At 62.1% G+C, this 113816-nt stretch carries 103 protein-coding genes, 5 tRNA genes and 1 other RNA gene (2 of these 109 cut by a window edge); 48 read left to right on the top strand and 61 right to left on the bottom strand.

Annotation, left to right across the window (positions count from 1 at the left end; genetic code table 11):
• On the bottom strand, positions 1-1155 hold the 5' portion of the coding sequence (gene aspS / locus L1K66_RS08645) for an aspartate--tRNA ligase (protein WP_252257502.1). It extends 639 nt beyond the left edge of the window; the window shows 1155 of its 1794 coding nt (coding positions 1-1155); it begins with the start codon at positions 1153-1155; its stop codon lies beyond the left edge, outside the window.
• A 191-nt stretch (positions 1156-1346) separates the two neighbouring features.
• Here aspS and rnd point away from each other — a divergent pair, with 191 nt between their 5' ends.
• The 5 genes from rnd (at position 1347) to L1K66_RS08620 (ending at position 10333) form a co-directional block, all read left to right on the top strand.
• Complete coding sequence (rnd, locus tag L1K66_RS08640; RefSeq protein WP_252257501.1) at positions 1347-2549, top strand: ribonuclease D; 1203 nt, start codon at positions 1347-1349, stop codon at positions 2547-2549.
• A 9-nt stretch (positions 2550-2558) separates the two neighbouring features.
• Complete coding sequence (locus L1K66_RS08635) at positions 2559-3455, top strand: LysR substrate-binding domain-containing protein (RefSeq protein ID WP_252257500.1); 897 nt, start codon at positions 2559-2561, stop codon at positions 3453-3455.
• Between the two features lie 200 nt (positions 3456-3655).
• Complete coding sequence (locus L1K66_RS08630) at positions 3656-5266, top strand: BCCT family transporter (RefSeq protein WP_252257499.1); 1611 nt, start codon at positions 3656-3658, stop codon at positions 5264-5266.
• Positions 5267-5624: 358 nt separating this feature from the next.
• A complete protein-coding gene (locus L1K66_RS08625) occupies positions 5625-8294 on the top strand; it encodes a TonB-dependent receptor (RefSeq protein WP_252257498.1) in 2670 nt (889 codons plus the stop codon).
• Positions 8295-8368: 74 nt separating this feature from the next.
• On the top strand, positions 8369-10333 hold the full coding sequence (locus L1K66_RS08620; RefSeq protein WP_252257497.1) for a tetratricopeptide repeat-containing sulfotransferase family protein: 1965 nt from the start codon (positions 8369-8371) through the stop codon (positions 10331-10333).
• A gap of 8 nt (positions 10334-10341) precedes the next feature.
• Here the strand turns inward: L1K66_RS08620 and pgsA are convergent, their stop codons facing one another.
• Positions 10342-10950 carry a CDP-diacylglycerol--glycerol-3-phosphate 3-phosphatidyltransferase gene (pgsA, locus tag L1K66_RS08615; protein ID WP_252257496.1) on the bottom strand — a complete coding sequence of 203 codons (609 nt, stop codon included), beginning with the start codon at positions 10948-10950 and terminating at the stop codon, positions 10342-10344.
• A gap of 155 nt (positions 10951-11105) precedes the next feature.
• On the opposite strand from pgsA, the gene L1K66_RS08610 reads away from it, so the two are divergent.
• Entirely contained in the window at positions 11106-12521 is a 1416-nt protein-coding gene (locus tag L1K66_RS08610; RefSeq protein ID WP_252257495.1) for an MFS transporter, read from the top strand.
• Positions 12522-12530: 9 nt separating this feature from the next.
• On the opposite strand, the gene L1K66_RS08605 is transcribed toward L1K66_RS08610, so the two are convergent.
• Positions 12531-12782 (bottom strand): hypothetical protein, encoded by a 252-nt coding sequence (locus L1K66_RS08605; protein WP_051699660.1) that lies wholly within the window; start codon positions 12780-12782, stop codon positions 12531-12533.
• 133 nt (positions 12783-12915) lie between these two features.
• On the opposite strand from L1K66_RS08605, the gene L1K66_RS08600 reads away from it, so the two are divergent.
• Positions 12916-14607: a thiamine pyrophosphate-binding protein gene (locus L1K66_RS08600; protein ID WP_252257494.1), complete on the top strand. Its 1692-nt coding sequence runs from the start codon at positions 12916-12918 to the stop codon at positions 14605-14607.
• A gap of 29 nt (positions 14608-14636) precedes the next feature.
• Here the strand turns inward: L1K66_RS08600 and L1K66_RS08595 are convergent, their stop codons facing one another.
• Entirely contained in the window at positions 14637-15047 is a 411-nt protein-coding gene (locus L1K66_RS08595) for an EVE domain-containing protein (RefSeq protein WP_252257493.1), read from the bottom strand.
• Between the two features lie 194 nt (positions 15048-15241).
• On the opposite strand from L1K66_RS08595, the gene L1K66_RS08590 reads away from it, so the two are divergent.
• The 6 genes from L1K66_RS08590 to L1K66_RS08565 are packed head-to-tail and all read left to right on the top strand — an operon-like array spanning position 15242 to position 21874.
• The gene (locus L1K66_RS08590; protein WP_252257492.1) at positions 15242-16903 is read left to right on the top strand and encodes a putative bifunctional diguanylate cyclase/phosphodiesterase; all 1662 of its coding nucleotides are present in this window, start codon (positions 15242-15244) and stop codon (positions 16901-16903) included.
• Positions 16904-16958: 55 nt separating this feature from the next.
• Positions 16959-17780: a diaminopimelate epimerase gene (dapF, locus tag L1K66_RS08585; protein WP_252260471.1), complete on the top strand. Its 822-nt coding sequence runs from the start codon at positions 16959-16961 to the stop codon at positions 17778-17780.
• Positions 17762-18967: a MiaB/RimO family radical SAM methylthiotransferase gene (locus L1K66_RS08580; RefSeq protein ID WP_252257491.1), complete on the top strand. Its 1206-nt coding sequence runs from the start codon at positions 17762-17764 to the stop codon at positions 18965-18967. Before dapF ends, L1K66_RS08580 begins: the two co-directional genes overlap by 19 nt.
• Positions 18964-19878: a signal recognition particle-docking protein FtsY gene (ftsY, locus tag L1K66_RS08575; protein ID WP_034953024.1), complete on the top strand. Its 915-nt coding sequence runs from the start codon at positions 18964-18966 to the stop codon at positions 19876-19878. The genes L1K66_RS08580 and ftsY overlap by 4 nt, the downstream gene beginning before the upstream one ends.
• Positions 19878-20528: an inner membrane-spanning protein YciB gene (locus tag L1K66_RS08570; protein ID WP_252257490.1), complete on the top strand. Its 651-nt coding sequence runs from the start codon at positions 19878-19880 to the stop codon at positions 20526-20528. The genes ftsY and L1K66_RS08570 overlap by 1 nt, the downstream gene beginning before the upstream one ends.
• Positions 20528-21874 (top strand): M24 family metallopeptidase, encoded by a 1347-nt coding sequence (locus L1K66_RS08565; protein WP_252257489.1) that lies wholly within the window; start codon positions 20528-20530, stop codon positions 21872-21874. Before L1K66_RS08570 ends, L1K66_RS08565 begins: the two co-directional genes overlap by 1 nt.
• Before the next feature lie 4 nt (positions 21875-21878).
• On the opposite strand, the gene L1K66_RS08560 is transcribed toward L1K66_RS08565, so the two are convergent.
• From L1K66_RS08560 to L1K66_RS08515, 10 genes are all read right to left on the bottom strand, one after another.
• Positions 21879-23804, bottom strand: coding sequence for a potassium transporter Kup (locus tag L1K66_RS08560; RefSeq protein ID WP_407931991.1), 1926 nt, complete (start codon positions 23802-23804; stop codon positions 21879-21881).
• A 98-nt stretch (positions 23805-23902) separates the two neighbouring features.
• Positions 23903-24544 (bottom strand): tetratricopeptide repeat protein, encoded by a 642-nt coding sequence (locus L1K66_RS08555; RefSeq protein WP_034953013.1) that lies wholly within the window; start codon positions 24542-24544, stop codon positions 23903-23905.
• Complete coding sequence (locus tag L1K66_RS08550) at positions 24544-24969, bottom strand: cytochrome c-type biogenesis protein (protein ID WP_252257487.1); 426 nt, start codon at positions 24967-24969, stop codon at positions 24544-24546. Before L1K66_RS08550 ends, L1K66_RS08555 begins: the two co-directional genes overlap by 1 nt.
• Positions 24966-25490: a DsbE family thiol:disulfide interchange protein gene (locus L1K66_RS08545; protein WP_252257486.1), complete on the bottom strand. Its 525-nt coding sequence runs from the start codon at positions 25488-25490 to the stop codon at positions 24966-24968. The genes L1K66_RS08550 and L1K66_RS08545 overlap by 4 nt, the downstream gene beginning before the upstream one ends.
• Positions 25490-27487, bottom strand: coding sequence for a heme lyase CcmF/NrfE family subunit (locus L1K66_RS08540; RefSeq protein ID WP_252257485.1), 1998 nt, complete (start codon positions 27485-27487; stop codon positions 25490-25492). The genes L1K66_RS08545 and L1K66_RS08540 overlap by 1 nt, the downstream gene beginning before the upstream one ends.
• A gap of 18 nt (positions 27488-27505) precedes the next feature.
• Positions 27506-27967 (bottom strand): cytochrome c maturation protein CcmE, encoded by a 462-nt coding sequence (ccmE, locus tag L1K66_RS08535; RefSeq protein WP_252260470.1) that lies wholly within the window; start codon positions 27965-27967, stop codon positions 27506-27508.
• A gap of 8 nt (positions 27968-27975) precedes the next feature.
• Positions 27976-28116, bottom strand: coding sequence for a heme exporter protein CcmD (gene ccmD, locus L1K66_RS08530; protein ID WP_084155593.1), 141 nt, complete (start codon positions 28114-28116; stop codon positions 27976-27978).
• Positions 28116-28874, bottom strand: coding sequence for a heme ABC transporter permease CcmC (ccmC, locus tag L1K66_RS08525; protein ID WP_252257484.1), 759 nt, complete (start codon positions 28872-28874; stop codon positions 28116-28118). The genes ccmD and ccmC overlap by 1 nt, the downstream gene beginning before the upstream one ends.
• Before the next feature lie 118 nt (positions 28875-28992).
• Complete coding sequence (locus L1K66_RS08520; RefSeq protein ID WP_252257483.1) at positions 28993-30060, bottom strand: Leu/Phe/Val dehydrogenase; 1068 nt, start codon at positions 30058-30060, stop codon at positions 28993-28995.
• A 54-nt stretch (positions 30061-30114) separates the two neighbouring features.
• A tRNA-His gene (locus tag L1K66_RS08515) sits at positions 30115-30191 on the bottom strand.
• Between the two features lie 239 nt (positions 30192-30430).
• Between L1K66_RS08515 and L1K66_RS08510 the strand changes: the two genes are divergently transcribed.
• Together L1K66_RS08510 and L1K66_RS08505 are read left to right on the top strand one after the other, a co-directional pair.
• Positions 30431-31066, top strand: coding sequence for a prolyl hydroxylase family protein (locus L1K66_RS08510; RefSeq protein WP_252257482.1), 636 nt, complete (start codon positions 30431-30433; stop codon positions 31064-31066).
• 182 nt (positions 31067-31248) lie between these two features.
• Positions 31249-31803, top strand: a complete 555-nt coding sequence (locus tag L1K66_RS08505) for an MOSC domain-containing protein (protein ID WP_252257481.1) — start codon at positions 31249-31251, stop codon at positions 31801-31803.
• Between the two features lie 82 nt (positions 31804-31885).
• On the opposite strand, the gene rpmE is transcribed toward L1K66_RS08505, so the two are convergent.
• The 10 genes from rpmE to pyrH form a co-directional block, all read right to left on the bottom strand.
• Positions 31886-32110, bottom strand: coding sequence for a 50S ribosomal protein L31 (gene rpmE / locus L1K66_RS08500; RefSeq protein ID WP_034952995.1), 225 nt, complete (start codon positions 32108-32110; stop codon positions 31886-31888).
• A 316-nt stretch (positions 32111-32426) separates the two neighbouring features.
• Entirely contained in the window at positions 32427-32903 is a 477-nt protein-coding gene (gene fabZ, locus L1K66_RS08495; RefSeq protein ID WP_051699655.1) for a 3-hydroxyacyl-ACP dehydratase FabZ, read from the bottom strand.
• 21 nt (positions 32904-32924) lie between these two features.
• The gene (locus tag L1K66_RS08490) at positions 32925-33614 is read right to left on the bottom strand and encodes an OmpH family outer membrane protein (protein WP_034952993.1); all 690 of its coding nucleotides are present in this window, start codon (positions 33612-33614) and stop codon (positions 32925-32927) included.
• Positions 33614-36331, bottom strand: a complete 2718-nt coding sequence (gene bamA / locus L1K66_RS08485; RefSeq protein WP_407931937.1) for an outer membrane protein assembly factor BamA — start codon at positions 36329-36331, stop codon at positions 33614-33616. Before bamA ends, L1K66_RS08490 begins: the two co-directional genes overlap by 1 nt.
• Positions 36332-36557: 226 nt before the next feature.
• Positions 36558-37679, bottom strand: a complete 1122-nt coding sequence (gene rseP / locus L1K66_RS08480; RefSeq protein ID WP_252257480.1) for an RIP metalloprotease RseP — start codon at positions 37677-37679, stop codon at positions 36558-36560.
• Entirely contained in the window at positions 37672-38835 is a 1164-nt protein-coding gene (gene dxr, locus L1K66_RS08475) for a 1-deoxy-D-xylulose-5-phosphate reductoisomerase (RefSeq protein ID WP_252257479.1), read from the bottom strand. Before dxr ends, rseP begins: the two co-directional genes overlap by 8 nt.
• A gap of 2 nt (positions 38836-38837) precedes the next feature.
• Entirely contained in the window at positions 38838-39584 is a 747-nt protein-coding gene (locus L1K66_RS08470) for a phosphatidate cytidylyltransferase (protein WP_252257478.1), read from the bottom strand.
• Complete coding sequence (gene uppS / locus L1K66_RS08465; RefSeq protein ID WP_252257477.1) at positions 39571-40278, bottom strand: polyprenyl diphosphate synthase; 708 nt, start codon at positions 40276-40278, stop codon at positions 39571-39573. Before uppS ends, L1K66_RS08470 begins: the two co-directional genes overlap by 14 nt.
• A gap of 28 nt (positions 40279-40306) precedes the next feature.
• Positions 40307-40864, bottom strand: coding sequence for a ribosome recycling factor (gene frr / locus L1K66_RS08460; protein ID WP_252257476.1), 558 nt, complete (start codon positions 40862-40864; stop codon positions 40307-40309).
• Between the two features lie 6 nt (positions 40865-40870).
• Positions 40871-41590 (bottom strand): UMP kinase, encoded by a 720-nt coding sequence (gene pyrH, locus L1K66_RS08455; RefSeq protein ID WP_034952982.1) that lies wholly within the window; start codon positions 41588-41590, stop codon positions 40871-40873.
• 94 nt (positions 41591-41684) lie between these two features.
• Here pyrH and L1K66_RS08450 point away from each other — a divergent pair, with 94 nt between their 5' ends.
• From L1K66_RS08450 to L1K66_RS08440, 3 genes are all read left to right on the top strand, one after another.
• The gene (locus L1K66_RS08450) at positions 41685-42752 is read left to right on the top strand and encodes an MBL fold metallo-hydrolase (protein ID WP_252257475.1); all 1068 of its coding nucleotides are present in this window, start codon (positions 41685-41687) and stop codon (positions 42750-42752) included.
• A gap of 240 nt (positions 42753-42992) precedes the next feature.
• The gene (locus tag L1K66_RS08445) at positions 42993-43856 is read left to right on the top strand and encodes a metallophosphoesterase (RefSeq protein ID WP_252257474.1); all 864 of its coding nucleotides are present in this window, start codon (positions 42993-42995) and stop codon (positions 43854-43856) included.
• Positions 43857-43936: 80 nt separating this feature from the next.
• A complete protein-coding gene (locus tag L1K66_RS08440) occupies positions 43937-45163 on the top strand; it encodes an aspartyl protease family protein (RefSeq protein WP_252257473.1) in 1227 nt (408 codons plus the stop codon).
• A 60-nt stretch (positions 45164-45223) separates the two neighbouring features.
• Here L1K66_RS08440 and tsf read toward each other — a convergent pair whose 3' ends face one another.
• Positions 45224-46150 carry a translation elongation factor Ts gene (gene tsf / locus L1K66_RS08435; protein WP_252257472.1) on the bottom strand — a complete coding sequence of 309 codons (927 nt, stop codon included), beginning with the start codon at positions 46148-46150 and terminating at the stop codon, positions 45224-45226.
• Between the two features lie 120 nt (positions 46151-46270).
• Complete coding sequence (rpsB, locus tag L1K66_RS08430; RefSeq protein ID WP_034952974.1) at positions 46271-47056, bottom strand: 30S ribosomal protein S2; 786 nt, start codon at positions 47054-47056, stop codon at positions 46271-46273.
• A gap of 288 nt (positions 47057-47344) precedes the next feature.
• Between rpsB and L1K66_RS08425 the strand changes: the two genes are divergently transcribed.
• On the top strand, positions 47345-47602 hold the full coding sequence (locus tag L1K66_RS08425; RefSeq protein ID WP_252257471.1) for a hypothetical protein: 258 nt from the start codon (positions 47345-47347) through the stop codon (positions 47600-47602).
• Here L1K66_RS08425 and L1K66_RS08420 read toward each other — a convergent pair.
• Positions 47583-48437, bottom strand: coding sequence for a CDP-alcohol phosphatidyltransferase family protein (locus L1K66_RS08420; RefSeq protein ID WP_407931936.1), 855 nt, complete (start codon positions 48435-48437; stop codon positions 47583-47585). The genes L1K66_RS08425 and L1K66_RS08420 overlap by 20 nt on opposite strands.
• Before the next feature lie 43 nt (positions 48438-48480).
• Positions 48481-49233, bottom strand: a complete 753-nt coding sequence (locus tag L1K66_RS08415) for a phosphatidylserine decarboxylase (protein ID WP_252257470.1) — start codon at positions 49231-49233, stop codon at positions 48481-48483.
• A 140-nt stretch (positions 49234-49373) separates the two neighbouring features.
• On the opposite strand from L1K66_RS08415, the gene L1K66_RS08410 reads away from it, so the two are divergent.
• Complete coding sequence (locus L1K66_RS08410) at positions 49374-50486, top strand: phosphatase PAP2 family protein (RefSeq protein WP_252257469.1); 1113 nt, start codon at positions 49374-49376, stop codon at positions 50484-50486.
• Here L1K66_RS08410 and L1K66_RS08405 read toward each other — a convergent pair.
• Together L1K66_RS08405 and L1K66_RS08400 are read right to left on the bottom strand one after the other, a co-directional pair.
• Positions 50447-51613, bottom strand: a complete 1167-nt coding sequence (locus tag L1K66_RS08405) for a beta-ketoacyl-ACP synthase III (RefSeq protein ID WP_252257468.1) — start codon at positions 51611-51613, stop codon at positions 50447-50449. The genes L1K66_RS08410 and L1K66_RS08405 overlap by 40 nt on opposite strands.
• An 80-nt stretch (positions 51614-51693) precedes the next feature.
• Positions 51694-51779: transfer RNA gene (locus tag L1K66_RS08400), tRNA-Tyr, on the bottom strand.
• A gap of 155 nt (positions 51780-51934) precedes the next feature.
• On the opposite strand from L1K66_RS08400, the gene L1K66_RS08395 reads away from it, so the two are divergent.
• Positions 51935-52732, top strand: a complete 798-nt coding sequence (locus L1K66_RS08395; RefSeq protein WP_252257467.1) for a TrmH family RNA methyltransferase — start codon at positions 51935-51937, stop codon at positions 52730-52732.
• 22 nt (positions 52733-52754) lie between these two features.
• Positions 52755-53633, top strand: coding sequence for a hypothetical protein (locus L1K66_RS08390; protein WP_252257466.1), 879 nt, complete (start codon positions 52755-52757; stop codon positions 53631-53633).
• A 103-nt stretch (positions 53634-53736) separates the two neighbouring features.
• Here the strand turns inward: L1K66_RS08390 and L1K66_RS08385 are convergent, their stop codons facing one another.
• The 4 genes from L1K66_RS08385 to L1K66_RS08370 all read right to left on the bottom strand — a co-directional run bounded on the left by L1K66_RS08385 (position 53737) and on the right by L1K66_RS08370 (position 58955).
• Complete coding sequence (locus L1K66_RS08385; protein WP_034952933.1) at positions 53737-54009, bottom strand: HU family DNA-binding protein; 273 nt, start codon at positions 54007-54009, stop codon at positions 53737-53739.
• 256 nt (positions 54010-54265) lie between these two features.
• The gene (gene lon, locus L1K66_RS08380) at positions 54266-56674 is read right to left on the bottom strand and encodes an endopeptidase La (protein ID WP_252257465.1); all 2409 of its coding nucleotides are present in this window, start codon (positions 56672-56674) and stop codon (positions 54266-54268) included.
• Between the two features lie 110 nt (positions 56675-56784).
• Positions 56785-57126: a YbaB/EbfC family nucleoid-associated protein gene (locus L1K66_RS08375; protein WP_034953353.1), complete on the bottom strand. Its 342-nt coding sequence runs from the start codon at positions 57124-57126 to the stop codon at positions 56785-56787.
• Between the two features lie 17 nt (positions 57127-57143).
• Positions 57144-58955, bottom strand: a complete 1812-nt coding sequence (locus L1K66_RS08370; RefSeq protein WP_252257464.1) for a DNA polymerase III subunit gamma/tau — start codon at positions 58953-58955, stop codon at positions 57144-57146.
• Between the two features lie 102 nt (positions 58956-59057).
• Between L1K66_RS08370 and L1K66_RS08365 the strand changes: the two genes are divergently transcribed.
• Positions 59058-60164 (top strand): hypothetical protein, encoded by a 1107-nt coding sequence (locus L1K66_RS08365; RefSeq protein WP_252257463.1) that lies wholly within the window; start codon positions 59058-59060, stop codon positions 60162-60164.
• Between the two features lie 7 nt (positions 60165-60171).
• Here L1K66_RS08365 and ffs read toward each other — a convergent pair.
• Positions 60172-60266: signal recognition particle sRNA small type (ffs, locus tag L1K66_RS08360), an RNA gene on the bottom strand.
• 151 nt (positions 60267-60417) lie between these two features.
• On the opposite strand from ffs, the gene L1K66_RS08355 reads away from it, so the two are divergent.
• On the top strand, positions 60418-61011 hold the full coding sequence (locus tag L1K66_RS08355) for a hypothetical protein (RefSeq protein ID WP_252257462.1): 594 nt from the start codon (positions 60418-60420) through the stop codon (positions 61009-61011).
• An 18-nt stretch (positions 61012-61029) separates the two neighbouring features.
• Here L1K66_RS08355 and L1K66_RS08350 read toward each other — a convergent pair whose 3' ends face one another.
• From L1K66_RS08350 to L1K66_RS08340, 3 genes are read right to left on the bottom strand one after another with little or no spacing between them, the layout of a single operon-like run.
• Positions 61030-61308, bottom strand: a complete 279-nt coding sequence (locus L1K66_RS08350; protein WP_252257461.1) for an ETC complex I subunit — start codon at positions 61306-61308, stop codon at positions 61030-61032.
• Between the two features lie 39 nt (positions 61309-61347).
• The gene (hrpB, locus tag L1K66_RS08345; protein WP_252257460.1) at positions 61348-63774 is read right to left on the bottom strand and encodes an ATP-dependent helicase HrpB; all 2427 of its coding nucleotides are present in this window, start codon (positions 63772-63774) and stop codon (positions 61348-61350) included.
• A gap of 19 nt (positions 63775-63793) precedes the next feature.
• Positions 63794-64804: a polyprenyl synthetase family protein gene (locus L1K66_RS08340; protein ID WP_034952920.1), complete on the bottom strand. Its 1011-nt coding sequence runs from the start codon at positions 64802-64804 to the stop codon at positions 63794-63796.
• 67 nt (positions 64805-64871) lie between these two features.
• Here L1K66_RS08340 and L1K66_RS08335 point away from each other — a divergent pair, with 67 nt between their 5' ends.
• Positions 64872-65192, top strand: a complete 321-nt coding sequence (locus L1K66_RS08335; RefSeq protein WP_034952918.1) for a chorismate mutase — start codon at positions 64872-64874, stop codon at positions 65190-65192.
• A 7-nt stretch (positions 65193-65199) separates the two neighbouring features.
• Here L1K66_RS08335 and L1K66_RS08330 read toward each other — a convergent pair whose 3' ends face one another.
• The 5 genes from L1K66_RS08330 to L1K66_RS08310 all read right to left on the bottom strand — a co-directional run bounded on the left by L1K66_RS08330 (position 65200) and on the right by L1K66_RS08310 (position 69220).
• A complete protein-coding gene (locus L1K66_RS08330) occupies positions 65200-65694 on the bottom strand; it encodes a hypothetical protein (RefSeq protein ID WP_252257459.1) in 495 nt (164 codons plus the stop codon).
• 108 nt (positions 65695-65802) lie between these two features.
• The gene (locus L1K66_RS08325) at positions 65803-67131 is read right to left on the bottom strand and encodes a sensor histidine kinase (RefSeq protein ID WP_252257458.1); all 1329 of its coding nucleotides are present in this window, start codon (positions 67129-67131) and stop codon (positions 65803-65805) included.
• Positions 67132-67249: 118 nt separating this feature from the next.
• Positions 67250-67927: a response regulator transcription factor gene (locus tag L1K66_RS08320; protein ID WP_034952914.1), complete on the bottom strand. Its 678-nt coding sequence runs from the start codon at positions 67925-67927 to the stop codon at positions 67250-67252.
• A gap of 133 nt (positions 67928-68060) precedes the next feature.
• Positions 68061-68396: a PepSY domain-containing protein gene (locus tag L1K66_RS08315; protein WP_252260467.1), complete on the bottom strand. Its 336-nt coding sequence runs from the start codon at positions 68394-68396 to the stop codon at positions 68061-68063.
• Between the two features lie 74 nt (positions 68397-68470).
• Positions 68471-69220: an SIMPL domain-containing protein gene (locus tag L1K66_RS08310; protein ID WP_252257457.1), complete on the bottom strand. Its 750-nt coding sequence runs from the start codon at positions 69218-69220 to the stop codon at positions 68471-68473.
• Between the two features lie 99 nt (positions 69221-69319).
• Here L1K66_RS08310 and L1K66_RS08305 point away from each other — a divergent pair, with 99 nt between their 5' ends.
• Complete coding sequence (locus tag L1K66_RS08305) at positions 69320-71125, top strand: ABC-F family ATP-binding cassette domain-containing protein (protein ID WP_252257456.1); 1806 nt, start codon at positions 69320-69322, stop codon at positions 71123-71125.
• A 193-nt stretch (positions 71126-71318) separates the two neighbouring features.
• Here L1K66_RS08305 and L1K66_RS08300 read toward each other — a convergent pair whose 3' ends face one another.
• The 4 genes from L1K66_RS08300 to L1K66_RS08285 form a co-directional block, all read right to left on the bottom strand.
• Entirely contained in the window at positions 71319-71867 is a 549-nt protein-coding gene (locus L1K66_RS08300; protein WP_252257455.1) for a DUF4199 domain-containing protein, read from the bottom strand.
• A 140-nt stretch (positions 71868-72007) separates the two neighbouring features.
• Positions 72008-72433: a helix-turn-helix transcriptional regulator gene (locus tag L1K66_RS08295; RefSeq protein ID WP_252257454.1), complete on the bottom strand. Its 426-nt coding sequence runs from the start codon at positions 72431-72433 to the stop codon at positions 72008-72010.
• A 56-nt stretch (positions 72434-72489) separates the two neighbouring features.
• Positions 72490-72783, bottom strand: a complete 294-nt coding sequence (locus L1K66_RS08290; RefSeq protein WP_252257453.1) for a hypothetical protein — start codon at positions 72781-72783, stop codon at positions 72490-72492.
• Positions 72784-72797: 14 nt separating this feature from the next.
• Entirely contained in the window at positions 72798-73268 is a 471-nt protein-coding gene (locus L1K66_RS08285) for a DUF6456 domain-containing protein (RefSeq protein ID WP_252257452.1), read from the bottom strand.
• 130 nt (positions 73269-73398) lie between these two features.
• Between L1K66_RS08285 and L1K66_RS08280 the strand changes: the two genes are divergently transcribed.
• The gene (locus L1K66_RS08280) at positions 73399-73980 is read left to right on the top strand and encodes a helix-turn-helix domain-containing protein (protein WP_034952903.1); all 582 of its coding nucleotides are present in this window, start codon (positions 73399-73401) and stop codon (positions 73978-73980) included.
• A gap of 99 nt (positions 73981-74079) precedes the next feature.
• Complete coding sequence (locus L1K66_RS08275) at positions 74080-75261, top strand: glycosyltransferase (RefSeq protein ID WP_252257451.1); 1182 nt, start codon at positions 74080-74082, stop codon at positions 75259-75261.
• A 25-nt stretch (positions 75262-75286) separates the two neighbouring features.
• Here the strand turns inward: L1K66_RS08275 and secF are convergent, their stop codons facing one another.
• From secF to yajC, 3 genes are all read right to left on the bottom strand, one after another.
• On the bottom strand, positions 75287-76267 hold the full coding sequence (gene secF / locus L1K66_RS08270; protein WP_252257450.1) for a protein translocase subunit SecF: 981 nt from the start codon (positions 76265-76267) through the stop codon (positions 75287-75289).
• A gap of 16 nt (positions 76268-76283) precedes the next feature.
• A complete protein-coding gene (gene secD / locus L1K66_RS08265; RefSeq protein WP_252257449.1) occupies positions 76284-77912 on the bottom strand; it encodes a protein translocase subunit SecD in 1629 nt (542 codons plus the stop codon).
• 74 nt (positions 77913-77986) lie between these two features.
• Positions 77987-78313, bottom strand: coding sequence for a preprotein translocase subunit YajC (yajC, locus tag L1K66_RS08260; RefSeq protein WP_034952893.1), 327 nt, complete (start codon positions 78311-78313; stop codon positions 77987-77989).
• Between the two features lie 238 nt (positions 78314-78551).
• Between yajC and L1K66_RS08255 the strand changes: the two genes are divergently transcribed.
• From L1K66_RS08255 to L1K66_RS08240, 4 genes are all read left to right on the top strand, one after another.
• Positions 78552-78628: transfer RNA gene (locus tag L1K66_RS08255), tRNA-Pro, on the top strand.
• A gap of 171 nt (positions 78629-78799) precedes the next feature.
• Positions 78800-80914, top strand: a complete 2115-nt coding sequence (locus tag L1K66_RS08250) for a TonB-dependent receptor plug domain-containing protein (protein ID WP_252257448.1) — start codon at positions 78800-78802, stop codon at positions 80912-80914.
• Between the two features lie 37 nt (positions 80915-80951).
• The gene (locus L1K66_RS08245; protein WP_252257447.1) at positions 80952-81836 is read left to right on the top strand and encodes an HpcH/HpaI aldolase/citrate lyase family protein; all 885 of its coding nucleotides are present in this window, start codon (positions 80952-80954) and stop codon (positions 81834-81836) included.
• Between the two features lie 62 nt (positions 81837-81898).
• Entirely contained in the window at positions 81899-82354 is a 456-nt protein-coding gene (locus L1K66_RS08240; RefSeq protein WP_252257446.1) for a holin family protein, read from the top strand.
• 52 nt (positions 82355-82406) lie between these two features.
• On the opposite strand, the gene L1K66_RS08235 is transcribed toward L1K66_RS08240, so the two are convergent.
• From L1K66_RS08235 to L1K66_RS08225, 3 genes are all read right to left on the bottom strand, one after another.
• Positions 82407-84527 carry a TonB-dependent receptor gene (locus L1K66_RS08235; protein ID WP_252257445.1) on the bottom strand — a complete coding sequence of 707 codons (2121 nt, stop codon included), beginning with the start codon at positions 84525-84527 and terminating at the stop codon, positions 82407-82409.
• A gap of 76 nt (positions 84528-84603) precedes the next feature.
• On the bottom strand, positions 84604-85062 hold the full coding sequence (locus L1K66_RS08230) for a DUF2946 family protein (protein WP_252257444.1): 459 nt from the start codon (positions 85060-85062) through the stop codon (positions 84604-84606).
• Between the two features lie 96 nt (positions 85063-85158).
• The gene (locus tag L1K66_RS08225) at positions 85159-85476 is read right to left on the bottom strand and encodes a TraR/DksA family transcriptional regulator (RefSeq protein WP_252257443.1); all 318 of its coding nucleotides are present in this window, start codon (positions 85474-85476) and stop codon (positions 85159-85161) included.
• A gap of 129 nt (positions 85477-85605) precedes the next feature.
• Between L1K66_RS08225 and L1K66_RS08220 the strand changes: the two genes are divergently transcribed.
• The 4 genes from L1K66_RS08220 to L1K66_RS08205 all read left to right on the top strand — a co-directional run bounded on the left by L1K66_RS08220 (position 85606) and on the right by L1K66_RS08205 (position 89533).
• Positions 85606-86058, top strand: a complete 453-nt coding sequence (locus L1K66_RS08220; RefSeq protein WP_252257442.1) for a type II 3-dehydroquinate dehydratase — start codon at positions 85606-85608, stop codon at positions 86056-86058.
• 103 nt (positions 86059-86161) lie between these two features.
• On the top strand, positions 86162-86650 hold the full coding sequence (gene accB, locus L1K66_RS08215) for an acetyl-CoA carboxylase biotin carboxyl carrier protein (protein WP_252257441.1): 489 nt from the start codon (positions 86162-86164) through the stop codon (positions 86648-86650).
• Between the two features lie 9 nt (positions 86651-86659).
• Positions 86660-88009 carry an acetyl-CoA carboxylase biotin carboxylase subunit gene (accC, locus tag L1K66_RS08210; protein ID WP_252257440.1) on the top strand — a complete coding sequence of 450 codons (1350 nt, stop codon included), beginning with the start codon at positions 86660-86662 and terminating at the stop codon, positions 88007-88009.
• A 231-nt stretch (positions 88010-88240) separates the two neighbouring features.
• The gene (locus L1K66_RS08205) at positions 88241-89533 is read left to right on the top strand and encodes an NAD(P)/FAD-dependent oxidoreductase (protein ID WP_252260466.1); all 1293 of its coding nucleotides are present in this window, start codon (positions 88241-88243) and stop codon (positions 89531-89533) included.
• Positions 89534-89551: 18 nt separating this feature from the next.
• Here the strand turns inward: L1K66_RS08205 and L1K66_RS08200 are convergent, their stop codons facing one another.
• Positions 89552-90013: an Lrp/AsnC family transcriptional regulator gene (locus L1K66_RS08200; RefSeq protein ID WP_034952874.1), complete on the bottom strand. Its 462-nt coding sequence runs from the start codon at positions 90011-90013 to the stop codon at positions 89552-89554.
• A 286-nt stretch (positions 90014-90299) separates the two neighbouring features.
• On the opposite strand from L1K66_RS08200, the gene L1K66_RS08195 reads away from it, so the two are divergent.
• The 6 genes from L1K66_RS08195 to L1K66_RS08170 all read left to right on the top strand — a co-directional run bounded on the left by L1K66_RS08195 (position 90300) and on the right by L1K66_RS08170 (position 96301).
• Positions 90300-92099, top strand: coding sequence for a histidine kinase dimerization/phospho-acceptor domain-containing protein (locus L1K66_RS08195; RefSeq protein ID WP_252257439.1), 1800 nt, complete (start codon positions 90300-90302; stop codon positions 92097-92099).
• 119 nt (positions 92100-92218) lie between these two features.
• Positions 92219-93205, top strand: a complete 987-nt coding sequence (locus L1K66_RS08190) for a polysaccharide deacetylase family protein (protein WP_252257438.1) — start codon at positions 92219-92221, stop codon at positions 93203-93205.
• Positions 93206-93289: 84 nt separating this feature from the next.
• Positions 93290-93365: transfer RNA gene (locus tag L1K66_RS08185), tRNA-Ile, on the top strand.
• 50 nt (positions 93366-93415) lie between these two features.
• Positions 93416-93492: transfer RNA gene (locus L1K66_RS08180), tRNA-Pro, on the top strand.
• A gap of 174 nt (positions 93493-93666) precedes the next feature.
• Positions 93667-95124 (top strand): DUF1800 domain-containing protein, encoded by a 1458-nt coding sequence (locus L1K66_RS08175; RefSeq protein ID WP_252257437.1) that lies wholly within the window; start codon positions 93667-93669, stop codon positions 95122-95124.
• A 4-nt stretch (positions 95125-95128) separates the two neighbouring features.
• Positions 95129-96301 carry a DUF1501 domain-containing protein gene (locus L1K66_RS08170; RefSeq protein ID WP_252257436.1) on the top strand — a complete coding sequence of 391 codons (1173 nt, stop codon included), beginning with the start codon at positions 95129-95131 and terminating at the stop codon, positions 96299-96301.
• Here the strand turns inward: L1K66_RS08170 and L1K66_RS08165 are convergent, their stop codons facing one another.
• The 3 genes from L1K66_RS08165 to L1K66_RS08155 all read right to left on the bottom strand — a co-directional run bounded on the left by L1K66_RS08165 (position 96302) and on the right by L1K66_RS08155 (position 101812).
• Positions 96302-97741 (bottom strand): M28 family peptidase, encoded by a 1440-nt coding sequence (locus tag L1K66_RS08165; protein ID WP_252257435.1) that lies wholly within the window; start codon positions 97739-97741, stop codon positions 96302-96304.
• A gap of 80 nt (positions 97742-97821) precedes the next feature.
• Positions 97822-100548, bottom strand: coding sequence for a CHAT domain-containing protein (locus L1K66_RS08160; protein ID WP_252257434.1), 2727 nt, complete (start codon positions 100546-100548; stop codon positions 97822-97824).
• Positions 100445-101812: a GGDEF domain-containing protein gene (locus tag L1K66_RS08155; RefSeq protein ID WP_252257433.1), complete on the bottom strand. Its 1368-nt coding sequence runs from the start codon at positions 101810-101812 to the stop codon at positions 100445-100447. Before L1K66_RS08155 ends, L1K66_RS08160 begins: the two co-directional genes overlap by 104 nt.
• Positions 101813-102013: 201 nt before the next feature.
• Here L1K66_RS08155 and ettA point away from each other — a divergent pair, with 201 nt between their 5' ends.
• A complete protein-coding gene (gene ettA, locus L1K66_RS08150; RefSeq protein ID WP_252257432.1) occupies positions 102014-103693 on the top strand; it encodes an energy-dependent translational throttle protein EttA in 1680 nt (559 codons plus the stop codon).
• 42 nt (positions 103694-103735) lie between these two features.
• Here the strand turns inward: ettA and L1K66_RS08145 are convergent, their stop codons facing one another.
• Together L1K66_RS08145 and L1K66_RS08140 are read right to left on the bottom strand one after the other, a co-directional pair.
• A complete protein-coding gene (locus L1K66_RS08145) occupies positions 103736-104485 on the bottom strand; it encodes an SDR family oxidoreductase (RefSeq protein ID WP_252257431.1) in 750 nt (249 codons plus the stop codon).
• On the bottom strand, positions 104475-104672 hold the full coding sequence (locus L1K66_RS08140; RefSeq protein ID WP_034952859.1) for a 2-hydroxymuconate tautomerase: 198 nt from the start codon (positions 104670-104672) through the stop codon (positions 104475-104477). The genes L1K66_RS08145 and L1K66_RS08140 overlap by 11 nt, the downstream gene beginning before the upstream one ends.
• 150 nt (positions 104673-104822) lie before the next feature.
• Here L1K66_RS08140 and L1K66_RS08135 point away from each other — a divergent pair, with 150 nt between their 5' ends.
• Positions 104823-105515, top strand: coding sequence for a GGDEF domain-containing protein (locus L1K66_RS08135; protein ID WP_252257430.1), 693 nt, complete (start codon positions 104823-104825; stop codon positions 105513-105515).
• On the opposite strand, the gene L1K66_RS08130 is transcribed toward L1K66_RS08135, so the two are convergent.
• Positions 105512-106093 carry a pyridoxamine 5'-phosphate oxidase family protein gene (locus L1K66_RS08130; protein ID WP_252260440.1) on the bottom strand — a complete coding sequence of 194 codons (582 nt, stop codon included), beginning with the start codon at positions 106091-106093 and terminating at the stop codon, positions 105512-105514. The two genes, L1K66_RS08135 and L1K66_RS08130, sit on opposite strands and share 4 nt — an antisense overlap.
• 178 nt (positions 106094-106271) lie before the next feature.
• On the opposite strand from L1K66_RS08130, the gene L1K66_RS08125 reads away from it, so the two are divergent.
• On the top strand, positions 106272-107384 hold the full coding sequence (locus L1K66_RS08125; RefSeq protein ID WP_252260439.1) for an RcnB family protein: 1113 nt from the start codon (positions 106272-106274) through the stop codon (positions 107382-107384).
• 89 nt (positions 107385-107473) lie between these two features.
• On the top strand, positions 107474-108142 hold the full coding sequence (locus L1K66_RS08120) for a prolyl hydroxylase family protein (RefSeq protein ID WP_252260438.1): 669 nt from the start codon (positions 107474-107476) through the stop codon (positions 108140-108142).
• A 46-nt stretch (positions 108143-108188) separates the two neighbouring features.
• Here L1K66_RS08120 and L1K66_RS08115 read toward each other — a convergent pair whose 3' ends face one another.
• On the bottom strand, positions 108189-109865 hold the full coding sequence (locus L1K66_RS08115) for a lysine--tRNA ligase (protein WP_252260437.1): 1677 nt from the start codon (positions 109863-109865) through the stop codon (positions 108189-108191).
• Positions 109866-110537: 672 nt separating this feature from the next.
• Here L1K66_RS08115 and L1K66_RS08110 point away from each other — a divergent pair.
• Together L1K66_RS08110 and L1K66_RS08105 are read left to right on the top strand one after the other, a co-directional pair.
• Positions 110538-113192: an ATP-dependent DNA helicase gene (locus L1K66_RS08110; RefSeq protein WP_252260465.1), complete on the top strand. Its 2655-nt coding sequence runs from the start codon at positions 110538-110540 to the stop codon at positions 113190-113192.
• Positions 113189-113816: the 5' portion of a hypothetical protein gene (locus L1K66_RS08105; RefSeq protein WP_252260436.1), read on the top strand. Its footprint extends 23 nt past the window's final position; only the first 628 of its 651 coding nucleotides appear in the window; it begins with the start codon at positions 113189-113191; its stop codon lies beyond the right edge, outside the window. Before L1K66_RS08110 ends, L1K66_RS08105 begins: the two co-directional genes overlap by 4 nt.

The following is a 113816-nucleotide window of genomic DNA, read 5'->3' as shown; positions in this document are numbered from 1 at the left end:
CTCGTTGTACAGCTCTTCCATCCGCTCCGGCCCGTGGTTCTTGGCGATCGGGCCACCGAATTCGCCGCCCTTGCGGGTGACATAGCCAAGGCCCGCGAACCCTTCACCGCGCGCCCAGTTGTTCATGTCGTCGAAGAACTTGCGGCTCTTGTCCGCCGTGTTCGGGGCCGGAACAACGCGAACGACGCCGCCGCTGCCGACGATCTTTTCAAACAGGCCAAAGCCGCTCTGTTCGAAGTGGCTGGTGACATCGCTGATGATCAACGGGTTGCGCAGGTCCGGCTTGTCGGTGCCGTATTTCAGCATCGCTTCGGCATAGGGAATGCGCGGGAAGCTGCCCGAAGGCGTCACTGATTTGCCGCCCGAAAATTCCTCGAAGCACCCGGCCAGCACGGGTTCGAGCGCCTGAAACACGTCTTCCTGGGTGACGAAGCTCATTTCAAAATCGAGCTGGTAGAATTCAAGGCTGCGATCGGCGCGCAAGTCTTCGTCGCGGAAGCACGGCGCGATCTGGAAATAGCGATCAAAACCCGACACCATCAGCATCTGCTTGAACATCTGGGGCGCCTGCGGGAGCGCGTAGAAGGTGTTGGGATGCATACGGCTGGGCACGAGGAAGTCGCGCGCGCCTTCGGGGCTGGAAGCGGTAAGGATCGGGGTCTGGAATTCGGTGAAGCCCTGATCGGTCATGCGACGGCGCAGCGATGTGATCACCTTTGAGCGAAGCATGATATTGCGATGCATGACTTCGCGGCGAAGATCGAGGAAGCGATACTTCAGCCGGATGTGTTCGGGATATTCTTCCCCGCTGGCGACAGGCATCGGCAGCTCTTCGGCTGCGCTTTGCACGGTGATCGCGCGGGCGAAAATCTCGATCTCGCCGGTCGGCAAATCCTTGTTCACGGTCGAAGCGGTGCGGGCCTTCACCTCACCGTCGATCGTCACGACCGACTCGGCACGCAGCTTTTCGAGCACCGGAAGCGCCGGCGAATCTTCGTCTGCAACGATCTGGGTAATGCCGTAATGATCGCGCAGATCGACAAACAGCACCCCGCCGTGATCGCGTTTGCGGTGCATCCATCCAGAAAGACGGACGGTTTCCCCGACATTTTTGGCCGAAAGCTGTGCGCAAGTGTGGGTACGATAGGCGTGCATCTAAACTCTTGTCCTGTTCGAAGGTATGGCGCTATTGGCGCGCCAGCATTTCGCGGCGGTTCGATCCCCGCGTTTTCTGCGCGCGCTAACAGGGCATGACCTGCACTTTGTCAAGTCGCGCACCTCTCACAAGACCGGCCTCCTGCATAGGGGGCGAGAGCGGCACTCCGCTCAAAACGACAAGAAGAACGATGAAGATACATGATCTGATCACCACCACGGATGCTCTGGCCGACCTGTGCGAGCGTCTTTCCCAATCCGAATTCGTTGCCGTCGACACCGAATTCATGCGCGAAAACACCTATTGGCCGGAACTGTGCCTGGTGCAGATAGCCAACACCGAAGAAGCCGCCGCGATCGATCCGCTGGCTCCCGGTATCGACCTTGCTCCACTGCTCGAGCTGATGTGCAACAATGAAGACGTGCTCAAGGTCTTCCACGCGGGCGGACAGGATGTCGAGATCATCGTCAACCTGACGGGCAAGACCCCGCATCCGGTGTTCGACACGCAAATCGCGATGATGGCGATCAGCCAGTCCGAACAGATCGGCTATGCAAACCTTGTTGATCACTGGCTCAACATTCAGATCGACAAGGGCGCGCGTTTTACCGACTGGAGCCGCCGCCCCCTGACCGATCGCCAGATCGAATACGCGATTGGCGACGTGACCCATTTGTCCAAGATATTCCCCAAGATCCTGAAAAAGCTGATCAAGACAGGACGCGGCGATTGGCTGGATGCGGAAATGGAAAAGCTCGCCGATCCTGCGAACTATCTCGTCGATCCTGAAACCTCTTGGAAGCGCATCCGCCAGCCGGGGCGAAATCCGCAGGTCCTTGGTCGGCTCAAGGCGCTGGCCGCATGGCGCGAAGGCGAAGCGCAGCACAAGAACATTCCGCGTGGCCGGATCATGCGCGACGAAACGCTGGCCGACATCGCCAGCCATCCGCCGAAAAAACAGGGCGATCTTGCCAAGGTGCGCGGGCTTTCTGCCGCGTGGAAAGACAACGACATCGGCAAACGGCTGATGAAGGTGATTGCCGAGGCTGACCCGCTTTCGCAGGAAGAAATGCCCGAAAAGATCAAACGCGGCGCGCCGCTGGGCAAGGAAGGCGCGCTCGTGGCGGATCTGCTCAAGCTGCTGCTCAAGATCCGCGCCCGGGAAATCGACGTTGCCGCGCGGCTGCTGACCCGCGCCGACGAAATGGAAGCGCTTGCCGCAGGGGTGCGCGATCTGCCGGTGCTGCAAGGCTGGCGCTATGACATTTTCGGCAAGGACGCGCTTGAACTGGTCGAAGGCAAGCTCGCCTTCGCGGTCAAGGGCGGCAAGCTGACGATGACCCATATCGACGACATGCAAGCCAGCATGGAAGAAGCGCTGGCGGCGGAGTAGAAGCGAGGCGTGTCCACTTACCTGCCCACCATCAAGCAGTTGCAATATCTCGTCTCGCTGCACGAACACGGCCATTTTGGCAGGGCAGCGGATGCCAGCTTCGTTTCGCAATCGACGCTGTCGGCGGGGATACGCGAGTTGGAGTCGCTGCTCGGTGTGACCCTCGTGGAGCGGTCGCGCCGTGTGGTTCGGTTTACGTCGCTGGGTGAGCAGGTCGTGGCAAAAGCCAACCGCCTGCTGCGCGAAGCGGAGGAACTGGCCGATCTGGTTCAGGCCGCCGGGAAGCCGCTCTCCGGGCAACTCCGCATGAGCGTCATCCCGACCATCGCCCCCTTCATGCTGCCGCGCATTCTTCCGCGGCTCAAGAATGAGCGCCCCGACCTGCAATTGATGCTGCGCGAAGAAACCAGCCAGGACGCCGTGGAGTCGCTCCAGCACGGCCGGGTCGATTGCGTATTGCTCGCCCTCCCCTTCGACACCGGAGAGGTAGAGGTCGAGCATATCTCTGATGATCGTTTGTTCGTGGCGTTTCCGAAGGATGACCCGCGCGATCCCCCCGCGACAATCCCGCCGGACATGATCGATCAGGGGCGGTTGCTGTTGCTAGAAGACGGCCACTGCCTGCGCGATCATGCGCTGGCCGCCTGCAACCGCAGCGAACTGCGCGATTCCGCCAGCATGATCGGCACCAGCCTGCACACTCTGGTGCAATTGGTGGACAACGATCTGGGCCTGACGATGCTGCCCGAAATGGCTTTGAACGCCGGAATATTGAACGGAACCGAAGTCGTCGCCCGCCCGGTCGACAGCCCCACGGCAAAGCGGGAAATAGTGCTGGTGTGGCGCAAGAATTCCCCGCGTGAAGCGGATTTCCGGCTGTTGGCCGAAGAACTGCGGGCAGGCTGATCAGACCACAAATTTGCATCGACGGCTCAAATCCGTATGTAACCGACCCGTTGCGACGTTCTGCGAAACAGACATAAACGGGAAGACCGATCTTAAATCCGGAAACGAATGAGCCTGCGGACCTGCCCATAGATCCGCCGATTGTCGAGCTGCCGATCGAAACCCATGACAGCGGTTTCTACGATGGTTTCAGTCGAGAAGTGACGATACCCGGCAAGATCATCGTTTCGCTGATCATCATGTGGGCGATTTTCTTTCCTGTCCGTGCGATGCAGGCTCTGCAAATTGCCAATTCGACGATCATTTCATCTTTCAGCGGGTGGTATGTCTATCTTGTCGCCGCGCTGATCATGGTCTGTTTCGCGCTGGCGCTGATCCCGCAGACGGGGACTTTGCGCATCGGCGCGCCGGGCGAAAAGCCTGAATTCTCACGCTTCTCATGGTTTTCGATGCTGTTCGGCGCGGGTATCGGGATCGGGATGCTGACCTATTCGACCGGCGAGCCGCTGGCCCATTTCGTCAGCAATCCCGACATCATCCGCGGCACTGTCGAAAGCGCTTCACCCGAAGCAGTCCGTTCGGCATTCATGTGGACGTTTTTGCATTGGGGCTTTGGCGCATGGTGCACCTATGCGCTTGTTGGCCTTGCGATCGGCTATGTCGCGCACCGGCGCGGTTTGCCGCTGACCATCCGTTCGAGCCTCGCCCCCCTGTTCGGCAAAGTCTTGTCGGGACTGCCGGGGCATATTGTCGATGTGGTCGCCGTGGTGGCCACCATACTCGGTGTGGCGGTAACAATGGGGCTTGGAGTCCAGCAATTCGTCGCCGGGCTTCACCGGGTGGGTATGGGCGATTGGCTGATGGTCGCGGATGCGACTGGAGTGCAGACAGCCTCGGCCGCGGCGATTGTGCTGGCCTTGCTTGTTTTGGTGGGCGCATCGACGCTCAGCGCGCTTTCGGGTGTCGGCAAAGGCATCAAATGGCTGTCGAACATCAACATGGCGCTCTCAATCGGCTTACTTGCCCTTTTCGCCGTCTTCGGATCGGGCCTTTACGGCTTGAAACTGCTGGGCGTGGGAATCTGGGATTACTTCGTGAGCCTGCCAGCCAATTCGCTGACGCTGTTTTCGAGTGACGGCTCCGACGTGGGTGAAGCGCTGGTGCAATGGCAACTGGACTGGTCGGTGTTCTACTGGGCCTGGTGGATCGCATTCGCGCCCTTCGTCGGCATGTTTATCGCACGGATATCGCGAGGACGAACTATCCGGGAGTATGTTCTGGGTGTAGCACTCGTCCCCGCACTAATGTGTTTCCTGTGGATGGGTCTCGCTGGAGGGACCGCGATCGATCTGGAGCTGAGCGGCGCGGCTCAGGGCGAAATCCTTTCAACGGGAATATCTTCCCAGCTTTATGCAACCATCGGCGTACTGCTCAGCCCCGATGTGGCGCTGATCGTGTCCGGCTTGGTGGTGTTGCTGCTGATGACTTACCTGATCACGTCGGTCGATAGCGCGATCCTGATCGTCAATACGATCAACGGCGCGGGCGAAGACGAAGGCGGTCGCCGCTACCACATCCTTTTCTGGGGCTTTGCCTTGGCATTCGTTGTCGGCTCGATGCTAATCCTTGGCGGGATCGAGGCAATCCGCATCACCATGATCATAGGGGCCTTGCCCTTCTCGCTTGTCGTCCTGCTGATGTGCATTTCCATCATCAAGGCGGTGGTGTTCGATCTGATCCGCAAGAAGCACGGTGTGCCGACCACTGCAGAAGCCTGTCAGGAATGGGCTGAAGCCCGGAGTGAAGGCTGAAGACTTGGCTCGACATTTGAGTTTCTCAAATATTCATGACCCTAGACTTCACATTTCTTGAATATTTTCCGACAAACTTGGCATTTTTTGAATAACAATAAAATATAGAATTTCTATATTTGAATTTCATAAACCTGCATTTGAATATTTTCTTCGAATTATTTTTCTGTTGTTATTTTGCAACATGATATTTTGACTCCAATAAGACTCCAGACTCCACTGTGGTCACCTTATTGATCCCTTGCTATCCGGCCCTACGCGCGAGCGATCTTTAGCTGCATTGCTCGCCTCTATTGGGACTTACGCTGGTGCTTCTCTGCGCCGCGGGCCCGCAATCCGGCTCAAAAGGGGCAATTACATGTCGAAATATATAAGCGGGGCGTCGATCGGCGCACTCGCAGTCGCAATCGCATCACCTGTTTATGCGCAAACCACCCAACCGGCTCAGCAACAAACCGAAAGCACGCAGCGTCAAGGCGGCGTTCGCACCATCGTCGTCACGGCGCAGCGCAAGAGCGAAGATCTGCAGGACGTGCCGGTTTCGGTCAGCGCGATCGGCGCCGAGGAGCTTGACCAACTCAACATCGATACCTTCGAAGACTATCTTGAGCAGATCCCGACAGTTACGGCTGGCGGCAATGGCCCCGGACAAAGCACGATCTACATTCGCGGCCTCGCCTCCACTACGCCCAACATTACGGTAGCCGGTGTTGCCGGGCTTGCGCCCAACGTCGCGCTGTATCTGAACGATCAACCCCTCTCGCAGCCGGGGCGCAATCTCGACGTCTATGCCGCTGACCTTGAGCGGATCGAAGTCCTCTCAGGTCCGCAAGGCACGCTGTTCGGCGCCAGTTCGCAAGCAGGCGTTGTCCGCCTGATCACCAACAAGCCCGACCTTTCGGGTTTCTATGGCAAGGGTTCAGCCGGAGTCTCTTTCACCAAAGGGGGCGAGGCAAGCTATCAGGGCGAAGTGATGGTCAACGTGCCAGTCACTGACACCTTTGCCCTTCGCGCGGTCGCATATCTCGATGATCAGGGTGGCTACGTCGACAATGTCCAAGGCACCCGTGACCTGCGGGAAAGTGCACGGTTCCGCCCCGAAGGCACCGTTCGCGCCAACGGTGTTCCCGTGTCCGCTATCCGTGCTGGCTTCCAGTCGACCGCCAACCTGTCCAATGTCACCTTCCTCGAAGCCGACAATGCCGGCATCGCACAGGACGATTTCAACGACACCCAATATGCGGGCTTCCGCGTGAGCGCCCTGTGGGAAGTTACCCCTGACTGGACCGTAAACCTGTCGCACCAGCGGCAGAGCCTCGAAAGCGACGGTGTGTTCTTTGCGGATCCGGAACTGGGTGGCCTCGACGACCTTGAAATCGAACGGTTTGAGACGGACAGGCTGGAGGATGATTTCTCAAATACCAGCTGGACAGTCGAAGGCCGCATCGGCTGGCTGGATGTGATCTACACAGGCGCATACACCGATCGCGAGAGCGAACAGCGCGCCGACTACACCGATTACATGTTCGCCGGTCAGTATCTGCCGTATTACATCTGTGACGGCTCCGTCAGCTATCCGGGTGCTGCCGATCCGAGCGGGACCTGCCAGGCACCCAACCTCTACATCAATTCTTTCAGCAAGACGGAGGTGTTCACTCAGGAGCTCCGCTTCAGCACCCCCGAAGATTGGCGCGTCCGGTTTCAGGGCGGGGGCTTTTATTCGGACCTCAGCCTCGAAGAACGCGTCGACTTCGCTTATCCGGGGAATGTTCTGGCGGAGCCATTCGGGCCGTTTGCACCGAATTTCCCCCAGACCACCGGTTTCTTTTCCGATCCGGGACCTTTCCCGCGCGATACGATCTTCCGCAACGACATTCGCCGGACAGACGAACAGTTTGGCATTTTTGGCGAAGCCAGCTTTGACGTGGTCCCCGATCTGCTGACCGTGACTTTCGGGGCTCGCTATTACGATGTCGAAGTCGACTTCGAAGGGTCGGCTAATGGGTCGTTCTGTAATTCCGGGGCGGCTCAGGATGCCAATGCCTTCGGTACGGACATCAGCGATCTGTACAACGGCGACGGCCAATTCACGTTTATCGGATCATGCAACGCAGCCTTGCGTCAGACGTTCGACCTGAGCGACAGCCTCGCCGATATTCAGGCCGCAGGACTTTCCGCCACACAGGCGCAGCAGGTGTTCAACGCCGTCCGCGCCCCTGACACCGCATCCACCAGCGGCACTATCTTCAAGGGCACGATCACCCTGACCCCGACGCCGGACCTCTTGTTCTACGCCACCTATTCCGAAGGCTTCCGCCCCGGTCTGCTTAACCGTCCGGGTGGCGCGGTGGCACCGGGGGGCAGCGGCTTTACGGTTCCGTTCGAGGTCGAGACCGATGAAGTCAAGAACTACGAATTCGGCTGGAAAATGGACCTGATCGACGGCCAGTTCCGCTGGAACGGTTCGGCATTCTTCGTCGATATCTCCAACTTGCAAACGCAGATTTTCGATCCTTCCATCACAAATCTGTTCTTCTCTTCGAACGCGGCGAATGCTGAAATCTACGGGATCGAATCCGATTTCACGATCGCCCCGTATTCGACGCCGGGCCTGACCTTTGCCGGGGCGTTTTCGATCCTCGACACGGAGATCACCGAGGTGTTGATTCCGACCAGCGATGTGATCGCGGGAGAAGAACTGGCCTACGCCCCGGGCTTCCAGGGCAACATCAGGGCGCGCTACGAATGGGATCTGAACGGTGATCTGGAGGCGTTCATCCAGCCGCAGATGACCTATTCGGCGTCGAAATTCACCGACATTATCGAGATCAACAAGATCCGGCTCGATAGCTACACCGTGTTCGACCTTTCGGCAGGTGTCGTGGCTGATCGTTGGCGCTTCGAGGTGTTCGGTGAGAACCTTTCGGACGAACGCGCGGAAATTTCCGGTGTGTTCGGCAATGATCGGGAACGCATCATCACCAATCGTCCGTTGACGGTGGGTATGCGTGTTTCGTTCGACTATTGATCGAACCCATCCAATCAGGCGGCGGGAGTGGCTACGGTTCACTCCCGCCGCTTTGCCGTTTAAGGCCCCGATCCATGACCACCCGTGAAGACCAGCTGAGACAAGTACAGGCGGCCCTGCAATCGGGTCAATTCGAGGCTGGCCTTGAATTGGCGAAGGTGCTGATCGGCGCTGATCCGTTGGATGGTGAGGCGCTCTATATGGCTGCGGTGGCGGCGCGTTATCTCGGGCGTCTTGACGAAGCGTCCAGGCACCTTTCCTCGCTACACTCCGCAATGCCCGAATATGGTCGCGCGTGGCAGGAAGAAGGCCACCTAGCGCTCGCAAAAGGGGACAATCAGGCGGCACTCTCCGCCTTTGCCAAGGCGACCCGCTTCAACCCCGCGCTGGAGGCAAGTTGGCGCGAGCAGGCACGGCTGCATGCTGCCGCAGGACGTCCAGCCGAAGCACAGGGCGCGGCCGCCCAGCAGCAGCGTATCGCCGGGCTTCCCCGGGAACTGGTGGCTGTCACCAACCATCTTGCTGAAGGCCGCTTGGCCCGGGCCGAAGAGATATGCCGCCACTATCTGCGCCAGAACCCGCGAAACGTCGAAGGCATGCGCCTGCTCGCCAAGATCGGGATCGAGTTCGGCATTCTCGACGATGCGGAAATCCTGCTCGAAAGTGCAGTCGAATTTTCGCCCGATGATGTCCAATTGCGGTTCGACTATATCGACGTCCTGAGGCGGAGGCAGAAATTTGCCGAGGCATTGGATCAAGCAGAAAAGCTTTATCGGCGTGATCCCGCCAATCCGCTGTTTCAGTCGCGGCTGGCGATCGAATGCATCCAGACAGGCGATTACACTCGCGGACTGGACCTGTTCGAAAAGGTACTGGAGAAGCTGCCACATGATCCTGCCAGCCTGACCAGTCGCGGGCATGCGTTAAAGACCAAGGGGGATCGCGCAGAGGCCGAAGCCAGCTATCGCGCGGCGATCGCGTCAAAGCCGGATCATGGCGATGCCTTCTATGCGCTCGCAAACCTCAAGACTTATCGTTTTGGTGCTGACGAAATCGCGGCAATGCGGGCTCAAGTCGCACGCAACGATCTGGCCTTCATGGACAGGGTTCACCTTAGCTTTGCGCTGGCAAAGGCCATGGAAGACGAAGGCGACTACGAAGCCAGCTTCCATCATTATGACGAGGGCAATGCGCTGAAGCGCGCGCAGACCCGATACCGCGCCGAAGCCATGACGCGTGAGCTGACGCTGCAAAAGGAAGTCTGCTCAGCGGAGCTGTTCGAAAAGCACAAGGGCAACGGCCACCCTGCCCCCGATCCGATCTTCATCCTCGGCTTGCCCAGAGCCGGTTCGACCTTGCTGGAACAGATCCTTGCCAGCCATTCACAGATCGACGGAACTCTGGAATTGCCGAATATCCTCGCGCTGGCGCACCGTCTGCGCGGGCGAAAGGCAGGGCAATCGCGCTACCCGCAAATCCTGCATGATCTGACCGCCGAACAGCTGGAAAAATTCGGCGCCGACTTCATCGAGAATACCCGCATCCACCGACAGGGCGCGCCGTTCTTTATCGACAAGATGCCGAACAATTTCCGGCACATCGGTCTCATCCACCTGATCCTGCCCAATGCAAAGATCATCGATGCCCGGCGCGCGCCGATGGATTGCTGCTTTTCCGGGTTCAAGCAGCTGTTCGCCGAAGGACAGGAATTCACCTACGGATTGACCGAGATAGGTCGCTATTACTCCGATTATGTCGGGCTGATGGATCACTGGGACGAAGTGCTGCCGGGCAAGGTGCTACGCGTTCAGCACGAAGACGTCCTCGATGATCTGGAAGGACAGACCCGGCGCATGCTCGATTTTCTCGGCCTGCCGTTCGAGCAGCAATGCCTTGCGTTTCACAAGACCCCGCGGGCGGTGCGTACGGCGTCGAGCGAACAGGTGCGCCAGCCGATCAATCGCAAGGGCCAAGGCGCGTGGAAACCGTTCGAACCGTGGCTGGGCGATTTGAAGGCGGCGCTAGGCGATCTGGCCTGAGCCTTGCCTCAATCCATGTGCTTGATGCCGACCCGCAAGTAGTCCCAGCCCGTCACGCAGGTCAGCACCGCTGCCGCCCAGAGGCTGGCGAGGCCCACAACGTGAACCCAGCTTTCGGCCAGCGTCTTGCAATTCTCTAGCGGAGACTGGCACGGCTGGCCGTGTACCGCCCCACCAAGGATCAGCGCTCCCAGTGCCACCAGCTGAAACGTCGTTTTCCATTTGGCGAGCTTTGTCACCGGCACCGAAACCTGGATTCCACCGAGAAATTCGCGCAAGCCGCTAACCGTGATCTCACGGATCAGGATCACCAGCCCGGCAATGACATGCATGTCACCGACATACGGCCCGCGCAGATAACCCTGAGCCGTCAGGATAAGGATCACTGCAGCCACCATGATCTTGTCCGCGATCGGATCGAGGAAAATGCCGAGCTTCGACACCGTGCCCTGCGCCCTTGCCAGATAGCCGTCAAAGAAATCGGTGATCGCAATAACGCAATACAGCGCAAAGCCGATCAGATAGCCAAGCTGCCAATCGGGCCACCAGAGGAAGAACCCGAGCAGCGGAACCGCAAAAATCCGCGACATGGTGAGGATGTTGGGCAGCGTCAGCATGATCGTTTTTCGCCTTAGCCGTTCCTGCCTCGCAGCAAAACACTAACCATTGTCAGCATACACAAGCTTGATCGCTTGCCTTGGCGGACTTGTGCGGCTTCGCATGTCCGCTATGGGAGGTGGGAGAGAAGAGGACAGGCGGGCGCGACGCTACCATGACGACATCGACACACCTGATGCGCCAGAAGCGTTTCCTGCCGCTGATGGTCACGCAATTCTTCAACGCTTTCAACGACAACCTGTTCAAGACGGCGTTGGTGCTGTTTGTCGTTTATTCGGTCTACAATGACGAACAGCAGGAAGCGCTGTTTAGCGGGCTTGCCTCAGTCATTTTCATCGTTCCTTTCGTGGTCCTGTCCGCACTCGCCGGGCAATTGGCCGACACGCGCGACAAGGCGCGGATCATACGAATCGTGAAAATATGCGAAATCGGCTGGGCAACGCTCGGCGCGGTCGGCCTGTTCATGGCCTGGCAGGGGATCGCGGTGCACACGGTTGCAATCCCGCTGCTGCTGTTCGTGGTATTTCTCGCCGCGGCCCAGTCGACTTTTCTTGGACCGATCAAATACGCGATCCTGCCTCAGCACCTTAAGAAGGAAGAGGTGCTGCCCGGCACCGGGTTGGTCGAGGCGGGAACCTATATCGCGATCCTTGCGGGCACGATCCTGGCCGGCTTCATTGCCGTCGAAATCGCGATGGTGTTGATCGTGGTCACTGCTTTCGTCGGCTATTTTTCCAGCACGTTTGTGCCTGAGGCACCGCCGCAAAGCGATTACGAGATGCATTATCCCTTGCTTGAGCCTTATGGCCGCAAAGTGGAAAATCGCGCCCTGCGTTGGCTCGGCTATCCGGCGGTGGCTGTGGCAGACCAGGCGGTGATGAGTTGGCGCCTGATCCGCGACACAATGCACAATCGCGAAATCTGGCTTGCGATTGTCGCGATCAGCTTTTTCTGGACGATCGGTGCCGTGCTGTTCATCCAGTTTCCGCCACTGGCCAAGAACCAGTTGATGGCATCCAAGGAAGTCGCCAGCCTGTTCCTGGTTATCTTCTCGGTTGGCATCGCAATCGGATCGGTCGGGATCAATGCGCTGTTGAAGGGCGAGGTCTCTGCCCGGTTCGCCCCCTTGTCGGTCGTGGTGATGGGCGTCTTTGTGATCGGCTTCTACATCGTGTCGAAAGCCTGGATCCCCAATGAATCTGGCGAATTGTTGCCGGTTCAAACATGGATACTCGAACCGCTGGCGATCCCGCTTTCACTGATGCTGCTTGGCATTTCGACTGCTGGGGGCTTTTTCGTGGTGCCGCTATACGCCTTCCTGACGACGCGCTGCGCCCATGACGCGGCATCGCGCACCATTGCGGCGAACAACATCGTCAATTCGCTGGCAATGGTGATCGGTTCGGTGATCGCCATCGGCCTGACGGGACTAGGAATTCCAGTAGTCGAACAACTGCTTTTCGCAGCGGCCATGACGGTAATTTCCGCATGGCTCGGCTGGATGCTGTTCAAGGCGGAAAAGCAGGCTGCCGAAGATCAAACCGGCAACCTGACGGATTGCCCGGACTGACCAGCAGTCTTACATGATGAAGACCAGAACGGCCGCCAGCGTGGCGACATAGGTGCTGGCAACGCCGCGCACGTCTTCTGTCGTCAAGCGCCAAAGGCTTTCGGCCGGAATGTCCAGCAAATCCTCGCGGACGTGTGGAGGCAGGCTGGCACGGAAGGGATGGCGGGCACCTTCGTCGGTAAGGACTAGGCTGCGACGGCGCCGTCCATGCATGATGCCGGGCCGTTTCACGTGATCGCTTGTAAGGCTTGCGTAGGTCATGAAACGACGAGTTAACGATTTCTTAACTTTTGGCGAGGCCGCTGTATCCCCTGCCCAAAAAGGGGACAGTAAGCCCGGGTTGTGGTTAATCGCGAGACCACCTAAGCGCGCCTGAGACGGGAGAATCTGAAGCGTGACAAACAGCACCCAAACCGCCGCCGAATTGCTGGTCGATTGCCTTGCCGAACAGGGAACGGAGCGGCTGTTCACCGTACCCGGCGAAAGCTTTCTCGCCGTGCTCGATGCGCTGCACGAACGCAGCGGAATCGAAACCGTGGTGTGTCGGCAGGAAGGCGGTGTCGCTTTCATGGCCTGCGCCGACGGTGCCATGACCGGCCGACCCGGGATCGCCTTCGTCACGCGTGGCCCCGGCGCCACCAATGCCAGCATCGGCGTCCACGTGGCGTTTCAGGATTCGCAGCCGATGATCCTGTTTGTAGGCGATGTCGCCCGGCCGATGCGCGACCGCGAAGGCTTTCAGGAAATCAATTTCGAAGCATTCTTTGGCCCCATCGCGAAATGGGCAGCCCGGATCGATGACCCTGCCCGTATCCCCGAATATGTCGCGCGCGCCTATTCCGTGGCGATCAGCGGCAGGCCGGGCCCGGTTGTGCTCGCCCTTCCCGAAGACATGCTGTGCGATCATGTCGATGCTGCGATCAGGCCGCGCCCGCTCGTGACCCGCCCTGCGCAGGCCGTGTGCCCGGACGCGATGCAGGCCTTGTTTGCGATGATTGCTGATGCAGCCAGCCCGATTGCCATAATCGGCGGCGCGGGTTGGAACGCCAAGGCGCATGAGCATTTCCAGTCTTTTGCCGAAAGCATCGGCCTGCCGGTCGCCACCGCTTTCCGGCGTCAGGACGCGATTTCGCCGGACAGCCCCGTGTATGCCGGCAATCTTGGATACGGCCCCAATCCCAAGCTTGTCGAGCGGGTGAAACAGGCCGATTTCGTGCTGGCCGTGGGTGCGCGCCTGGGGGAAGCGACGACTGACGGATACAGCTTTCCTGCGACGGACCATCCCGAACAATTGCTGGTCCACGTACACCCGGATCCGGAGGAAATAGGCCGGGTCTACCTGACCGAGCTGGGGCTTTGCTGCGCGGTGGACGAATTTGCCGAAGCCGCCGCCCTGTGGGAAGATCACTCCATCATCCCGTTCGATGCCGGAGCCGAAGCGCATCGCGAATGGCTCGCATGGGCGACCCATTCACCGGCGGATAACCCTCCGGCGCTGGATATGGCGGCCTGTGTCACGTCCATGCGAGAGGCGCTTCCAGCCGATACGATCATATGCAACGGCGCGGGCAATTTCGCCGGTTGGTGGCACCGCTATTGGCGCTACGCCGGCTATCCCAGCCAGCTTGCGCCGACCGCAGGAGCCATGGGTTATGGCGTGCCCGCAGCTGTCGCGGCGGCACTGCGGTTTCCGGAACGAACGGTTGTTGCCGTGGCAGGAGACGGCGATTTTCTGATGAATGGTCAGGAACTTGCGACCGCTGCACAATACGGCGTCAATCTGCTGGTGATCGTCGTCGACAATGGCGCCTATGGCACGATCCGGATGCATCAGGAGCGCGAATATCCGGGCCGCGTCTCAGGCACGCAACTGGCCAACCCCGATTTCGCCGCGCTGGGCGCCGCCTTTGGCGCATGGAGCGCTACGGCATCGACAACGGCGGAGTTCATCGCCGCACTTGACGACGCGCAACAACGATCAGGTCTGCGGTTTATCCATGTGAAGATCGACGTGGAGCAGCTCGCGGCGAGCGGTGCGACAATCAGCGGTCTGCGTGCGAAGGCAAAAGGCGACTTAAGGCGTTAGAAAGGCGGCTGAGGGCTTCTTTAGCCGCCCTAACCCTCTGCCATCTTGCAGATAACGTCCCATTCCTCGGGCGTGATCTTGGCAACCGACAATCGCGACAGCCGCACAAGCTCGCAATCGGCCAGCTTTGGCTCGGCCTTGATCTGTTTGAGCGTGACGGGGTTGTCGAACTTGCGCTTGGGCTTGACCTTCACCGCGGCCCATTTGCCGGTTTCGTCGGTTGGATCGGTGATGCCCGCGACCGACACTTCGCAAATGCCGACAATCTCCAAGCCTTCGCGCGAGTGATAGAAGAACGCCTCGTCGCCCACTTCCATCGCTTGCAAGTTGTTCTTTGCGAGATGATTGCGAACCCCGTCCCAGGTGCCTTCCTGTTCCGCAACCAGATCGTCCCAGCTGTATTTGAAGGGTTCCGATTTCACGAGCCAGTAGCTTGGCATGGGGGAGCTTCTCCTGCCGTTGGATTGAAAGGGGGACCCCGCACCCGTTAATGGCTACCCGGCACCCGCGCCAGCCCTCGCACTCGGTAATCCACGCACTGGTACGCGAATTAACTCTATTTTCAATTGCCTGAGGCATAGCCTTGCGAAACGACGCGGGAAAAAGAGTTCCTGCGCATCGGGGAACGCTCAAGGTGGAATCCAGGACTGCAAAAGACACATTGGGCAAGGCCGAGCGGGATATGGTCGCGTTGGGCATTGCCACTGCAGCAATTATCCTGTTCGTTGCGACCGGCGGATCAGTCTTGCCGAGCGCGATCAATGCAGTGTTCTTCGACGGAAAGGCGCCCGACTATCTATTGGTCAACGCGCTGTTGCTCAACATCGTGCTGATCATCTTCGGTTGGCGGCGATACCGCGAATTGCAGCAGGAAATCGCCGAGCGTCGCCGGGCCGAGGAACTTGCCCGCGAACTCGCCGAAACCGATCCCCTCACCAATTGCCTGAACCGTCGCAGCATGCTGACGGCCACCGATGCCTTGCGCGCACGCGCAAATGCCCGCGGATATGCCGTGGCCTATTGCATGATTGATCTGGATAACTTCAAGCAGATCAATGACATGTACGGCCATTCCGTCGGTGATGCGGTGCTGGTGGCGATAACCCGGCGGATCATCGGGGAATTGCCAAAGGAAGCCCATCTGGCCCGGCTTGGCGGTGACGAATTCGCTTTTGTCACGCCATTCGATCCGTCCAATCGCGACCGGATCGATGATTTGATCATTCGTCTGTATGAACGCATGTCGCTGCCGTTTGAGGTCAACGGAATTTCCATTGATGCCACCGTCTCCATCGGTGTTTCAAGTGATCATGACGAACACGGCTTCAACCCGGTGCTGGCCGATTCCGACGCGCTGATGCAGCGTGCCGACATCGCCATGTACAACGCCAAGAAGCAGGGGAAGAACCGCTATTTCTGGTTCGAACAGACGATGGAAAACGAATTGCGGTTCCGCAACGAGCTGGAACTCGGCATCCGCCGCGGTGTCGTAAATGGCGAATTCGTGCCCTTCTACGAACAGCAGGTCGATATCGAGACCGGGGAAATCGTCGGCTTCGAGATGCTGGCGCGCTGGCGCTCGGAACAGATGGGTGTGGTCAGCCCGGAAATTTTCATTCCCATCGCCGAAGAAATCGGCCTGATCACCGAATTGTCCGACCAGTTGATGGAAAAGGCGTTCAGGGATGCCCGCAGCTGGGACAACTCGATCACGCTCGCCATCAATATTTCTCCGGTTCAGCTGCGCGATCCGTGGTTTGCGCAAAAGCTGCTGAAAATGCTGGTGAAGCACAATTTCCCAGCCCACCGGCTCGAAGTGGAAGTCACCGAAAGCTGCCTGCATGAAAATGTCGGCATGGTGCGTTCAATCATCACCTCGCTTCGCAATCAGGGGGTGCGGGTCAGTCTTGACGATTTCGGCACCGGCTATTCGTCGCTCGAACAGCTCCGTACGCTGCCGTTTGACCGGCTCAAGATCGATCGCAGCTTTGTGCAGGAGCTCAAGAACCCCAATCGCAATTCCAAGATCGTCGATGCAATCGTTTCGCTTGGCCGGGGGCTTGAACTACCACTGACCGCCGAAGGGATCGAGGACGAAGACATCCTGCTGGCGCTGCGATCCATGGGCAAGCTCAAGGGTCAGGGATACCTTTATGGCAAACCTGAATCCGGCGAAGAAGTGCTCCAGCGGCTGGCGATTGCGGGCAAGCTGGCCAAGGAAGGCGACGCGCAGGAGCCTCGCCAAGAGCCCGAAGCGGATACCTCTGACGACAGGCCCCGCGCCGCCGAACGGTAAGGCACCCGGCAAGGGACTGGACGCTGGCCCTGCCTGTGCATAGATGCAGGGCGTGATGCGCGTCCCCTTCGTCAAGATGCATGGCCTCGGCAATGATTTCATCGTGCTTGATGCGCGCGGCGCACCTCTGCCCGAAATCACTCCGGCGATTGCCCGAGCGCTGGCGGACCGGCGCGAAGGGATCGGTTGCGACCAGTTGATCCTGCTGGAGCCTAGCGCAAGCGAAGCGTTCCGGATGCGGATATTCAATTCCGATGGCGGCGAAGTCGAAGCCTGCGGCAATGCCAGCCGCGCGGTGGCGCTGCTGCATGGTGCGCCTGCACGGGTGGAGACTGCGGGCGGCTCGATCACGCTGGAACCGGCCGAAGGCGGCGCGAGCGTCGACATGGGTGCACCTCGGTTCGACTGGGATGCGATCCCGCTCGCCTATGCGATGGACACCGCCGCCATGCCGGTGGGCTGGCCATTGGAAAACGGCGCGCTGGAAAGCCCGATGGCCGTCAATGTCGGCAACCCGCACGTGATCTTCTTTGTGGAGGATGCCGATGCGGTGGACCTCGGCGCTATCGGCCCGGAAATCGAACACGATCCGCTGTTCCCGCAGCGCGTCAACGTCAATGTCGCCAGCCTTGCCGGGGACAATCACCTGAAGCTGCATGTGTGGGAACGCGGTGCGGGCCTGACGCGGGCCTGCGGCACGGGCGCCTGTGCAACCGCCGTGGCAGCGATCCGTCGGCGGCTGGTGACCGCGCCGGTCACAGTCACCCTGCCCGGCGGTGATCTGGTGATCGACTGGCACGAGGGCGGCACAATCACCATGACCGGCCCAGCCACCGAAGCGTTCCGTGGCACCTTCGAATGGGACGAATACGCGTGAACGCACCCCCTTCGATCAAGCCTGAAGTCATATCGCTGGGTTGCCGTCTCAACATCGCCGAAAGCGAGCGGATGAAGGCGATGCTGGCCGACAGCGGCGATGTCGTCGTGATCAATTCCTGCGCTGTAACATCCGAAGCAGTGCGCCAGACCCGTCAGGCTATCCGCAAGGCCCGGCGCGCGCGGCCTGATGCACGGCTGATCGTCACCGGATGCGCCGCCGATATCGAACGCGACCAACTGGCCGACATGCCCGAAGTCGACGGGTTGATCGCCAACGCGGCCAAACTCGATCCGAGGGCATGGAACGTTCCCCTGCCCGAAGCGCCCCCGCCGCCGACCCGCACGCGTGCCTTCATCGCGGTGCAGAACGGCTGCGATCACGCCTGCACTTTTTGCGTCATCCCGCAGGGTCGTGGAGCCAGCCGGTCGATGACGATTGCCGAGGTGCTGCGCGAGGTTGAGCATCATCTTGAACTGGGCGCGCGCGAAGTTGTGCTGACCGGGGTGGATGTCACTTCATGGGGACACGACCTGCCCGGTTCGCCCCCGCTCGGCGCGCTGGTGGCAGCGGTGCTCGATGCTTTCCCGCAGCTTCAACGGCTGCGCATGTCCTCGCTCGACGGGGTGGAGATTGACGAGGCCTTGTTCGAACTTTTCGCCAGCGAGGAGCGGCTGATGCCGCATCTCCACCTGTCGATGCAGCACGGCGACGATCTGATCCTGAAACGGATGAAGCGCCGGCACAGTCGCGCCGATGCCGTGACTTTGGTGCAGCGGTTGAAAGCACGACGGCCTGATATCGCCATCGGTGCCGATCTTATCGCGGGGTTTCCCACCGAAACCCCGGAGCATCACGACGCCAACCTTTCGATCATCGACGAGCTTGATATCGTGCATGGGCATATCTTCCCTTACTCACCCCGCCCCGGCACCCCGGCGGCGCGGATGCCACAGGTCGCACGTGAGACCGTGAAACAGCGCGCCGCCGAATTGCGCGAGGCGGTGGCAGTGCGACGCGAGCGCTGGCTGCACAGTCTTGTGGGCGAAACCTTGTCCATCCTCGCCGAACGCGACGGCACGGGCTATGCGCCCAGTTACGCGCGGGTTGACCTGCCGGAAGGGACACCCGCCGGCAAGCTGATCGACATCACGCCGCGCTCAATCGAAGGAGGCCTATTGCGATGAGTACCAGCTGGACCGAACGCCTGCTGGGCGGTTTCCGCAAGACTTCCGAACGGCTCGGCAGCAACCTTACCGGGGTCGCCGCGCGGCTGGACGATGCGACGCTGGACGATATCGAGGACGCGCTGATCACATCCGACCTCGGTCCGGCTGCGGCTGCGCGCATCCGTCAGCGCCTGTCGGACAAGAGTTTTGGCCTCGAAATCACGCAGAAGGAATTGAAGGAAGCGGTCGCGGCAGAAATCGCCGAAATCCTGCGCCCGGTGGCAAAGCCGCTGGAAATCACCGCTTTCCCGCGCCCGCAGGTGATCCTGGTGATCGGAGTCAACGGATCGGGCAAGACCACCACGATTGCCAAGCTGGCGCATCTGTTCACCGAAGACGATTACGGCGTGCTGCTGGCCGCCGGTGACACTTTCCGCGCCGCTGCCATCGGCCAGCTTGCCACCTGGGCTGAACGCGCCGGGGTGGACATCGTGCGCGGCCCCGAAGGCGGCGATCCGGCATCAATCGTGTTTGACGCCGTAAAACAGGCGACTGACACCGGGATCGACGCGCTGATCGTCGACACCGCAGGCCGCCTGCAAAACAAGAAAGAGCTGATGGAGGAGCTGGCGAAGATCCGCCGGGTGCTCGGGCGGCTCAATCCCGAAGCTCCGCATGACGTGGTGCTGGTGCTCGATGCCACCAATGGCCAGAACGCGCTGTCGCAGATTGACGTGTTCAAGGAAGTGGCGGGCGTCACTGGCCTGATCATGACCAAGCTGGACGGCACGGCGCGCGGCGGCGTGCTGGTGGCGGCAGCGGAGCAATACGGCCTGCCGATCCACGCGATCGGGGTGGGCGAGAAAATGGAAGATTTGCGCCCGTTCGATCCCGATCTGGTGGCGAAAGTTATTGCAGGGGTTGCCTGATGAGCGAGGCCGAAACCGCGCCGAAGAAGAAGGGATCGGGCTGGCTGAATGTCGCCATCGATTACGGCCCGCTGCTGGTGTTCCTTGGCGTATACCGCTTCAACGCGCCTGCTGATCCGAACCCTGCGGGGGAATTGCTCGCCATCATCTATGGCACGGGTGCGTTCATGGTTGCCGCAATTATCGCCCTGATTTCAAGCCGCGCCCTGCTCGGCAAGATTTCGCCGATGCTGTGGTTTTCGACTGCGCTGATCGTCGGCTTCGGCGCGCTCACAATCTTCTTCGGCGACCCGACTTTCGTCCAGATCAAACCAACGATCATCTATGCGCTGATGGGCGCGGCATTGATCGTCGGTTTCTTCATGGGCCGTGCGCTGCTTCAAATCCTGCTCGAAGCCGCGTTTGAGGGCGTGGATGAACAGGGCTGGCTAAAGCTCTCGCGCAATTGGGGAATTTTCTTCCTGTTCCTTGCGGGACTAAACGAGGTTCTGCGATCGCAATTGAGTTTCGAAAGCTGGCTTTGGGCGAAATTCTGGGTCTTCATGCCGCTGTCCTTCCTCTTCACCTTCTCGCAGATACCGCTGCTGATGAAGCACGGCCTGTCGCTGGATGACGGTGAAGATGCCGCCAATGAAAAGACGGAAAGCTGATGCGTGCCCTTTCGCTGCTGGCCGCACTGGCCCTTTCCGCGCCGCTTTGCGCACAACCCGTCATCCCGATGAGCGAGACGGAGGAGGCGCACCCCGCCCTTCCCCAGATCCTGCCCCCGCGCGAACGCGCCGAGGTGATCGACCGGTTGCTGGCGGAACGGCTCGACACGTTGATCCCGCAATTGATGCGCGAAGAGGGCGTGTCGCTATGGTTGCTGATGGCGCGCGAATATTTCGAAGAGCCGGTGATCGCCACCATGCTCGATGCCAACAGCTTCCATGCGCGGCGGCGCACTATCCTGATCTTCCACGATCCCGGAAATGGCGAACCGATCGAACGACTGACTGTGAGCCGCTATGGCCTTGCCGGGCTGTTCGAACCCGCCTGGGACCCGGCGGAGCAGCCTGACCAGTGGAAGGCCGTGGCCGGCATCATCGCCGCGCGCGATCCGGCCAATATCGCCATCAACGTATCCGACGCGACCCGTTTCGGCGACGGTATGACGAAAAGCCAGTATGACGCGATGATGGCCGCGCTGCCTGCCGAATATCGCGACCGCGTGATTTCGGGCGAGAAGCTGGCGACGCGCTGGCTCGAAGTGCGCACGCCGGCCGAGATGGAAATCTATCCCGGCATCGTGCGCATCGCCCATGCGGTGATTGGCGAGGCGTTTTCGAATGCTGTCATCACGCCCGGCCAGACCACCGCCGCCGATGTGCAATGGTGGTATCGCGAAAGGCTGATGCAGCTTGGCCTGACCCCGTGGTTTCACCCCAGCGTCGGCATCCAGCGCGAAGGCGAAGCGGGGATGATGAATGGCGAAACGGTAATCCAGCCGGGCGACCTGCTGTGGACCGACTTCGGCATCACATATCTGCGGCTCAACACCGATACGCAGCATCTCGCCTATGTCCTCAAACCCGGCGAGACAGAGGTTCCGGCGGGACTGGCACAGGGCCTCGCCAATTCGAACCGGGTGCAGGATATCCTGCGCGAGGAAATGAAGGTCGGGCTTTCGGGCAACGCTGTCCTCGCCGCGGCGCGCGAACGGGCGCTGGCAGAGGGGCTCGACCCGTCGATCTATTCGCACCCCATCGGCTATCACGGCCACGGGGCAGGCACGGCCATCGGTTTCTGGGATAACCAAAACGCCGATCCGCGCGGGGAAGACACGCTGCGCGCCAACACCGCATGGTCAATCGAATTGACCAGCTACGCCGAAGTCCCCGAATGGGGCGGGCAGCGCGTGGATTTCCGAACCGAGGAAGACGCATGGTTCGACGGGGAAAGCGTGCGGTTCCTCGACGGGCGGCAGACCGCGATCACGGCGATCGGGGCGGAGTGAGCCGCTAGATCTCGACCTGGCTGCCCAGCTCCACCACGCGGTTGGTAGGCAGTTTGAAGAAGTCCATCGCGCTCGCGCTGTTGCGCAGCATCCACGCGAAAATCTTCTCGCGCCAGATCGGCATTCCCGGTTTTTCACTGGGCAGCAGCGTTTGGCGCGACAGGAAGAAGCTGGTCTGCATCATGTCGAATTCGCCGCCGCACCGCTCCATCTTCTTGAGCCCGGTTGGAACGTCGGTTTCCTCCATGAAGCCGTAATGCAGCTTTGCCCGGAAGAACCCGTCGCCCATGTCGACAAATTCGCAACGCTGATCGGGATCGACATAGGGGATGTCGCCGATCTCCACCGTCAGGATCACGACGCGTTCGTGCAGCACCTTGTTGTGCTTGATATTGTGCAGCAGCGCGGAGGGGACACCGGCGGTGCTGGACGCCATGAAGATGGCCGTCCCCGGCACACGCAGGGCCGAATTCTTGGCCGATTTGGCAAAGATTTCCATCGGAAGCGCGTGTTCGCTCATCCGCTCGCGCATCAGCTTGCGCCCGCGAGACCATGTCGTGAGCAGGGTAAAGGCGATAAGGCCGACGACAAGCGGGAACCAGCCGCCCTGCGGCACCTTTGTCAGGTTCGCGGCGAAATAGGCGCCGTCGACGATCAGGAACAGCAGTACCACCGGCGCCGCGTACCACCATTTCCACTTCCACACGCTGACAAGCAACACCGCCATCAGCAGTGTGTCGATCGTCACCGCACCCGTCACCGCGATGCCGTATGCGCTGGCGAGGTTGGACGAATTCTGGAACGTCAGGACGAGTATGATCACCGCCACCATCAGCGCCCAGTTCACAACCGGAATATAGATCTGGCCGCCTTCGGTTTCCGAGGTGTGGCGGATGTTCAGACGCGGCATGAAGCCCATCTGCACCGCCTGGTGCGTGATCGAAAACGCGCCGGAAATCACCGCCTGGCTGGCGATGAAAGTTGCCACCGTCGCCAGCAAAACCAGTGGCAGGCGATATTCTTCGCTCGCCAGCAGGAAGAACGGATTTTGCACTGCTATCGCTGCCTCTTCTGCAGGCAGGCCGGCAATCATCGCGCCTTGTCCGAAGTAGTTGAGCAGAAGACACGGCATCACGAAACCGAACCACGAAAGGCGCATCGGGCCACGCCCGAAATGCCCCATGTCGGAATAGAGCGCCTCAGAACCCGTCACCGCCAAGACGACCGCGCCCAGCGCGAGGAATGCAACCACGCCATCGCTGACAAAGAACATCACCGCGTAATAGGGATTGAGCGCGTTGAGGATGTCGGGGTTCTGGATGATCTGCCAGCCGCCGAGCAAGGCAATTACGCTGAAATAGACGATCATCACCGGAGCAAACAACGCGCCGACTTTTGCTGTACCACGGGCCTGCAACATGAACAGAAGCGCCAGCAGACCGAGCGCAATCGGAATGACAAAGCGATCCAGCGTGTGATCGACCACCGTCAACCCTTCGACCGCTGAAAGTACCGAAATCGCCGGTGTGATCATGCTGTCGCCATAGAAAAGCGCAGTGGCGAACACGCCCAGCAACACCACCAGCCAGCCATAGCTTGATTTGCCGATGTGACGCGAAAGCAGCGCCACCAGAGCAAGGCTGCCGCCCTGCCCCTTGTTATCGGCGCGCATCAGGATCGTGACATACTGGATCGAAACGACCAGCAGCATCGACCAGAAAATCAGGCTGACAACGCCCAGCACATGCATCCGGTCGATCGCGATATTCGCGGTCCCGGCGAAGGTTTCACGGAATGCGTAAAGCGGGCTGGTGCCGATATCGCCAAAGACGATACCAATAGCACCAACGGCCAGCGCAGCCTTTGATCCGCTATGCGCATGGCCGCCCTGCGGCGGCTGGTGGGCTGGTGCTGCTTTCTCGCTCATTATCGGCGACTATCCCGAACGGCCGGGCCACAGGGCCCATCCAAGGCGGCGGCGCTTAGCACCGCGGCTTGGCACCTGCAATATCGCGACTCGAAACCATCCTATTGCAGCATCGGTGCACGGGCGATCATGTCATCCAGCCGCGCGACTTCGGATTCGAGACCCGGACGCCACGGCGCATCCTCCGGCGTGCGTTCAAGCAGGCTAGCCCATGTGTCGCGCGCGGCGATTATCTGGCCCGTGCGCAGCAGCGCGAAACCCATGAAGTAATCGGCGCCAGGATTGATCGGGTCAAGTTCGCGTGCCTTGCCAAAGGCATAGGCGGCAGCCGGGGTAACAAAACCATCGGCATGGCCGGTCAAGGCCATGCCCAGCGCCAGCCACCCTTCGAGGTGTTCGGGATTGTCGTTCAACCCCTTGCGCAACAATTGCGCCGCTTCGTCAAAACGGCCGCGCCTCGCGAAACCGTCTGACAGCACGAGGTAATCTGGCTTTGGCCGGGTTTCGTCGAACAATTGCCGACGCGCCTCGACCATTTCCTCACCGGATTGGCGATCAAGCGCGAGATCGGGCTGCTTGGGGCTGCCCGGCTGTCCGGGCGATCCTGTCCACGCATAGCCGACAAGGCCCAGCAACAGCACCGCGCCGAACACGGCAAAGCCCTGTTTGGGCAGACGCAACATGAAAGCCGCGATGGCGAAGCTGACCAAGGTCAGCGACAGGATGGCCAGCCAACCGCCCATCAGGCTGCCGTTTCTTCGTCAGAACGGCGTTTGCCGAGGCGGCGCAGCAGGATCAGGCCAACAACCAGCAACAGCAGCAGCGGGATCGCGAACAGCGGCCATGTCGTCGAAGACACCTGCGGTTCGTAGCTGACATAGTCGCCATAGCGTTGCGTCAGCCACGCCCTGATCTGTTCCGGGCTTTCACCCGCCAGTAGGCGCGAGCGGACCTGATGCCGCATATCGCCCGCCATCGGCGCGTCGCTGTCATGGATGCTCTGCGACTGGCACTTGAGGCAGCGCAGCGTCTCCATCAGTTCGACCGCCTCCGCTTCGAGCGCGGGGTCTTCAAGCTGGGTGTAAGCGTAGGGCGCGGGCGGCATGCCCTGTTGCGCCATGACGGGCATAGCCAGCAGCGCGGCCAATGCGATCAACAGCCGCATCATCGCGCTTCCTCCAGCTTTTCGAGCAACAACGGCACGGTTTCCTCGCGGATGTCGCCGATGTGCTGGTACCGGATATTGCCAGCCGCATCGATCACATAGGTTTCCGGGACACCCGAAGCGCCGATTTCCAGCATCAGTTCGGAAATGTCGTCAGCCCCGATCCGGCTGTAGGGATTGCCATAGCGCGAGAGGAAATCCTCTACCGCTTCGGGCCGGTCGCGCACGGCGACGCCGATGATCTCGACGCCTTCCTGCTTCAACCGCTCCAGATGCGGTGCTTCGGCAATGCAGGGCAGGCACCAGCTTGCCCAGATGTTCAGCAGGCGCGGCTCGCCACCGACGAAATCGGCCTTGGTCGCACCGGGCATTCCTTCGAGCGCTGGTTCAAGCGTGAAATCGGGCAGCGGCTGCTCGATCATCTGCGACGGAACATTCTGTTCCTTCGGCTGAGTCAGCATGTATCCGGCGAGCCCTGCGAAAAACAGGAACAGGCCCAGCGGTATCAGATAGGCGAGACGCATTATTCGGCAGGCTCCGGCAGGGTGTCGCCACCTTTGATTTCATCCAGATCATCACGGCGGGCATCGCCCAGCGCCTTGGCCTTGCGCCGTTTCAGATCGACCTGCAACCGCCCGACAATCGAGACGATTCCGCCCAGCGCGATCAGAAGGCCACCGTACCAGATGAAGGTGACGAACGGCTTCCACCAGACGCGCAGCTGCCAGCGTTCCTTGCCATTGGCATCCACCCCGGCGGAATCGCCGATCACGGCATAGAGCTGGCCGTCGAGCCTTGTGATCAGCGCGCTTTCGCTGGTGGGCTGCGGCGGTGACCAGAAATTGCGGGCCTGCGGAGTAAGCACCGTGGGCTCCTCATCGCCGCGCGAGGCAAGAACGCGCGCTTCGATCGCGGTCCAGTTGGGCCCGGCAACGGGATCTACGCTTTCCAGCGTCACCGTCCAGTCGGCGACCTGAGTGGTATCGCCCGGAGCGACCGCGGCAAGCCTTTCGGAGGTAAAGGCGCTTTCACATGCCATTCCGAACAGCGACACCGCCACGCCGAAATGCGCCAGCACCATGCCCCATGTCGCAGTCGGCACGCGGCGGATATTCCGCCCGCGCAGGGGCAGGAACGCGGCCACCGCCAGCGCCACCGACAGCGCAAGGCCGAGCAGCGGCAAGATCGCATAATCGCCCAGCACCGCCACCAGTGCGACAATCGCGATGACGATGGCGGCCAGCATCGCCGCTTCGAACTGGATGCGGCCGGGCTTGTCGTCCTTCCACCGCAGCAGCGGGCCGATCGCCATGACGATGAACATCGGGATCGCGAAAATCGCGCCCGCCGGATTGAAGTATGGCGGACCAACGCTGACGCGCACGTCGAACGCCTCTGTCAGCAGCGGATAAAGCGTGCCAAGCAACACGATGGCGAGGATTGCGGACAGCATCACGTTGTTGAACACCAGCGCGCCTTCACGGCTGGTGGCAGTGAACCGCTTTCCTTCGGCGATGGAACTGGCGCGCATCGCAAACACTACCAGCGCGCCGCCGATGTAGAGCCCCAAAAGGCCGAGGATAAATGCCCCGCGTTCGGGATCGACGGCGAAAGCATGGACGCTGGTGAGCACGCCCGAGCGCACAAGGAAGGTGCCGAGCATCGACATCGAGAAAGCGAGCACGCCCAGCATGATCGTCCAGGTCCTGAGCGCGTCGCGCGCCGCCAGAACGCTGACCGAGTGCAGCAGCGCGGTCGCCGCGAGCCACGGCATCAGCGAGGCGTTCTCGACCGGGTCCCAGAACCACCAGCCGCCCCAGCCTAGCTCATAATAGGCCCAGTAAGAGCCCGCAGTAATGCCGAAGGTCAGGAACACCCATGCCCCCAGCACCCACGGGCGCATCACTTTGGCAAAATCGGGCGTCACCTGCCGGGTGATCAGCGCACCCATCGCGAGGCTGAAGGCGACCGACAGGCCGACATAGCCGATGTAAAGCGTCGGCGGATGGATCGCGAGACCAATGTCCTGCAACAGCGGATTGAGCCCCGATCCCTCCACCGCAGGCACGGGCAACCGTTCGAACGGGTTAGAGGACAGGATCAGGAAAGCGTAGAAGCCGAGCGCGACAAATCCCTGCACCATCAACGTCGCGCTCATGGTCTTTTCCGGCATCCGCCGTTCCAGCCCGCCAAGCAAGCCGCCCGACAGCGCCAGCACCGCGATCCAGAGCAGCATCGAGCCTTCGTGGTTCCCCCAGGTGCCTGTCAGCTTGTAGATGAAGGGCTTGGCCGAATGCGAATTGGTGGCCACCAGCTTGATCGACAGATCGGTGACGGCAAAGGCATAGAGCAGCAGGAAGAAGGCGAGCGTCGCAAGAAACGCCTGCACCACCGCGGCGGGCCGCGCATAGAGCGCATGCGGCGAAGCGCCATCGCGCAATCCGAGCGCGCCCGAAACCATCTGCAAAACTGCCAGAGCGGCCGATAGCCAGAGCGCAGCAAGACCCAGTTCAGCGATCATCGGTTCTGCCTGCCTATCTCAATCCAGCCCGGCGACGGTTTCGGCGTAATCCTCGTTGCCCTTGTGGCCTTCCAGCCCTTCGAGCTCGCGCGGGACATAATTCTCGTCATGCTTGGCAAGCAGATTGGTGGCAAGAAAAGTGCCATCGGCCTGCAAGCTGCCTTCGGCGACCACGCCCGATCCTTCGACAAACAGATCGGGCAAGATGCCGCTGTAGGTCACTCGCCTGGTGCTGTTTTCATTGCCGGTGACGACGAAGTTGACGGTGATGCCATCGGCCTGTGTTTCGATCGACCCGGCCTGCACCATGCCGCCCAGACGCACCGGCTGGCCCACCGCGGGCGGTTCTGCGGCCATCTGTTCGGGCAGGTAGAAGTAATTGGCCTGGCTGCGCAGCGCCCAGGTCGCGATCAGCCCCGCCGCGACAATCGCAACCAGCGCGAGCACCACCAGCGTCATGCGTTGGTGCTTTGCCTTCATGCCCGTGCTCATCGCTTCTTCATCTCCTCGCGCCGTTTTTCCGCGCGGCGCATTGCGCGGTAGCTCCAGATAATCAGCAGCGCGAGCGCAATCAGCCCGACCGCATAGGAACCGATCACGAAAGGCCAGTGATCCAGCGATTCACGCATCACGCACCCTCCATTGCCGGAGCCGCCGCCAAGGGCGCCTCGTCATCCAGAGCGCGGCGGCGCAGGCGCGCCTCCACCTGCTGTTCCGCGATCAACGCGCGCATCCGCATCAGCACAATCGCCCCGAACAGCAGCGAAAAGCCGATCACCGCGACCAGCAGCGGCCACAGGAACACCGGATCAATCGCGCTCTTGCCCGCGGTCAGGCTGGGCGGCTGGTGGAGCGAATTCCACCACACCACGCTGCGATTGATGATCGGTACGTTGATCGCGCCGACCATGCCGAAAATGGCGGCGATCTTCATCGATCCGCCTTCGCGCGCGGCTGCCTGAGACAGCGCGATATATCCGCCATACAGGAACAGCAGCACCAGCATCGAAGTGAGCCGCCCGTCCCATTCCCACCATGTGCCCCATGTCGGACGCCCCCAGATCGAGCCGGTGGCTAGGCAGATCGCGCAGAAAACCATCCCTGGCACCGCAATCGCCCGCGCGGCGATCCCGGCAAGCGGGTGTTTCCAGATCAGCAGCGCGGCGCTGGAAATGGCGAGGCCCGCCCATCCGCCCATGCCGAGCCATGCGGCGGGCACATGGATGAACAGGATGCGCACGGTTTCGCCCATCAGCCGATCCGGCGGCACCATGAACAGGCCCCAGGCAACCGCGCCCAACGACAGCACAAGCCCACTCCAGAACAGGAGAGGCATCAGCCAGCTGGCAAGCGACAGGAAGCGCTTTGGATTGGCGTAGATATGCACGTCAGTATCCTCTCGCCCGGTATTACTGTCCTGCGCGAGGGTCGCAAGGGCGCAAAAGACGCAAGTTGCGCATGATTTTCATGCAAGCACCGTCTTGCCCGGTGCCTGAACCTACAAATCAGCCGCGACCGATCAGTTCCTGCGCCATGCGATCGGCCACGACATCAGGCGAAGTCGCGCCCTGCTCGCTCGCCTGCCAGATGCGTTCGAGGCGGCCCGGAATCTGTTCGATCAGCGCATTGACCTCATCCACGCTGCCGGTGCGGCCTTCGCGCCGGGCAAGGTATTCGGTCGCCACAGAGATGATCCCGCCCGCGTTGATGACGTAATCGGGCGCGTAGAGAATGCCGCGTTCGAACAGCACCTGCCCGTGCGCGCTGCGCGCCAGCTGGTTGTTCGCTCCGCCCGCGACGATCTGTGTATCCAGCTTGGCGATGCTTTCCTCGTTCAGGATCGCACCCAGTGCATTCGGGCTGAACACGTCGCACGGCGTCGTCATGATCGCCTGCGGATCGACCACTTCCGCGCCCAGTTCCTGCGCCAGAGCGGTCACGCTGTCCTTGTTGATGTCGGCCAGTGTCAGCTTCGCGCCGTCCTTTGCCAGCAGGCGGGCAACCCCGCCACCGACGCTGCCGGTTCCCTGAAGCGCGACGCGCACCCCGGCCATGCTGTCCGTGCCGAGCCGGTGCTGCACCGCGGCCTTGATGCCGAGATAAATGCCATAGGAGGTGAACGGACCCGGATCGCCCCCGGCGCTGCCCTGCCCCGAGACGGGGAGGCCCGAAACATGCGAGGTGCGCTGCGAGACGGCGACCATGTCGGCTTCGCTGATGCCGACATCCTCTGCCGTGACATAGCGGCCATTCAGCCCTTCGACCGCGTCACCGAAAGCGGCGAGCAGTTCGGGTGTCTTGGTGCGGGCCTCGTCGGCAAGGATCACCGCCTTGCCCCCGCCCATCGGCAGGCCGGCCATCGCGTTCTTGTAGCTCATCCCGCGCGACAGGCGCAGCGCATCGCGCAGCCCGTCCTTGGGATTGGGATAATGCCAGAAGCGCGTTCCGCCAGCGCCCGGCCCGAGGTGCGAGGAGTGGACCGCGATAATCGCCGTCAGTCCCGATTCGCGATCGCGCACAAAGTGCACCATCTCGTGATCGTCAAAATCAGGCTCGGTCCAGAACGCGGTCATAGCAATGCCTCACAATGATGCGCGGCATTCCCGATGACGGTGACTGGAGGAAAATGGGGCGATCGACGGGGTTCGAACCCGCGACCTCCGGTACCACAAACCGGCGCTCTAACCAACTGAGCTACGATCGCCACATGCCCCACCCCAGCCCGGCCCTTCCGATCGAAAGGGCCTTCGCCTTGATGCGCGCAAGAGCGGCGGTTTACGCGGCTCTCACAGTCGGTCAAGGCCGCTGTGGACGGGCGCGAGCCTGTTGCACAAAGCGCGTTTCAAGAAAAGCGAAAACTGCGTGAAACGAGCTTCCACGCAAGAATATTACGCCTGCGTTTCATGGCTTGCCTCGCGGCGGGCCGTATTTAAGCTTCGCAGCATGGAAACACAGGCCGATTCTGTCCCCAGCAGGCTGAACCAGCGCGATGGCGTGCAGCGCGTGCCGCACCCCAAGATCGAGCTGTTCCAGCTGCGCCAGTTCATCTCGCCCGATCTGTGCGCCCGGCTGATCGAACTGATCGACAAGGATCGCCGCCCCTCCACCATCGCCGATGCCAATGGCGACGACTATTTCCGCACCAGCGAAACCTGTGATCTTTCTCGCAAGGATCCGTCCGTCCAGGAGCTCGAAGCCCTGTTCTTCGCATTGAACGGGATCGATCCGAAACTGGGCGAACCGGTGCAGGGCCAACGCTATGCGGTGGGGCAGGAATTCAAGGCGCACACCGATTACTTCACCCCCGGCGGCCCCGATTACGAACAATATTGCTCGCAAAGCGGGCAGCGCACCTGGACCTTCATGATCTACCTCAACGAAGTCGAGGCCGGCGGAGCGACCCGGTTCAAGGTGGTGGGGAAGACGTTCCAGCCCGAAACCGGGAAGCTTCTTTGCTGGAACAACGCACGGCCCGATGGCAGCGTCAATCCCAACACGCTGCACCACGGGATGAAGGTGCGACAGGGTGTGAAATATGTCATCACGAAATGGTATCGCGAACGCGAATGGCCGTGGTAAGGCCACCGCGATTCAGGCAGCAAGTTTGATTTTGCGCAAAGCGCCAATGTGTCCAATCAGTTAGACGGGTGATGAGGCAAGCGGCTGGGACCACCCCATTGCTCAGGTCTGCGGCGCTTGCCTCAACTGATCGGACTGTCTATTTTTCTGGGCGCGAAGGTCATCGGTAATGGGATAAACCCATGACATACTCGTCCAGCAACGGCTTGGTCGTTGCCGTCAGCAGCGACAACAAGCACCGCTTCAGCAAGCAGCCGGTGCGCAGCATCGAAATCCTCGCAGGGTTCGGTGTGCGAGGTGATGCCCATGGCGGAGACACCGTGCGACATCGAAGCCGTGTTGAGCAAGACCCGACCCAGCCGAACCTGCGGCAGGTGCATCTGATCCACGCCGAACTGCTCGAAGAACTCGATCGCAAAGGCTTCGAGGTAAACCCCGGCGATCTGGGTGAGAACATCACGACACGCGGGGTCGATCTTCTGCACCTTGGCCGCGATACGCTGCTGCGGATCGGGTCCGATGCGGTGCTGAGTGTGACGGGCTTGCGCAATCCCTGCGCGCAGGTGGATGAATTCGCTCCGGGACTGTTGGCCGAACTGGTTGAGAAAACCGGCGATCAGATTGTTCGAAAGGCCGGGATCATGTGCGTGGCTCTGCGCGGTGGCATTGTGCAACCGGGCGACGGAATCCATGTCGAACGCCCCGAGGGGCCACATATCCCGCTTGGTCGGGTCTGAGGCGGCTTCTTCGCAAAGAAAAAGGGCAGCCCCGTCGGACTGCCCTTCTCCAGCGCCCGAAGGCGCAAAGCTCGTGTGCCGCTTACTTCTTGAGAGTAAGACCGCCGAAGCGCTTGTTGAACGCAGCCACGCGGCCACCTTCCTGGATCTGTTGGCGACCGCCGGTCCATGCCGGGTGGCTCGTCGGGTCGATATCGAGAGCGAGAGTGTCGCCTTCGCTGCCCCAGGTAGAGCGGGTCTGGAATTCGGTGCCATCGGTCATCTTGACCGTGATCATGTGATAATCGGGGTGCCCTTCGGCTTTCATGTCTCTTGTCCTTGCTAGCTGGTGTCCGGTTCCGACCGGGCAAGCTGTGGTGCGGGAAAGCGCGCGCTCTAGTGTGGTTCCCTGAAAATAGCAAGCCTTGTGGCCCGCTGATTTCCTACTCGATGGCAGCACGGTATTACAGGCGCCGCTCTTTCCCATCGTCGTTCCAATTTCACCGCTCCAGACCCTGTCAGGGATGGAAGCGTGAAAAGTCACACTCGCGAGCCGTGAAGTCCCACTTTATATAATCTAATCAGGTACTTGCGGGAAGCGGGAATATTTTCAAACACCCGCCTTCACTGTTCCATCCATCCCCCTAGGCGGGCGGATCGGCGATCATCGCGGTGAACTCGGTCTCGCAAGTGGTCTTGCCTTCGACGCTGGCACGGCCCTTGAACTTGTAGATCGTGCGGCGCTGTTGGAGGAATTCGACCTCCAGATCGAGCAGGCAACCGGGTGTGACCGGTGAACGGAACTTGGCGCTCTCGATCCCCATGAAGATCACCAGCTTGCCCGTGCCCGAAAGCTCAAGCGTCTCGATGCCGAGAATCGCGGCGGCCTGCGCCAGCGCCTCGATCTGGAGCACGCCGGGCATGATAGGAGCGCCGGGGAAATGACCCTGGAAGAACTCCTCGTTCATGGTCACGGCCTTCACCGCATGGATGCGCTGGTTGAGGTGAAGCTCCTTCACCCGGTCAACCAGCAGCAACGGATAGCGGTGAGGCAGGGCCTTCAACACCTTGTGGATGTCATAGTCCGTGATCGGCGCAGCTGCGCTTGTTTCGTCGGTCATGCCCTGCCCCCGTATGCTTGCTTAGCGACCAGCCGGCGCCTGTTGCGGCTGCTGGCCCTGCTGTGCGGCCTGTTGCTGCTGGATCAGCTGCGCGGTGATCAGCGTCTGCTGGATTTCCTGGAACAGCTGCGCGGCGTTGCGGGTCGGGCGCCAATCGGCGGGCGGCACGATCGCGACTGAAGGCACCTTGGCATTGAGCGAGTTGACGATCAGCGGAGTGATGTCCGCGCCCTGCGCTGCAAACTGCAACGTGTCGGGCTGCATGACCATTACGATCTGCTGCTGCGTCGTGACTTCGGTCAGAGCTTCGGGATACTTCGCGAGGATCTGCTCGACCGCATAGATGCGCGCTGCGTTTACCTGCTGGTTCAGCGCACCGACTTCCTGTTCCAGCGTCTGAATCTGCTGGAAGTTGGGTGAGCTCTGCAGCGCAGGCAGTTCGGAATCGTCGAGCTGGCCGTCGCCATTGGCGTCGAACGGCTGCAACAGGGTGGTGAGCTGCTGCTGCTTGGTCTGGCGCTGCTCGATCTGCGCAGCATAGGTTGTGCCGACCTGCTCATAGGCGATGCGCAGCGCGTTGGTGCCAATGATGGCACGACCAATATCGGCGGTGGCCAGACGGCCATCGACCTGAGCCGTTGCGGGTGCAGCTGCGGCCAGCGCGCACAGCGCCAGGCCCGCCGGGGCGAGCATTTTGTTGAAGAGTTTCATCAGAATTGAGTTCCTACGTTGAACGTGAATGTCTGGTCATCATCGCCTTCGACCTTGCGGATCGTCTGGGCGAAGTCGATGCGGAACGGGCCAAAGGGCGAGTTCCAGTTAACCCCGATGCCCGCGGTGATACGCGGACTGGGCGAATCGCCGAGGAACACCTCGCGGATCGCGCTGCCCGGCCGGATCAGCCGGGTATTCGGGGTCACGCCATCGGCAGCGAACGGATCAGTTGTAAGCTGGCCGTCATCGATACCGATGAAGAGCGGGTTGCCGTCGGCGTCAATCTGCGGAATGCCGAGCGGATTGTCCTGCAGGACAGGCCGATCAACGCCCCAGAGCGCGCCGATATCAAGGAAGATCGATGGGCGCAGGCCAAGTTCACGCGCGCCCGTGCCGAGCGGCAATTCGAGCTCCGCGCGGCCGAGATAGTAATTGCGCCCGCCGATCGAGTCGTCGCGGATGGAGCGACGTTCGGTGATCAAGGTCGGGTTGCCATCATCGTCCAGCACGTTGTTGTTGGACTGGTCTAGGATGTACGGCTGCGTCAGAATGCGAGGACCGACGCCGCGGATCTCGAACCCGCGGAACTGCGGTTCGCCCAGGAAGAAACGATCCGTCAACAGGATGTCGTCAACCCCTGCGCCGCCACGGTCCTGAAGCGGAATGATCGTCCCGCCTTCCAGTGCGATCGAAAAGATGAAGCCCGAGTTGGCAACGTTCCAGAACTGCTGTCCGCGTCCGCGGAAACGCACATAACGCACATCGCCACCAAGCCCGGCGAACTCGGTGCTGAGCGTGATGTTGCGGCCACGGGTCGGGCGCAGGCGCGAGTTCAGCGAGTTATAGCTGACGCTGAGGCCGACGATCGAGCTGAGCCGGTTGCCCAGTGCATCACACAGGAAGCGGCCGGCGAGCAGCGGGTCACATTCGATATCGCCATCACCGTCGGTGTCCGAGAAGAACAGGTTCTCCGCAAGGCTCACTTCGTCGTAGTTCAGCGTATAGCTGCCGATCAGCGACATGTATTCAGTCAGCGGGACACCGACGCGGAACGAAGTCCCGGTGGTTGCCTGCTCGAATGTCGTGTTGCGCTGGCGGTTGGTGAAGTTGAAGCTGTTGAAGTCGCGCCGGTATATGTCTGCACCGGCCTGAATGTTGCGATCGAACACGTAGGGTTCAGTGAAGCTGACCTGTGCCGAACGCGAGAACTGCGAATAGTTGAGGCTCAGCCCGATGGTCTGTCCGCGTCCGCGGAAGTTACGCTGGCGGATGCTGCCTGCCAGAATGAACTGCTCGATGGACGAGAAACCGGCCGAGAACTGCAGTTCGCCGGTCGGCTGTTCTTCGACGTTGGCTTCAAGCACGATCCGGTCAGGCGCACTGCCTTCGACCTGAGCGACTTCGAAGTTTTCCTGGAAATAGCCCAGCGAGTTGATGCGCGCCGTGGTGCGCTGCACGCCCAGAGAGTTGAACGCATCGCCTTCGGACAGACGGAATTCGCGGCGGATCACCTTATCCTGGGTGAGCGTGTTGCCGTTCACATCGACGCGTTCGACATAAACGCGCGGGGCCTGACGCAGGATGAAGGTGATATCCATCGTCAGTTCGTCGGGATTGCGGTTGAAGCGCGGCTGCACGTCGGCAAAGGCATAGCCAAACCGGCCAGCCAGCTCAGTCAGCTGCTCGACAGTGTCCTCAACGCTTTTGGCGTTGTAGAAATCGCCGGTCTTCATCGCCAGACCGGCCTGAAGCGCATCGCTGTCGAAATCGCGCAGCTGGCTTTCCACTTCGACTTCGCCGAAGTTGTAGCGTTCGCCTTCCTCAACCACATAGGTGATGATGAAATCGCGCTGATCCGGGGTCAGTTCGGCAACAGCGGACACCACGCGGAAATCGGCATAGCCTTCGGTCAAATAGAACTGGCGAAGCTTCTGCTGGTCAAACGCCAAACGATCCGGATCGTAGCTGGTGTTGGAGCTGAAGAAGCGGAAGAAGCGCGACTGCTTCGTCACCATCTCGCTGCGCAGCTCGCTGTCGGAAAACACCTCGTTCCCGATGATGTTGATCTGGCGAACCTTGGACTTGGGGCCTTCGGTGATTTCGAAGACCACATCGACGCGGTTCTGCGGCAGTTGCACCATCTTCGGCTCAACCTGCGCGGCGAACCGGCCCTGGCGCTTGTACAGTTCCACAATGCGGGCAACGTCGGCGCGGACCTTGGAACGGGTGAAGATCTGGCGCGGTGCAAGGCGGATTTCGGGAAGGATCTTGTCCGCATCAAGCCGATCGTTCCCTTCGAGAACGATGCGGTTGATCACCGGGTTTTCGGTGACCGTGATAACGACATTGCCGTTGTCATTGCGGATCGAGAAATTCGCGAAAAGCTCGGTCGCGCCCAGATCCTTCAGCGCCTCGTCAGCGGCGGCGGAGGTGTATTCCTGGCCCACGCGCAGGCGAATGTACGAAAGGATCGTCGTCGGTTCGAGCCGCTCTGCCCCGGCCACGCTGATCGTGCGGATGACATTGGTCGATGCCGGCTGCGCTGGATTGGGCGCGGGTTGGCTCGCACCGGTCGAGGCAGTCCCTTCATCCTGTGCCAGAGCCGTATAAGGAACACCCGCCAGCATCGTCGCACCGGTAAGTGCCGTGGCAAGGCGCCGTGCTGCATTCTTGGATACCACAGGCCGCACGCCCGTTTCGCTGCATCGATTCATGGAATATGTGTTCCCGTCCAACCCGTAGTCTACCGCGCCTGCCCGGGGCGCAAAAACAAGGCCGTTAAGCCTCGCCAATCTAACTCTCCGTCGCCTCTGCCCGATGCGCGTGGCGCTGGTCAAGAAGCCATGCCGGTCATTGGACGAACAATGCCCGACAGTCCGTTGCGCCGATCTCGTCCAAGACACGCAAAACAGCGCGCCAAAGAGAAACCAGACCCCTGATTTAACTGCCGAAAAGCGGCAGCGAGATCACGTCATTCACGGTGACAATCACCATGAAGACGAGAACAATGCCGATACCGGTCCGGTATGCCCATTCCGTCGCCTGCGGACCAACCGGTTTGCGCCGGATCGCCTCGGCGGCGTAAAAGGCAAGATGCCCGCCATCGAGCGCGGGGATTGGCAAGAAGTTGATGAATGCCAAATTAAGCGAGATCAGCGCGGCAAAGTTGATGAAGGCCAGCAGGCCGAGGCTCAACTGCTCGCCAGAGAACTTGGCAATCTTTACCGGCCCGCCCAATTCCTTGATCGAACGTTCGCCAGTGATAATCTGACGGATGCCGGTGATCATCATGCCGGTGATGTCCCAGCAGCGCGCAACCGCCAGCGGAACAGACTCGAGCACGCCGACTTCTTCCAGCACATATTGCCCGCCATCCGGGCCTACGCCGATCCGGCCTAGCACGCTGACGTTGCCAAAACCGTCGGTTTCCTCGATCCGTGCTGTGGTCAGCGGGATGTCGAGTTTCGTGCCGTCACGTTCGACCGTGAAGACCATACGCTTGTCGGGGTGAAGCAGCACTTCGTTACGGATGGCATCGAAATTGGCGACCAAATCGCCATCGATCGCCACAATCGTATCGCCAATCTGCATCCCAGCGTCGCGCGCAACCGATTCTTCGGCAAATTCCCCGACAGTGCGCGAGTCCTCTGCGCCAACAATCGTCGGATTGCCGTAAATTACGAAAAATGCCGCAAAAATTCCGATGGCGACCAGCAAGTTCGTCACCGGTCCCGCCGCCACTATCAGAGCGCGCTTCCAAAGGGCGGCACCCTGAAAACTGCCCGGTTCGGCTGGTGCATCAGGATCAGGCACGCTCGCCGGATTCATATCGCCTTTGAACTGGACATATCCGCCCAGCGGCAAGGCGGAAATCCGCCAGCGCGTTCCCCGCTTGTCCGTCCAGCCAAAGATTTCACTGCCAAAGCCGATCGAAAACGCGTCGGCCTTCACGCCGAACCAGCGGCCGACCAGATAATGACCCAGTTCGTGCACAGTCACCAGCGGCCCCAACAACAGCAGGAACCCGGCGACGTACATCCAGAATGGGGGCGATTCAAACAAGTGCGGAACTCTCCAGTGCGGTGCGCGCGCGGGCACGCGCTTCTGCATCTATTGCGAGCACTTCTTCCAGCGTGCCCGGCGCGTGCGCCGTATAGCGCGCAAGTGTCTCCTGCGCCACTGCCGTAATGCGTGTGAACGCGATCTGACCGGACAGGAACGCTTCAACCGCGATTTCGTTCGCGGCGTTGAGGATTGCCGGTGCTGCCCCGCCCGCCTCGATCGCCTCGCGGCAAATGCGGGTTGCCGGGAACAGCTCCTCATTCGGGGCCTGAAACGTAAGCTCTCCGATGGCCGCCAGATCCAGCGGCGCAAGCGGCGTATCCATCCGTTCGGGCCATGCGAGACATGACGCAATCGGCACGCGCATATCCGAGGGGCCAAGCTGCGCCAGCACCGAACGGTCGCGATACTCCACCATCGAATGCACGATGCTTTGCGGGTGGACGATAATCTCGATGTTCTCCAGCCCCACCGGGAACAGGTGATGAGCTTCGATGAATTCGAGTCCCTTGTTCATCATCGTGGCGGAATCGATGGTAATCTTCGCGCCCATTTCCCAGTTGGGATGCTTCAACGCCTGCTCGCGCGTCACCGATTTGAGCGCTTGCGCATCCAGCGTGCGGAACGGCCCACCGCTGGCCGTGAGGATGATCCGCCTGACCTGCGCGATATCGTTTCCGGCGAGGCACTGGAAAATCGCGTTGTGTTCGGAATCGGTCGGCAACAGCGTCGCCCCGGCACGTTCGACCGCCGATTTCAGGATTTCGCCTGCCGAAACCAGCGCTTCCTTGTTGGCGAGTGCAATCGTCCCGCCGCGCTCGACAGCGGCCATAGTCGGCGCCAGCCCCGCGCAACCGACAATCGCGGCAACCGTCATATCGACAGGCCGGGCCGCGGCTTCGCAAAGCGCCTGTGCCCCACCCGCCGCCTCAATCCCCGTACCCTCAAGCGCGCTTCGCAGGTCGTCGAGACAGCTTTCCTCGCCCACCACAGCGATCTTCGCGTCGAACTCGATGGCAAGTGCCGCGAGCTCCTTCGCGCTACAATTGGCGGTGAGAGCCTCCACCTGCCAATCACCCCGATTGTGTCGGATCAGGTCCAGCGTCGAAGCGCCGATCGATCCGGTTGCACCAAGGAGTGAAAGCGTCCGCGCCATTGTCACACCTGTTGCAGATAGGCGGGAACCACCGCCATCAGAAACAGGATGAAGAACACGGCGATAAATCCGTCGAGCCGGTCAAAGATGCCGCCATGCCCCGGCATGATGCTGCCCGAATCCTTCACGCCAGCGCGGCGTTTCATCCAGCTTTCGAAGAAATCACCGCTTTGGGCGATAACCGCGATCAGGCATCCCGTGGTGATCGCGCTGCCCAGGCCGGTGAGATCAAAGCCAGGGATATAGCCCCCCGGCCCGATGTCGTAGAATTCGGCCCCGATGCAGACGAGCGATGCAGCCAATGCGCCGCCCAACAATCCCGCCCATGTCTTTGACGGGCTGACGGAGGGAAGAATGCGCGGCCCTCCGATCAGCCTGCCAGAGAAATAGGCGCCAACGTCGACTGCGACGATCGGGGCGATGAACACGACCATCACCGTGATCATGTCGTAATTGAAACGCACCTGCACCATGGCAAGCGCCGCCGCCCCGACATAGAGCGCCCCGATAAACTGCCACGCGATTTCGCCAGCTGCGGAAATGCCGAACTTGCTGACAATGGCGTTCCATTCCCACAGCACCAACCCAGCGAGCAACACCACAAAGCCGACCCAGAACCAACCACCCAGCCACAGCGCGATCATCGCCGCACCGGCGAATGCTACGGCCGAAACAAAGCGCACCAGCAGATCGCCCATGCCACCCGATGAAGGCGGCGTTGCGTCAATCTGGCTGTCAACGTCCACCATAGCGGCGCTCCCTTCGCGCAAAATCATCAAGCGCCTGAGCCAGATGCTCGGGCTTGAAATCCGGCCACAGCGTATCGACGAAAAGCATTTCGGCATAGGCCGCCTGCCACAGCAGGAAGTTCGACAAGCGGATTTCTCCACTGGTGCGGATCAGCAGATCGAGCGGCGGCAGATCATGCGTGTCGAGATGCTGCTCGATCGTTTGCGGGGTAACCTCTCCCGCCTGAGCAGCCTTTGCCGCTGCACGCGCGATTTCGTTCTGCGCCCCGTAATTCAGAGCCACTGCCAGCGTCTGACTGCCATTCGCGGTCTGTGCCAATGCGTCTTCGAGCATGGCGACAATATCAGGGGCGAGCGATTGCCAGTCGCCGATTATCTTGAGCTTCACATTATTGGCGACGAATTCGGCGAGGTCCGATTTGATGAACTTGCGCATCAGGTTCATCAGATCGTCGACTTCGTCCTCGGAACGTTTCCAGTTTTCCGAACTGAACGCATAGAGCGTCAGGCAGTCCAGCCCCATTGGCTCGAGCCCGCGCACCAGACGGCGCACGGCTTCGACCCCGCGTTGATGACCGACGGCACGCGGCAAAGCGCGCTTCTTGGCCCAGCGACCGTTGCCATCCATGATGATGGCAACATGCCGCGCACCGCCTTCGGAGCGCGCGTCTGATTTCACGGGGCCAGCGCCCATTCGGTCTCCCCTGCCCGAAAACCCGCCCTTACTGGGTCAGGATTTCCTGTTCTTTCTTGGCGGCTGCCTCGTCGGTTTCCGCGACATATTTGTCAGTCAGCTTCTGGACTTCGTCTTCCATCCGCTTGCGTTCGTCCTCGGAGATTTCCTTCTTCTTCTCGTCGTTCTTCAACGCTTCCATCCCATCGCGACGCACGTTGCGGATCGCGATCTTTGCCTGTTCGGCATATTGCCCTGCAAGCTTTGCCAAATCCTTGCGGCGTTCCTCGGTCAGGTCGGGCATCGGCAGGCGAAGCGTCTGGCCGTCGATCATCGGATTGAGGCCGAGGTTGGCCTTGGCAATGCCCTTTTCGACGGCGATCAGGTTCGATTTGTCCCACACCTGCACGCTCAGCATGCGCGGCTCCGGCGCGGAAACGGTCGCGACCTGATTGAGCGGCATCATCGCGCCATAGACTTCGACCATAACCGGATCGAGCAGGCTGGTGTTCGCGCGGCCGGTGCGCAGGCCCGAAAGGTCGCCCTTGAGGGATTCGACAGCGCCTTTCATGCGGCGTTCGATATCGGCCTTGTCATATTGCGGCATCGGTATTCAGTCCTTCTGTACAATCGTCTGTGTGCCCTCGCCGGAAAGGACGCGGGCCACGTTGCCTTTTTCACGGATGGAAAAGACCACTATCGGAATGTCGTTCTCTCGGCAAAGCGCGACTGCGGTGGCATCCATCACCTTGAGGTTTTGCGACAGCACGTGGTCGTATGTGATGGTTTCAAACCGGGTGGCGTCGGGGTTGTGCTTGGGATCGCTGTCATAGACCCCGTCAACGCTGGTGCCCTTTAGCAGCGCATCGCAGTTCATTTCGGCTGCCCGCAACGCAGCGCCGGTATCGGTGGTGAAAAACGGGTTGCCCGTTCCCGCGGCGAAGATCACGATCCGTCCTTTTTCAAGGTGCCGTTCAGCGCGCCTGCGGATGTAAGGCTCGCACACGGACGACATCGGGATCGCGCTCTGCACCCGCGTCTGGACGCCCAGCTGTTCCAGAGCGTTCTGCATTGCCAGCGCGTTCATCACCGTTGCCAGCATCCCCATGTAATCGCCGGTGGTGCGGTCCAGCCCCTTGGCAGCGGCGCTGATCCCGCGGAAGATGTTGCCCCCGCCGATCACCAGGCAGACCTCGATCCCGCTGTCCTTGGCCGCCTTCACCTCTTCGGCCAGCCGCGCGACATAGGCCGGGTCGATCCCGTATTCCTGTTCCCCCATCAGCACCTCGCCCGAGAGTTTGAGAAGAACGCGCTTGATCTGGGGCATAGGCATGGGTGAGATACGTCCGATTGGTTGTGAGGTGAGGTCCCCTTAGACAAGCTGTGATTGGCGCGCAAAGGGGAAAGATCAAGGGGGAGACGGGCAAATGGCAAAACGGATCATACTGGCGCTGCTGGCTGTAGTGGTGCTCGCAGGTGTTGCAGCGACAGTGTTTCAGCGCCAGCTGGGCGAGCGGCTGTTCGCCAGCGTCGCTGCAGATCGCATCGCTGCGCCGGGACTTGAGCTTGACGATGGCCTGCACCTGATCCTGTGCGGCACGGGGTCTCCCCTGCCCAATCCCGACCGCGCGGGGCCGTGCAATCTTGTGATTGCCGGCGATCAGGCGTTTGTCGTCGACATCGGCGAAGGCGGCTCACGCAACATCAACCTCATCGGCTTCGACATCACGACGCTCGATGCGCTGCTGCTGACCCATTACCATTCCGACCATGTCGATGGCATCGGCCCGCTTGCGCTGATGTACTGGACGCAAAGAGCCAGCACCGTGCCGCTTCCGGTGATCGGGCCGCAGGGTCTGGAACGGCTCGTCAACGGCTTCAACGAAGCCTACGCGCTCGACCACAGCTATCGCATCGCCCATCACGGGGTGGAGATTGTGCCCGAAACCGGCGGCGGCCTTGTCGCCAACCCGTTCGAGATCGCGGACGGTCCCGTCACCGTTCTGGATCGCGGCGGCCTGACGATCACCGCGTTCCTTGTCGATCATGATCCGGTCGCCCCTGCTGTCGGCTATCGCTTCGACTACAAGGGCCGATCCGTCGTCATCAGCGGCGATGCGGCGCGCAGCCCCCTGCTCGAACAAGTGGCCAAGGGCGCCGACATAATCGTCCACGATGCCCTGCAACCCAAGCTGGTCGGTCACATGACCACCGCGCTCGATTCTGCGGGGAACACCAATGTCGCAACCATCACCCGCGACATCCTCGACTATCACGCATCGCCCGAGGATGCCGCGACCAGCGCGCAGACCGCCGGGGCGAAAATGCTGGTGCTTTCCCACCTCGTCCCACCAATCCCCAACGCTTTCATCTATCCCGCTTTCCTCGGCGATGCGCCGGACATGTTCGACGGGGAGATCGTCGTCGGCGAAGACGGAATGGTGTTCTCCCTGCCTCCGGAAGGCGATGCGATCAGCCGGTCAGAAGCGATGTGAGGAGGCTTGTGTGGAACACCGAAGCCGGTGCTTTGAAAAAATAGATTTCCCCTATTTCATATTCTTTTCCGCTACTTACGCAAACGCGGTGTGACTTTCCGAAAAAGCCGACCCCGGCAGCCGCACGGCTTGAACCCGACGATGTGAAAGAACCGCCCGTGCAATACCGCAGCCCGGCGAAGTAGGAAAATCGCGCGTCCCGCATTGCTATCGCAGGCGCTTCCCCGGCAAAGGCATGACATGAACGCATTCATCGTGGCCCTGATGCGCAGCCCTTGGGTCAGAACCCTGCTGGCCCTTGGCGTGCTGCTGACCATCATTCTTGCGGCCAAGGCGTGGCACGACACCATGCGCGATCCCGTGATCGAGCGACTGGTGATCGAAAGCGAGCGCCTCCCCGCCGGATCACCGCCCTTCGCCATCGCCTTCATTGCCGACATCCACGTGGCCGGGCCGGACATGCCGCCAGAACGGCTGGAACGGATCGTCGCACAGATCAACGCGACGCGGCCCGATCTGGTCGCCATCGCCGGCGATTTCATCAGTGAGAAGCGCAGCGCGACCCGGCACTATTCCGCCGCCGAAACCATCGCTCCGCTCGCGGCATTGCAGGCAAGGCACGGTATCGTCGTGGTGCCGGGCAATCACGATCACTGGTTCGACTGGCCTGCGTTGAAGACGCAGCTCCAACGCCTGCGCAACGTCACCTTGCTGGAGAACGAGGCCGCGCAGCTCGGCCCGGTCGCCATCGGCGGGGTGGATGATGATTTCACCGGGCAGGCCGATGTCGCAAGGACACAGGCGGCACTTCTGCCCCTGAACGGCCCGCGCATCTGGCTGTCGCACAGCCCGGACATCTTCCCGTCGGTCCCGGTCGGTGCCGATCTGGTGCTGGCCGGGCACACCCATTGCGGGCAGATCGCCTACCCCTGGGGCGGATCGCCCGCGACCATGTCCGACTATGGCGAGACTTACGCCTGCGGAGTGAAGCAATTGCATGGCAAGACGCTGGTAACGACAGCCGGGCTTGGCACCAGCCTGCTGCCGATCCGCCTGTTCACCCAGCCGGAAATCTGGGTAGTGGAGCTGCGGCCCGCCACCTGAGATCATAGATCGCTCAAGGTCAGCTCCGGTTCAGCCCTCGGCCCTATTTACGCCTGCGCATCTTGGGTGGAGAGATTGGGATGATGCATCGCGTTTGGTCTGGTTTGGCACTATTGGCGGTTCTGATCATTCCGCCTACCGCGCAGGCGCAGATGGCGCCCGAGGCCGCTGCCGCCATACAGCGCCCGGTTACCGTCGAGCGCGCCAACACGGTCGAGACTATCGCGCTGGTCCCACATATGGGCAAATACGCCATCCGCGCGGGCGTCAACGGCGAGGAGCGCAGCTTCGTTTTCGATACCGGCTCACCGACTCTGATCTCGCGCGCATTTGCCGAGACGCTCAACCTCAAGGTGATCGGAACCAACACCGGGCGCGACGCCAATGGGCGCGCGGTGACGACCGATATCGCGTTGGTCGAGCGGTTGACCATCGGCGGGCTGACTTTCACCGATGTCCCGGTCCTGATCGCCGACTTCAGCGCCGCCGATCCGGGGCGCTGCTTCTTCGATGGCGGGGTTATCGGGTCGGAGATATTCCCCGGAAGCGTATGGCACTTTGACGCCGAGGCGCAGGAATTGAGGATCGCAGCCTCGCTCGGGGACATCGATCTAGAGGACACCGGACCCGCCCCGTTCGAATCCGAGCTTTTCATCGGCGGCTACCCCTACGCGCCGGTGTTCGCCTACAGCTTCGGCAGCTTCCGCGACCGCGCGCTTTTCGATACCGGGAGTTCGGACACGGTGACGCTGTTCGAGCGGGTGCTCGGCGACGAGCAGGTGCAGAAGGCGCTTGTTTCCGGCAGCATGGCAAAGGGGCGCGGCTCGCAAGGTGTTTCGGCAGGCGGCGCGGGGGCCGTGACCGACCTGCGGCGATTTAACCTGTCAGGCTTCACAATCGGCGCGCCTTTCCCCACCCTTCCTGCGACCACCCGCAATGCGCCGCCCACGTTGATCGGTCTGGGGATGCTCGACCGCTACGACGTGACGCTCGATTATCCCGGCAAGCGGATGCTGCTGCGTGAGCGCTCGCACCCGGCGACGCCCAAGGCGCATCCCGGCTATGCGATCAGCATGATCGATGGCACGGCCAGGGTGGTGCAACTCTACGCAGGCTCCCCTGCCGAGCAGGCTGGATTGAGGCTGGGCGACGAGGTGGCGGCGATTGACGGACGCGCGCTGACCGATCCCGCGCAGCAATGTGAGGCGATGCGGTGGCTGATCGAGGATCGTCCCGCAGACACCGCCCGCGTGCTATCGGTGCTGCGCGATGGCGAGGTCGTTGCGCTGTCCTTGGCCGCGCAATGAAAAAGGCCGCCGCAGGTCTTCCTGCGCCGGCCTTTTATTTTGTTTGAAGTCGGTTAGGACTTAGCCAGCGACAGCGGCTGCCACTTCTGCGGCAAAGTCACTTTCTTCCTTCTCGATGCCTTCGCCCAGCTGGAAGCGGACGTAGTCGGTCAGCTGCACGCTGCCGCCGTTGTCCTTGCCGAACTTGGCAACCACGGCTTCGACGGTGCTCTTGTTGTCCATCACGAACATCTGGCTGAGCAGCGCGTTTTCCTTGGCGAACTTGGCAATTGCGCCATCGACCATCTTGGCCTGCACTTCGGCCGGCTTGCCGCTTTCGGCAGCCTTTTCCGCAGCGATTGCACGTTCACGCGCGATCACTTCGGGGTCCAGCCCTTCGGCGTTCAGAGCCATCGGGAACATCGAAGCGATGTGCATGGCCAGCTGCTTGCCGAACGGTTCGAGCACGTCGGCAGCCAGATCGCTCTCAAGCGCGACGAGAACGCCGATCTTGCCGAGGCCTTCGGCAGCGGCGTTGTGGACGTAGGAAACGACCGCGCCCGAGCCGACCGAAACGGTCTTGATGCGACGGATCTGCTGGTTTTCGCCGATGGTGGCGACGTTGTCGGTCAGCTTGTCGCCAACGGTGCCGCCGTCGGGATAGGCAGCGCCCTTGAGCGCTTCGACGTCGTCGCTGTCGATCGTCAGCGCCGCAGCGGTGGTCTTGCGGACGAAATCCTGGAACTTGTCGTTCTTGGCGACGAAGTCGGTTTCCGAGTTGACTTCGACAGCCACGCCAGCGGTGCCTTCGACGGCGACGCCGACGAGGCCTTCAGCCGCGGTGCGGCTCGACTTCTTCTGAGCGGTGGCGAGGCCCTTGGCGCGCAGAGCGTCAACGGCGGCTTCGATATCGCCCCCTGCTTCGGCGAGCGCCTTCTTGGCGTCCATCATACCTGCGCCGGTCTTTTCGCGCAGCTTCTTCACATCGGCGACGGTGAAATCGGCCATGGGAAATTCCTTCTAATAGGGTTTTGGGCGCCGGGACCGCCCAAGAATGGGTTGCGGATGCCCGGCGCGCTAGTCTTCAATTGTGACGCGCGGGTTGCGCGCGCCGCATTACGAAACGGATCAGGCTTCTTCAGCAGTCGCTTCTTCAGCCGGAGCTTCAGCGGTCGGTTCAGCCGGCGGAGTTTCCATCGCGCCGAAATCTTCGCCCGAGGCCTGCACCGCGCCGCCCTTGCCCGCGATGGCGGCATCGCCGATCGCCTGGCAGTACAGACGCACCGCACGCGCCGCATCGTCATTACCCGGAACCGGGAATGCGATGCCGGTCGGATCGGTGTTGGTGTCGAGCACCGCGATCACCGGAATGCCGAGCACGGCTGCTTCCTTGATGGCGAGGTCTTCCTTGTTGGCGTCGATCACGAACATCACGTCCGGAATGCCGCCCATGTCACGGATACCGCCGAGCGAGAGTTCGAGCTTGTCACGCTCACGGGTGAGCTGGAGGACTTCCTTCTTGGTGAAGCCGCTGGTGTCGCCCGAAAGCTGCTCTTCAAGGGTCTTGAGACGCTTGATCGAACCGCTGATCGTCTTCCAGTTGGTGAGCATGCCGCCCAGCCAGCGGTGGTTGACGAAGTGCTGGCCCGACATGCGGGCTGCTTCGGCGATCGGCTCCTGCGCCTGACGCTTGGTGCCGACGAACAGCACCTTGCCGCCTGCGCGGACAGTCTGCTCGACGAAATCGAGCGCGCGCGCGAACAGCGGCACGGTCTGCGACAGGTCGATGATGTGAACACCGTTGCGGGCGCCGAAGATGTACGGCTTCATCCGCGGGTTCCAGCGGTGGGTCTGGTGGCCGAAGTGTGCGCCGGCCTCGATCAATTGCTGCATGGTGACGGTAGTGGCCGCCATAGGTATTTCCTTTCCGGTTGTTCCTCTGGAAAGCATGGAACCGACCTGCGGAGATCCCGCGGGCAGCACCGGTATGTTGCGCCTTCCATGTGAATTTCGCTGATTCGCCGCCGAATGATTCGGAACGGGCCATCAACGAGGTCGCGCCATTAGCCGCCTTCCTCCACAAAATCTAGTGCCAAACGCCGCTTTGGAACACAAGTGGAACAAACTTCTTGACTAAGTGGAACACCTGGGGAACAAAGTGATCAGAACAAACGCTGAACGTCGGATACGGAGACCTTCGAGATGATCGCCACGATTGCCACCTGCCTGCTAATTCTCGCGACCATCGCCACGGCTCTCAGCCTGCTGGACAGCTGGCTGCGCGGGAAAGCGGCCTATCGCGCGGTGAAGCGCGAACAGGCCTTGCTGCGCGCCGGGTTCGTCCCGCAGGTTCACGCGCATGAAGTTCGCCTGCGCCGCCCGGCCCGCCGGACTCTGGCAGCCGCCACGCGCCCCTATGCGCGCCGCCTTCCCCTGCCCGTCACTCAGATTGCTGGCTGATCGCCGCCTCTGCCCGGCGCCGCTTGATCTTGCCGTATTTGATCAACGCATAGGGCATCAACGCCAGATAGACCGCGCTGATCGCGGTCAGCGTCCACCACGGCTCCAGCAGCAAGGCCGCAAACGCCATGGCCGAGAACGCAAGCAGCGGCAGGCGCACATCGCGGCGCGGCCTGATCGCCGTCCAGCTTAGCGTTGCCATGTTCGAAATCAGCAGGATCGCGATCACCGCCAACCAGATTGCCAGGATCACCGGATCGCGGAAGATATCCATTCCCGTCTCGATCCAGAGATAGCACGGTGTGAACGCCAGCCCTGCTCCGACAGGCGCGGGAACCCCGGTCAGGAAACCGGCGGATTTGTGCGGCTGGTCCTCAACATCGATCCGCGCATTGAAGCGAGCGAGCCGCAGCGCGCAGCAGATCGCGAAGGCGAGCGCGGCAAACCACCCGAACCGGGGCAAATCCTGCAAGGACCACATGTAGAGGATCAGCGCAGGCGCCATCCCGAAAGACAGCGAATCCGCCAGACTGTCCAGCTCCGCACCAAAGCGCGATTGCGCATTGAGCAGCCGCGCGATCCGTCCGTCGATCCCGTCCAGCACGCCCGCCAGCGCCACCGCCAGCACGGCATAGGCCCACTGCTCCTCAATCGCGAAACGAACGCCCGTAAGCCCCGCGCACAGCGCCGCCGCGGTGATCGCATTGGGCAGCATCGCCCGCAGGCTCAGCCCGCGTCCGTCGGTCGCTTCCTTCGAGTCCTCGTCCTCAGCCGCCTTCGGGCCGACCCGGGCGGGCAATTGCGGCTTGAACCGGGAGATGGAGCGCTTCTTCAATGGAACGTCCTGCAATCCTGCGCGCGACCGCCTGCGGCGATCACTATTGCGCAATCCCTTCGATCAGCTGGGTCGCGCCGATTTCCGCCAGCACCGTCTCGCCTGCGACAATCTTCTGCCCCATCATCACCTTGGCATCGGTGCCCGCGGGCAGATAGACATCGACCCGGCTGCCAAACCGGATCAGGCCCACGCGCTGCCCCTTGGCCACCATATCGCCCGGCTTCACGAACGGGACGATGCGGCGCGCGACCAGTCCGGCGATCTGGGTAAAGCCGATGGCGAGGCCATCGCCGCCTTCGATCAGGATGTGCTGGCGCTCGTTCTCTTCGCTCGCCTTGTCGAGATCGGCATTCACGAACTTCCCCGGCACATAGACGACCCGTCGTACGGTGCCCGCAATCGGCGCGCGATTGATGTGTACGTCGAACACGCTCATGAAAATCGAAATGCGCGTGACCGGACCAGCCGGAAGTCCCGGATTGCCCGAGCCGTCATCCACCTGCAATTCCACCGGCGGCTCCACCGTGGTGATCAGCGTCACCAGACCGTCAGCCGGCGCGACGATCGAATTGTCGCCCTGCGGCACCACGCGTTCGGGATCGCGGAAGAACGCGAAGACGCCCAGCGACAGCAGCAACAGCGGCCAGCCGATGATCTCCCAATCGAAGATCAGGAGCGGGATGAGAGAAATCGCGATGGCGATCACGCCATATTTGCGACCTTCGGGATGGATCGGGGGCCAACCCCAGCTTGCTTCGCCGCGGCCCTGATTGTCGAGAATTTCACCTGCCATGCCTACGCCTCTAGGCTGTGGCGCAACGCCTCGCAAGCGAGCGTGCGCAACCGATTGAGCCCATTCACACTTTAGTGAGATGTTTACCCTATTTGCCGGACGAAGGATCGCAGCGGGCAGTACGGGAGCAATTTCGCCCAATGGACACGGCAGCAACGACGCCCGGCACGCCATCCGGCCAAGCCACTGCGAGCCCGCTCGCACAGCGATGGCTGGGAGAAGTGCCGATCTATGCCATCGGCTGCGCGTTGATGATCCTGTGCGTGAGCCTGCTCGCGGCACATGGAATCAACCCAGGTGTCACCGGCATACTCGCCAATTCGCAGATATTCTTCATGTTCGTGGTGGTGCTGGCCTGCTGGGATGCGGTGCGCGAATTGCATCGCCACCGCCCCGATAGCCCGGTCGCCCATCTCAAGGCGCGCTATTCCACCCCCGAATTCAGGCTGCGCGTTGCCGCCGGTCTGCCCATGCTTGGGGTCGCGATCTTCCTTCTGCCGTATTTTTCAAAGATGAAATCGGCGATTCCGCTGTTCAATGCCTACACCTGGGACCGCGCCTTCATCGAATGGGACCGGGCGATCTTCTTTGGCCAAGATGCATGGCAGGTGTTGCAGCCGGTGCTCGGCTATCCGATCGTTACCGCTACTTTGGCGCTGCTGTACCACCTGTGGTTCCTGCTGCTCTATCCGGGCGTGATGTTCTTCGCCTTCGCCAATATCGACAGCCGGGTGCGGCGGCAGTTCTTCCTGTCCTATGTGCTCAGCTGGACGCTCGTCGGCGGGGCGATGGCGACCTGGCTCGCCTCGGTTGGCCCGTGCTTTGTCGGCCCCATGTTGGGCAACAGCACTTTCGACGCGCAGATGGCCTATCTGTACGCGGCCAACGAACAGGTGCCGATCATGGTGCTGCCGGTGCAGGAAATGCTGCTGGAATGGTATGGCAAGGATCAGAGCGGCCTTGGCAGCGGGATCACCGCCATGCCCAGCATGCATTGCGCCATCGCTTTCCTTTACTGGATCGCGGTGCGCCGCATCTCACCCAAATGGGGCGCGTTCTTCGCCGTGTTCTTCTTCATCACATGGATCAGCAGCGTCCACCTGGCCTACCATTATGCGGTAGACGGGCTTGTTTCGCTGCTGGCGGTCGCCGCGATCTGGGCCGTTTCGCAGCGGATTGTCGCTGCGTGGGACAAATGGACCGATGCGCGCGATCAGGCGGTCTTGCGGACGAACACTGTCCCTGCCGAATAGCCCGCGCCAAAGCTGCAGATCAGCCCGGTGTCACCGGCAGCCAGATCATCGCTGTTCAGGTGGAAGGCGATGATCGAACCCGCGCTTGACGTGTTGCCATAGGTGTCGAGCACCGTCGGGCTTTCGTCATCATTGGCTTCATGGCCCAGCACCTTGTGCGCGATCAGGCGGTTCATCCCGGCATTCGCCTGATGCAGCCACAGGCGACGCAGTGCCGTCGGTTCGAGCGAAAGCCGCTGCGCTTCGTCGATGATCATCTGCGCGACCATCGGCACCACTTCCTTGAACACCTTGCGCCCTTCCTGGACGAACAGCTTGTCAGCCGTTCCGGCGGTTTCGGGGTTGGCCCGGTTGAGGAAGCCGAAATTGTTGCGGATGTTGTTGGAAAACACCGTCTTCAGCTTGGTGCCTAGGATTTCCCAGTGCTTTGCCGGGGCGATGGCTGCGTCTTCGACGAGCACCGCGGTGGCGACATCGCCGAAGATGAAATGGCTGTCACGGTCGCGCCAGTTGAGATGGCCCGAAGTGATTTCCGGGCTGACCACCAGCACGCTCTTGGCATTGCCCGCACGGATGTAATCGGCTGCCGTCTGGATGCCGAAAGTGGCGGAGGAACAGGCTACGTTCATGTCGAAGCCGAAACCTTCGATGCCCAGCGCCTGCTGGATCTCGATCGCCATCGCGGGATAGGGACGCTCCATGTTCGATGCCGCGCACAGTACCGCATCGACATCCTCTGGCTTGCGCCCGGCCCGCTCAAGCGCCTGTTTGGCAGCCGCGACACCGATTTCGGCCATCATCGACCATTGTTCATTCGATCGCGCATCCCAGCGCGGCGCCATGATGTCGGGATCGAGAATCGGCGCCTTGCTCATCACGTGGCGCGCCTTGATCCCGCTCGCCTTCTCGATGAATTCGACCGAGGAATGCTGCAAGGCCTCCATCTCGCCCGCTTCGATGGCGGCCGCGTTGGCCGCGTTGAACCGGTCAACATATTCGTTGAAGCTGGCGACCAGCTCTTCATTCGTGATCGATTCCGCAGGGGTGAAAAGCCCGGTTGCGGAAATGACCGGGCGACCGGTCAGCTTGGCGCCGTCTTGCGCCGTTTGCGAAAGGGTGTCTTGCATGGGGCGCAGGCATTAGGCCTCGACCTCAGACGCTGCAAGCCTGTGATTGTGGCAATCCTCAAATGTCAGAAGCAGGCCGGTGGTGGACAGGGCTGGATTCGAACCAGCGTACGCTTGCGCGGGCAGATTTACAGTCTGCTGCCTTTAACCACTCGGCCACCTGTCCACACATGGGCCTTTCGGGAGCTTTCGCGGCTCCGAAAAATGCGCGCGGCCACAAGGGCCCCGCTGCCGAGAGGCGCCCCTTTGGCGAAGCGACGCTTGCCTGTCAATGGGGCGACTGGCAGGGGAGCATCAGAACTTCAGATATCAGGACGACAAATGGCCAAAGGTGACAAGAAACGCGCACTGCGCGGACGCGCGGGACGGATGAAGGGAGGGCGCGGTTCCGGTCGGGCTACCTCCGGCTATGTCCGGCTGTGGGGACGCCATCCGGTCGAAGCCGCCCTGAAAAACCCCGATCGCCAGCATCGCAAATTGTGGGCGACGCGCGAGGGAATCGAGAGCCTCGACGGAGAATTGCCGCCCGATTTTCCGGTGGAATATGCCGATGTCGCCGATCTGGCGCGTCTGGTGGCGAAGGACGCGCCGCATCAGGGGCTAGTTCTGGAATGCGAGCCGCTGGAAGACCGGTTTCTCGACGAGGTGGCGGACGGCGATCCGGCACGGCCTGTTGTCGTACTCGATCAGGTGACTGATCCGCACAATGTCGGCGCGATCCTGCGATCTGCCGCCGCGTTCAACGCCGCCTGCATCGTCACGCAGGATCGCCATGCTCCGCCCGAAGGTGGGGTGGTGGCGAAATCGGCCTCGGGCGCGCTGGAGGTTGTGCCGTGGATCAGGGTGGTGAACCTCGCAAGGGCGCTCGATGAACTGGCCGAAGCCGGATACTGGCGCATTGGCATGGCTGGTGAAGCCGAAGCAACCCTCGCCGAAGCGATGCCGGTGGGGGCGCTCGCCATTGTTCTGGGTGCGGAGGGCGAAGGTTTGCGGCATAATATCGCCGCTCATTGCGATGCCTTGGCCAAGCTGCCGATATCGTCGGATATCGAAAGTCTTAATGTTTCCAATGCAGCAGCGATTGCATTGTACGCCGTGGCGACGCGCCCGACTGGATGAATACACAAAGGGAGGATTGGCGATGAGAATGCACCAAGCGACACGGATGGCGGCCACCGCCCTGTTGGCGGGCCTTTCGATGGTGCTTTCCGGCTGTTTCGTCACGCCGGGCAAATTCACCTCGGAACTGATCCTGACAGAACCCGACCAATTCACCTTCACCTACGAAGGCGAAATCTTCTTCGTCGGGCTTTCGCAGCTTGCCGAGATGGGCAACGCGCCCGAAACGTTCGAGCCCAAACCCTGCTTCAACGACAACACATTCGAAGAACGCGAATGCAGCCGGAATGAAATCGCCGGCCAGCGCGCCGAATGGGAAGCCGGGGCGGAGGCGCGCGCGGCGGAGGCTGCGCGCAAATCGGAACAGATGGCAGCGCTGATGGCTGGGATCGACCCGGCCAACCCCGAAGCCACCGCCGAGCTGACGCGGCTGCTGCTGCGGCAGGAAGGGTGGGAAAAGGTCGAAGCCAAGGGCGATGGCCTGTTTGACATCCGCTATTCCGTCACCGGAGAGCTGAACCACGACTTCATGTTCCCCGTGATCGAGGATTTCCCGACGACCAATCCGTTCGTCCAGATCATCCTGCGCAAGGGCGATGTCGTGCGAATCAACGCCCCCGGCTTCGCTGCCGAGAATGATGCCAATCCTTTGGCCGCGATGATGGGCGGCATGGCAGGCCTCGCAGGGTTGTCGGCTATCAGCGACGAAGGTGAGGACGGGCCGAAGATGCCCGAATTTCCGACTGTCGAAGGCACCTTCACCATCGTCACCAGTGGTCGCATCATGGCCAACAACACCGATGAAGGGGCCAGCCGCTCGCCCAATGGCGAGGTGCTGACCTGGGCAATCTCACCGCGCACCAAAACCGCGCCTACGGCATTGCTCGACCTGTCGCGCTGATTGCAGAGCAAAAAGAAACCCCGCTTGCCACGGCATGTGGCAGGCGGGGTTCTTTTATTCGCTAGCGCCAGGTCAGGCGCCGTTGCGGTCTAATCCGGCCGGATCAGTTCACCGCGTCCTTGAGGCCCTTGCCGGCCTTGAACTTGGGCTGGTTGGAAGCCTTGATCGGCATCGGTTCGCCGGTGCGCGGGTTGCGGCCCATCGAGGCCTTGCGCTTGGCAACCGCGAAGGTCCCAAACCCGACCAGGCGCACTTCGTCACCATTTGCCAAAGCCTTCTGAATGGCTTCAAAAACGCCTTCTACGGCGTTCGACGCATCATTCTTGGAAAGTCCGCTGGATTCGGCAACCGCGCTGATCAGGTCATTTTTATTCATCTCGTCGTCCCCTCTATTTTATTGAAATCGGAATTGGTGAATCGCCAAGCCGCAAAGGCGGTAGATTGAAACCTTTTTGCGGAGGCTGTCAAAGACAAATCTCCCGGAATAGAGCCATTCAGAAGCCAGTCTGATCAAGACAGGGCAACGACATAGCCGGCCTTCGCACCGCCAGAGCGATGCGACACACCGTCAAATTCCGAAACATCAAGCGACCCTACCGCGAATCGCGACAAGCATGCGCGGCTCTATCCGATCAATGCGCGGTTGGCACGTCAGAACCGCCGCTGCCGACCGCCTGTCCCTGCGCCGTCGGCTGCGAGGCCAGATCATCCGCTTCGGTCCACTCGATTGGTGCGGGCATTTCAACCAGCGCGTGTTGCAGCACCTGATCGACATGGCTCACCGGAATGATCTCCAGCCCTTCCTTCACATTTTCAGGAAGTTCGACGAGATCCTTCACATTCTCTTCAGGAATAAGCACCGTGGTGATCCCGCCGCGCAGGGCGGCCAGCAGCTTTTCCTTGAGCCCGCCAATCGCCAGCACCCGGCCACGCAGGGTGACTTCGCCCGTCATCGCCACGTCGGGGCGCACAGCAGCGCCCGTCAGGGTCGATACGATTGATGTCACCATCCCAATACCCGCGCTGGGGCCGTCCTTTGGCACGGCACCTTCGGGCAAGTGGATGTGCACGTTCTTGCGCTGGAACAGCGACGGCTTGATACCGTAGCTGGGCGCACGCGCCTTCACGAAGGAAAATGCGGCAGCGACGCTTTCCTGCATCACATCGCCCAGTTTCCCGGTCGTTCGGATCTCCCCCTTGCCCGGGGTGGTCACCGATTCGATGGTGAGCAGTTCACCGCCCACCGATGTCCATGCAAGCCCCGTGACAGCACCGACCTGCGGCTCGTCCTCGCTCATCCCGTGCTTGAACTTGCGCACCCCGGCGAAGTCGCCAAGGTTCTCGGGCGTGATCGAAACGGAGGCGACTTCCTTTTCGAGTATCTTGCGCAGGCTCTTGCGGGCCAGCCGGGCGATCTCGCGCTCCAGCGTGCGGACACCGGCTTCGCGGGTGTAGTAGCGGATCAGATCGCGCAGGGCCGGCTCGGTCAGCTCGAATTCGCCCTTCTTCAATCCATGAGCCTTGATCTGGCGATCAATCAGGTGGCGCTTGGCGATCTCGACCTTCTCGTCCTCGGTATAGCCTTCGAGCCGGATGATCTCCATCCGGTCAAGCAGCGGCTGCGGCAGATCGAGGCTGTTGGCGGTGGTGACGAACATGATGTTCGACAGGTCCAGATCCAGCTCCAGATAGTGATCCTGGAACTTGTTGTTCTGTTCCGGATCCAGCACTTCGAGCAGCGCCGAAGCCGGATCGCCCCGGAAATCCTGCCCCAGCTTGTCAATTTCATCGAGCAGGAACAGCGGATTGCTCGTCCCGGCCTTGCGCAGATTGTTGACGATCTTGCCCGGCATCGAGCCGATATAGGTGCGCCGGTGGCCACGGATTTCGGCCTCGTCGCGCACGCCGCCCAGCGACTGGCGCACAAATTCGCGGCCCGTCGCCTTTGCAATCGACTTGCCAAGCGAGGTCTTGCCCACACCCGGAGGGCCGACGAGGCACAGGATCGGCCCCTTCAGCTTGTTGGTGCGCGCCTGCACGGCGAGATATTCGATGATCCGGTCCTTGACCTTTTCAAGCCCGTAGTGATCGGCATCGAGGATTTCCTGCGCCTTGCCGATATCCTTCTTGATGCGGCTGTTCTTGCCCCAGGGCAGGCCCAGCAGCACATCGAGGTAATTGCGGATCACGGTTGCCTCGGCGCTCATGGGCTGCATGCCCTTGAGCTTCTTAAGCTCCGATTTCGCCTTGGCCTTGGCCTCTTTCGAAAGCTTGGTTTTCTCGATCTTGTCGGTCAGTTCGGCGATTTCGTCGGCCTCTTCGCCGTCACCGCCGCCCAGTTCGCTCTGGATCGCCTTCAGCTGTTCGTTGAGGTAATATTCGCGCTGGGTCTTCTCCATCTGGCGCTTCACGCGCCCGCGGATCTTGCGCTCGACCTGCAGCACCGACAATTCGCCTTCCATGAAGGCCATGACGAGTTCGAGCCGCTTCAACGGGTTGACCTCGGTCAGCAAGGATTGCTTGTCCGAAACCTTGGCATTCAGCGCCGCGGCGATGGTGTCGGCCAGTTGGCCAGCGTCATCGACATCGGTCAGATCGACATTGGTTTCCTCGCCCATCTTCTTGTTGAGCTTGGCATATTCGCCGAACTGTTCGACCACTTGCCGCATCAGCGCGGTGACTTCGGTTCCGGCAACGGTTTCCGGCTCTGTCACCGATACTTCGGCAACAACGTAGTCTTCTTCGGTCCGCAGTAAGGCAAGGCTCGCGCGCTCGACGCCTTCGACCAGCACTCGCACAGTGCCGTCGGGCAGTTTCAGCAATTGCAGCACCCGCGCGACGACGCCGACATCGTAAAGGTCATCGCCTTCGGGATCGTCGCAGCCCGGATCGAGCTGGGCGAGCAGGAATATGTCCTTCGACGTTTCCATCGCCGCTTCGAGCGCGGCAACAGATTTGTCGCGCCCGACGAACAGCGGCACGACCATGCCGGGGAACACGACAATGTCGCGCAAGGGGAGGAGAGGAAAGCTTTGGGTCATATTCTGTTATCCGAGGCCGCCATTGGGGCGCGCCGTTTGCCCGAATATGGGAAGGCCTCCCCTCCCCCGCAATGCCGGGGTTCAGGAAGCTGTGGAAGCGGCGGTGACGCTCACCCCATGCCCGGCAGGTTGAAGCCCGGCGGCAAGCCCATGCTGCCCTGCATTTCCTTCATCTGATCATTCGACACCCGATCAGCCTTGTCGCGCGCATCGTTGAAGGCGGCGGTGACGAGGTCTTCGACGATGCCCTTTTCTTCCGGTTTCATCAGGCTGTCGTCGATGCTGACACCCAGGATGCGGCCCTTGGCTGAAGCGCGCACCTTCACAAGGCCGCCTCCTGCGGTGCCCTCGACTTCGATCGAGTCGAGCTTCACCTGCATCTCGTTCATCTGCTTCTGGATGGTTTCAGCGGCCTGCTGTGCGGCAGCCATCATCTCTTCCATCGATTTCATCTTGGGGGTCCTTTCGGTCAGTTCCATCTGCCGCCCGCCGATGAGGCGCTGGCAACAGTGTCTTGGGGGTCAATCAGTTCGGCATCGGGAAAGGCGTTCATGGTCGCCTGCACCAGCGGGTGGCTTTCGATCCGCTCTCGCGCTTCCTTCGCCTCGGTCTCGGCGATTTCACGCAGGCTGGGGCTGGCATCGCCCTCCCCGCGTTCGACCAGCCAACGCTTGCCCGTCAGCTTGAACAGCGCGTCGCGTATATCGGGAGAAGGATCGTCGGGGAAATTGTCCGCCTGTTCGAAAACCAGCCGCTCCGGCGAAAGCGCGATCACCCGCACCCGGTCGCGCATCATCTGAGCGACGCGCAACTGGCCGGATGCATCGACCTGATCCACCAGCGCGCCCCATTCTAGCTGGGAATCGCTGGGGAATTGGGCAGACGGCGTCCCACCGGCACCGGCGCCCGCATCGGCAGCGGGAGCAGCAGGCGCTGCGGCAATCGCCCCGCCCTTCGCCAATTCCTCTATCCGCCTTGCCAGCTTGCCCGGATCGGGCATTTCGGCGGCGTGCAGCACCCGCAACAGCGCCATTTGCAGCGCCACCAGAGGATCCGGCGCCTGACGCACTTCCTCATGCCCTTTCAGCAGCAATTGCCAAAGCCGGTGCAGTTCGGGCGCTCCCAGTTTTGCCGCGAATGCGGCAAGCGCGGTGCGCTCCTCCTCGCTTGGCGCATCGGGCTCTCCGCCGGATACCTGCGCGACCGTGATCCGGTGCACCAGATCCATCAACGCACGCATAAGCGCCAGCGGCTCGACGCCCAGCGCATATTGCTCGTCAATCCCGGCCAGCAGCGCCTTGGCGTCGCCTTCGAGGATATGGCCAAGCAGGCGGCGTTGCGCGCTCTTGTCGGCAAGGCCGAGCATGTCGCGCACCCGCTCTGCCGTGACCTTGCCTTCGGAATCCATGTCGGCATGGGCAATCGCCTGATCGAGGATCGAAAGCCCGTCACGCACCGAACCTTCGGCAGCGGCGGCGATGATGCGCAGCGCCTCTTCCTCGGCCTCCACCCCTTCGGCCTTGCAGACATTGCCGAAATGCCCGGCCAGCAAGTCTGCCGGGATGCGCCTGAGGTCAAACCGCTGCGTGCGGCTGAGCACCGTCACGGGCAGCTTTTCGACCTCGGTGGTGGCGAACAGGAACTTCACATGCGCGGGCGGCTCTTCCAGCGTCTTGAGCAGCGCGTTGAAGGCGTTGCGCGAGAGCATGTGCACTTCATCGATGATGTAGATCTTGTAGCGCGCCGAAACCGCCGCGTAGCGCACCTGTTCGATGATCTCGCGAACGTCATCGACCCCGGTGTGGCTCGCCGCGTCCATCTCGATCACGTCGATGTGCCGCCCTTCGGCAATCGCCCGGCACGGCTCGCACTGCCCGCAAGGATCAATCGTCGGCCCTCCCTGCCCGTCCGGACCTATGCAGTTCAACGCCTTGGCGATCAGGCGCGCGGTCGATGTCTTCCCGACCCCGCGTACCCCCGTCATCAGGAACGCATGCGCCAGCCGGTCACGCTCGATCGCATTGGCGAGCGTGCGCACCATCGGTTCCTGCCCGATCAGCTGCGAAAAGGTCTGCGGGCGATATTTCCGCGCGAGCACGCGATAGGGCTGGCTTGAATCGGCAGCTGGCGCGGCAGCAGGCGGCGGCGCGGGTGGAGGCGGCGGCGCTTCGCCCATATCCGCCCCGCCAAACATCGAATTCTGCCCGGCAGCCTCAAGCTCGGCAGCCGTCGGGCCGTTTTCTTCTTCGTGTTCGTCAAGGTCGGGATCGGAATCGTGCACGGCCGCAAGCTAGGCGCTGGTAGCAAGGATGTCGATTGCAAAGCACCCCGGTTTTGCACGATCCGCATTGTCATTGGGCCGTGCCGGGAATAGATCACCGCGATGAAAATCTCTTCCCTGATCGCGGCATCCCTGGCTCTTGGCATGGCGGCGCCGACCTTTGCTCAGCCGGTTGGCGACAGCACCTCGTCGACGGCAACGGATACGCCGATTTCACTGGCAAACCTGTCTGCCCAGCGGCTTGAGCGGATGTGCTCTCCCAATGGCGCGATGCAGTATGCATTTGGCGAAACGGGAGTGCCCGGCAGCACGAGGGTGGAGCAATTGATCACGCCCGGTCTGGTCATGCCGGACAGCTACGCTCCGTTCGACACCGCTAAACCGATGTCGACAGCGTGGAGCAACCGGCTGTTCCAGATGACCTATTCCTTCAAGCTGGCCGATGAGGAACTGGCGCAGGACATCATGTCGCAAATCGGTGAGGTTCTCGAAGCGGACGGCGGGTGGACCTATGTCTACCGCGACTACGACAACACACCGATGAGCATGATCAGCGCCGTGGGCTGGATGAGCTTCGAAAAGACTGTCGAAGTCGAAGGCGAGCCGACGCGGGTGTTTCTCGCTCTCGATCATGGCTTGGGCGAAGTCAGCCTGACCTGTTCACGCGAAGATTTGACCCGCGCCCAGTTCGGGGAAGCGTTCGGCCGGTTGCCCGAAGGCACGCCGCGCCCAGCAATGCCTCAGGTCGATATTCCCGCCTCCCTCAACGCCACGCGCTGCGCCGACGAGGCCGTCCTGTCCGAAATGCGCGACCTGCTCGCCGAAGATCGGTTTTCCGACAGGTTCAGCGCCAAGATGCTGGAACGCACAAGCTATCGCGACCGGCTGACGACTTGGATGATCTGGAAGCTGGACCAATCAGGCAAGATCGAGACGATGGATATCGTTGGCCTTGTGATGGAGGCTTCGGGTTATGCCAGTCCCACCGGCAACCCGCTGGCTGCAATGGAAAAAGTGCTCGACATGATGCCGATCGTCAAACGGATGGGAGACGCAAGGACGGCGGAAGATCCTCAGGCATTTTGCCTTGCTCTCGCCGATTTCCAGATCTGGGTCCGGGAGGTCGATGCGATCACGCTCAAACAGACCGGGGCCGCGCACGCGGCGTTGGAAGCCAAGGCCCGCGAGCTTGGCGTATCGCTTGACTGAACTGAATGGAAAAGGAGCCGAGCGACCCGCCGCAATTCACCTGGGCTGCTTCCTTCCGGACCTGACCCGGTGAGCGAACGCAAACGTCCACCCGACTCCCGAGCCCCCATATGACGAGCGGGGCGAAATTTTCAACCTGCTTTGCGCTCAAAGCGTGCTAATTCCGCAGATGCGGGCGACTGATCGTGACTTCAGCCGGAGTTAATGCGGCGAAGCCGATGGACATTCTCGGGTCCGCTGGAGGGGTATTATCATGAAGAAGCCAATTTCTGCCGTCTGTGCCTTTGCGATGGCGGCCACATTCACCGCAGCGCCGGCACACGCGCAGGAAGTGAATTTCGGCAACAACTCAAGCACATGGTCCAATGATGGCGAGTGCGATGATCCGCGCTTCGAAGGCAGCGGGATGGCCGCAACCCTGCTTGACGAAGATACCATGAGCGATGCCAACGATTGTCGTGCACTTTATGATGCGGGGCGCATCCGCTTGCTGACCCGTTATGTCGATTTTGGCGACAATTCGAGCCAGTGGGCCAATGATGGCGAGTGCGATGACCCTCGCTTCACGGGACGCGGCATGGCGGCGACCCTGCTCGACGCCGATCGTCTGCGCGATGCCACAGACTGCCGCGGCCTGTATCAGTCAGGCGCAATCCAGATGCGGCGCGCCGCGGGAAGCTGGAGCTTCGGTGACGACAGCAGCCAGTGGGCCAATGATGGCGAATGCGACGATCCGCGCTTTGCAGGGGACGGCATGGCCAGCGTCCTGCTGGAGGAAGACACCATGCGCGATGCAAGCGATTGCCGCGCGCTCTATAATGCCGGGCGCATCCGCTACAAAGGCTGATGCGCTGGCAGCAGCCGCTTACCGGAAATTGTCGGCGTAGGCCTGCAATTTGAGCTTTTTCGGCGGGGAAGCGTGCACGCGGGCGGTGATGCCGTATTTCTCGGCATAGGCCTTCGCCGCTTCCTTCGTCGGGAAATTCAGCTTCACCTGCGCCTGCGTGTCACCGCTTCCGGTCCATCCCATCAGCGGATCGGGCTTGCGTGCCTCGCTCCCCTCGAATTCGAGCACCCAGACATCGGTCTTCGCCTTACCCGATTGCATCGCGCTCTTGGGTTGCTGGTAGATGATTGCGGTCATTGTTCGTGATCCCTTGTCTACGGGTCCGATAGTCCAAACCTATTCGCGATTGAAGGCGTTTTTGGTCTTGAGGCTTGGCTTTTCCAGCCAGGGCTGATCCGGCCAGCGATGCTTGGGATAACGACCCTTCATATCCTTGGCCACGTCAGCCCACGAACCGCGCCAGAATCTGGGCAGATCGCGCGTGGACTGGATTGGACGCCCGGCCGGACTGGTCAGCTTCAGCAGCAAAGGCGTCCGCCCGATCATCGGGTGGTTGTCCAGCCCGAACAGGGCCTGCACCCGCACCTCCACGCTGGGCGCGTCATCACCTGAATAATCGATGGCATGGCGCGTATCGGCGGGAGAGGTGAAATGGGTCGGCGCCGCGCGATCGAGCGTCTGGCGATCATTCCAGTCGAGCGTGTTCAGCACGGCATCGGCCAACCTTGCCTTGGCAACATCAAGATCGCGGCGGCCATCGAGCAGCGGCCGGAGCCACAGGTCGATACTTCCCTGCAATCCGGCATCCGTCAGGCTCTCGATTCCGGCGTAGCGCCCTCGTGCCAGAAGCGCCGCGGGGAGAATTCCCCCCAGCCTGTCCCGGGCTTTCTCCACAAGCATGTCCACAATGGCGCTTGGGTCAGGCTGTGGATCGGGGCCGCTTGCCATAGTGATCGCGCCAAGCCGCTTTTCGAGCCGCGCCTCGACGCGACCCTCCTTGGCATTCCAGTTCAAAGCCGATCGCGACTCGATCAAATCGCCCAGATCCTGATCAATCAGGGCCGGATCGATTTCCACTCCGGCTGTGATCCGCGCCCCTTTGGCCTCGCCCTGTGCATCGGCGATCACCATCCATTCCGCCCGAGCCAGCGGTGAAGTCGGATCAAGCTGGAAACCGCGACCTCCGCCAGAAATCCATTGTTCGCCCGACTTGCCCCTTCGCCGCGCGATCCTGTCGGGCATGGCGAAGGCGAGATGCACTGCCGGGTCGCGCCACTCGGCGTCCGTTCTGCCCATGATCCGCTCGGCCTGTCGCGCCCAGCCCGCAGCCAGCTTGCGACTGGCGGTGGCCCTTGGCGAACGATCCTGCATCCAGCGATCGAGCCTGTGAGCAAGGTCTTCGCCTCTGCCGCCAAGCCCCCGCTCCTGCGCAAGCAGGGCAAATTGGGCGAGTTTCTCCCCTTGCCCGCTGCCAGCCCCCGCCAGCACCGCCGCCGCCCAGCGCGGCTCAAGCGGCAAGGTTGATATCTTCTCTCCCCAATCGGTGATCCTGCCGTCATCGTGGATAGCGCGGATTGCGAGCAGGCTGGCTCGCGCCGCCTTGACCGATGCCTCGGGCGGCGGATCCAGCCAGCGCAGCGCAGCCGGATCGCCCGTTCCCCATTTGGCGAGCCTGAGCATCAGCGCGGTCAGATCGGCTGTTTCGATCTCCGGCGGAGCAAATTCGGGCCGCCCCAGATGACCGCCTTCCTCCCACAGCCAATAGGCGACACCCGGCCCTTGCCGCGCCGCGCGCCCTGCCCTTTGTGCAGCAGCGGCCTGACTTGCCCGATGCGTGACAAGATGCGTGGTGCCAGCCGCGCGGTCATATTGGGCGGACCGTGCAAGGCCGCTGTCGACCACAACAGACACCCCGTCGAGCGTCAGCGAGGTTTCCGCAATCGCAGTCGCCAGAACAATCCTCCTTCGACCCTCCGAATCGCGCCGGATCGCAAGGCGCTGCGCCGCGGGTTCGACCTGACCATGGAGCAGCAGGATCGGGGCTTGCGGAAGCTTCGCCTCAAGCCGCTCACGGGTCCGCTCGATCTCGCCGACACCCGGCAGGAAGGCGAGGATGTCACCATCATGCTCGCGCCATGCGGTCAGCACAGCCGAAGCCATCTGGTCTTCCAGACGTTTGGCAGGATCGGCACCCAGCCATCTGATTTCCAGCGGGAAACTGCGCCCTTCGCTTTCAATCACCGGCGCGCCCTCGCCCAAGAGCCGGGCAAAGCGTGCGCCATCAATCGTCGCCGACATCACCAGAACGCGCAGGTCATCACGCAGAACTTCGCGCGTTTCCAGCGCCAGCGCGAGGCCCAGATCGCTGTCGAGATGCCGTTCATGCGCCTCGTCGAACAGGATGGCGGAAACACCCGGAAGCTCCGGATCATCCACCAGACGGTTCACAAGGATCGCCTCGGTCACAACCAGAATGCGCGTCTTCGCTGATGTCTTGCTGTCGAGCCGGGTCATGTAGCCGACTGTCTCGCCCGCGCGTTCGCCCAGCATCTCAGCCATGCGCTCTGCCGCAGCCCGCGCGGCAACCCGGCGCGGTGAAGTGATGATGATCTGCCCCTTGCACCATTGCTCACCGAGCAAGGCGGGCGCGACAGCAGTGGTCTTGCCCGCTCCCGGAGGCGCGATCAGCACCGCCGCGCCGGAACGCGACAAGGCATCCCTGAGATCCGGCAGAACGGCATTGATGGGCAGTTGAGGGCTCACGCCCGGCTAGCTAGCGCGATCAGTAACCGCGCGCGACAGCGAATTGTGCGGCTTCGGCCATAGCAGCGCGAGCCTTGCTGTCGGGGAAGATCGAAATCGCGTCGATCGCACGCTGTGCAAAATGCCGCGCCTTTTCCCGCGTGTCTTCGAGAGCGTTGTGCTTTTCGATCAGCGCAATCGCGTGGGCAAGGTCCTCATCCGAAGAACGGTGGCCAAGGATCGCATCCTTCCAGAACTTGCGCTCATCCGCATCGCCGCGCGCGTGGGCGAGGATCACCGGCAGCGTCATCTTGCCTTCGCGGAAGTCGTCGCCCTGGTCCTTGCCCATGCTGGCCGCGTCGGAATCGTAATCGATTGCATCGTCCACCAGCTGGAACGCAACGCCAAGGTTGCGACCGTAATCTTCCAGCGCGCGCTCCTGTTCGTCGCTGCATTCGGCGACAACGGCGCTGATCTGGCTGGCCGCGGCGAACAAGGCTGCGGTTTTCGCGCCGATGATGTGGAGATAGCGTTCTTCGCTGGTTTCGATCTGCCGCTGCGCGCTCAATTGCGACACTTCGCCTTCGGCGATCACCGCGCTGGCGTGGCTGAGAATCTTGAGAACGCGCAGAGAGCCATCTTCCGTCATCAGCTCGAACGCGCGGCTGAACAGGAAATCTCCCACCAGCACGGTGGCGGGATTTCCAAAGATGATATTGGCAGCCGCCTTGCCCCGGCGCAATTCGCTGCCGTCCACCACATCGTCATGCAGCAAGGTCGCGGTGTGGATGAATTCCACCGCTGCCGCCAGCTTGTGATGGCGGGTGCCCTGATATCCGACCAGTTCCGCCCCAGCGAGCGTGAGCATTGGCCGCAAACGCTTGCCACCGCCCGAAATCAGATGGCCTGCCAAACGCGGGATCAGCGGAATTTCGCTTTGCATGCGTTCCAGAATCACGGTGTTGACCGAATTCATGCCGCTGGCAGTCAGCGACAGCATCGGATCAAGCGTCGGCTGTTTGCGCGGCAAGGGAACGACATCTGCGGTCATCGCTCGTCGCCATACGTGCTGCGTCGCGCGCTTGGCAAGCGCAGAATTGCTGCTAATTCTGCGCCCCATGCCGCAGGAAACGCAAAGCCCGACCACTCAGACCGCCGCCGGAGACCCGGTGCTGGCCGCCTACCGCAAGAGCATCGACAATATCGATGCCGCGATCATTCACATGTTGGCGGAACGGTTTCGCATCACGCAGGCGGTGGGCGAATACAAGGCCAAGGTCACCCTGCCCCCAGCCGATCCCGACCGGGAGGCACGCCAGATCGCGCGGCTGCGCAAACTTTCCGAAGAGGCCGATCTCGACCCGGAATTCAGCGAGAAATTCCTGCGCTTCATCATCGATGAGGTGATCCGCCACCACGAAAAGGCGCGCGAAGGCTGATTGCCCGCTAAAACGGCTCGCGGTTTTCGGGAAGCCGTACTGGTGGCGGCGCGCTGCTCCCGCCTCTGTCATTCCCAGACTTTGTTTCAGCGGAAGGGCCTTGCGAAGCAATCGGCGGCGCTGACGGGATTGGCGGCGGCGGCAAAGCCCCGGCCTTGGCGGCGTTGAACTGCTCTATCGCGCGGTTCTGTTCGATCAGCGCGCTGACTTGCCGATAGCGTTCACGCGCCTGCCTGCGTTCCTGCCGGGTCAAAAGGATGCGCGTTCCATAGCGGTCATAGGCGTAGGCACCACGACCGGGGTAGAAAAACCCGTCGACCCATACTCCGTCAGGACAACCGACGCATTGTTCGGGGCCGACAGGGCCATGATCAATCACAACCGGAGCATAGGGATTGTGGAATACGCTGCGCTGCCCATCAAACCCGGATACAGTTTGAGTGGTGGAGCAGGCAGTCAGAATAACTGCCCCTGCCAGAACGCTCGCCAGTCTTGCCCGCATCGTCCGCTCCCCTTCTGATCAAGCGCACAGTTGCCTTGCGGGCTTGAATGCAGGCTGAACTCGTCGTCGTATCACCATGAAAACAGGCCGGAATAACACCCGACGCACTCAAGCGCGTGGCAGTCTCAGTTCCACCAGCAATCCGCCCAGATCTTCACTTTCATCGAGCGTGACAGAGCCACCGTAAATCTCCACCACATCGCGCACGATGGCGAGGCCAAGTCCGGTGCCGGGCTTGCCCGTATCCAGCCGCGCCCCGCGATCGAAAATGCGCGTTCGCTCAGCCTCGGGAATGCCGGTTCCGTCATCCTCGACCCAGATGACGCATTGATCGGCATCGGGTTCGTGATCGATCGTCACGAACACGCTGCCACCGCCGTATTTGGCCGCGTTTTCGATCAGGTTGCCGAAAATCTCGTCAAGATCCTGCCGCTCGATTGCGACCACAGCGTCGCGGCTGCCGGCGATATCGAGACGGCCATTGGGATAAAGCCGCTCAACTGCGCGCCGCACCGCTTCGGCGCTCTGGCGGACATTGGTGCGCGCCTGCCCCACAGCACGGCGGCCGACGGCGCGTGCGCGGGCGAGGTGGTGATCGACATGCCGCTGCATGGTGCGGGTTTCACGAAACACCGCCTGATTGAGGTTGGGGTCCTTCGCGGTCGCTGCGTTGGTCAGCACAGTCAGCGGGGTCTTCAGCGCGTGCGCGAGATTGCCCGCATGCATCCGCGCTTCCTCCGCCTGCCGTTCTGTGTGTTCGAGCAGTGCGTTGACTTCATCCACCAGCGGCTGAACCTCTGTCGGCAGCGGCTCGGTGATGCGATTTTCGCCCGTGGTGCGCAGCTTGGAAATGGCCGCGCGCACCCGGCGTAACGGGGAAAGCCCGTACCATATTTGAAGCAAGGCCATGCCGATCAGACCAAGGCCCAGCACCGCAAAACTCCAGAACAGGATGAAGCGCACACGCTGAATCTGGTTGTCGCGTTCCTCGGTCGCAGCAGCCACGGCAAAGGTCCAGCGCGTGTCGCTGCCGGGCAGGATCAGCGTGCGTTCGGCAATGCGCAGCGGCTCGCCCTCGAACTGGGCGGAATCATAGAACTGCGGCTCGTCCACAAAGCCGCCTGCGCCGTCTTCGATGACACCGCGCAATTGCAAGGGCGTGTCCCACAGGCTGCGCGACGGATACGGTTCATATCCTTCTCCATCGATCTGCCAGTAAAGGCCGCTGCCCGGTTCAAGAAACCGCTGGTCGCCCAGCGAGCGGTAGAACCAGACCTCGCCAAAGCTGTCGATCTCCGCCGAGGAGATCATCGCCGTCAGCTGGTATTCGAGCTGTTCGTCGAAATTCGCCTGCACCTGGCTTGTCAGCGTGCGTTCGAGCGCGATCCCGCCGCCCAGCAGCAGCACGATGATCCACGCGGTCGCGATAAATCCCATGCGCCGCGCAAGGCTGGCGCGCGGCTGCGGCGCGGGGATGGCAGGATCGGACGTCAGCCCCGGCGCTGAATCAGGCGCCTCGGCCAGAGACGGCTGACTATCGCCGGAGGCGTGCGCCTTACGCCCGTGGGGCGTCGGCCGGGTCGTCGAGGCTGTAACCGAGGCCACGGATCGTAGTGATTACCTCTGCACCAAGTTTCTTGCGGATACGGGTGACGAAAACTTCGATCGTGTTGGAATCGCGATCGAAATCCTGGTCGTAAATGTGTTCGATCAGCTCCGTCCGGCTCACCACCTTGCCCTTGTGGTGCATCAGGTAGGACAGCAGCTTGTATTCCTGCGCGGTCAGCTTCACCGGCTCGCCGTCGAGAGTGACGCGGCCCGAACGCGTATCCAGCCGGACGCCGCCAGCCGTCAGTTCGGAAGACGTGTTGCCGCTCGCACGACGGATCAGCGCGCGCAGGCGGGCGATCAGTTCCTCGGTCTGGAACGGCTTGGCGAGGTAATCATCTGCTCCCGCATCCAGCCCCGCGACTTTGTCCGACCAGCTGTCACGCGCGGTCAGGACCAGAACAGGAAAGTCACGACCTTCCTTGCGCCACATGCCCAGCACCGACAGCCCGTCGATCTCCGGCAGGCCGAGGTCGAGTATGCAGGCGTCATAATCCTCGGTCGAGCCGAGAAAGTGGCCGTCCTCGCCATCGGTCGACAGGTCGACCGCATAGCCATTGTGCTCCAGCGTCGATTTCAGCTGCTGGCCAAGTGTGGGTTCATCTTCGACGATCAGGATACGCATTTTCCACCATTTCCTTGCGATCTTGGCGAGAAGTCGCCCCTCGCTTGCGCGTTTGCACCGCGCGCGTCAAGCGAGGCGCACAGGCTTACGGCGGCTCTTCCCCCGGCCATCACTCTCAATTCGCCCGCTATTCTCAATTGGACCGGTTGATGATCCGCCCGGTGCGGGCATCGACATCGATATAGGTCACGCGGCCATCCTTGATGAACTTGAGCCGATAGGCGCGCGCCGTGCTGTCATAGGATGGGCCGAGATACTCGCTGCCACGCATTTGCGGCAGGATGCGCCGTTCGATCTCGCGCAGGGAAAGCTGGTTGCCGGCGCGCATTTCGCGGCGGGCATCGCCCTGATCGGTGCGCGACTGGTCTTGCGAATAAATGCCGTCCCCCGCCGCAGCGGGCGCAGAGCCAAGACCGACCGTCATGGTCGCCGCGGCAAGGGCCAGAGCAAGGCGGGAGTGGCGTGTCATCATGCTGTAATGCCTAGCCCCGGCGCATTGAACAAGTTGTGAATGGGGCACGCGGCATTCGTTCAGCTTTCTGTTCAGTTTCCTGAACTTTGCGATACCATCTCGTATTTGATCGAGATGCTTACCCCCGTTTCAGCAAGGCCCACCTGGATCGGGGTGCCCTGCACCATGATCGCATCGGCGGCGGCGCGCATCGCCATTTCCGGCATAGGCCCTCGACCCTGCACGGCTTCGCTGACCGACAGCACCCGGACATCGTCATAGCCGAACATGGCGGCATAGGCCCGTGCCCGTTCATGCGCCCGTTCCACCGCGCGCTGGCGCGCCAGATCCTTGGCTGCCTCGTCATCCTCGATGCTGAAGCTGGGCCCGGAAAGGTCGGTCGCCCCCGCTTCCACCAGCGCATCCAGCGCCGCACCGGTCCGTTCAATGTCGCGCAGCTTCACACTGACGCGGTTCGACACCTGATAGCCCCGGAAGATCTGCTGCTGGGTCTGGCGGTCGTAATCGTATTGCGCGTTGAGGTTGATGCCCGTCGTCTGGATGTTTTTCTCATCCACGCCCAGCGCCTTGATCCGATCGATCACGCGGCTCATCTCGACCGCGTTCAGCCGCATCGCTTCCACCGCGGTGGGCGCCCGGGTCGTCACCCCTGCGCCCACGGTGGCGACATCGGGTTCGGCAGTGACGCTTTCATACACCGACAGGTCGATCACCGGGCCGTTGGCTTCGATCTCCACCTGCTGGGCTTGGGCAACCGAAGGGACAAGCATCGAGGTGGCAACTGCGGTGGCGGCGATCAGGGCAAGCGATTGACGGATCATGGATGGTTCCTCCTTTTGGGCCCGCATTGGCGGCGGCGGCATTGACGGGGACTGAACCGCCTTGGCAGCGGGCGGGCAAGCCCCTAAGGGCGCGCTCACATGGCACAACCTCCAATCCTCTCCTGGGAAGGCCTCGGCCTGCAACAAGGCGGCCGCTGGCTGTTCGGCGGTCCCGATGTGGAACCGATCGACCTGCACGTACTGCCGGGCGACAGGCTGGCGCTGATCGGGCGCAATGGCGCGGGCAAGACTACGCTGCTGCGGCTGATCGATGACCGGATCGAAGCCGACCGGGGCAAACGCCGGATCAAGCCGAACACGCGCATCGTCTTCCTTGAACAAGACCCCGACTTCGCCCCCTTTGCCACGCTGATGGACTTTGCGCTTGCCGGGGACGACGCGCCCGAGCGGCACGAGGTGGAGAGCATCGCCGGACAGCTCGGCATCGACATGACCACCGAAGCGGCCACCGCCAGCGGGGGCGAGCGCCGCCGGGCCGCCATCGCCCGCGCGCTGGCACAAGACCCGGACCTGTTGCTGCTCGACGAACCGACCAACCATCTGGACCTCGGCGCGATCGACTGGCTGGAGGACTGGCTGAGCCGGTACAAGGGCGCCTTCATCACCATCAGCCACGACCGTACCTTCCTGAAACGTCTGACCCGTGCGACCCTGTGGCTCGATCGCGGAACCTTGCGGCGGAAGGAAGTCGGCTTTGGCGGGTACGAGGCGTGGGAAGAGCAGGTGTATGCCGAAGAAGCGCGCGCCGCCGAAAAGCTCGACGCCAAGCTCAAGATCGAGGCGCACTGGCTCGAACGCGGTGTCACCGCCCGGCGCAAGCGCAACCAGGGCCGGCTGGAGAAGCTGTACCAGATGCGCGCCGCCCGCGCCGCGATGATATCGGACAGCGGATCGGCCAAGCTCAAGCTCGCCAATGACGAGGAGTTCAAGTCCAAGTCGGTGATCGTCGCCGAGGGCATTTCCAAGACATACGACGGGCGGCAGGTGATCAAGCCGTTCACCCTGCGCATCCAGAACGGCGACCGGATCGGCATTGTCGGCGCCAATGGCGCGGGCAAGACGACGCTGCTCAAACTGCTGACCGGCGATCTGGAGCCCGATACCGGCACCGTCCAGCGCGCGCGCACGCTTTCGGGCGTGATGATCGACCAGCAGAGGAAGCTGCTGGAACCCGATGCGACCGTGCGCCAGATCCTTGCCGAAGGCGGCGACTGGATCGACGTGCGCGGCGTGCGAAAGCATGTGCAGGCATACCTCAAGGACTTCCTGTTCGATCCCAAGCTGGTCGATACCAAGGTCGGCATCATGTCGGGCGGTGAGCGCTCGCGCCTGCTGCTCGCCCGCGAGTTCGCGCGCACCGCGAACCTGCTCGTGCTGGACGAGCCGACCAACGATCTCGACCTCGAAACGCTTGACCTCTTGCAGGAGGTGATCGCCGATTTCGAAGGCACCGTCCTGATCGTCAGCCACGATCGCGACTTCCTCGACAAGACCGTCACCATCACGCTCGGCCTCGACGGGTCGGGCAAGGTCGATATCGTCGCGGGCGGCTATGCCGATTGGGAAGCGCGCCGCCGCCAGCCGGTGCAATCGAAGGCGAAACCCGCCGCCACTGCATCGACCGCCCCCGCCCCGGCTCCAGCCCCGCCCAAGGCCGACAAGCTTTCGTACAAGGACCAGCGCGATTACGAGCTGCTCCCCACCCGGATCGAGGAGCTGGAGGCCGCGATTGCCAAGGGCGAGGCGATCCTTGCCGATCCCGACCTCTACACCTCCGATCCAAAGCGGTTCGCGACCATATCCAAAGGCATCGAGAACGCGCGGGCGGAGAAGGACGCCGCCGAGGAACGCTGGCTGGAACTCGCCGAACGGGTCGAGGGATAACGGCCCGCAATCCCTACAGGCTGGAACAGGTGGAACACGGTCCAGAGGAAAAAATCCGAAAGTGTCACCCTTGGCCCGGCAAACTGTGACCTTGCGCCGCCAACTGTCACCTTTTGCCGGGAAAGTGTAACCGCGCCCTGCCAAAGCGTCACTTTTGCAGGCCCCAAAGTGTCACTTTTGCGGGCGGGAAATGTCACGCACCGGCCCCCGTCGCGGCGCGCGCCGGAAGCACCCTTGGGTTCTTCAGGATCAGCGCCGAAATCAGCGCCACGATCAGCCCGACCGGGAAAATCTCGATAAAGGTGATCGGCAGCCGAAACAGCGGGTTGCGATAGGCTTCCATGCTCTGACTGATCTCGGCAATCCTCGCGGCTTCCGCAGCCGGATCAAGGCCGCTTGCCCGGACACTGTCGATCATGCTCTGCGAATAGGTTTCGATGAAGGAATAATCGGTCACGGCCAGCACAACTTCCCAGCTGATCGCGTAAATCACCCCGGCCACGACTGCGATCCCGATACCGACGGCGGCGCCTTGCGAAAACCTGATCACCCCGCCGTGTTCGACATCACGGTATCGCTTGATCCCGACAAACAGCAGGCTGAGCACCACAAGCATGGTCGCATAGCCCGCCAGCTCGGTCGCAGCAGCCGAATCCGGACCCAGGCCGAACAGCGAAAGCGACATGAGCGCGATCACGACCACACCGATGATACCACCGTAGATCAGGGCATAACGCAGCATTTCATTTCTCCTTTTGCATGACCCCTTGCCGGGGATGCCCTCAGGTGCGGGGCACGCAACGGGACTGGCCCTTCGGAACCATCAAGACCATCACCCAGATGGGTGATTTCGCGCGTCTCACCCTGAATTATGGCCCGGATTCACGGGATAAGCGACAGATTGCGTGCCGCTTCCACCGCTTTGCCCCGGCCGCTAACATCCAGCTTTGCAAACAGGCTCGCGACGTGGGTTTTCACCGTGTTGGGTGACACTTTCAGAGCGCGGGCGATTTCCTTGTTGCTCGAACCCTTGGCGAGATGATCGAGGATTTCGCATTCGCGCCGGGTCAGGCCCAACGATGCGATCGCCTTTTCATTGCGTTCGAATTCGGCCGCAGGCGGCGCAGCAGTCAGCCGCATGCCGACCCAGATTCCGAGCGCGATGAATATCGCCGCCACGACCGCGACATAGGCTTCGCCCGGCATGCTGAGCACGAGATACCGGTATTGCGCCCACTGCAGCGTGATCGCCACCAGAGCGAGCGGGGCGCCATACAAAAGGCCATAGCGGAGGATGCTCTTGCCCATATGCTATGACCTGCCAGATCGCATCGGGTTGATCCAGACTGTCGGCATAGTCGCATTCATCTTGCTGCTCTGTCGGAATCGGCCTCTCGCGCCATCTCGGCAATCCTCGCGCGGTAAAATCTGGTGCGCCGCACGATGACAAAGGCGAAGATGATCCAGGCGGCGCCGACCAGACCGAACCCGATCCATTGCAGTGGCACCGGCCCGGCCATGAGCCATTGTCCCGATAACCGAGGCCACACGACCAGCCCCCCGCCCAGAGCGAGCAGCGCCAGCCCGGTCAAGCGAACAAGCCGCATATAGGCACGCACTTCGGCTCGCAATTCGGGCCGCACCCGTCCGATCTTCATGCCTTCCGCCTCCCTCACCTGATCCGGTAGTAATCGGCCACCCGGTCCAGCGCCAGCTTCAGCACCAGCTTGCCGCTGCGCGCCGGCCACCCCAGCCCCTTTTCCGCTTCGGGCAGCCCTTCACCCGCGCACACCACGCGCCACAGCACATCTTCGAGCCCCTTACCGGCAGCGCGGATCGCGCCGTCGAAACGCTGTTTGGCCGCGACCTGCCGCTCGGTCGCACTCAGCACCTGATCGCCGGTGGTCTTCACCCGCACCGGGTCCCAGCGCATGGTGACATTGGCGGATAGCTGCGCGCGTTCGAAATCGCGCCGCAGGATTTCGCCCGCCTGAAACAGACGATCATCGATATGACCGCGCGCATGCAGCCAGCTGAGCGGCGATTCCCCCAGGTTGACGGTGACACTGCGCCGCCCCTTGCTCCTTTCACCGCCGCGACGCGGCCCTTCGGACGTCAGCTCCCGTTCCACCAGTTTGCGCATTCCAATTGCTCCATATTCACCGATTTGGTGAAAACGGACTTGCATTGACTGCGGTGATGTAGGAAAATGAAAATTGCCATCTTGGTTACACGAACCAGCCTGATCACAACCGCAGAAGGGCATTCACCCGATGATCAATCGCATCCGCGAAATCCGCAAGGCAAAGGGAATGACACTCGCCGATCTGGCAGAGGCGTGCACCCCGCCCACCACCGCGCAGACGATCGGCAGGCTCGAAACAGGAATGCGCAACCTTTCGACCAAGTGGATGGACCGCATCGGCACGGCTTTGGGTGTCGATCCCGAAATCCTCGTCCGATCCGAAGCCCAGCCGCGCGCCCGGATTGTTGCCGAGTTGGGCTTTGGCGAACCCGAAGCGCTGCCTGCCCCACGCGAAGCGATCCTGCCGACGGAAATCGCGGCGCAAGGATCGGACGCGATCATGATGGTGCTGGAAGTGACCGCATCGATCGGGGAATACCGCCCCGGCGACATGGTGTGGCTGCGACAGGTTGCGCCCGAAAACGCAGGAAGCGCGATCAACCGCGATTGCCTTGTCCCGCGCCCCGGCGGTCGTTTCGCCTTCGGACGGCTGATCGACCAGAAAGGCACGCTGGTCGGAATTCTCCCTTCACAGGCCGGGAACAAGCAGCAGGTTATAGACAATCCGCCGTGGATCGCGGTCGCGACGATGCTGGTGCGCCCGCTCTGACGCAAAGCCGCGCCGGTTATGCCGCGTTAACCCCGCGCGCCCTATCGCAAACGCGAGACAGGAGATCAGGAACGTGAAGCCAGCGCGAAGGATACCGGGATGAAGCACGTCCTTGCGCTCAGCACGCTCTATCCCAACGCGGTGAACCCGCGCTTTGGCACCTTTGTCGCGCGCTCGCTCGAAGCGCTGGCAAAACGCGGTGACTGGCGTGTCAGCGTGGTCAATCCGATCGGGATTCCGCCGCTGGCATTGGGACGATACCGCGCCTTGTCACAGCTCGACGAGATTGGGGAGGAAGGCGGCATTGCCGTCCACCGCCCGCGCTTCACCCTGATTCCGGCGGTGGGTGCGCGGCGTAATGCCTCGGCCATCGCCAAGGCGGCCCTGCCCGTGATCGAGCGGATTCACGCGCAAACGCCGATTGACGTGATCGACGCGCAATTCTTCTTTCCCGATGGGCCGGCGGCGGCATGGATCGCGCAAAGGCTGGGCCTTCCGCTGTCGCTGAAGGCGCGAGGCAGCGACATCACCTATTGGGGCGGGCTGGATTTCGCGCGGGAACAAATGCTCGAAGCCGCCCGCCGCGCCACCGGCATCCTTTCCGTCAGTCAGGCGCTGGCAGAGGAAATGGTGGGCATGGGAATGCCGCGCGAGAAGATCACGCTGCATTACACCGGGCTGGATCGCGACCGGTTCCGGCCGTTTGACCACACCCGGCTGCGCGCCCAGATCAGCGGCGAGATCGGCTTTGCCCTGCCCGACAATGCACCGCTGCTGGTGAGCGTGGGCGCGCTGATCGCGCGCAAGGGTCATGATATCGCGATTGGCGCACAGCCGATGATTGAAGGCGCACGGCTGGTGATCGTGGGCAAGGGAGAGGACGAGGCGCATCTGCGCGATCTCGCCCGCGATCTGGGGCTGGCTGACAGGGTGCATTTTGCCGGGTCGCTGGATCATGACCTGCTGCCGCTGATCCTGTCGGCGGCGGATGTGATGGTCCTGCCCACCAGCAACGAAGGGCTCGCCAATGCCTGGGTCGAAGCGCTTGCCTGCGGCACGCCCGTCGTCACCTGCGATGTCGGCGGCGCGCGCGAACTGATCGCTTGCGACACCGCCGGAAGGCTGGTGGAGCGCAATCCCGAAGCCGTGGCCGAAGGCGTGAACTCGATCCTCAACAACCCGCCCATGCGGCAGGCTGTCGCCGCTCTGGTCGAACGGTTCAGCTGGGACAACAACGCCGCCGAACTGGCCGCGCATTACGAGCGATTGGCCAAGGGATGAGGCGCGAGGCCCCGCGCCTTTGCGGTTACAGCTTGCCCAGAACCTTCTTTTCCTGAATGTCGGTTTCGGTTTCCTGCGGCACGAAGCTGTCTGAGGTCACACCCATCCAGATCAGCAGCGGCGATGCAAGATAGACGCTCGAATAGGTGCCGATGAACAGGCCGGCTGTGATCGCGGCAACGAGGCCGAACAGGCTTGCCGGGCCGAAGAACAACAGCGGAAGCAGCGCCACCAGCAGCGTCAGCGATGTCATCACCGTACGCGCCAGCGTTTCGTTGACCGAAAGATCAAGCAGCTCGGGCAGCGGCATCTTGCGATACTTCTTCAGGTTTTCGCGGATACGGTCGTACACGACGATGGTGTCGTTCAGCGAATAACCGATGATCGCAAGGATCGCCGCGATGATCTGCAGGCTGAACTCCATCTGCGTCAGCGCGAACAGGCCCAGCGTCACCGAAACGTCGTGGAACAGCGCGAACAGCGCGCCCACGCCGAATTGCCATTCGAACCGGATCCAGATGTAGATCGCCACCATGATCATCGCCGCCAGCAATGCGAGCGCGGCATCGTTGCGGAATTCGCCCGATACCTTGCCCGAAACGCTGTCTACCCCGTCAATGCGGACATCGGGGTGATTGACGCTGATCGCCTCGACGATCTGGTTGGTCATCTGGTTGGCGAATTCGGGATTGCCCTCCGCCTCGGGCGGCAGCTTGACGCGGATCGACACTTCATTGGGTTCACCGAAACGCTGCACGATCGGGTCTTCGACCGATTCCAGCGCGGTCAGCGTCTCTCGCAGTTCCACCACCGGCGCTTCTGCGGTTTCGGTGAAGGTCGCGCGGATTTCCTGTCCGCCGGCGAAATCGACCCCGTAGTTGAGGCCCATAGTCGCCACCGCGACCCAGCCGCCAATGGTCAGCAGGATGCTCAGAATGAAGAAGGGTACGCGCAGCTTGAGGAACTTGATGTTGGTGTCCTCGGGCACGAGCTTAAGCAGTTTCATGTCTCGCCTCCCTTCCTCAGATTGTCAGGTCTTTGGGGCGCTTCGAGCTGAGATAGCCCGCGACCCACATCTTCGTCAGCGTCACGGCGGTAAACACCGAAGTGACGAGCCCGATCACCAGCACCACGGCAAAGCCGCGGATCGGACCGGAGCCGAACCAGAACAGCAGCACGCCCGCGATGAAATTGGTGACGTTCGCGTCATAGATCGCGCGGCTGGCCTCGTTGTACCCGTTCTCCACCGCGGTCACGACCTTGCGGCCGCGCTTGCGTTCCTCACGAATGCGTTCGTTGATCAGCACGTTGGCGTCCACCGCCGCGCCCACCGTCAGCACGAAGCCCGCGATCCCCGGCAGCGTCAGCGTGAAATTGCCGATCGCCATCAGGCCCAGCAGCATCAGCACGTTGAACACCAGCGCAATCGTCGCATAGATGCCGAACCGGCCATAGGTCGCGATCATCAGCGTGATCACCGCAAGGCTGCCGATAATCATGGCGACAAGCCCGCTGCGGATTGATTCCGCGCCCAGATCAGGCCCGACAGTGCGTTCCTCGATCACTGCAAGTGGCACCGGCAGCGCGCCCGATTGCAGCGAGATCGCCAGCTGGTTTGCGCTTTCCGCGGTGAAATTGCCCGAAATCTGCGCCGAACCACCCAGGATCGGCTCGTTGAAGACCGGCGCCGAAATCACTTTTCCGTCAAGGATGATGGCAAAGCGTTCGCCGACGTTCTCGGTCGAAAGCTGGGCGAATTTCTGGCCGCCCTGCTGGTCGAACTGGATGTTGACGACGTTTTCGTTGTTCCGGCTGTCCACCCCAGCGCGGGCGTTGATCAGGCTGTCGCCGCGAATGCCGCCGAGCCGCTTGACCGCTTCGAACCCGCCGGGAAAATCGCTGTCTTCGGCATAGGGGAAGATCTGGCTACCCGGATTGGCTACGCCTGCCTGCGTGTTGGTGGGTAGAGCCTGCTGATCGACCAGCTTGAATTCGAGCTGCGCGGTCTGGCCCAGCTGATCCTTGAGCGCCTGCGGGTCTTGGAGGCCCGGCACCTGCACCACGATGCGGGTGTCGCCCTGGCGGATGATCGTCGGTTCGCGCGTGCCGAGAAGGTCGATACGGCGGCGCACGACTTCGACCGCGCCTTCCATCGCGGTGTTGACGGCCACGTCGATCCCGCGATCGGTCGGGGTCAACACCATGCGCTGTCCATCAACAACGGTCAGATCCCATTCGCGCACCAGCCCTTCGCCCATCATCAGGGGTTCGAGCACGCCGCGCGCACGATCAATGTCGGTCGCGGAATCAAGGATGAACGACAACTGCCCTTCGCTGCGCGAGGTATCGCCAAACTCGATTTCCGGGGTCGCGTTCTCAAGCGCCTGCTTGACCGCTTCTTCCATGTTTTCGAGCTTCTGGCGCTTCACATCCTCGGGCTTCGCTTCGAGCAGGAGGTGCGAACCGCCTGCAAGGTCAAGCCCGAGGTTGACCTGTGGCAGCGAGGATTCCTCCTGCGCCTGCGGCGTCGTCGCTTCCGTGGGCGCCGGTTCTTCCATGAACGGGGCGACCAGCGACGGCAGCGCGGCCGCTGCCAATGCGAGCGTCAGGCCCCATAGCGAAAACTTCTTCCAGAGTGGGAAATCAAGCATTGTCGCCCAGTTTCAACCTTGTGACATGATACATGGATGTCCGACGAAGTCGGGTCGCAGACGCCGGTGAGGCGTCAGTCGTTCGCGGGCTTGCCACCCGGTTCGATCAGGTCGGCGATGGTGTGCTTCACCGCTTTCACCTTCACATTCGGCGCCAGTTCTATTTCGGCATAGGTATCGTCCACCTTCACCACCTTGCCGACAAGACCGCCTTGGGTGACGACCTGATCGCCCTTCTTCAGCCCGGCCACGCGTTCCTGATGTTCCTTCTGACGCTTCATCTGAGGCCGGATGATCAGGAACCAGAAAATGGCGATCATGCCAAAAATCCAGATCAGATTGGTCCATGCAGGTGGGGCGGCAGCAGCGCCGGCTCCGGCAGCGGCAAGAAGATCAAACATGAATACGATCCCGTCGAATTTGAATGTGCAAACTGTCCCGAAAGGCGCGGTTCGCGCAATCGCAGCCGCACCCGTTCCGATTTAAGTGGGCGCGGTTAGCAGCAATGCAAGCGCACGGCAATTCACCCTGTGCAGGGCGGCCGAATAAAGCGCGCAGGCCATCCATGCGGAAATTCGCTGAGGAAGCGGCTTGCCAGACAAAATCCCCCGCCCTATAGCGCGCCTCCTCCACTGGATACGGGAAGTAGCGCAGCCTGGTAGCGCATCACACTGGGGGTGTGGGGGTCGCAGGTTCGAATCCTGTCTTCCCGACCAGTGGAGCATCCACCCAAAAAACCCCCAAAGCACGGAGCAGCATTATCTGTTGCCCGAGAAACCGCACTCGGCATTCATCGGACAATATCTGCCGTTTGTCCTTGCGGCCTGTTCAATTGTGACAAGTCTGCGCAAGGAACTTTCATGGTCGCCCGGCATTCTCCTACCCTGATGAAACAGGCAATTCTCCTTTGCGGAACCGCGACGCTGTGCGCAGCCTTCGCGCCGGCGCAAGCGCGGGCGGAGATGGTGATGGTGGCGAGCAGCGCCGTCGATTCCGCCGCTGAAGATGAAACCGGGCAGGCTTCGACACAGGCCAACACCCGCCGCACCTTTGTTCCGGAAGACTTCGTCCGCTTCGCTCCGCGCAGCGCGCTCGACATGGCGCGGCAGATTCCCGGCTTTTCCATCCGCGAAGGCGAAGGCGATCGCGGTCTTGGCCAGGCCGATACCAATGTCCTGATCAATGGCCGGCGCATTTCGGGCAAATCGAACGGCCCGGTTGCAGCGTTGCAACGCATCCCCACCAATGAGGTCGTCCGGCTGGAACTGGTCGACGGCGCCAGCCTCGACATCGGCGGTTTGACCGGACAGGTGCTGAACGTCGTCACCGCCAGCGCCGGCGGCATTTCCGGCCAGTTCCGCTACTCCCCGCAAATCCGATCACGCGGGACACCGGCACGCCTTTACGAAGGTTCGGTCGCATTCGCGGGCGGCGGGCAGAAGGATGAATGGACGCTCGCGCTGCAGAACGATTCCAATCGTCGCGGCGATGACGGGCCCGAACGCGTGTTCGACAGCGCGGGCAATCTGATCGATCTGCGCGAGGAAATCCGCAATTCGGACTTCGACGTGTTCGGCCTTTCAGGGTCGTACACCCGGATCGCCAACAACGAAAACGTGCTGAACATCACCGGCCAGATCGGCGGCGTGATCCGGCGCGATACCGAGATTTCCGAAAGGTCCGGCCCGATCTCCCCGGTCGACCGGACGCGTTCGCTGCGCAGCACCGAAGACGAATTCAATGTCGAGCTGGGCGTGGATTACCAGTTTGCGGTCTTGGGCGGTCGGCTGAAGCTGATTGCCTTTCACCGTTACGAAGACAGCCCTACCACTTCGGTACAGATTACCGAATTCGCCGATGGAAGTCCGGCGGACGGCACAAGGTTCGTGCGCGATGCCGACGAAGGGGAAACCATCGGCCGCGCCGAATTCACCTTTGGCGCGTTGGGCGGCGATCTGGTTTACGCCATCGAAGGCGCGCGCAATTATCTCGACATCAATTCCGCACTTGAAGTGCTGGATACACAGGGCGCATTCCAGCCTGTTGGTTTGGCAGGAGCAAGCGCGCGCGTGGAAGAAGACCGGGTCGATACCGGCCTCACCTACAGCCGCGGGGTGGCCCAGGGATTGCAATTGCAGGTCTCGCTGGGCGGAGAATATTCGCGCATCAGCCAATCCGGCCCCTTTGGACAGACCCGCACATTCTACCGACCCAAGGGCTTCGTCGCACTCGACTGGAAGGCGTCACCCGATCTCAGCATCGCGGGCCGGGTCGAACGGCGCGTCGGGCAGCTCAACTTCTTTGACTTCATCGCCTCGGTCGATCTCGATCAGGATAGAACCGATGTGACCAACGCCAACCTCGTGCCGCCGCAAAGCTGGGTGCTCGAAGTGGAAGCCAACATCGGCCTTGGTGCGCTCGGTTCGCTTGCGCTGCGCCCGTTCTACGAGGACATTTCCGATATCGTCGACCAGATCCCGATTGCCGGTGGCGGTCAGGCGCCGGGCAATCTGCCCTCTGCCAAGAGTTACGGCGTCGAAGGCGATCTGACGTTGCTGTCCGAACCACTGGGATGGCGTGGAACGCGGGCCGACCTCGGCTTTCGCTATGCCGGCAGTTCAGTGCGCGATCCGTTGATCGGCAACAAGCGGGAATTGGGCGGGTTCAGGACTGCGTCGATCAACGCCGACCTGCGCCATGATTTTCGCGGCACAAGCTGGGCTGTGGGCGGCTCCGCCAACTGGTCGGACAATGCACCCAATGTCCGGCTCGACGAAATCGCGCTTGATCGCGAATCTTTCGCCTTCGTTTCAGCCTTCGTGGAAAACAAGGATGTCGCCGGGCTGACCATGCGCGCCAGTGTCAACAATCTGGTGAACCGCCAGAACCTGTTCGACCGCACCGTGTTCGCTGATCGCGCGGCGGGAATCGTCGATTTCGTCGAAGATCGCGATCGCACCTTCGGCATGATCTTCACGCTGGCGATTGAAGGATCGTTCTGAGCGCCCTACCCGGTTGATCCGAGATGAGGAGTTCACGATGACACACCGCCCCACCCTCAAGATGCGCAGCTGGCTGTTTGCCCCGGGCGACAGCGAGAAGAAGATGGGCAAGGCCATCGCCAGCGATGCCGATATCGCCCTGCTCGACCTTGAGGATTCGGTCGTCCCAGAACGCAAGGCGGAGGCGCGGACCATGGTGGCCGAAGCGATTGCCGCTTGTGACAACCGGGCGCGCGTTTGGGTGCGGATCAACCCGCTTTCAGGCGGACTGACGGAGGCTGATCTCGACGCGATCATGGCCGCAGGGCCGGGCGGCGTGTTCCTGCCCAAGGCCGAAGGCGGAGAGGATGTCGCGACGCTCGACGCGATGCTGACCGCGCGCGAAGAAGCCGCCGGGATCGCCCCCGGTTCGACCAAGGTCGCCGCGCTCGTCACCGAAACGGCGGCGGCGATGTTCACCACCGGCACTTACGCTGGCGCGCCGCGTCTGGTGGCGATGAGCTGGGGCGCGGAGGATCTTTCGAGCGAGCTTGGCGCCCGGGTTCAGCGCGGCGAGGATGGCGAATATCTGCCGATTTTCGGACTGGCTCGCAGCCTGTGCCTGCTCGGCGCGGTCAAGGCCGGGGTCGCCCCGATCGAGACGGTACAGCCCGAATTCCGCGACCTCGAAGCGCTGGAAAAACGTGCGCGGGCGGTGCGGGCGCAGGGTTTTCGCGGGATGCTGGCCATCCACCCGGCTCAAGTCGCCCCGATCAACGCCGCCTTCACCCCCAGTGCGGATGAAATTGCCCACGCCCGCGCCGTGGTGCAGGCCTTTGCCGACACTCCGGGCGCGGGGACGGTGGCGCTGGACGGAAACATGCTCGACCGGCCGCATCTGGCGCTGGCTGAACGACTGCTAGCGGAGGCTGAAGGCGGCTGAGATCGCACCAACACCGGCCAAGCCGGACTGATTGGCACTTCAACTTTCCTACACGAACCTATTTGGTTATCACAGCCGCGACTCGCAACAGGAGCGCAGCTGCAAAGGCCCTTATCGAAAGCCTCATCGGTCCGATCACTTCCCTGCTCGACAAGATCATCCCGGACAAGGAAGCGCGCGCCAAGGCGCAGCTTGAACTGCTGCGGCTCGAAGGGTCGCAGGAAATGCAGATGATCGAGGCGCGGTTGCAGGCCATCGTCGCCGAAGCGCAAAGCACCGATCCCTGGACCAGCCGCGCCCGGCCCAGCTTCCTCTACGTGATGTATGCGCTGATCCTGTTCGCCGTACCGATGGGCGTGATCGCCGCGTTTGACCCGATCACGGCGCGCGCCATCGGCGAAGGCATGACCGCCTATCTCGCCGCCCTGCCGGAACCGCTCTACGCGCTGTTCGGCACCGGCTACCTCGGCTACACCGCCGCACGCCAATGGGGCAAGATCAAGGGTGTGGAGCGTTAGGCGGAAGACTGCCCGGCAGATACGCCGGGCAGCCCCTATTGCCTGAAGTGCGTCAGAACCGCTTCGTAAAGCGCACCCAGCCGCCCTGCCCAGATCCCGGCAAGCGTTCTCCCACAGCCACATCGGATGCACCCACCCTGCTGCGGCCCGCGAGATGCGGCTGGTATTCGGCATCGAACAGGTTCTCGACCCCGGCCTCGATCGCCATGCCGTCGTGCATCGCATAGCGCGCGAACAGGCCGAACACGGCAAAGGAATCGCTTGATGCCTCGCCATTGGACAAGGCGACCTTGTTCTGGGCAGCCGAGGCAAACATTTCCGCCCCGAAAGACAGACGATCGCCCTGCCAACTTGCCGAAAGCCGCAGGTTGGCAGGCGCGATGCGATAGAGATCGTCATCTATATCACGCCGCCTGCCCCGGACATAGCTGGCCGTCCCCTCGATCACGAACCGCGCCACCGGGCGGATGCGGAAATCAAGATCGGCCCCCATCAGTTCCGCATCGACATTGCCGAAGCGCAGGGGCGTCGTGTCCCCGTTCATCGCCGCAATCATTTCAACCGGGCTGTCGATCACGCCGATGGTGGCATCGAACGGCACGCCCTGAATGAAATCGTCGACGCGCCGATAGAACACCGTCGGCCGCAGCGAGAACACCTCGTTTTCGAAGTCGAAGCCCAGTTCGGCGATCCATGCGGTTTCAGGCGCCAGATCGAGATTGCCGACATAGATATTGCCATCGGCAAGGCCGAAGCTGGCCTCTGTCGGCAACCAGCCGAAGCGTTCCAGCAGGCTTGGCACGCGCTCCTTGCGCGCCAGCGTCACGCGGGGAGTGATATCGCCCACGTCCACCCACGCCCGCAGGACGGTGTCGAAAGTGGTAGCCGACCTGTCCCGGTCCGCCGCGCCAAACGCTGCTGCCAGACCGCGCGGCCCCATAGGCACAGCCGCACCCAGCTGCGGCACGCCCGCAGTCTGATCGGTTCGGTCCACCCGCGCCCCCAGCTCGAACTGGACTTCTCCTAGCGCGCCGCGCCACTGGGCAAACGCGCCCAGCCGTTCGGACTGAACATTAGGCTGCGAATCGATGAAGAACGCATCGTTGAACGGGTTGGTGATCCGCACGAATTTGTCCGTAAGCTCGGCATCGCCGCCAATCTGGAGATAGGCGCCTTGCGAGCCGAACCGCAGCGACGCCTCCGCCGTGCTGGTGTCTGCATTGGCAAATGTCGCCCGCGCCATCATCGGCGGGGCGGCAGGCTGGCGGGTGGTCTGGTTATCCATCAGGTGACGGATCGCTACATGGCCAAGCCGCAGATCGAGATGCACCTGATCGGCAATCTCTCCGCGAAAGCCGCCCTGCACGAAATCGGTATCGAAATAGACGATATCGAGCGCGAAGGGTGGATTGCCGGTCGGGTCGGTTTCGCTGCGGCGGTATTCGACATAGAGTTCGCCCGGCCCGGTGCGGAATCCGGCATGCGCCCCATACAGATTGCGCTCGAACGAGGTGCCGACCGCGGTGCCGCCGAGGAATTCGTAATCATCCCCTTCCTCGCGGCTGGCGATCAGGCCGATCCGCCAATCGGAACTGGCCATCCCGACAAGCCCGCCGATCGCATGGCTGTCATCCACCGAACGGTACTGGCTGGCAAACCGGGCCTGCGGGGAAAGCGATGCGCTGTCGGAAAACTCGGCCTGCACCAGTTGCGCATTCACCGCCCCGGCCAAGGAGGGGCCTTGCGCAACGGGCGCGACACCGCGGGCGATGTCGATCCGGTCAACCAGGATCGACGGGGCATAATGAAGCGGCGGGTCCATCGCATTGGGGCCGCCGGTGGCAAAGCGCTGTCCGTTGACACGCCCCAGCACGCGTTGCCCGGCAAGGCCGCGATACGACAATTGCCCGGACAGGGCGCCATTGCCCACCACCGCGCCGCCCGGAATACGGGCCGCGATGGCGGCGGCATCGGCCGGCAGCGCGATCTGTTCAGGCATCGGTATGCCGTCCTGCGCAATTGTGTCGCGGCGAACGGCGGTGACGACGATGGTATCGTTGAGGACGGAGTCCCCGGCATCGGCAGGGGTATCTTCCTGCGCAGAGGCAGGCTGGTGCGAAAGCAGCAGGCACGACGCAAGCGCCCCGCCTGTAATCAGGTATCTTGAATTCATGGTTTTCTCATCTGTCTGATCGGCACAAGCGCACGATCCGGCTCGAGGCCGGCCAGCACGCAAATTGTCTCGAAAATCAGATGAAAACGGGCGGCCCACGCAGCGGCGGGCGCAGATAAGGGCGCGCGCTGACAAATATCGGCTTGCTTGGCGCAAGGCCGAGCAACAGGACAAACAGGATCGCGGCGACCAGCAATTCCGGGTCGACCGGCCCGGTCGTCAGCTTCAGCGTGCCGCCAAAGGCGCAATCCTTGGCCTTGGCAGCCGATGTCGAACCGCTATCGCTTTCATGCCCGTGACCCATTGCAGCATGATCGACCGCATGATCGACCGCATGATCGACTATGTGCATATCAGCGGGCGGCGAAGCGGCGAGCCGGGAAAGCCCATTGGTTTCAGGGCAGACCACAACGCTCAGCCAGCCCGAAGCCGAAGGCGCGATCATATATCCCGCAGGAGCAAGCGAATTCAGCCCCAGCCCCGCAAGCAGGAGGGCGAACACCGCCAGCCGGAACCGGCGCAGAGGGGAATTCAATGCGGCCACTGATGCTGGCCTCTATGTCCGGGCAAAACGCAAGTCACTCCGGTTTTTTGCAAGAGCCGTTTCGCATAGGCCCTGTTCGCACAGGCATTATTCCGCGCAGGCGATACAGCGGGTTGCAATCGGGCGTGCAACCAGCCGTTCGCGCCGGATTTCTCCGCCGCATTTGGCGCAGGTGCCGTAGGTTCCGTTTTCGATCCGGCTCAATGCATTGGCGATCTGGCGAATTTCGTCGCGCAGCACATCGTCCACCCCTTCCAGCGCCTCGTCATCGGCAAGGTCGATCGCCTGCTCGCTGAAATCGGCATCAAGCGGGTGGCGAAGATCATCCTCGATCACCTTGGCGCGCGCCAGCAAATCGGCCATCCGGCTTTTCAGTGTTTCGGCCATGTCTGCATATTGGGTCATGTCTCGACTCTCCCTTTCACTCGCCAAGAATAGCGCAGCCGGAACCTTGCGAATTTGATCCTGCGCAAATTGCACCGCTGAATCGCCGATTGGCTTGGCCATGCCCGCGAGGCGGGCTATTCGGGGCCGATGCCAGACACCGCCTCCACCACCGTCTATGTCCTGAACGGCCCGAACCTCAACCTGCTCGGCCTGCGCGAGCCGGAGATTTACGGCTCCACCACATTGGACGAGATCGCCGGAATGCTCGAAGATCGCGCCCGCGAACTTGGGCTGACGATCGACATGCGCCAGACCAATCACGAAGGGATGCTGGTCGACTGGCTGCACGAAGCACAGGCCGAAGGCGCGCGTGCGGTGTTGCTCAATGCCGGGGCATACACCCATACCTCGATCGCGCTGCTCGATGCGATCAAGGCGATCCGCACCCCCGTTGTCGAGGTGCATTTGTCCGATCCCAAGACGCGCGAACCGTTCCGCCATCTGTCCTATATCGGCATGGCCGCCGCGCTGACTGTCGAGGGGCACGGCCCCGATTCCTATCGCATCGCATTGGAAGCCGTAGCGTCAGGCGAAGTCTGACTGTCACACGAATTGCACAATTTGCGCGCTTTGCCACTTGCCAGCCGCAATTGGCGTCAATAGTCACGCCTGAAACAAAAACGGGGCCACAAAAGGGATATGCATGGCTGACAAGAAGCCGAGCACGGGGTCAAACTCGGGCATGAACATCGATACCGCGCTGGTGCGCGAGCTTGCCGAACTGCTCAACGAAACCGGTCTGACCGAAATCGAGGTCGAGGATGACGATCGCAAGATCCGCGTTTCGCGTGGAGGCGGCGTCATGGCAGCAGCGCCGATGATGGCTGCACCGGCTCCCGCCGCGCCTGCACCCGCCGCCGCCGCGCCCGCACCCGAAGCGCCCGCAGCGGACACGCATGCCGACGCGCTCAAATCGCCGATGGTGGGCACCGTCTACATGGCGCCCGAACCAGGAGCGGCCAATTTCATCAAGGTCGGCGACAGCGTTGCGCAGGGCGACACGCTGCTGATCGTCGAAGCGATGAAGGTGATGAACCCGATCACTGCCGACAAGGCAGGCACGATCAAGGCGATCCTGGTCGAGAATGCGCAGCCGGTCGAATACGACCAGCCGCTCGTCGTCATCGGGTAGGCGCTGCCCATGTCCATCAACCGCATACTGATCGCCAATCGCGGCGAAATCGCGCTGCGCATCCACCGTGCGGCGCATGAAATGGGGATCGAAACGGTCGCGGTGCACTCCACCGCCGATGCCGATGCGATGCATGTGCGGCTGGCCGATCACGCCGTGTGCATCGGCCCGCCCCCTGCCGCAGAAAGCTATCTCAACCACGCCAACATCATCTCCGCCGCGGAAGTCGCCGGATGCGATGCGATCCACCCCGGCTACGGCTTCCTGTCGGAAAACGCCAAATTCGCCGAAATCGTCGAGGCGCATGACATCGCGTGGATCGGGCCGAAACCCGAACACATCCGCACCATGGGCGACAAGGTGGAGGCAAAGCGCACCGCCGGCGCCCTTGGCCTGCCGCTGGTCCCCGGTTCGGATGGCGCGGTGTCAGACCCTGCCGAAGCGAAAAAGATCGCGGCCGAAATCGGCTATCCCGTCATCATCAAGGCCGTATCTGGCGGCGGCGGGCGCGGGATGAAAGTGTGCGAGAGCGAGGACAAGCTCGAAACGCTGATGAAGCAGGCCGGTAGCGAGGCGAAAGCCGCTTTCGGCGACGCCACCGTCTATATCGAGAAATACCTCGGCAATCCGCGCCACATCGAATTCCAGGTGTTTGGCGATGGCAATGGCAATGCGATCCATCTGGGCGAACGCGACTGTTCACTGCAACGCCGCCATCAGAAAGTGCTCGAAGAAGCGCCCTCCCCCGTCATCAGCCGCGAAGAGCGGATGCGCATGGGTGAGGTCTGCTCAAAGGCGATGCGCGACATGGGCTATCGCGGTGCTGGCACGATCGAGTTCCTGTGGGAAAACGGTGAATTCTACTTCATCGAAATGAACACCCGCCTGCAGGTCGAACACCCCGTTACCGAAGCGATCACCGGGGTCGATCTGGTGCGCGAACAGATCCGCATCGCCGCCGGGAAGCCGCTTTCGGTGAAGCAGGAAGACCTCGAATTCCGGGGCCACGCGATCGAATGCCGGATCAACGCCGAAGACCCGTTCAACTTTGCGCCTTCGCCCGGCAAGGTCACCTATTACCACCCGGCAGGCGGCATGCATGTGCGCGTCGATAGCGGGCTTTACGCCGGCTATTCGATCCCGCCCTATTACGACAGCATGATCGCCAAGCTGATCGTCTATGGCCGCGACCGCGAAGGCTGCATCATGCGCCTGCGCCGCGCGCTCGAAGAAATGGTGGTCGAAGGGGTAAAAACCAACATCCCGCTGCATCAGGAACTGCTGCGGCAAGACGACGTGCTGAACGGCGATTACACGATCAAGTGGCTGGAAGAGTGGCTGGCAACGCGCGAGGGGTAAGCACCTTTCAGGCTGTCAAAGCCCGATTGCGCCTAATTTTCCAACCCCAGCATGTATGGCTGCGAAATATTTGATGCCTGACTATCATTTTTAGGCACAAATCGAGCAGTCGTGCGTTGGCCTTGGGTGAAGCACGAAATCATTTCGGAACCCGGCGCAGCAGAAAGCAGTGCGGCGACAAAAGTCGCTGTACCCGCGCCTGCGCGCCCCGAACGCTCGCGCAAGACGCAGATCGTTGTCGTGGGCGGCGGTGCGGGCGGGTTGGAGCTCGTGCGCAAGCTGGGCGCGAAATACGGGCGCAAGAAGCACGACATCATCCTTGTCGACAAGAACCTGTCGCACATCTGGAAGCCGTTGCTCCACGAAGTCGCCGCCGGATCACTGGACGCGAACCTCGACGAAGTCGGCTATCGCGGGCATTGCGCGCGCTGGGGATACCGGTTTTTCCAGGGCAGCCTTGAAAGCATCGACCGCGAGGCGAAGACGATCCGCCTTGCCCCGGTGCTTGACGATCATGGCGACGAGCTGATCGGCGGGCACACCATCCGTTATGACATTCTGGTGCTGGCGGTCGGATCGATCTCCAACGATTTCGGCGTGCCGGGGGTGGCGGAACACTGCCTCTATCTCGACAGCCGCGAACAGGCGGACAAATTCCGCACCAAGCTGCTGAACCACTGTTTGCGCGTCAGCCGCGCCATGATGGCCGATCCCGGTGCCGATGCGCGGGTGAAGGTCGCAATCGTGGGCGCGGGTGCGACCGGGGTGGAGCTGGCCGCAGAACTGTTCAACGCCGCCGGGGCGCTGCGGCATTACGGGCTGGAAGTGTTCGACGAAAGCCGCATGGATGTCACCATCCTCGAAGCGGGGCCGCGCATCCTGCCCGCGCTTTCGGAAAAGCTTTCGGGCGCAGCACGCAAGGAATTGAACAAGTTGGGCGTGACTGTTCGCGAACAGACTCAGGTGATCGAGGCCCGCCGCCGCGCCATGGTGACGCAAACGGGCGATGTGATCGAAGCCGATCTGATGGTCTGGGCCGCCGGGGTGAAGGGCGCCGAATTCCTCGGCACGCTGGGCCTTGCCACCAATCCGCGCAACCAGATCCTCGTCACCGAAACGATGCAGACTTTGACCGATCCGGACATTTTCGCGCTCGGCGATTGCGCTTCCTACACCCCGCCTGAACAGGATGTTCCGATCCCTCCGCGCGCACAGGCCGCTCACCAGATGGCGGCAACAGTGTTCACCAACATCAAACGCAAGCAGAAGGGCAGGAAGCTCAAGAGCTTTGTCTACGAGGACAAGGGCTCGCTGATCTCGCTCAGCCGGTTTTCGACCGTTGGCAGCCTGATGGGCAATCTGGTCGGCGGCGCGCTGGCGGTGGAAGGGCGCATGGCGCGGCTAATCTACACCTCGCTATACCGGATGCACCTGCTCGGCATTCACGGCTGGCTGCGCGGACTGGGCCTGATGCTGGTTGGTCGGGTCAACCGCGTGGTGCGGCCCAAGCTGAAACTGCACTGACCAGGCCCGATCGCGCCGCTAGAGCGGCACGCCCGGTTCGTGCTTCGCGGTGCGGATTGTCAGCGAGGTTTTGACGCTGGCGACATTGGGTGCGGGCGTCAGCTTGCTGGTGAGAAATTCCTGGAAGCTTTGCAGGTCACGGCTGACGATCTTCAAAATGAAGTCGATTTCGCCGTTGAGCATATGACATTCGCGCACTTCGGGCAGGTCGCGCATGTGGTCTTCGAATTCGCGCAGCGCGCTTTCGGCCTGGCTTTTCAGGCTGACCATCGCGAACACGGTTATGGCGAAACCCAGTTTCGACGGGTCGAGATCGGCATGATATCCACGGATGACGCCGTCTTCCTCCAGCCCGCGCACACGGCGCAAGCACGGCGGGGCTGTCAATCCGACGCGCTGCGCCAGTTCGACATTTGTAACGCGCCCTTCCGCCTGCAATTCACTCAGCAGACGGCGATCGATCTCATCCAGATTCGCCATGTCCCCTCGGGCTCCCTCCGATGTCTCGCATGCCGCAATATGTCCTGAACGCAGCTGCGCGGCTAATGTGCCAACAAAAGTCTGCAAGAACATATGCCAAACGGCATATCCAAACCTAATAAAATTTTATGTGCCAGCAATTGTCCCGCTTTGCAACGCGCATGACGGCGCGCTGTGACAATTCTCCTGCGCTGCTAGAGATATTCGGCTGCAATACGCCTTGCGTCAGCGAATCTGACCCGGGGCGGAACCTGCGGCACGGTTTCCTTTGCCGTCTGGAGCGTGGATGTTTTTCGATGATCGCCTTGCGACTGTGCTGCGTCAGCGCGCGTCAAGCGATGTCGGATTGCGCACGCAATTCAGGCAGTTGCTCGATATTCTGGGGGAGGAGCGCACCAGCGCCAGTTCGGCCAGCGACCCCGCTCTGGTCGCGGCGGCATGGATGCGGATGAACGCGCTGGCGGAGGAAATACCCGCCGCATCGCGGGCCAAGATGGTGCGTGAGCCCGGCTGGCGGTTTCGCAATCCCGAACTGGCCGCGCATCTTTCCAATTTCGAACCCGAAGTGGCCTCGGCTGCGCTCAACCGGGCACAGCTATCCTCGGATGACTGGTCGGCGCTGATTCCCCGGCTGCCGGTGCGTGCGCGCGGCTTCCTGCGATTGCGCCGCGATCTGCCGCTGGATGTCGAGAAACTGCTGGAACGGCTGGGCGTGCACGACCGTGGCCTCCCGCGTCCGGACAAGGTGACTGATGATGCGGAAGCCCCGGCCCCGGAGGAAGATTGCGCCGCTGATCCCGGTGCGGACTTCGTGCCGCCGCCACCGGTGAGACTGAGCGGCATCGATGCGGACGCTGCCCCGCCCCACGATATCGTCAGTGACACGGAAACGGCGACTTCCGAAAACGCGCCCGATCCCGTCGACGAAGGCCGCAGCGAGATTTCCGCGCTGGTCGAACGCATCGCCGCCTTCAAGCGCAACCGCGAAGTCGGCGCGGAACCTGACACCACAGAACCGCGCCTGCCGCTGGGCGAAGACGAACTGCGATCACGCCCGCAAGTCAGGGCCTTCGGTTTCGCCGCCGATGCCGGAGGCCGGATCGAATGGGCCGACAGCGAAGTGGCGGCCATGGTGATCGGCACGCGCCTTGTCGCGCCGGCTCGACTTGGCAGCGCCAATCGCCAGACCCCGCTCGAACGCGCGTTTTACCGGCGGCAACCGATCATCGCGACGCCGAAAAGCCTGGTCGGAGCCGAGGCGATCACCGGGGAATGGATCGTCGATGCGCAGCCGCGCTTTACCGACAGCGGCAATTTCGCAGGCTATTTCGGCCGCTTCCGCAGGCTCGCCAACACCGATTCCGGATTTGTCAGCGCCGCCCAGCGCGAAGCGGATCGCATCCGGCAACTGCTGCATGAATTGCGCACGCCGATCACGGCGGTGCAAGGCTATGCCGAGGTGATCCAGCAGCAATTGTTTGGCGCAGCCCCGCATGAATACCGCGCGCTTGCCGCAGCGATTGCCGCCGATGCCGCGCGCATCCTTGCCGGGTTCGAGGAGCTGGACCGGCTCGCCAAGCTCGAAACCGGAGTGATCGAGATCGAGCCGGGCAAAGCCGATCTGGCTCTCATCATCGGTCAGACCAACCGCCAGCTTGACCAGGTGCTGCGCCCGCGCATGGCCGGCATCGCACTGGAGGATACACAGGTGCAGGCGATTGTCGGCATCAGCACCGATCAGGCCGAGGCCCTCGCCTGGCGCCTGCTTGCGACATTGGGTGGCGGCAGCTCTGCGGGGGAAATGCTGAATGCGACGCTCGAAACCATTGGCAACAATGCAGTTCTGACCTGCGAACTGCCCGCACAATTGCTGGCAGAGGAAGACATCTTCACCGCCGAGGCCCGTCCGATCGGCACGGCAATCAACGCGGGCCTGTTCGGTGCGGGTTTCGCCTTGCGCCTCGCCCGGGCGGAGGCCCGCGCGGCCGGAGGCAATCTGGTGCGCGACGATGAAACAATCGTCCTGACCTTGCCGCTGGCACGGGACGATCGGACGACGCAGGCGCCGGAAAAAAGCGAAATATGAATTCCCAACCTTAAGGTCGCGGTAAGGCATCGCTTACGCTTTTGCTGTAAGGCGATGCGATCATGCGGACGGGCAACGTAGATCTGGTAAGGCACGATGGATGCCCGCAAGGCGCATCCATGATCGATCCCCCGTGCCCGTGTCACGCCGCCAGCTTCCCCCCTGAATTCGGACAGCGGGCGCTGCTGACGATCGACACCGAAGAGGAATTTGACTGGGAAGGCCCGTTTTCCCGTGACAGGCACGGGCTGAAGCATGTCGAAGCGATCCCGCGGTTTCAGGCATTCTGCGAGCAAATCGGTGCGCATCCGGTCTATCTGGTCGATTGGCCCATCGCCACCGATGCGCGTGCCGTCGAGATCATCGGCGATGCCCTGCGCCGCGGAAAGGCGGATATCGGTGCGCAGCTTCACCCTTGGGTCAACCCGCCCTTTGAAGAAGAGGTGAATGCCCGCAATTCCTATGCCGGCAGCCTGCCGGTGGAACTGGAAGCGGCCAAGCTGTCGGCGCTGTGCGAACAGATCGACAAGGCTTTCGGCACGGCTCCGCTGATCTACCGTGCGGGTCGATATGGTCTTGGCCCGAACAGCGCCGAAATCCTCAAGGCCAACGGTATCGCGATCGACACATCAGTGCGTTCGCTGTTCGATTACCGTGCGCAGTCAGGGCCGGATTATACCCACCATCCCGTCACGCCCTATTGGGTGGATGATGATCGGCGGTTGCTCGAACTCCCCGTGACCAGCGTCTATTGGGGGCTGCTGCGCCAAATGGGCAAGCATATCCACCGCGCCCAGCGCCATGTCCCGACGATGTTCGGCGGCTTTTCCCGGCTTCGCCTGCTGGAACGCATCGCCCTGACCCCCGAAGGGGTGACTGCCGAGGAAGCAATCCGGGGCATCGACATTGCGCTGGATGAACAATTGCCGGTGCTGGTGCTGTCGCTGCACAGCCCGACGCTCGCCCCCGGTTTCACACCCTATACGCGCACCGAACAGGACGTGGAGGCGCTGTATTCGTGGCTGCACGAAATCTACGCCTATCTCGACGGGCGCGGGGTCGAAAGCACGACAGTGGCGGACATCATCAAGGCATCGCGGGCTTAGCGCGCTTCCCCGCTTGTTTCTTTATCCCTCTCGCTGTAGGGGCCGTGCTGCTTTCGTCATCGAGGCCACGTCTCGAAGGCTTACGGGCCTGTAGCTCAGCGGTTAGAGCTGGCCGCTCATAACGGCTAGGTCGCGGGTTCGAATCCTGCCGGGCCCACCACGCCTTGCGCATGGCGACGAAAGAGCCCGTTCGGGCGATTGAAATGAAGTCGGGGAGTGGCGCAGCCTGGTAGCGCACCTGTTTTGGGTACAGGGGGTCGCTGGTTCGAATCCAGTCTCCCCGACCATTTCAATCCAGTCATCCAAAATCACGAAAATGCCTTGGCAATGCGCGACGGATTTGGCGCGCTGACGGCTTTACCTTTGCGGCTTGCGACAATTTGTGACGCAAGGCGACGTGACATGACGCGGCGACGGCGGCAGATTGCCGGAAGTCCGGTGGATTTGCGAGGTGTCAGAGATTGAGCAAAGCCAGCATCGCCCTCAATCGTTTTGGCTACGGCCTGAAACGCGAGCAGAGCGCACCCGACGATCCGGCCCGTTACCTGCTGGCGCAGATGGATGCCTTTGATCCCTTCCCGTCAGCGATTGCTGGACGATCGGACAATGCGGCCAAGCCGGGCGAAATCCTCCAGATGCTGCGACGGCTACGACAGCAGCGCCAGATGCAGGCGAGCGAAGGCGAGGCCGACATGGCGGCCATGACTGAAGGTATGCGCGGCAGCGATCCCCTGAACGGCCTGCCCCCTGAAGTGCGCCAATCCTATATGGCTGCTGGCCAGACCCTGCGCCGGGATGTCGCGCTCAGGACGAATATCGCTATCGCCAGCGAAACGCCCATGATGGAACGGATGGTGCATTTCTGGTCGAACCATTTCAGCGTCAGCGCACAAAAGCCGGGGACGCATTATCAGGTGGCCGATCACGAATTCCAGGCGATCCGCCCCTTCGTGCTGGGGCGCTTTTCCGACATGCTGAAAGCGGCGGTGCTGCACCCGGCGATGCTGCTCTACCTCGATCAGTTCCAGTCGGTCGGCCCCAATTCCCGCTTCATGCAGATGCGGGCTCGCAGGCGACAGGGTGATCAGGGAGGCGGGCCGCGTGGTCTGAACGAGAACCTCGCTCGCGAAATCCTCGAATTGCACACGCTGGGGGTCGATGGCGGTTACAGCCAGAGCGACGTCACCGAATTCGCCCGCGCGCTAACGGGCTGGTCGATCCAGGGCCTTGGCCGGTTTGAACGTTTCACCCAGGGACAGGCCAATGGTGCCGCCTTTGTCGAAGTGGCGCATGAACCGGGCAATCGCACCATCATGGGACGAAGCTATCGCGACAGCGGTGCACGGCAGGCGTTGGACGTGCTGGACGATCTCGCCAGCCACCCGGCCACCGCACGCTTTGTCGCAACCAAGCTTGCACGGCATTTCGGCGGCGATGATCCCCCGGCAAGCCTGATCAACCGGCTAGAAGCCGACTTTTTGAAGACCGGCGGTGATCTGGCGAGCCTGACCCGCACTCTGATCGCAGCGCCAGAGGTCTGGGCCGCAGAGCCGGTGAAGTTCAAGCAGCCGTTCGAATGGCTGGTTTCGGTGCTGCGCTTGACGGGGATCGAGAATCTTGATGCGCGGCGGATAGCCAGCGCTCTCAATGAAATCGGGCAATTGCCGTGGCGTGCGCCCTCACCCGCCGGCTACGATGATCTGGCCGGAAGCTGGGCCGGGCCCGATGGGCTGTTCCGCCGCGTCGAACTGGCCGAAAGGATCGCCCGCAATGCACCGGCTGACGACGTGATGTGGCGTGCCCAATCCGCCTTTCCCGGTATGCTGAGCGACAACACGCGCACATGGCTTTCGCGCGCCGAAAGCGGGACGCAGGCGCTGGGCCTGTTGCTGGTCTCACCCGAAATGATGCGGAGGTAAGTCGATGACGTTCACCCTAGATCGCCGTTCGATCCTTGGCGGGTCGATTGCTCTGGGCACGGCCAGCCTCGCCCTGCCTTCGATGGCATTCGCGCGGACAGCCGGGGAGAAAAACCTGCTGTTCGTGCTGCTGCGGGGCGCGGCGGACGGCATGGCGATGCTGGCTCCGGTTGGCGACCCGGGTCTTTCCGAACTGCGACGCGCAACGCTGGCTGAATATGACGGGGCGCGTCGTGCGGACGGCTTTTTTGCGATCCACCCCGCCTTCGATCAGGTCGGTGCGGCCTATGCTGCGGGCGATGCGCTGTTCGTCCATGCCACTGCTACCAGCTACCGCGAGCGTTCCCATTTCGACGGGCAGAACATGCTCGAAACCGGCGCTGCGCAGCCCTATGCCAAAAGCGACGGCTGGCTGAACCGACTGGTCAGCATGATCGGCGAACAGGCGGGCGAAACACATCCCAAGGCTCTGGCCATCGCTCCCACAATGCCGCTGGCGCTGCGCGGTGACGCGCCTGCCTCCAGCTACGCGCCAAGCGCGCTGCCACAGGCGAGCGACGCCTTCATGGCGCGGGTCGGCATGTTGTATGGCGAGGATGCCGAGCTTGGCGGGTTGTGGAGCCGCGCGCTCGAAACGCAGGCGATGGCGGCGGACGACAATCTGCGCAATCTGCGCGATGCTCAGGCTGCGGGTGATCTCGCCGCTTCACTGATGCGCGGCGAAGACGGCGCACGGATAGCGATGATCGAACTGGGCGGCTGGGATACCCATGCCAATCAGGTCGGTGCATTCCGGCGCAACGCGAGCCAGCTCGACGCGCTGCTCGGCGCGTATCGGGCGGGCATGGGCTCCGCATGGGCCGATACGATGGTGGTGGTTGCCACCGAATTTGGCCGAACCGCGCGGCTCAACGGGACGAACGGGACCGATCACGGCACCGCATCGGCAACGCTGCTGATGGGCGGAGCGCTGCGCGGTGGACGGGTGATGGCCGACTGGCCCGGACTGGGCGAAAGCGACCTGTACGAAGGGCGCGACCTGCGGCCGACGATGGCGCTGGAAAGCGTCGTGGCCGGAGCCGTCGCCGAACATCTCGCGCTCGATCCCGAACGCGCGCTGGCCCGGCTGTTCCCCGGTCGCAGCGGCGCGCCTGTCAGCGGGTTCGTGCGCAGCTGATCACTTGTCCATGATTGCCGGTGCGCTCGGGATCGGGCCGCCGGTCTGGATCGAGGTACTCTCGTTCGCGAGAATGCCCACCACTGTCGTCCACACCGCGACATTCTGGCGCAGTTGCACCGGGTCGATCTTGTCGAGCGTGTCGTCGGGCGTGTGGTGCAGGTCGAAATAGCGGGTGCCGTCCTGCTGCAGATCGATCAGCGCCCCGCCCTGATCGCGCACGATGTTGAGGTCCGCCCCGCCGTTTGCGACATTGGTTGAATTGGCAACGCCAAAACGGGCCACCGCACCGGCGATCCGGGTGTGCAGAGCGGGATTGCTTTCACGGAAATTGCTTTCGAAACGCCAGATACGGTCCGCGCCGAAATCGCTTTCGAGGCCGACGCCGATTTTCTCGTCGATATGCGCCTCGGAATAGGCGGTCGATCCGAACAGGCCGACTTCCTCTGCCCCCGCCATCAGCACGCGAATGGTGCGCAGCGGCTGGCCGGCCTTCTGCACATTCAGCGCCGCAGCGGCGACAATGCCGCAGCCTGCGCCATCGTCAAACGCGCCCGGTGCATTCCACCAGCTGTCGAGGTGGCACGCGATCAGCACCGGTGGCAGCGAGGGATTGCGCCCGACAATCTCGCCCACGACATTGCCGCTCAGCGTGGTGCCGAGATTTTCCGGCGTCAGCGTCAGCTTCATCATGATCGGGCGGCCATTGGCGCGCTCGAACATGCGTTCAAGGTTTGCGGCATCGGGCAGCGACAAAGCGCCCGCCGGGGTCGGCACAGGCCGCCCGACATCGCTCGATCCGTCGGCATTGCGGAAGGTCGTGCCACCGGTGTGCGGGTTGCGGTGGTAATCGGTGCCGACCGATTTGATGACGGTGGCGATCGCGCCGCGCTGCTTGGCCAGTTCCGCGCCAACCCAGCGCGCCGGCCCGGCAAAGCCGTATTGCGAGCCGTCCTGCGTCGGGGTCATCGAATGCGAAATATAGGCGATCTTGCCCGTCAGGCTGCCTTCGGGCGCGGCTTGAAGCGCGGCGACGCTTTCGAACATGACGACTTCGGCAGTAATCCCGTCAGGCCCGGTCGAGGCGCTGCCGCCCAGCGGCTGGATCACAAGCGGCTGCGGAAACGGGCTGATGATTTCCGCGCGGTGGATTTCGCCCGGAATCCATGTTTCCATTTCGAACGGCTCGTCCGCGACATTGGCAAAGCCGTGCGCGGTCAGCCATTCCATCGCCCATTTGCGCCCGCGCGCCTCGGCTTCCGTTCCGGCCTGACGCGGGCCGACTTCGGTTGTCACCCCTTCGACGAAATCCCATGCGTAGGTGTCGCTTTCCAAGGCTTGCGAGGCGACGTCTTGAAGGCTCGGTGCATCGCTATGCGCTTCGGCGGCGAGCGGTGCGGCGATGATGAGGGCGGCGGTGGCAAGGAGTGCTTTTTTCATAGGGCGAATTGCTAGGCAGCTTGGCACGGCAAGTCCAGTGGGTCGCAGCCCTGCCATCGCGCAAATTGCGCAAAACAACCTCAATTCCAGTCTGTGTCGAACCGGTTGTTGACGATCGCCTCATCCCCGTTGGAGATCAGCACGAACGGCGCCCACGCCATCGGATGCGCCCAGCTTTCCTGCCATCCCTCAATCCTGCCGCCGCCTGGCCAGCGCCCTTCGCGCACGGCACGCGTTGCGCTTTGCAAGGCGCGGCCCGGCCCTCCCCGGCGATTGCGGGCCGAAGCGCGCAGCGTGGCGGTTGTCAGCGCCGGGGTGACATCATCGAGCACCGGCCAGTGGCTAGCCATGACCTGCAGTGCCCCTGCGCGCAGGAACGCGCTGGCAAGCGCCGACAGGCTATCACCCGTGCCACCTGCATTCGCGGTGTTGCAGGCCGACAGAAACACCCATTCGGCGCGCAGGTTCAGTGAACGCACCTCGCTTGCCGTCAGCAGGCCATCATTTTCGCTCGTGGCATCGTCAGGCGGGGTCAGGACCAGCGCGGGTTCGGCCAGTTCCCGATCGTTCTGGCCGGGCAGCAGGCCGTGGGTCGCCAGCAACAAATAGCGTGCATCATCAAGGTCAGGATGCTGGCGCAGCGCGGCCTCGGTCGCCCGCGTTCCGAGCAAGGCGACATGTTCCGAGGTTTGCAAGGCCGAACGGACCGCTTCGTATTCAGCCTTTGTCCCCGGCAGCGGCGAAAGCTTCCGGATCGCTTCGAGGTTGGCGAGACGGCCTTTGCGCGTCAGCGTCAGAAAATCGGCAGAGCGCAGTTCCCCCGGCCTCAACTGGCCGTCAAACGCAGGGTCAGCCACCGCGAACAGCATGTCGCGCGAGACATTGTTGATCGGAAAGAAACGGTTTGGCCGAAAGCTGTCGAACGAAGGCGTGGTGGTGAAGGCATAGCGATTGCCGAGCCACGGCGCCCTGCGCATCGTGCGGTAATCGGCCCAGTCGTAATCCTCATCGGGAGCCTCGGTGACGAGCATGGCCAACGGCAGCGTCGCCATGGCTCCGCTGGCCATCACGAACACGTCAGAACCTTTGGTAAGCGCAGGCTCCACCGGCTTGATGAGCAGTCGATATATCTCATAGGCAGCCGCCTGATCATAGGCTTGCTGCCCTTTCTCTTCCGAAGGGCTTACCGGCATTTCGGCCAAGGCAAACCCGGCCTCGTCGGTGCAGCTCTTCAAGTCGACCTGACACCGCAGGCGATCGACCAGCGGTGCAATCTTCTCCACCCCGTCTTCAAGGACGTGCCATGCAAAAGGCGCATCCCCTGACCAGCCAAGCGCGAACACATGAATGTCACCATCCGCAGGGGTGATCAGCAACATTTCTTCGATCTGGCCGCGCGCATACCCCTGCCGGAATGCACCGAGATACCAAGGATGGATCGAACGATAGATCGCCGGTTCGCCCGGCGTATCTTCGTAATCACTCGCGAAATCGGGTTGTGCGGCAATCTCCGCGCGGGCTCGGTCCAATTCGCCGAGCGCGTCCGAAACATCTGCCGTATCAGCATCCGAATTCAGTGCAGCATAGCGCCGCAATGCCTGACGCAGCTGGGCCTTGCTGCGATCAAACGCTTCCAGCCGAGCGCGTTCCTCGTCGCTGTCTAGCTGCCGCAGGGCATTGGCAAAGCTGGCGGCTGAATCGGCCGAACTTACCTGCAGCGATTGCGCTTGCTCGAACGCCATCGAACGCAGGATCGGCAAATCGGGGATTGTCGGCCGTTCCGAGAAATCAGGGTTGCCTCGCTCCTTGTATATCCTGCGATAAAGGGTCAGCACCTCCTCGCGCCGCGCCTGCGTTTCGCCGTCGAATTGCAGGTTCCAATCGGCCCTGGGACGCCATTCCGCCTCCGGATCGCCGACCAGCGTGCCGGGGAACAATTCGGCAGTCGATTTTCCCTGCGCCAGTTCAATCTGCGCGCGCAGCAGGGCCATCCCTTCGGTGCCGGGATGCAGATAGGCCTGCGGCTTGGCCCCGTCTTCGAGATAGGGTTCCGCGTGGGTGACCAATTGCAAAGCCGTGTCGAGATCGCCTTGTTCATATGCGATGCGCGCCAGTTCGCGGTGGGCGATTACGAGATAGCTTCCAGCGTAATCGGACGGGCCGGTCGCAAGCTCTGACAGGCGCAGAAATGCTCTTTGAGCGCCTTGCTTGTCGTCCAGTCCCAGACGGGCAAACCCTGCGATGCGCCAACCGACAAGCAGCGTTTCGCGCGCCAGTTCATCACCTTGTTCGCCCGGCCCCGCCTCCAGAACCATCAGCCGCTGTTCGAAAGCATCGAGCAATTCCGGCGATGGGTCCGAAAGCAGCTGCACCGCTTCAGCCAAGATTCCTGCCCGCGCAACCAGTGCAGGATCGGCATCCGGCTGGACGTGCCTGTCAATCAACCGAAGCGCGACCTCCGGCTCTCCCAGATCAATCAGCACATCCGCTGTCTTCAACGCCAATAGTGTTCGGATCGGCCAACGCTTCTGCTCTGCCATGAACAGCATTTCGAGCAACCGATCCGCCATGGCGCGATCGCGAATGCCCTGATTGCTGTAGGCAAGGACATCGCACAAAAGCACGAAATCCTGATCCGCGTCCCGCCGCGCGAAGTAATTGTCGCCAGGGCATGGCTCCAGTCCGGCCTCGGTCAGATATGGATCAGCGGCGCTGCCATCGGGTTGCTGCCCCATCACCGCAGTCCAAGACCCGCCTACCGTACCAAGAACGGCGAGCGCAGCGACAATCGCGACATTCACTTTCATGCCAGATGCTTATCGGCCGGAATTTTCCAAGTCCAGCGCCGCAATCTGCAACGGCCTCAATTCGCGGCTCGGCGTCTTTCGGCGGGAGTAGCCTCGGCATCGGCCACCGAGGAACCGGGTCCGTCACGCTCGGAAACAACGCAATCGCGGCCGGCAGCCTTGGCCCGTACAGCGCCGCGTCAGCGCGCGAAAACAGCCTCTCGTAGGATTCACCTGCGCGTGCCGTTGCTACACCAAAGCTTGCTGTAAGGCGGATATCGTCGCTCAATCCCGAATGCTTGAGCCTCGCAAAACCCTGTCTGATCCGCCCGGCGAGGCGTTCGGCAGGATCGTTCTCGCAATTCCAGACGGCAATGCAGAATTCCTCGCCTCCGACCCGGCCGGCTACATCGCAGGCTCGTATCGTCTGATCAATCAAATGGCCAAAGCTCGAAATCGCCTGATCGCCAGCCTGATGGCCCCAGATGTCATTGACCTGCTTGAAGTGGTCGATATCGGCAATCACGAGGGTCACAGGCTGCCCCTGCTCTTGCGCACGGGAAAGCATCTCCTGCATCGCCTGTTCGAATGCGCCCCGATTGCGCAAACCGGTAAGCGGATCGCGTTCGCCGCTTTCGCGCAGGTTCGTGGTCCATTCCGCAATCGTTGCGCCGATCAGGACCATTGCCGTCGTCACGCCCTTTATCGCGAGTGCGAGGCCGATGAGCGAATAGTAGACGGAGTCGCGATAGACTTCTGCCGGAATGCTCTGTTCGATCAGCAGTGTCAGAGTTGGCCGGACAAAGAAATCCAGCGCCTGAAACACCATCACGGCGATTACAGCCAGATCGAGGATTTCACGGCGACGCGCTGCCAGCAGTGTGGTGACGCACATAGTGAACATGATGCCGTAGCCCATGTTGATGATTATCAACCGCGGACCGACGTCATTGGTAGTCGACACTGCAACCGCCAGGACAAGGGCGCTTATCACGTAGACAAAGGCAAAGCTCGGTAGGTGCAGTTTTTGCCCCACCCGTTCGCAGACACAGGCGGCCATGATCGTGGACGCTAGACTGTAGAACACCTGCGTCGCGTGAAAAACATAGGTGCCATCGGCGGGTGCGATGTGCGTGATCAGATAGCCGGTCGCAGACAGGACATAAGCAATCGCGAACCCCAGAACGTGGCGTTTCAGGCCGCCCACCTTCCACAGCACCGCAAAGGTCGCTGCAAAGAACAACGCCATCAAAGGCGTGACCAGTCCTAGAATCTGCGTTTGCATCGACCCGTTCCGTCCAACTTCCAGTGAGTTAGAGCGATAAGGTTAAGGGCGTGTTTAGAACGCCGCGGCCTTTGTCGGCTTGTTAGGCGCTTTCGAAACCCTTGCTCCGGGGCACGCAAACCTTTCTTGCCTGCCTGCACGCTTGCCCCTATCTGCGCCCCAAGCAATCCAAAGACACACTTTCGATCCAAAGGACGACCCATGGCCGCGCAATACGCCTTTGTCATGAAAGGCATGACCAAGAGCTTCCCCGGTGCCCAAAAGCCGGTGCTCTCGAACATCAATCTCCAGTTCTATCAGGGCGCCAAGATCGGCATCGTCGGCCCCAATGGCGCGGGCAAATCGACCCTGATCAAGATAATGGCCGGGATCGACAAGGACTTCACCGGTGAAGCATGGCCGGGTGAGAACATCACTGTCGGCTATCTTGAGCAGGAGCCCGAGCTCGACGAGAGCAAGACCGTGATGGAAAACGTCAAGGACGGCGCCCGCGAGATCGCCGATCTGGTTGATCGTTTCAACGCGATCAGCGCCGAGATGGGCGACCCGCAAGAGGACACCGACTTCGACGCGCTGATGGAGGAAATGGGCGATCTGCAGGCCAAGATCGACGCGGTTGACGGCTGGACGCTCGACAACCAGCTCGAAGTCGCGATGGAGGCCCTGCGCTGCCCGCCGGGCGACTGGCCGGTTACCGATCTATCCGGTGGTGAAAAGCGCCGCGTCGCGCTGACCCGCCTGCTGATCCAAAAGCCTTCGATTCTGCTGCTCGACGAACCGACGAACCACCTTGATGCCGAAAGCGTCCAGTGGCTGGAAAACCACCTGAAGGAATACGCGGGTGCGGTGCTGATGATCACCCACGATCGCTACTTCCTCGACAATGTGGTGGAATGGATCCTCGAACTCGATCGCGGCTCCTACTACCCCTACGAAGGCAACTATTCGACCTATCTCGAAAAGAAGGCCAAGCGTCTGGAACAGGAAAGCCGCGAGGAAAGCGGCAAGCAAAAGGCGCTTGCCCGCGAGCTAGAGTGGATCCGGCAGACCCCGGCCGCGCGTCAGACCAAGTCCAAGGCGCGTATCCGCAAATTCGAGGAACTGCAGGAAGCCCAGGCTGGACGTGCTCCGGGCAAGGCGCAGATCGTCATCCAGGTGCCCGAACGCCTAGGCGGAAAGGTGATCGAGGCCAAGAACATCACCAAGGCCTATGGCGACAAACTGCTGTTCGAAAACCTGTCCTTCATGCTGCCTCCGGGCGGTATTGTCGGCGTGATCGGACCGAATGGTGCGGGTAAATCAACCCTGTTCAAGATCCTCACCGGCAAGGAAACGCCCGATAGCGGCACGGTTGAAATCGGTTCGACAGTGCACCTCGGCTATGTCGACCAGAGCCGCGACCACCTCGATGGCAGCAAGAACGTGTGGGAGGAAATCTCCGACGGGCTCGATTACATGAAGGTCAACGGCCACGACATGTCGACCCGTGCCTATGTCGGCGCGTTCAACTTCAAGGGTGCCGACCAGCAGAAGAACGTCGGCAAGCTTTCGGGCGGTGAACGCAACCGCGTGCACATGGCCAAGATGCTGAAGCAGGGCGGAAACGTCCTGCTGCTTGACGAACCGACGAACGATCTCGACGTCGAAACGCTCGCCGCACTGGAAGATGCGATCGAGAATTTCGCCGGATGCGCCGTGGTCATTTCGCACGACCGCTTCTTCCTCGATCGCCTCGCGACGCACATCCTCGCATTCGAAGGCAACAGCCATGTCGAATGGTTCGAAGGCAACTTCGAAGCCTATGAGGAAGACAAGCGCCGCCGTCTGGGCGATGCGGCAGACCGCCCCACGCGCCTCGCTTACAAGAAGCTGACGCGTTAATTCAGGCGCCTGATCCGGATCGGGCTGCTTGTCGGGGTGATTTCACCCCTTGAGCAGCCCGCCGTCGATGGCGATTTCCTGTCCGGTAACGTAGGACGCGCGCGGGCTAGCGAGGAAGGCGGCAACCGCCGCGAATTCGCGCGGATCGCCAAAGCGGCCGGTGGGGATGTTCTCCACCGCCTTGGCGCGCATCGCGTCGAGCGGCACGCCCATACGCTCAGCCATTCCGCCGTGGAGTTCGCGCAGACGATCCGTGTCGATCTGGCCGGGCATCAGCATGTTGACCGTCACCCCGTCGGCGGCGACTTCCTTGGCCAGCGTCTTCATGAAACCGTGCAGCGCGGCTCGGATCGTGTTCGATAGGGCAAGGCCGGGAATCGGTTCCTGCACGCCCGACGATGTGACCGTCAGGATGCGGCCATATCCGCCAGCGCGCATATCCGGCAACAGCGCCCGCGTCAGCTCGATCAGCGTCACCAGCATTGGCTGGGCCGAGGCAAGTATCGCATCGCCGCCGGTATCCTGCGCGGCGCTGGGCGGCGGTCCTCCGGAATTGTTGACGAGGATGTCCACCCCGCCCAGCACTTCCCGCGCTCTTGCAGCGATGGAGGCGGCGGCGTCGGACGCGGACAGGTCCTGTGCCATGGTCTGCCAGTCGCCCGGTCCCGTGCCGCTGCGTGAAACGCCCAGCACCATCGCTCCCTCGCTCGCCAGTTCCTGAGCTATCGCCGCGCCAAGTCCCCGGCTGGCACCCAGAACAAGTGCGCGCTTTCCGCTGAGTTCAAGTTCCATTTTCCTGATCCTCGTAACTGATGCCGCCCACCGACCAATGGCTGTCATCCACTTCATGGATCAATACGCGGATCTTGCCCGGATCAGCCCCTATCGATTCTGCAACCGCATCGGTGACCTTGCGCAGCAGCATCTTCTTCGCCTCAGGCTTGCGGCCCTTGCGCATGTGGATCGAAACAATCGGCATTCGCTTTTTCCCTTTTCAGCTCTTTCCCCATGCGTCGCGTGTTCTGCGACAAGGATCAAGCGGGCGGCAATCATTGAACGCACCCTTTACGCCAACTTAACCACGCATCGCGCAAAAACCCTTACTGCAAAGCAAGACAGGGGCGTCGCAATGCAAGGGTTCGCGCAGACAGATTTTTCCGATCCGGCGGTAGCGCTGGTTTCAGCAATGGTGCTTGCCGCCGGCATGACGGCCTATGCCCTGCGTTCGAACAATCGTGCACGAGAGGCTGTCGATCCGCTCAACGGCTTCTTCTCGCCTGATCGTTTCGAGGCCGAGATCGAAGCCACCGAAAGGCGTGTGTCGCCGTTCAAGCCGCGCGGGGCAGTGCTGCGTGGCCAGATCGATCACCTTTCGCAAGTGCGCACTCTTTGGGGCCCGGAAACACGCGCAAATGCGGTGAAACAGGTGGCACAGGTGATGCGTGCCGGCGTGCGCAAGACCGATATGGTGGTGCAGACCGAAGGCCCCGAAGGCGACGGATCGTTCGTGATCCTGGCTCATGGTGCATCCGAGGAGGAAGCCAGCGGGATCGCAAAGCGCCTGCTCAAGACCATCGGGCGGACAAAGGTGCCGGGAATGGGTGACGGAATGCGCCTTTCCGCCAGTTTTGGCGTGGCCGCAAGGCGGCTGGGCGAAAGCGAGGATGATTGGCGCAAGCGGGCCGACATCGCTTTGGCTGCGGCACGCGCTTCCGGTGAAGACCAGATCATGACCGCCAGCGAATGGGAAGAGGTGATGATGCTCCCTGCCCCCGATCCGATTGCCAGATGCGAAGGCGGGGACGACGCGGCTGCGGCCTAGGGCGAAACCCAGCGCCCCTGCCATTCCCCCTCGACGCGGACGAACTGTGCCCGGACATGGCCTGTGTGCGCGAGATAAAGCCAGTCCAGCTCTGCCAGCTCAACCAGCAGCACCGCGAAATGATCGCGTGCCGGGATCAACTGTTCGTCAGTGGGCTGGACGCCTTCCAGATCGTCAGGCAGGCCTGATGTCGGCTGCTCGCTGACCGTGCCCGGCCCGTCACCAAGATAGCAGCGGCGCGCAAAGTTCGATCCGTTGGCCCACGCCATATCCGTCAGGGGATCATCCCGCAGCACCCTGCCCGTACCGCGCACCCGAATCTGTATCTTTGCCGCCTTGTCATAGAATAGCACCGCCATGCGCGGATCGGCGTCAATCGCCGCGACCTTTGGTGCGCGGGTGTCGGTGTGGAAGCGCAGCGTCCATGCATCGTAATTGAATTCGCGCAGCACCATTCCGCGTGCATCGACATCGCTGGTGACGACAGCAGGAACATGCATGGGCGATTTGCGGTCCTTCGCCGCACGGGCCAGCCGCCCGACCAGATCACGCCGCACATCTTCAAGGGTTTCGAACATTCTTCGCCTTTGGTCCTTTGAGTGCCGCGGTCAAGATGTTCATTAAAGTGATATCCAACATGAACAATTGGCAACCCAACCGGTTAAGCAAGGGGTCAGCGAATCGTCCCTAGAACCTGTGTATCAAGACGTAACAATCACGCCGTGAGTGGTGGGGCGGCAACTCAGGAGGCAACTCATGGACATAACCCTGTTCTTCAGGGGCAGTGCGCTGTCCGCCCTTGCATTGGCATTGGCTTTCGTCGCACCGCCCGAACCCGTCGAGGCCGCAACCGCGGCAGAGGCAGGCAGCGCGTTTCAGCAGGACCGGCAGGATCGCCGTTCGGAACGTCGGGCCAACCGCAACAATCAGAACTCCAGCGCCCCGGCGCGCGGAAATCGCGGCTTCGAGCAGCGCGGCAACCGCACGGCGGAACCAGACGCCCGCCCGGTCAGGCAGGAACGCCGGTTCGAACAGCGTGCACAGCAGGTTGATCGCCGTAGCGAACGCCGTGCCAACCAGGTCGAAAACCGGGGTGATCGGCGCGCGAACCGCTTTGAGCAGCAGGGACGCGATCGCGCGGCACAGCAAGTGGACCGCCGCAGCGAGCGCCGCGCGGATACGATCGAACAGCGCGGGGATCGTCGGGCCAATCGGATCGAACGCCGGGGCGAACGCAACTTCGAACAGCGCGACCGCCGGATCGATCGGCGCGACACCCGCCGCTTTGACCAATCCGAACGGCGTGAAGAACGCCGGGTGGATCGGGCCGAACGTCGCGGTTTTCGCGATGGAGTGCGGACGGAGCGTCAGCGCGACCGGTTCGAGGATCGGCAGATCCGGCGCGACGGTTTTCGTGATGGCGTAAGGGCCGGACGGAACGATGCACGGCGCGACTATCGCGACAACAACCGTCGCTGGCGCGATGATCGCCGGGATTATCGCGGGGATCGCGGCTGGCGTGGCGATCGCGGCTGGCACCGCGACCGCGATTTCCGTCGCTGGGACCGGCGCGGCTGGCGTTCGGATCGCCGGTTCGGCTGGCACGATTATCGCCGGGCAAACCGCAACATCTTCCGCCTGGGCCGTTACTATGCCCCTTATCGCGCGCACCGTTACAACCGGCTGAGCATCGGGTTCTTCCTCGACAGCCTGTTCTTCCAGCCGCGATATTTCATCAACGATCCGTGGGCCTATCGACTGCCGCCGGTTTACGGGCCGTATCAATGGGTTCGCTATTACGATGACGTGATCCTGGTGGATATCTATACCGGCGAAGTGGTTGACGTGATCCACGACTTCTTCTGGTAACCGGGACAGCTTCCCTCTGGGAGCGCGACCCCCGCCGGAGCGATCCGGCGGGGGTTTTGTTTTGCGTCCGGCTTGCTAAGCACCATGCCATGTCCAAGACCGAAACCATTCCCGATCAGGATGCCCTGCGCCGCGTCGGCAAGACCGTGCGCGAACGGCTGGCCGCTGATCCCGGCGTCTACAAGATCGATACCGACATGGCCGAACTGTTCGCAGTCGGCGGTTTCCTGAGCGCCGCCGAATGCGAGCGGCTGTGCCTGATGGTCGATCACACCGCGCGGCCTTCATCGCTGCACGAGCTCGGCTATGAAAGCGGTTTCCGCACTTCCTATTCGGGCGATCTCGATCCGCATGACAGCTTCGTCAAAGGGATCAGTCGCAGGATCGACGACCTGCTCGGCCTGCCATCTGCCATCGGCGAGGCGATCCAGGGGCAACGATACCTTCCGGGCCAGCAGTTCAAGCCGCACAACGACTGGTTCTATACTTCCGAACGCTATTGGCAGGACGAACGCGAACGCGGCGGACAGCGCAGTTGGACCACGATGGCCTTCCTCAACGATGTCGAGGAAGGCGGCGAAACCCATTTCACCCACATAGGCATCAAGATCGAGCCGAAGCCCGGCGTGCTGCTGATCTGGAACAACGCCCTGCCCGACGGCACGCCGAACGAGGATACGATGCACGCCGGAACCCCGGTGATCAAAGGGTCCAAATACGTCATCACCAAGTGGTATCGCACGCGCACCTGGAAGTAGGAAAGCGCGTATTGGCATCGCGCACCCATGCGGGTGATCGCGCCAGTTACGCCCTTTCCAGCGCCTCGGCGATCAGCTTGCGGGTCGGCTCCACTCCATACAGAGCGATGAAGCTGCCCATGCGCGGCCCCTGCTCGCTGCCCAGCAGCGTCTCGTAAAGCGCCTTGAACCAGTCGCGCAGGGACTCGAACCCGTATTCCTCGCGCTTGCCGATTTCATAGACCATGGTCTGCAAATCCTCGGCACTGGTCGCCGGGTCTGCCGCCGCAAGCTGCGCGTCGAGTTCCTTGAGCGCCGCAACTTCGCCGCCCGCAGGCGCGCGCTTCGACAGCGTCGGAGCGACGAAATCGCGGTTGTATGCAATCGCCTTGTCAATCAGTTTCCCAAGATGATCGTCTGCAGCCTGCGGCAGGCTTCTAGTCTCGTCAGCCGCAGAAACAATATCAGCGAGCGGCGCGACAGTTTCACCCTGTACACCCTTTAGACGCCGTAAATAGGCGGCAACGCTTCCGTATGTCGCAGTAGCACCAAGGACTCCAACGAGGTTCAACAGCAGGCTGTAAGGCACCGACAGGCTGTCCCCCGCCCCCGGCGCTTCGGCGGTTTCCAGCGTCTCGTTCGCACGCAGCAGGTGCCACACCGGATTGCCCAGCTGCTTGTCGAGCGGCTGTGTCGGCAAAGCGGCACGGAACTGCCAGTAATCGTCAATCGCCTTGGGGATCACGCCCGCGTGCAACTGCTTCGCGCTCTTGGGATTGGCGAAGATGTAGTAGCCGATGCTTTCCTCGCTGCCATAGGTCAGCCATTCCTCGATGGTGAGGCCGTTGCCCTTGGACTTCGAAATCTTCTCGCCCTTGGCGTCGAGGAACAGCTCGTAGATCAGCCCCTCGGGCTTGTTGCCGCCGAGCACGCGCGCGATCTTGCCAGACTGCACGCCGCTGTCGGTCAAGTCCTTGCCGTACATCTCGTAATCGACGCCCAACGCGACCCAGCGCATCGCCCAGTCGACCTTCCACTGGCACTTGGACATGCCGCCCAGCGCCGATTGTTCGACGACGCTGCCGTCTTCATCGGTGAAGCGGATCAGGCCCGCATCGGCGTCCACCACCTCGATCGGCACCTGCAACACCCCGCCCGTGGTGGGCGAAACGGGCATGACCGGCGAATAGGTCTTGCGCCGCTCTTCACCCAGCGTCGGCAGCATGATATCCATGATCGCGTCGAAATTGCGCAGCACCCCGCGCAAGGCATCGTCGAACGCGCCGCTGTTGTAGCGATCGGACGAGCTGACGAATTCGTAGTCGAAGCCGAAACGGTCGAGGAAGTCGCGCAGCATCGCGTTGTTGTGCGCGGCAAAGCTTTCGTGATCGGTGTCGAACGGATTGGGGATGCGCGACAGCGGCTTGCCGAGATTGGCCGCGAGCATTTCCTTGTTCGGTACATTGTCGGGCACCTTGCGCAGCCCGTCCATGTCATCGCTGAAGGCGACCAGACGCGTTTTCTGCCCCGTAAGCGCCTCATAGGCGCGGCGAACCAGAGTGGTGCGCAACACTTCCTGAAAGGTACCGATATGCGGCAGGCCTGATGGGCCATAGCCGGTTTCGAACAGCACAGGCGCGCCGTCGGGCTTTCCGTCACGAAGGCGTTTGGCAAGCCGCTGCGCCTCCTGGAACGGCCAGGCCTTGGACGAACGTGCGGCTTCGATCAGTGCTGTATCAGTCATAGCGCTCGCGCATTTGCAGAAGGGGGGGCGGCATACAAGCGCGAATCGCGTCGAAGGGTTCCTGATCGGGCTGCGGGGTGTGACACCGAACCCGCCCTTTTAAAAAAACCGCCGGATCTCCAAAAAGCCCGGACAGCCGGGTGATTGAGGGCTGTTGCGAGCCATCCGACTGTGACTTTTCGCATAAGCATTGGTGTGCGGGTTCGCGGTCGCATGATCATCACCTGATCCTGCCGTTCGCGCTGCAAGTAGGAAAGCCCTGTCCCCCGCATGGCACAGATCACCGCAAACCCTTGTACAAAGGCGACAAATCGCGCATGATGTTAATGAGATTAGATAACATCGCGTGATACCCAGACCGGAAGTCGCGCAATCCCAGCCTAGCCCGAGGGTTCACCACCCTTAAGGTCGCACGGGAGGGGCGGTTCGGCCAGCAGCCTCGGGCAACAGGCCGGATCGTCCCTCTTCGCCTTGCCGCTCAGGATTGGGATAGCGCGTGCCCGCCGCGTTTACTTCCGCCCGCATGCCGCGCATCATCTGACCGTCGTGTCCGATCCCCTCACCCCCTCGCCTTCACCGCTTCCGCTGCCCGCGCTCCACGCCAGCCATGCGGGCAACTGGCTGCGTCCGGCAAACGCGGTGACCGGCGCGGTTTCAAAGGGCGAAGCGATCATGGCTGCCGCCGATACGCCGGTGCTGCTGATCAACGCTCCGCTGGTGGCAAACCGGCTGGGCTATCCCGATCTTTCAGGCCTCGACCTGCTCGAACTGTTCGCCTTCGTCCATCCGGCGCGGTTCTGTGTCCCCACGCCAAGGGGTCTTGCCGAAGCGCTGGAGATTGCAGAGCCTGAAGGCGACGAGCACGTTCCAGCCTTCCTGCAAGCGGCTGCAGGCGCGCTGGTGGCGGCTTGCGAAAACCCCGAATGGTTCGAACGCGCGGGCGCATGGTCGGCGCTGCAATCGCTTGAACGGCTGCGCTGGCCGTGGGCGCAGGTGCTGAAGCCGCATATCGCACGCCCCGAAAAGGCCGAGAAATGGCTGTTTTCCGCCCTGCCCGAATGGGAGGAAGCAGGCGAACGCGCCCCGCCCCGACAGGTGGAGCTGCCGTCCGAACAAGTGCTGGCGCAGCTTGACGCACTGACAGGCGAAGGCTCCGAACGGCGCGACGGGCAGCGCGCCTATGCGCAGGATGTCGCCCGCATCTTCGCCCCGCGCCAGCGCAACGAACAGCCGCATGTGGCGTTGGCGCAGGCGGGGACCGGGATCGGCAAGACTTTGGGCTATCTTGCCCCGGCCTCGGTCTGGACGGCGGCATCGGGCGGAACGGTGTGGGTTTCCACCTTCACCAAGAACCTGCAACGCCAGCTGCGCAGCGAAAGCCGCCGGGCTTGGCCGCTCAAACGCCCCGACGGCACCCCGCCCGTGGTGGTGCGCAAAGGGCGCGAGAATTACCTGTGCCTGCTCAATCTGGAGGATGCGCTGCAAGGCGGCTTTGCCGGGCGTCCGGCGATCCTTGCGCAATTGGTGGCGCGCTGGGCTTCGTTCACACGCGATGGCGACATGATCGGGGGCGATCTGCCCGGATGGCTCGGCACGCTGTTCCGCAAGCGCGGTATCGCGGCGCTGACCGATCAGCGCGGCGAATGCATCTATGCCGGGTGCCCGCATTACCGCAAATGCTTCATCGAACGCAGCCAGCGCGACAGCGCGCAGGCCGATCTGGTGATCGCCAATCACGCCCTGGTGATGGTCAACGCAGCAAGAGGCCGCGATCACGCTCAACGCCCCACCCGCATCATCTTTGACGAAGGGCACCACGTCTTCGAAGCCGCAGACAGCACCTTTGCCGCGACGCTGTCAGGGCAGGAGGCGATCGAGCTGCGGCGCTGGATCACCGGGCCTGAGCGCAAGAACCGGGGCCGCAGGCGCGGTCTGGCGGCGCGGCTGGCCGATGTCGCCAGCTATGACGAGGCAGGCGGCGAAGCGATCGAGGATGCCTGCGAGGCAGGGACGCTGCTACCCGGTGACGGCTGGCTGCAACGGCTGCACGAAGGCGAACCGCTGGGGCCGGTTGAGGCGCTGCTGTCGGCGGTGCGATCTGCGACCTATGCCCGCGATGAAAGCGGGCAAGAGGCGGGATACGGGATCGAGACCGAGGCCAGCGGGCTTCCCGGCGAGGTGATCGAGGCGGCGGGCGCAGCGGCAGAGGCGCTGGCGGCGATCCGCACCCCCTTGATGCGGCTGGGCGGACGGCTGGAGGCGATCATTGCCGACCCGCCCGACTGGCTCGACGGGCAAGGCCGCGCGCGGATCGAAGGCGCGCGGTTCTCGCTGCAATGGCGGGTCGATCTGCTCGCCGCGTGGGAGGCGCTGCTCGATCGGCTGGGCGGCCCGGCGGACCCGGAATTTGTCGACTGGCTGGCGGTTGACCGTTCGGACGCGCGTGAATTCGACGTGGCGATCAACCGACGCTGGCTCGACCCGATGAAACCCTTTGCCCGCGTGGTGCTGGAGCCCGCGCATGGGGTGATGCTGACCAGCGCGACGCTTACCGACCGGGTGGAAACGGGCGACCCGTGGGAAAGCGCGATTGCGCGTTCGGGTGCGGGGCATCTCGAAATCCAGCCGCTGCTTTCCAGCGCGCAAAGCCCGTTCGATTACGCCAGCCGGGCAGAGGTGCTGATCGTTACCGATGTGAAGAAGGGTGATCTGCCGGGGCTTGCGGGTGCCTATGCCCGGTTGATCGAGGCTTCGGGCGGCGGGGTGCTGGGCCTGTTCACCGCGATCCGGCGGCTGCGCGCCGTGCACGGGCGGATCGCCGACAGGCTCGCACGCGAAGGCCTGCCGCTTTACGCCCAGCACGTCGATCCGATCGACACCGGCACGCTGGTGGACATTTTCCGCGACGATCCGCGTGCCAGCCTGCTTGGCACCGATGCCCTGCGCGACGGGGTGGATGTGCCGGGACGGTCGCTGCGCTGCGTGGTGATGGAATCGGTGCCCTGGCCGCGCCCGGATATTCTCCATAAGGCACGCCGCGCCGCGAATGGCGGGAACGCACATGATGACAGGATCATCCGTGCGCGGCTGGCGCAGGCGTTCGGACGGCTGATCCGGGGCAAGGAAGATCACGGACATTTCGTGGTCCTTTCGCCCGCGTTCCCGTCGCGGCTCCTGTCCGCCTTTCCCGAAGGAACGGTGGTGCGCCGGGTGACGCTGGACGAGGCGCTGGTGCGGGTGAGAGACAGCTTGATCGGCGAGGATGCAAATCCTTCTGCGCAAGATGCTGGAAAGCTGGACGACGAGATCCCAGATAGCTGGGGATGATTGAACAGATCGATCAGATTGTACGGATGATCGCGGTAGGGGCCGGGCTGATGCTGGTCGCCCAGCTTGCCGCAGGCGCGATCCGCGCACCGCTGCGCGTAGCGGCGGTCGCGACCGCCATCACCCTGATCGCGCAAATGATCGCGGCCCCTGCCCCGGCGGCTCCGTCTGAGGCGGTGCCGGCACTGGCGAGCCTCGCGGCCCTCGCCGCACCGCTCGCGCTCTGGCTGCTGGCTCAGCAGTTGCTGGGACGCGCGGCTTCACGGCGCATCACCCTTGTTGTCGGGGCCGCGCTGGTCATGGCTTGGGTAGCGGACAGTTTCATTCCGGCTACGGGGCGGACCGGTTTCTTCATCGGCAATCTGATCGCGCTTGGGCTGGTCGCGGATATCGTCAGGATAACCATACCGGATATGGCCCGCGACGGTGCCAATCGTGCGGTGGCCCTGTGGCTGCCGGGCCTCGCGCTGGTGCAATCCGGCATCAGCGCGACTGCCGAAATCGCGACTTTCCCGTTCCGCATTCCGGCTGCACTGGAATTGCTGTGCAGCACCGCCACGCTCGCGCTGATCGTGTTTATTGGGCTTGCCCTATTCCGTCCGGCTTCGCAGTGGGAAGAAGCGG

This window comes from Erythrobacter aurantius, assembly GCF_023823125.1.
Classification (GTDB): Bacteria; Pseudomonadota; Alphaproteobacteria; order Sphingomonadales; family Sphingomonadaceae; genus Erythrobacter; species Erythrobacter aurantius.
This window is presented reverse-complemented; position numbering and strand designations above follow the sequence as displayed.

What these genes read in the sequence shown, in the direction of transcription:
- L1K66_RS08365 (WP_252257463.1), top strand. Translation starts at nt 59,058, where the DNA reads ATGAAAATCTCTTCCCTGATCGCGGCATCCCTGGCTCTTGGCATGGCG.
- L1K66_RS08410 (WP_252257469.1), top strand. Translation starts at nt 49,374, where the DNA reads ATGGACACGGCAGCAACGACGCCCGGCACGCCATCCGGCCAAGCCACT.
- L1K66_RS08610 (WP_252257495.1), top strand. Translation starts at nt 11,106, where the DNA reads ATGACGACATCGACACACCTGATGCGCCAGAAGCGTTTCCTGCCGCTG.
- L1K66_RS08145 (WP_252257431.1), bottom strand. Translation starts at nt 104,485, where the DNA reads ATGGAACTTGAACTCAGCGGAAAGCGCGCACTTGTTCTGGGTGCCAGC.
- L1K66_RS08505 (WP_252257481.1), top strand. Translation starts at nt 31,249, where the DNA reads ATGACATACTCGTCCAGCAACGGCTTGGTCGTTGCCGTCAGCAGCGAC.
- L1K66_RS08165 (WP_252257435.1), bottom strand. Translation starts at nt 97,741, where the DNA reads ATGAAAAAAGCACTCCTTGCCACCGCCGCCCTCATCATCGCCGCACCG.
- L1K66_RS08125 (WP_252260439.1), top strand. Translation starts at nt 106,272, where the DNA reads ATGGACATAACCCTGTTCTTCAGGGGCAGTGCGCTGTCCGCCCTTGCA.
- L1K66_RS08385 (WP_034952933.1), bottom strand. Translation starts at nt 54,009, where the DNA reads ATGAATAAAAATGACCTGATCAGCGCGGTTGCCGAATCCAGCGGACTT.
- bamA (WP_407931937.1), bottom strand. Translation starts at nt 36,331, where the DNA reads ATGAATCGATGCAGCGAAACGGGCGTGCGGCCTGTGGTATCCAAGAAT.
- L1K66_RS08195 (WP_252257439.1), top strand. Translation starts at nt 90,300, where the DNA reads ATGTTTTTCGATGATCGCCTTGCGACTGTGCTGCGTCAGCGCGCGTCA.
- pgsA (WP_252257496.1), bottom strand. Translation starts at nt 10,950, where the DNA reads ATGCTGACGCTGCCCAACATCCTCACCATGTCGCGGATTTTTGCGGTT.
- lon (WP_252257465.1), bottom strand. Translation starts at nt 56,674, where the DNA reads ATGACCCAAAGCTTTCCTCTCCTCCCCTTGCGCGACATTGTCGTGTTC.
- L1K66_RS08445 (WP_252257474.1), top strand. Translation starts at nt 42,993, where the DNA reads ATGAACGCATTCATCGTGGCCCTGATGCGCAGCCCTTGGGTCAGAACC.
- L1K66_RS08155 (WP_252257433.1), bottom strand. Translation starts at nt 101,812, where the DNA reads ATGCAAACGCAGATTCTAGGACTGGTCACGCCTTTGATGGCGTTGTTC.
- L1K66_RS08620 (WP_252257497.1), top strand. Translation starts at nt 8,369, where the DNA reads ATGACCACCCGTGAAGACCAGCTGAGACAAGTACAGGCGGCCCTGCAA.
- L1K66_RS08405 (WP_252257468.1), bottom strand. Translation starts at nt 51,613, where the DNA reads ATGCAAGACACCCTTTCGCAAACGGCGCAAGACGGCGCCAAGCTGACC.
- L1K66_RS08440 (WP_252257473.1), top strand. Translation starts at nt 43,937, where the DNA reads ATGATGCATCGCGTTTGGTCTGGTTTGGCACTATTGGCGGTTCTGATC.
- L1K66_RS08110 (WP_252260465.1), top strand. Translation starts at nt 110,538, where the DNA reads ATGGCTGCCGCCGATACGCCGGTGCTGCTGATCAACGCTCCGCTGGTG.
- L1K66_RS08335 (WP_034952918.1), top strand. Translation starts at nt 64,872, where the DNA reads ATGCCGCAGGAAACGCAAAGCCCGACCACTCAGACCGCCGCCGGAGAC.
- L1K66_RS08470 (WP_252257478.1), bottom strand. Translation starts at nt 39,584, where the DNA reads ATGGTGGACGTTGACAGCCAGATTGACGCAACGCCGCCTTCATCGGGT.
- ettA (WP_252257432.1), top strand. Translation starts at nt 102,014, where the DNA reads ATGGCCGCGCAATACGCCTTTGTCATGAAAGGCATGACCAAGAGCTTC.
- L1K66_RS08415 (WP_252257470.1), bottom strand. Translation starts at nt 49,233, where the DNA reads ATGGCAGGTGAAATTCTCGACAATCAGGGCCGCGGCGAAGCAAGCTGG.
- L1K66_RS08245 (WP_252257447.1), top strand. Translation starts at nt 80,952, where the DNA reads ATGACACACCGCCCCACCCTCAAGATGCGCAGCTGGCTGTTTGCCCCG.
- pyrH (WP_034952982.1), bottom strand. Translation starts at nt 41,590, where the DNA reads ATGCCTATGCCCCAGATCAAGCGCGTTCTTCTCAAACTCTCGGGCGAG.
- yajC (WP_034952893.1), bottom strand. Translation starts at nt 78,313, where the DNA reads ATGTTTGATCTTCTTGCCGCTGCCGGAGCCGGCGCTGCTGCCGCCCCA.
- L1K66_RS08510 (WP_252257482.1), top strand. Translation starts at nt 30,431, where the DNA reads ATGGAAACACAGGCCGATTCTGTCCCCAGCAGGCTGAACCAGCGCGAT.
- L1K66_RS08250 (WP_252257448.1), top strand. Translation starts at nt 78,800, where the DNA reads ATGAAACAGGCAATTCTCCTTTGCGGAACCGCGACGCTGTGCGCAGCC.
- L1K66_RS08325 (WP_252257458.1), bottom strand. Translation starts at nt 67,131, where the DNA reads ATGGGATTTATCGCGACCGCGTGGATCATCGTGCTGCTGCTGGGCGGC.
- L1K66_RS08285 (WP_252257452.1), bottom strand. Translation starts at nt 73,268, where the DNA reads ATGCGCAAACTGGTGGAACGGGAGCTGACGTCCGAAGGGCCGCGTCGC.
- L1K66_RS08135 (WP_252257430.1), top strand. Translation starts at nt 104,823, where the DNA reads ATGCAAGGGTTCGCGCAGACAGATTTTTCCGATCCGGCGGTAGCGCTG.
- L1K66_RS08310 (WP_252257457.1), bottom strand. Translation starts at nt 69,220, where the DNA reads ATGATCCGTCAATCGCTTGCCCTGATCGCCGCCACCGCAGTTGCCACC.
- L1K66_RS08520 (WP_252257483.1), bottom strand. Translation starts at nt 30,060, where the DNA reads ATGACCGCGTTCTGGACCGAGCCTGATTTTGACGATCACGAGATGGTG.
- dapF (WP_252260471.1), top strand. Translation starts at nt 16,959, where the DNA reads ATGCGCGTCCCCTTCGTCAAGATGCATGGCCTCGGCAATGATTTCATC.
- rnd (WP_252257501.1), top strand. Translation starts at nt 1,347, where the DNA reads ATGAAGATACATGATCTGATCACCACCACGGATGCTCTGGCCGACCTG.
- L1K66_RS08115 (WP_252260437.1), bottom strand. Translation starts at nt 109,865, where the DNA reads ATGACTGATACAGCACTGATCGAAGCCGCACGTTCGTCCAAGGCCTGG.
- L1K66_RS08140 (WP_034952859.1), bottom strand. Translation starts at nt 104,672, where the DNA reads ATGCCGATTGTTTCGATCCACATGCGCAAGGGCCGCAAGCCTGAGGCG.
- frr (WP_252257476.1), bottom strand. Translation starts at nt 40,864, where the DNA reads ATGCCGCAATATGACAAGGCCGATATCGAACGCCGCATGAAAGGCGCT.
- L1K66_RS08130 (WP_252260440.1), bottom strand. Translation starts at nt 106,093, where the DNA reads ATGTTCGAAACCCTTGAAGATGTGCGGCGTGATCTGGTCGGGCGGCTG.
- L1K66_RS08425 (WP_252257471.1), top strand. Translation starts at nt 47,345, where the DNA reads ATGATCGCCACGATTGCCACCTGCCTGCTAATTCTCGCGACCATCGCC.
- dxr (WP_252257479.1), bottom strand. Translation starts at nt 38,835, where the DNA reads ATGGCGCGGACGCTTTCACTCCTTGGTGCAACCGGATCGATCGGCGCT.
- L1K66_RS08570 (WP_252257490.1), top strand. Translation starts at nt 19,878, where the DNA reads ATGAGCGAGGCCGAAACCGCGCCGAAGAAGAAGGGATCGGGCTGGCTG.
- accB (WP_252257441.1), top strand. Translation starts at nt 86,162, where the DNA reads ATGGCTGACAAGAAGCCGAGCACGGGGTCAAACTCGGGCATGAACATC.
- L1K66_RS08540 (WP_252257485.1), bottom strand. Translation starts at nt 27,487, where the DNA reads ATGATCGCTGAACTGGGTCTTGCTGCGCTCTGGCTATCGGCCGCTCTG.
- accC (WP_252257440.1), top strand. Translation starts at nt 86,660, where the DNA reads ATGTCCATCAACCGCATACTGATCGCCAATCGCGGCGAAATCGCGCTG.
- L1K66_RS08225 (WP_252257443.1), bottom strand. Translation starts at nt 85,476, where the DNA reads ATGACCCAATATGCAGACATGGCCGAAACACTGAAAAGCCGGATGGCC.
- L1K66_RS08395 (WP_252257467.1), top strand. Translation starts at nt 51,935, where the DNA reads ATGGCCAAAGGTGACAAGAAACGCGCACTGCGCGGACGCGCGGGACGG.
- L1K66_RS08330 (WP_252257459.1), bottom strand. Translation starts at nt 65,694, where the DNA reads ATGCGGGCAAGACTGGCGAGCGTTCTGGCAGGGGCAGTTATTCTGACT.
- L1K66_RS08170 (WP_252257436.1), top strand. Translation starts at nt 95,129, where the DNA reads ATGACGTTCACCCTAGATCGCCGTTCGATCCTTGGCGGGTCGATTGCT.
- L1K66_RS08350 (WP_252257461.1), bottom strand. Translation starts at nt 61,308, where the DNA reads ATGACCGCAATCATCTACCAGCAACCCAAGAGCGCGATGCAATCGGGT.
- L1K66_RS08595 (WP_252257493.1), bottom strand. Translation starts at nt 15,047, where the DNA reads ATGCCAAGCTACTGGCTCGTGAAATCGGAACCCTTCAAATACAGCTGG.
- L1K66_RS08555 (WP_034953013.1), bottom strand. Translation starts at nt 24,544, where the DNA reads ATGGGCGGTTGGCTGGCCATCCTGTCGCTGACCTTGGTCAGCTTCGCC.
- L1K66_RS08565 (WP_252257489.1), top strand. Translation starts at nt 20,528, where the DNA reads ATGCGTGCCCTTTCGCTGCTGGCCGCACTGGCCCTTTCCGCGCCGCTT.
- L1K66_RS08290 (WP_252257453.1), bottom strand. Translation starts at nt 72,783, where the DNA reads ATGAAGATCGGACGGGTGCGGCCCGAATTGCGAGCCGAAGTGCGTGCC.
- L1K66_RS08190 (WP_252257438.1), top strand. Translation starts at nt 92,219, where the DNA reads ATGATCGATCCCCCGTGCCCGTGTCACGCCGCCAGCTTCCCCCCTGAA.
- L1K66_RS08220 (WP_252257442.1), top strand. Translation starts at nt 85,606, where the DNA reads ATGCCAGACACCGCCTCCACCACCGTCTATGTCCTGAACGGCCCGAAC.
- L1K66_RS08235 (WP_252257445.1), bottom strand. Translation starts at nt 84,527, where the DNA reads ATGAATTCAAGATACCTGATTACAGGCGGGGCGCTTGCGTCGTGCCTG.
- L1K66_RS08280 (WP_034952903.1), top strand. Translation starts at nt 73,399, where the DNA reads ATGATCAATCGCATCCGCGAAATCCGCAAGGCAAAGGGAATGACACTC.
- uppS (WP_252257477.1), bottom strand. Translation starts at nt 40,278, where the DNA reads ATGGGCGCTGGCCCCGTGAAATCAGACGCGCGCTCCGAAGGCGGTGCG.
- L1K66_RS08545 (WP_252257486.1), bottom strand. Translation starts at nt 25,490, where the DNA reads ATGCGTCTCGCCTATCTGATACCGCTGGGCCTGTTCCTGTTTTTCGCA.
- L1K66_RS08450 (WP_252257475.1), top strand. Translation starts at nt 41,685, where the DNA reads ATGGCAAAACGGATCATACTGGCGCTGCTGGCTGTAGTGGTGCTCGCA.
- L1K66_RS08605 (WP_051699660.1), bottom strand. Translation starts at nt 12,782, where the DNA reads ATGACCTACGCAAGCCTTACAAGCGATCACGTGAAACGGCCCGGCATC.
- L1K66_RS08120 (WP_252260438.1), top strand. Translation starts at nt 107,474, where the DNA reads ATGTCCAAGACCGAAACCATTCCCGATCAGGATGCCCTGCGCCGCGTC.
- rpsB (WP_034952974.1), bottom strand. Translation starts at nt 47,056, where the DNA reads ATGGCGGCCACTACCGTCACCATGCAGCAATTGATCGAGGCCGGCGCA.
- ccmE (WP_252260470.1), bottom strand. Translation starts at nt 27,967, where the DNA reads ATGAAGGCAAAGCACCAACGCATGACGCTGGTGGTGCTCGCGCTGGTT.
- secF (WP_252257450.1), bottom strand. Translation starts at nt 76,267, where the DNA reads ATGAAACTGCTTAAGCTCGTGCCCGAGGACACCAACATCAAGTTCCTC.
- L1K66_RS08200 (WP_034952874.1), bottom strand. Translation starts at nt 90,013, where the DNA reads ATGGCGAATCTGGATGAGATCGATCGCCGTCTGCTGAGTGAATTGCAG.
- L1K66_RS08625 (WP_252257498.1), top strand. Translation starts at nt 5,625, where the DNA reads ATGTCGAAATATATAAGCGGGGCGTCGATCGGCGCACTCGCAGTCGCA.
- ccmD (WP_084155593.1), bottom strand. Translation starts at nt 28,116, where the DNA reads ATGCGTGAATCGCTGGATCACTGGCCTTTCGTGATCGGTTCCTATGCG.
- rpmE (WP_034952995.1), bottom strand. Translation starts at nt 32,110, where the DNA reads ATGAAAGCCGAAGGGCACCCCGATTATCACATGATCACGGTCAAGATG.
- L1K66_RS08550 (WP_252257487.1), bottom strand. Translation starts at nt 24,969, where the DNA reads ATGATGCGGCTGTTGATCGCATTGGCCGCGCTGCTGGCTATGCCCGTC.
- L1K66_RS08315 (WP_252260467.1), bottom strand. Translation starts at nt 68,396, where the DNA reads ATGACACGCCACTCCCGCCTTGCTCTGGCCCTTGCCGCGGCGACCATG.
- L1K66_RS08490 (WP_034952993.1), bottom strand. Translation starts at nt 33,614, where the DNA reads ATGAAACTCTTCAACAAAATGCTCGCCCCGGCGGGCCTGGCGCTGTGC.
- L1K66_RS08355 (WP_252257462.1), top strand. Translation starts at nt 60,418, where the DNA reads ATGAAGAAGCCAATTTCTGCCGTCTGTGCCTTTGCGATGGCGGCCACA.
- ftsY (WP_034953024.1), top strand. Translation starts at nt 18,964, where the DNA reads ATGAGTACCAGCTGGACCGAACGCCTGCTGGGCGGTTTCCGCAAGACT.
- L1K66_RS08300 (WP_252257455.1), bottom strand. Translation starts at nt 71,867, where the DNA reads ATGCTGCGTTATGCCCTGATCTACGGTGGTATCATCGGTGTGGTCGTG.
- L1K66_RS08340 (WP_034952920.1), bottom strand. Translation starts at nt 64,804, where the DNA reads ATGACCGCAGATGTCGTTCCCTTGCCGCGCAAACAGCCGACGCTTGAT.
- L1K66_RS08160 (WP_252257434.1), bottom strand. Translation starts at nt 100,548, where the DNA reads ATGAAAGTGAATGTCGCGATTGTCGCTGCGCTCGCCGTTCTTGGTACG.
- L1K66_RS08375 (WP_034953353.1), bottom strand. Translation starts at nt 57,126, where the DNA reads ATGAAATCGATGGAAGAGATGATGGCTGCCGCACAGCAGGCCGCTGAA.
- L1K66_RS08320 (WP_034952914.1), bottom strand. Translation starts at nt 67,927, where the DNA reads ATGCGTATCCTGATCGTCGAAGATGAACCCACACTTGGCCAGCAGCTG.
- tsf (WP_252257472.1), bottom strand. Translation starts at nt 46,150, where the DNA reads ATGGCCGATTTCACCGTCGCCGATGTGAAGAAGCTGCGCGAAAAGACC.
- L1K66_RS08580 (WP_252257491.1), top strand. Translation starts at nt 17,762, where the DNA reads ATGGGACGAATACGCGTGAACGCACCCCCTTCGATCAAGCCTGAAGTC.
- L1K66_RS08305 (WP_252257456.1), top strand. Translation starts at nt 69,320, where the DNA reads ATGGCACAACCTCCAATCCTCTCCTGGGAAGGCCTCGGCCTGCAACAA.
- L1K66_RS08295 (WP_252257454.1), bottom strand. Translation starts at nt 72,433, where the DNA reads ATGGGCAAGAGCATCCTCCGCTATGGCCTTTTGTATGGCGCCCCGCTC.
- L1K66_RS08390 (WP_252257466.1), top strand. Translation starts at nt 52,755, where the DNA reads ATGAGAATGCACCAAGCGACACGGATGGCGGCCACCGCCCTGTTGGCG.
- secD (WP_252257449.1), bottom strand. Translation starts at nt 77,912, where the DNA reads ATGCTTGATTTCCCACTCTGGAAGAAGTTTTCGCTATGGGGCCTGACG.
- fabZ (WP_051699655.1), bottom strand. Translation starts at nt 32,903, where the DNA reads ATGACCGACGAAACAAGCGCAGCTGCGCCGATCACGGACTATGACATC.
- L1K66_RS08275 (WP_252257451.1), top strand. Translation starts at nt 74,080, where the DNA reads ATGAAGCACGTCCTTGCGCTCAGCACGCTCTATCCCAACGCGGTGAAC.